Annotated in this window: 88 protein-coding genes; 35 read left to right on the top strand and 53 right to left on the bottom strand. The window is 60.2% G+C overall.

Annotation, left to right across the window (positions count from 1 at the left end; genetic code table 11):
- Together AC5E6N_RS01550 and speB are read right to left on the bottom strand one after the other, a co-directional pair.
- Positions 1 to 782 (bottom strand): phosphotransferase (locus tag AC5E6N_RS01550; RefSeq protein ID WP_491746145.1); only part of this gene is annotated, 782 nt, incomplete at its 3' end.
- The gene (gene speB, locus AC5E6N_RS01545; RefSeq protein WP_491746144.1) at positions 772 to 1,698 is read right to left on the bottom strand and encodes an agmatinase; all 927 of its coding nucleotides are present in this window, start codon (positions 1,696 to 1,698) and stop codon (positions 772 to 774) included. The genes speB and AC5E6N_RS01550, both read right to left, overlap by 11 nt.
- Before the next feature lie 136 nt (positions 1,699 to 1,834).
- Between speB and AC5E6N_RS01540 the strand changes: the two genes are divergently transcribed.
- On the top strand, positions 1,835 to 2,734 hold the full coding sequence (locus AC5E6N_RS01540) for a LysR family transcriptional regulator (protein ID WP_491746143.1): 900 nt from the start codon (positions 1,835 to 1,837) through the stop codon (positions 2,732 to 2,734).
- A gap of 449 nt (positions 2,735 to 3,183) precedes the next feature.
- On the top strand, positions 3,184 to 4,119 hold the full coding sequence (locus tag AC5E6N_RS01535) for a hypothetical protein (protein ID WP_491746142.1): 936 nt from the start codon (positions 3,184 to 3,186) through the stop codon (positions 4,117 to 4,119).
- 294 nt (positions 4,120 to 4,413) lie between these two features.
- On the opposite strand, the gene AC5E6N_RS01530 is transcribed toward AC5E6N_RS01535, so the two are convergent.
- The 6 genes from AC5E6N_RS01530 to AC5E6N_RS01505 all read right to left on the bottom strand — a co-directional run bounded on the left by AC5E6N_RS01530 (position 4,414) and on the right by AC5E6N_RS01505 (position 12,111).
- On the bottom strand, positions 4,414 to 6,162 hold the full coding sequence (locus AC5E6N_RS01530; protein WP_491746141.1) for an SMP-30/gluconolactonase/LRE family protein: 1,749 nt from the start codon (positions 6,160 to 6,162) through the stop codon (positions 4,414 to 4,416).
- A gap of 61 nt (positions 6,163 to 6,223) precedes the next feature.
- Positions 6,224 to 7,720 (bottom strand): aldehyde dehydrogenase family protein, encoded by a 1,497-nt coding sequence (locus AC5E6N_RS01525; RefSeq protein WP_491746140.1) that lies wholly within the window; start codon positions 7,718 to 7,720, stop codon positions 6,224 to 6,226.
- Between the two features lie 113 nt (positions 7,721 to 7,833).
- Positions 7,834 to 8,925 carry an ABC transporter ATP-binding protein gene (locus tag AC5E6N_RS01520; RefSeq protein ID WP_491746139.1) on the bottom strand — a complete coding sequence of 364 codons (1,092 nt, stop codon included), beginning with the start codon at positions 8,923 to 8,925 and terminating at the stop codon, positions 7,834 to 7,836.
- Between the two features lie 12 nt (positions 8,926 to 8,937).
- Positions 8,938 to 9,798, bottom strand: coding sequence for a carbohydrate ABC transporter permease (locus AC5E6N_RS01515; protein WP_491746138.1), 861 nt, complete (start codon positions 9,796 to 9,798; stop codon positions 8,938 to 8,940).
- A gap of 2 nt (positions 9,799 to 9,800) precedes the next feature.
- Positions 9,801 to 10,622, bottom strand: coding sequence for a carbohydrate ABC transporter permease (locus AC5E6N_RS01510; RefSeq protein ID WP_491746149.1), 822 nt, complete (start codon positions 10,620 to 10,622; stop codon positions 9,801 to 9,803).
- Between the two features lie 151 nt (positions 10,623 to 10,773).
- Positions 10,774 to 12,111: an ABC transporter substrate-binding protein gene (locus tag AC5E6N_RS01505; RefSeq protein WP_491746137.1), complete on the bottom strand. Its 1,338-nt coding sequence runs from the start codon at positions 12,109 to 12,111 to the stop codon at positions 10,774 to 10,776.
- Positions 12,112 to 12,235: 124 nt separating this feature from the next.
- Between AC5E6N_RS01505 and AC5E6N_RS01500 the strand changes: the two genes are divergently transcribed.
- Positions 12,236 to 13,402, top strand: a complete 1,167-nt coding sequence (locus AC5E6N_RS01500) for a M20 family metallopeptidase (RefSeq protein WP_491746136.1) — start codon at positions 12,236 to 12,238, stop codon at positions 13,400 to 13,402.
- A 63-nt stretch (positions 13,403 to 13,465) separates the two neighbouring features.
- Here AC5E6N_RS01500 and AC5E6N_RS01495 read toward each other — a convergent pair whose 3' ends face one another.
- The 3 genes from AC5E6N_RS01495 to AC5E6N_RS01485 all read right to left on the bottom strand — a co-directional run bounded on the left by AC5E6N_RS01495 (position 13,466) and on the right by AC5E6N_RS01485 (position 16,697).
- Positions 13,466 to 14,305 carry a carbohydrate ABC transporter permease gene (locus AC5E6N_RS01495; RefSeq protein ID WP_491691456.1) on the bottom strand — a complete coding sequence of 280 codons (840 nt, stop codon included), beginning with the start codon at positions 14,303 to 14,305 and terminating at the stop codon, positions 13,466 to 13,468.
- Between the two features lie 80 nt (positions 14,306 to 14,385).
- Entirely contained in the window at positions 14,386 to 15,267 is an 882-nt protein-coding gene (locus tag AC5E6N_RS01490; RefSeq protein WP_491746135.1) for a carbohydrate ABC transporter permease, read from the bottom strand.
- An 83-nt stretch (positions 15,268 to 15,350) separates the two neighbouring features.
- On the bottom strand, positions 15,351 to 16,697 hold the full coding sequence (locus AC5E6N_RS01485; RefSeq protein ID WP_491746134.1) for an ABC transporter substrate-binding protein: 1,347 nt from the start codon (positions 16,695 to 16,697) through the stop codon (positions 15,351 to 15,353).
- Between the two features lie 537 nt (positions 16,698 to 17,234).
- On the opposite strand from AC5E6N_RS01485, the gene AC5E6N_RS01480 reads away from it, so the two are divergent.
- From AC5E6N_RS01480 to AC5E6N_RS01460, 5 genes are all read left to right on the top strand, one after another.
- The gene (locus AC5E6N_RS01480; RefSeq protein ID WP_491688248.1) at positions 17,235 to 18,176 is read left to right on the top strand and encodes a MurR/RpiR family transcriptional regulator; all 942 of its coding nucleotides are present in this window, start codon (positions 17,235 to 17,237) and stop codon (positions 18,174 to 18,176) included.
- Positions 18,177 to 18,510: 334 nt separating this feature from the next.
- Complete coding sequence (locus AC5E6N_RS01475) at positions 18,511 to 19,959, top strand: aldehyde dehydrogenase family protein (RefSeq protein WP_491746148.1); 1,449 nt, start codon at positions 18,511 to 18,513, stop codon at positions 19,957 to 19,959.
- Between the two features lie 178 nt (positions 19,960 to 20,137).
- Positions 20,138 to 21,277, top strand: a complete 1,140-nt coding sequence (locus AC5E6N_RS01470) for an amidohydrolase/deacetylase family metallohydrolase (protein ID WP_491746133.1) — start codon at positions 20,138 to 20,140, stop codon at positions 21,275 to 21,277.
- Positions 21,278 to 21,320: 43 nt separating this feature from the next.
- Positions 21,321 to 22,481, top strand: coding sequence for a threonine synthase (thrC, locus tag AC5E6N_RS01465; protein ID WP_491746132.1), 1,161 nt, complete (start codon positions 21,321 to 21,323; stop codon positions 22,479 to 22,481).
- 119 nt (positions 22,482 to 22,600) lie between these two features.
- Positions 22,601 to 23,665, top strand: coding sequence for an ABC transporter ATP-binding protein (locus AC5E6N_RS01460; protein WP_491746131.1), 1,065 nt, complete (start codon positions 22,601 to 22,603; stop codon positions 23,663 to 23,665).
- Positions 23,666 to 23,879: 214 nt separating this feature from the next.
- On the opposite strand, the gene AC5E6N_RS01455 is transcribed toward AC5E6N_RS01460, so the two are convergent.
- From AC5E6N_RS01455 to AC5E6N_RS01435, 5 genes are all read right to left on the bottom strand, one after another.
- Positions 23,880 to 25,487 (bottom strand): GMC family oxidoreductase, encoded by a 1,608-nt coding sequence (locus AC5E6N_RS01455; RefSeq protein ID WP_491746130.1) that lies wholly within the window; start codon positions 25,485 to 25,487, stop codon positions 23,880 to 23,882.
- On the bottom strand, positions 25,484 to 26,035 hold the full coding sequence (locus tag AC5E6N_RS01450; protein WP_491746129.1) for a hypothetical protein: 552 nt from the start codon (positions 26,033 to 26,035) through the stop codon (positions 25,484 to 25,486). The genes AC5E6N_RS01455 and AC5E6N_RS01450 overlap by 4 nt, the downstream gene beginning before the upstream one ends.
- Positions 26,036 to 26,086: 51 nt before the next feature.
- Positions 26,087 to 27,124, bottom strand: a complete 1,038-nt coding sequence (locus AC5E6N_RS01445) for an ABC transporter ATP-binding protein (RefSeq protein ID WP_491746128.1) — start codon at positions 27,122 to 27,124, stop codon at positions 26,087 to 26,089.
- Between the two features lie 62 nt (positions 27,125 to 27,186).
- Positions 27,187 to 29,127 carry an ABC transporter permease gene (locus AC5E6N_RS01440; protein ID WP_491746127.1) on the bottom strand — a complete coding sequence of 647 codons (1,941 nt, stop codon included), beginning with the start codon at positions 29,125 to 29,127 and terminating at the stop codon, positions 27,187 to 27,189.
- A 37-nt stretch (positions 29,128 to 29,164) separates the two neighbouring features.
- The gene (locus AC5E6N_RS01435) at positions 29,165 to 30,466 is read right to left on the bottom strand and encodes an ABC transporter substrate-binding protein (RefSeq protein WP_491746126.1); all 1,302 of its coding nucleotides are present in this window, start codon (positions 30,464 to 30,466) and stop codon (positions 29,165 to 29,167) included.
- A gap of 410 nt (positions 30,467 to 30,876) precedes the next feature.
- Between AC5E6N_RS01435 and AC5E6N_RS01430 the strand changes: the two genes are divergently transcribed.
- Entirely contained in the window at positions 30,877 to 31,017 is a 141-nt protein-coding gene (locus tag AC5E6N_RS01430; protein WP_491746125.1) for a hypothetical protein, read from the top strand.
- Positions 31,018 to 31,080: 63 nt separating this feature from the next.
- Here AC5E6N_RS01430 and AC5E6N_RS01425 read toward each other — a convergent pair whose 3' ends face one another.
- The 7 genes from AC5E6N_RS01425 to AC5E6N_RS01395 all read right to left on the bottom strand — a co-directional run bounded on the left by AC5E6N_RS01425 (position 31,081) and on the right by AC5E6N_RS01395 (position 38,382).
- Positions 31,081 to 32,166: an ABC transporter ATP-binding protein gene (locus AC5E6N_RS01425; RefSeq protein ID WP_491746124.1), complete on the bottom strand. Its 1,086-nt coding sequence runs from the start codon at positions 32,164 to 32,166 to the stop codon at positions 31,081 to 31,083.
- 24 nt (positions 32,167 to 32,190) lie between these two features.
- Entirely contained in the window at positions 32,191 to 34,179 is a 1,989-nt protein-coding gene (locus AC5E6N_RS01420; protein ID WP_491746123.1) for an alpha-amylase family protein, read from the bottom strand.
- 80 nt (positions 34,180 to 34,259) lie between these two features.
- On the bottom strand, positions 34,260 to 35,114 hold the full coding sequence (locus tag AC5E6N_RS01415; RefSeq protein WP_491746122.1) for a carbohydrate ABC transporter permease: 855 nt from the start codon (positions 35,112 to 35,114) through the stop codon (positions 34,260 to 34,262).
- Entirely contained in the window at positions 35,104 to 36,042 is a 939-nt protein-coding gene (locus AC5E6N_RS01410; protein ID WP_491746121.1) for a carbohydrate ABC transporter permease, read from the bottom strand. The genes AC5E6N_RS01415 and AC5E6N_RS01410 overlap by 11 nt, the downstream gene beginning before the upstream one ends.
- Before the next feature lie 70 nt (positions 36,043 to 36,112).
- Positions 36,113 to 36,277 carry a hypothetical protein gene (locus AC5E6N_RS01405; RefSeq protein ID WP_491746120.1) on the bottom strand — a complete coding sequence of 55 codons (165 nt, stop codon included), beginning with the start codon at positions 36,275 to 36,277 and terminating at the stop codon, positions 36,113 to 36,115.
- Positions 36,264 to 37,343, bottom strand: coding sequence for an ABC transporter substrate-binding protein (locus AC5E6N_RS01400; protein WP_491746119.1), 1,080 nt, complete (start codon positions 37,341 to 37,343; stop codon positions 36,264 to 36,266). Before AC5E6N_RS01400 ends, AC5E6N_RS01405 begins: the two co-directional genes overlap by 14 nt.
- Positions 37,344 to 37,458: 115 nt before the next feature.
- A complete protein-coding gene (locus AC5E6N_RS01395) occupies positions 37,459 to 38,382 on the bottom strand; it encodes an alpha-L-fucosidase (RefSeq protein WP_491746118.1) in 924 nt (307 codons plus the stop codon).
- A 227-nt stretch (positions 38,383 to 38,609) separates the two neighbouring features.
- Between AC5E6N_RS01395 and AC5E6N_RS01390 the strand changes: the two genes are divergently transcribed.
- The gene (locus tag AC5E6N_RS01390) at positions 38,610 to 39,617 is read left to right on the top strand and encodes a LacI family DNA-binding transcriptional regulator (RefSeq protein WP_491746117.1); all 1,008 of its coding nucleotides are present in this window, start codon (positions 38,610 to 38,612) and stop codon (positions 39,615 to 39,617) included.
- A 100-nt stretch (positions 39,618 to 39,717) separates the two neighbouring features.
- On the opposite strand, the gene AC5E6N_RS01385 is transcribed toward AC5E6N_RS01390, so the two are convergent.
- A complete protein-coding gene (locus AC5E6N_RS01385) occupies positions 39,718 to 40,509 on the bottom strand; it encodes an IclR family transcriptional regulator (RefSeq protein ID WP_491746116.1) in 792 nt (263 codons plus the stop codon).
- 45 nt (positions 40,510 to 40,554) lie between these two features.
- Positions 40,555 to 40,944, bottom strand: a complete 390-nt coding sequence (locus tag AC5E6N_RS01380) for a RidA family protein (protein WP_491746115.1) — start codon at positions 40,942 to 40,944, stop codon at positions 40,555 to 40,557.
- A 305-nt stretch (positions 40,945 to 41,249) separates the two neighbouring features.
- Between AC5E6N_RS01380 and AC5E6N_RS01375 the strand changes: the two genes are divergently transcribed.
- A complete protein-coding gene (locus AC5E6N_RS01375; protein WP_491746147.1) occupies positions 41,250 to 42,149 on the top strand; it encodes a 2-dehydro-3-deoxygalactonokinase in 900 nt (299 codons plus the stop codon).
- Positions 42,150 to 42,191: 42 nt separating this feature from the next.
- Here AC5E6N_RS01375 and AC5E6N_RS01370 read toward each other — a convergent pair whose 3' ends face one another.
- From AC5E6N_RS01370 to AC5E6N_RS01355, 4 genes are read right to left on the bottom strand one after another with little or no spacing between them, the layout of a single operon-like run.
- Positions 42,192 to 43,295, bottom strand: coding sequence for an ABC transporter ATP-binding protein (locus AC5E6N_RS01370; RefSeq protein WP_491746114.1), 1,104 nt, complete (start codon positions 43,293 to 43,295; stop codon positions 42,192 to 42,194).
- 34 nt (positions 43,296 to 43,329) lie between these two features.
- Positions 43,330 to 43,692 (bottom strand): RidA family protein, encoded by a 363-nt coding sequence (locus AC5E6N_RS01365; protein ID WP_491746113.1) that lies wholly within the window; start codon positions 43,690 to 43,692, stop codon positions 43,330 to 43,332.
- Positions 43,693 to 43,700: 8 nt separating this feature from the next.
- Positions 43,701 to 44,420, bottom strand: a complete 720-nt coding sequence (locus AC5E6N_RS01360) for a creatininase family protein (RefSeq protein ID WP_491746112.1) — start codon at positions 44,418 to 44,420, stop codon at positions 43,701 to 43,703.
- Between the two features lie 53 nt (positions 44,421 to 44,473).
- Positions 44,474 to 45,487, bottom strand: a complete 1,014-nt coding sequence (locus AC5E6N_RS01355) for a sugar-binding transcriptional regulator (protein ID WP_491746111.1) — start codon at positions 45,485 to 45,487, stop codon at positions 44,474 to 44,476.
- Positions 45,488 to 45,620: 133 nt separating this feature from the next.
- Here AC5E6N_RS01355 and AC5E6N_RS01350 point away from each other — a divergent pair, with 133 nt between their 5' ends.
- The 6 genes from AC5E6N_RS01350 (at position 45,621) to xylB (ending at position 51,698) form a co-directional block, all read left to right on the top strand.
- A complete protein-coding gene (locus AC5E6N_RS01350; protein ID WP_491746110.1) occupies positions 45,621 to 46,991 on the top strand; it encodes an ABC transporter substrate-binding protein in 1,371 nt (456 codons plus the stop codon).
- Positions 46,992 to 47,055: 64 nt separating this feature from the next.
- Positions 47,056 to 47,919 carry a carbohydrate ABC transporter permease gene (locus tag AC5E6N_RS01345; RefSeq protein ID WP_491746109.1) on the top strand — a complete coding sequence of 288 codons (864 nt, stop codon included), beginning with the start codon at positions 47,056 to 47,058 and terminating at the stop codon, positions 47,917 to 47,919.
- Positions 47,916 to 48,746, top strand: coding sequence for a carbohydrate ABC transporter permease (locus tag AC5E6N_RS01340; protein ID WP_491746108.1), 831 nt, complete (start codon positions 47,916 to 47,918; stop codon positions 48,744 to 48,746). Before AC5E6N_RS01345 ends, AC5E6N_RS01340 begins: the two co-directional genes overlap by 4 nt.
- Complete coding sequence (locus AC5E6N_RS01335; RefSeq protein ID WP_491746107.1) at positions 48,743 to 49,480, top strand: SDR family oxidoreductase; 738 nt, start codon at positions 48,743 to 48,745, stop codon at positions 49,478 to 49,480. The genes AC5E6N_RS01340 and AC5E6N_RS01335 overlap by 4 nt, the downstream gene beginning before the upstream one ends.
- A complete protein-coding gene (locus AC5E6N_RS01330; protein ID WP_491746106.1) occupies positions 49,477 to 50,238 on the top strand; it encodes a creatininase family protein in 762 nt (253 codons plus the stop codon). The genes AC5E6N_RS01335 and AC5E6N_RS01330 overlap by 4 nt, the downstream gene beginning before the upstream one ends.
- Complete coding sequence (gene xylB, locus AC5E6N_RS01325) at positions 50,235 to 51,698, top strand: xylulokinase (protein WP_491746105.1); 1,464 nt, start codon at positions 50,235 to 50,237, stop codon at positions 51,696 to 51,698. Before AC5E6N_RS01330 ends, xylB begins: the two co-directional genes overlap by 4 nt.
- Before the next feature lie 125 nt (positions 51,699 to 51,823).
- On the opposite strand, the gene AC5E6N_RS01320 is transcribed toward xylB, so the two are convergent.
- Positions 51,824 to 52,009, bottom strand: coding sequence for a hypothetical protein (locus tag AC5E6N_RS01320; protein WP_491746104.1), 186 nt, complete (start codon positions 52,007 to 52,009; stop codon positions 51,824 to 51,826).
- Positions 52,010 to 52,207: 198 nt separating this feature from the next.
- Here AC5E6N_RS01320 and dctP point away from each other — a divergent pair, with 198 nt between their 5' ends.
- The 3 genes from dctP to AC5E6N_RS01305 are packed head-to-tail and all read left to right on the top strand — an operon-like array spanning position 52,208 to position 55,168.
- On the top strand, positions 52,208 to 53,266 hold the full coding sequence (dctP, locus tag AC5E6N_RS01315) for a TRAP transporter substrate-binding protein DctP (RefSeq protein WP_491746103.1): 1,059 nt from the start codon (positions 52,208 to 52,210) through the stop codon (positions 53,264 to 53,266).
- 57 nt (positions 53,267 to 53,323) lie between these two features.
- The gene (locus AC5E6N_RS01310; RefSeq protein ID WP_491746102.1) at positions 53,324 to 53,818 is read left to right on the top strand and encodes a TRAP transporter small permease; all 495 of its coding nucleotides are present in this window, start codon (positions 53,324 to 53,326) and stop codon (positions 53,816 to 53,818) included.
- Positions 53,819 to 53,830: 12 nt separating this feature from the next.
- Positions 53,831 to 55,168 (top strand): TRAP transporter large permease, encoded by a 1,338-nt coding sequence (locus tag AC5E6N_RS01305; protein ID WP_491746101.1) that lies wholly within the window; start codon positions 53,831 to 53,833, stop codon positions 55,166 to 55,168.
- Between the two features lie 7 nt (positions 55,169 to 55,175).
- Here the strand turns inward: AC5E6N_RS01305 and AC5E6N_RS01300 are convergent, their stop codons facing one another.
- The 4 genes from AC5E6N_RS01300 to AC5E6N_RS01285 are packed head-to-tail and all read right to left on the bottom strand — an operon-like array spanning position 55,176 to position 59,552.
- Positions 55,176 to 56,660 (bottom strand): aldehyde dehydrogenase family protein, encoded by a 1,485-nt coding sequence (locus AC5E6N_RS01300; protein ID WP_491746100.1) that lies wholly within the window; start codon positions 56,658 to 56,660, stop codon positions 55,176 to 55,178.
- Positions 56,657 to 57,721 (bottom strand): alcohol dehydrogenase, encoded by a 1,065-nt coding sequence (locus AC5E6N_RS01295; protein ID WP_491746099.1) that lies wholly within the window; start codon positions 57,719 to 57,721, stop codon positions 56,657 to 56,659. The genes AC5E6N_RS01300 and AC5E6N_RS01295 overlap by 4 nt, the downstream gene beginning before the upstream one ends.
- A gap of 23 nt (positions 57,722 to 57,744) precedes the next feature.
- On the bottom strand, positions 57,745 to 58,617 hold the full coding sequence (locus AC5E6N_RS01290) for a MaoC family dehydratase (RefSeq protein ID WP_491746098.1): 873 nt from the start codon (positions 58,615 to 58,617) through the stop codon (positions 57,745 to 57,747).
- On the bottom strand, positions 58,617 to 59,552 hold the full coding sequence (locus AC5E6N_RS01285) for an SDR family NAD(P)-dependent oxidoreductase (RefSeq protein ID WP_491746097.1): 936 nt from the start codon (positions 59,550 to 59,552) through the stop codon (positions 58,617 to 58,619). Before AC5E6N_RS01285 ends, AC5E6N_RS01290 begins: the two co-directional genes overlap by 1 nt.
- A gap of 247 nt (positions 59,553 to 59,799) precedes the next feature.
- On the opposite strand from AC5E6N_RS01285, the gene AC5E6N_RS01280 reads away from it, so the two are divergent.
- Positions 59,800 to 61,320, top strand: coding sequence for an AMP-binding protein (locus tag AC5E6N_RS01280; RefSeq protein ID WP_491746096.1), 1,521 nt, complete (start codon positions 59,800 to 59,802; stop codon positions 61,318 to 61,320).
- Here AC5E6N_RS01280 and AC5E6N_RS01275 read toward each other — a convergent pair.
- Positions 61,317 to 61,820: a MarR family winged helix-turn-helix transcriptional regulator gene (locus tag AC5E6N_RS01275; protein ID WP_491746095.1), complete on the bottom strand. Its 504-nt coding sequence runs from the start codon at positions 61,818 to 61,820 to the stop codon at positions 61,317 to 61,319. The genes AC5E6N_RS01280 and AC5E6N_RS01275 overlap by 4 nt on opposite strands.
- A gap of 302 nt (positions 61,821 to 62,122) precedes the next feature.
- On the opposite strand from AC5E6N_RS01275, the gene AC5E6N_RS01270 reads away from it, so the two are divergent.
- The 9 genes from AC5E6N_RS01270 (at position 62,123) to AC5E6N_RS01230 (ending at position 72,289) form a co-directional block, all read left to right on the top strand.
- Positions 62,123 to 62,926 carry an SDR family oxidoreductase gene (locus AC5E6N_RS01270; RefSeq protein WP_491746094.1) on the top strand — a complete coding sequence of 268 codons (804 nt, stop codon included), beginning with the start codon at positions 62,123 to 62,125 and terminating at the stop codon, positions 62,924 to 62,926.
- Between the two features lie 366 nt (positions 62,927 to 63,292).
- Positions 63,293 to 64,459 (top strand): ABC transporter substrate-binding protein, encoded by a 1,167-nt coding sequence (locus AC5E6N_RS01265; protein WP_491746093.1) that lies wholly within the window; start codon positions 63,293 to 63,295, stop codon positions 64,457 to 64,459.
- A 71-nt stretch (positions 64,460 to 64,530) separates the two neighbouring features.
- On the top strand, positions 64,531 to 66,078 hold the full coding sequence (locus AC5E6N_RS01260) for a sugar ABC transporter ATP-binding protein (protein WP_491746092.1): 1,548 nt from the start codon (positions 64,531 to 64,533) through the stop codon (positions 66,076 to 66,078).
- Entirely contained in the window at positions 66,078 to 67,040 is a 963-nt protein-coding gene (locus AC5E6N_RS01255; RefSeq protein ID WP_491746091.1) for an ABC transporter permease, read from the top strand. Before AC5E6N_RS01260 ends, AC5E6N_RS01255 begins: the two co-directional genes overlap by 1 nt.
- A gap of 43 nt (positions 67,041 to 67,083) precedes the next feature.
- On the top strand, positions 67,084 to 68,088 hold the full coding sequence (locus tag AC5E6N_RS01250; protein WP_491746090.1) for an ABC transporter permease: 1,005 nt from the start codon (positions 67,084 to 67,086) through the stop codon (positions 68,086 to 68,088).
- Positions 68,089 to 68,115: 27 nt separating this feature from the next.
- A complete protein-coding gene (locus AC5E6N_RS01245) occupies positions 68,116 to 69,573 on the top strand; it encodes an aldehyde dehydrogenase family protein (protein WP_491746089.1) in 1,458 nt (485 codons plus the stop codon).
- A gap of 68 nt (positions 69,574 to 69,641) precedes the next feature.
- Positions 69,642 to 69,812: a hypothetical protein gene (locus tag AC5E6N_RS01240; RefSeq protein WP_491746088.1), complete on the top strand. Its 171-nt coding sequence runs from the start codon at positions 69,642 to 69,644 to the stop codon at positions 69,810 to 69,812.
- Between the two features lie 216 nt (positions 69,813 to 70,028).
- Positions 70,029 to 71,456 (top strand): citrate lyase subunit alpha, encoded by a 1,428-nt coding sequence (locus AC5E6N_RS01235; RefSeq protein ID WP_491746087.1) that lies wholly within the window; start codon positions 70,029 to 70,031, stop codon positions 71,454 to 71,456.
- A gap of 5 nt (positions 71,457 to 71,461) precedes the next feature.
- Positions 71,462 to 72,289 carry an HpcH/HpaI aldolase/citrate lyase family protein gene (locus AC5E6N_RS01230; protein ID WP_491746086.1) on the top strand — a complete coding sequence of 276 codons (828 nt, stop codon included), beginning with the start codon at positions 71,462 to 71,464 and terminating at the stop codon, positions 72,287 to 72,289.
- An 85-nt stretch (positions 72,290 to 72,374) separates the two neighbouring features.
- Here AC5E6N_RS01230 and AC5E6N_RS01225 read toward each other — a convergent pair whose 3' ends face one another.
- The 4 genes from AC5E6N_RS01225 to AC5E6N_RS01210 form a co-directional block, all read right to left on the bottom strand.
- The gene (locus tag AC5E6N_RS01225) at positions 72,375 to 74,075 is read right to left on the bottom strand and encodes a GMC family oxidoreductase (RefSeq protein WP_491746085.1); all 1,701 of its coding nucleotides are present in this window, start codon (positions 74,073 to 74,075) and stop codon (positions 72,375 to 72,377) included.
- A 108-nt stretch (positions 74,076 to 74,183) separates the two neighbouring features.
- Positions 74,184 to 74,933 (bottom strand): SDR family oxidoreductase, encoded by a 750-nt coding sequence (locus tag AC5E6N_RS01220; RefSeq protein ID WP_491746084.1) that lies wholly within the window; start codon positions 74,931 to 74,933, stop codon positions 74,184 to 74,186.
- A gap of 2 nt (positions 74,934 to 74,935) precedes the next feature.
- Entirely contained in the window at positions 74,936 to 76,363 is a 1,428-nt protein-coding gene (locus AC5E6N_RS01215) for an aldehyde dehydrogenase family protein (RefSeq protein ID WP_491746146.1), read from the bottom strand.
- A 139-nt stretch (positions 76,364 to 76,502) separates the two neighbouring features.
- Positions 76,503 to 77,459 (bottom strand): LysR family transcriptional regulator, encoded by a 957-nt coding sequence (locus AC5E6N_RS01210; protein WP_491746083.1) that lies wholly within the window; start codon positions 77,457 to 77,459, stop codon positions 76,503 to 76,505.
- A gap of 134 nt (positions 77,460 to 77,593) precedes the next feature.
- On the opposite strand from AC5E6N_RS01210, the gene AC5E6N_RS01205 reads away from it, so the two are divergent.
- Positions 77,594 to 78,742 (top strand): CaiB/BaiF CoA transferase family protein, encoded by a 1,149-nt coding sequence (locus AC5E6N_RS01205; RefSeq protein ID WP_491746082.1) that lies wholly within the window; start codon positions 77,594 to 77,596, stop codon positions 78,740 to 78,742.
- Positions 78,743 to 78,814: 72 nt separating this feature from the next.
- Here the strand turns inward: AC5E6N_RS01205 and AC5E6N_RS01200 are convergent, their stop codons facing one another.
- The 8 genes from AC5E6N_RS01200 to cofG all read right to left on the bottom strand — a co-directional run bounded on the left by AC5E6N_RS01200 (position 78,815) and on the right by cofG (position 87,075).
- Positions 78,815 to 80,419: an ABC-F family ATP-binding cassette domain-containing protein gene (locus AC5E6N_RS01200; RefSeq protein WP_491746081.1), complete on the bottom strand. Its 1,605-nt coding sequence runs from the start codon at positions 80,417 to 80,419 to the stop codon at positions 78,815 to 78,817.
- Between the two features lie 217 nt (positions 80,420 to 80,636).
- Positions 80,637 to 81,632, bottom strand: coding sequence for a TIGR03842 family LLM class F420-dependent oxidoreductase (locus AC5E6N_RS01195; RefSeq protein WP_491746080.1), 996 nt, complete (start codon positions 81,630 to 81,632; stop codon positions 80,637 to 80,639).
- Positions 81,633 to 81,654: 22 nt separating this feature from the next.
- Entirely contained in the window at positions 81,655 to 82,323 is a 669-nt protein-coding gene (npdG, locus tag AC5E6N_RS01190; RefSeq protein WP_491688285.1) for an NADPH-dependent F420 reductase, read from the bottom strand.
- Positions 82,320 to 83,081 (bottom strand): coenzyme F420-0:L-glutamate ligase, encoded by a 762-nt coding sequence (gene cofE / locus AC5E6N_RS01185; RefSeq protein ID WP_491746079.1) that lies wholly within the window; start codon positions 83,079 to 83,081, stop codon positions 82,320 to 82,322. The genes npdG and cofE overlap by 4 nt, the downstream gene beginning before the upstream one ends.
- A 13-nt stretch (positions 83,082 to 83,094) precedes the next feature.
- Entirely contained in the window at positions 83,095 to 83,733 is a 639-nt protein-coding gene (cofC, locus tag AC5E6N_RS01180; RefSeq protein ID WP_491746078.1) for a 2-phospho-L-lactate guanylyltransferase, read from the bottom strand.
- A complete protein-coding gene (gene cofD, locus AC5E6N_RS01175; protein WP_491746077.1) occupies positions 83,730 to 84,689 on the bottom strand; it encodes a 2-phospho-L-lactate transferase in 960 nt (319 codons plus the stop codon). The genes cofC and cofD overlap by 4 nt, the downstream gene beginning before the upstream one ends.
- On the bottom strand, positions 84,686 to 85,942 hold the full coding sequence (cofH, locus tag AC5E6N_RS01170; protein WP_491746076.1) for a 5-amino-6-(D-ribitylamino)uracil--L-tyrosine 4-hydroxyphenyl transferase CofH: 1,257 nt from the start codon (positions 85,940 to 85,942) through the stop codon (positions 84,686 to 84,688). The genes cofD and cofH overlap by 4 nt, the downstream gene beginning before the upstream one ends.
- Complete coding sequence (gene cofG, locus AC5E6N_RS01165; RefSeq protein WP_491746075.1) at positions 85,942 to 87,075, bottom strand: 7,8-didemethyl-8-hydroxy-5-deazariboflavin synthase CofG; 1,134 nt, start codon at positions 87,073 to 87,075, stop codon at positions 85,942 to 85,944. Before cofG ends, cofH begins: the two co-directional genes overlap by 1 nt.
- 487 nt (positions 87,076 to 87,562) lie before the next feature.
- Between cofG and bfr the strand changes: the two genes are divergently transcribed.
- Positions 87,563 to 88,048, top strand: a complete 486-nt coding sequence (gene bfr / locus AC5E6N_RS01160; RefSeq protein WP_491746074.1) for a bacterioferritin — start codon at positions 87,563 to 87,565, stop codon at positions 88,046 to 88,048.
- 55 nt (positions 88,049 to 88,103) lie between these two features.
- Here the strand turns inward: bfr and AC5E6N_RS01155 are convergent, their stop codons facing one another.
- A complete protein-coding gene (locus AC5E6N_RS01155) occupies positions 88,104 to 88,622 on the bottom strand; it encodes a hypothetical protein (RefSeq protein WP_491746073.1) in 519 nt (172 codons plus the stop codon).
- Between the two features lie 232 nt (positions 88,623 to 88,854).
- Here AC5E6N_RS01155 and AC5E6N_RS01150 point away from each other — a divergent pair, with 232 nt between their 5' ends.
- On the top strand, positions 88,855 to 89,133 hold the full coding sequence (locus AC5E6N_RS01150; RefSeq protein ID WP_491746072.1) for a hypothetical protein: 279 nt from the start codon (positions 88,855 to 88,857) through the stop codon (positions 89,131 to 89,133).
- 36 nt (positions 89,134 to 89,169) lie between these two features.
- On the opposite strand, the gene AC5E6N_RS01145 is transcribed toward AC5E6N_RS01150, so the two are convergent.
- The 5 genes from AC5E6N_RS01145 to hemP are packed head-to-tail and all read right to left on the bottom strand — an operon-like array spanning position 89,170 to position 92,424.
- The gene (locus AC5E6N_RS01145) at positions 89,170 to 89,967 is read right to left on the bottom strand and encodes a heme ABC transporter ATP-binding protein (RefSeq protein WP_491746071.1); all 798 of its coding nucleotides are present in this window, start codon (positions 89,965 to 89,967) and stop codon (positions 89,170 to 89,172) included.
- A 6-nt stretch (positions 89,968 to 89,973) separates the two neighbouring features.
- Positions 89,974 to 91,080, bottom strand: coding sequence for a FecCD family ABC transporter permease (locus AC5E6N_RS01140; protein WP_491746070.1), 1,107 nt, complete (start codon positions 91,078 to 91,080; stop codon positions 89,974 to 89,976).
- A gap of 3 nt (positions 91,081 to 91,083) precedes the next feature.
- The gene (locus tag AC5E6N_RS01135; RefSeq protein WP_491746069.1) at positions 91,084 to 91,950 is read right to left on the bottom strand and encodes a heme/hemin ABC transporter substrate-binding protein; all 867 of its coding nucleotides are present in this window, start codon (positions 91,948 to 91,950) and stop codon (positions 91,084 to 91,086) included.
- The gene (locus tag AC5E6N_RS01130; RefSeq protein WP_491746068.1) at positions 91,947 to 92,207 is read right to left on the bottom strand and encodes a hypothetical protein; all 261 of its coding nucleotides are present in this window, start codon (positions 92,205 to 92,207) and stop codon (positions 91,947 to 91,949) included. The genes AC5E6N_RS01135 and AC5E6N_RS01130 overlap by 4 nt, the downstream gene beginning before the upstream one ends.
- A 31-nt stretch (positions 92,208 to 92,238) precedes the next feature.
- Positions 92,239 to 92,424 (bottom strand): hemin uptake protein HemP, encoded by a 186-nt coding sequence (hemP, locus tag AC5E6N_RS01125; protein ID WP_491746067.1) that lies wholly within the window; start codon positions 92,422 to 92,424, stop codon positions 92,239 to 92,241.
- 211 nt (positions 92,425 to 92,635) lie between these two features.
- On the opposite strand from hemP, the gene AC5E6N_RS01120 reads away from it, so the two are divergent.
- Positions 92,636 to 94,753: a TonB-dependent receptor domain-containing protein gene (locus AC5E6N_RS01120; RefSeq protein ID WP_491746066.1), complete on the top strand. Its 2,118-nt coding sequence runs from the start codon at positions 92,636 to 92,638 to the stop codon at positions 94,751 to 94,753.
- A 189-nt stretch (positions 94,754 to 94,942) separates the two neighbouring features.
- Positions 94,943 to 95,365, top strand: coding sequence for a hypothetical protein (locus tag AC5E6N_RS01115; RefSeq protein ID WP_491746065.1), 423 nt, complete (start codon positions 94,943 to 94,945; stop codon positions 95,363 to 95,365).
- Positions 95,366 to 95,449: the final 84 nt, after the last annotated feature.

Genomic DNA, 95,449 nt, shown 5'->3' with positions numbered 1-95,449 from the left:
GTTTCCGGCAATTGGTTGAGAAGAGCTGTTGCCACATCGATCGCAACGGCGGTCCTGACCGCATCGCCGAAATCGATGATCCCTTTCACAAAGTTCTGGTCGTCGTGATCGACGACGATATTTGATTTGCTGAAATCATTGTGCAGCACCTGTTGCCGGCAGGTGCGAAGAGATGGCTCGATTTCCCGGAAACGCTCCAGTCCACGTGCCAGGGCCGTGCGTTTGACAGGTTCTTTGACTTCATCAAGCAGCGGTGCCTGAAGGAGGAGATGCTGGACATCCCATGGATAGCATCTTGCTTCGCCCGGGTGGCTGAAATCCGCCATGGCGTGCCGCAACCGCGCCAGGATGCGGCCTATCTGAACACGTTCCCCGGGGCTCGATTGTGTCCGGTCAAGCGGCATGCCATCCAGATAGGTCAATAGACGGACATGGCGTGTCGAGCCGTCAATATCGGTGAATACAGCCGTATCGGCACCGTCTATGGTCTCCTTGAGACGGGGGACGGGCAGCAGCGGATCTCTTTCGGCAACGTGCTTCAGGATACCGTTCTGAAAGTCGATTTCCTCAGGCGTTTCATCCGGGTTGGCGACTTTCATAACGAAACGGCCCTGGCCGGCGTCGACACGGAACGTGTCGTCCTTTTCGGTGTCGAAACGGGTCAACCTGCCCGAGATGCCGTAGAACTCGCGAAGAATTTCAAGCGCCCGCTCGTTTGTCGTCCGCACATAGGCGCCGGACAACCCACCTCGTGTATCGGCTGTCTTGGCCTCAACGTCCATGACGTTTGGCCTTTGCTTCCGCGAGCACGCAAAGAATTTCGTACATGACGGTGGCACCGGCCAGAGCCGTCAATCCCCCGACATCGAAAGGGGGCGATACCTCGACCACATCCGCGCCGACATAGTTCAGATTACGAAAACCGCGAATGAGGGCCAGCGCTTCTGCCGTCGTCAGCCCGGCGATTTCAGGCGTACCGGTGCCGGGAGCGAATGCCGGGTCGATGCTGTCGATGTCGAAACTCATATAGACCGGGCTGTCGCCCACAATCGCACGCGCTTCTTCCACAATGGCGGCAATGCCGCAGGACTGGACCTCCTCGATAAACATGACCCGCATTCCGGATTGTTCGGAATAGGACCATCCGTCGGCGATGTTCTGCGCGCCGCGAATGCCGATCTGTACGGTCTTTTTCGCGTCGATCAATCCTTCTTCATGGGCTCTGCGGAAGGGAGCGCCATGGTTGAATTTCGACCCCTGGAAACTGTCCCAGGTATCGGTATGCGCATCGATATGAATGAGCGCGACCGGTTCGCCGGCGATTGCCCGAAGCACCGGAAGGGTAACCGAATGATCTCCGCCGCAGCTCAGGGGCATGATGCCTTCCCGCGCCAGCGTCGAGATGAACTGCGCGATATCGGCGTGCGACTTTTCAATATCGAATGCGGAGTGAAACGGAACGTCGCCGACATCGGCGATGCTGCACAGCGCATACGGGTTGATGCGCGTGGCATGATTGATCGAACGCATCAGGCTGGACTGGTTCCGGACTTCCCGTGGGCCGTGACGGGCACCCGGCCTGTTGGTAAGGGCTCCGTCATAGGGAATTCCCACCAGGCCAATATCGATATTGGACAAACTGTCTGCAATGGGGGCCCGCATGAATGTCGCCAGCCCCGTGTATCTGGGGGCGGTCATGCTGGGTTTGCCTGGACTGGAATAGGTCTGCACGTTTGATCGATCTCCCTTGTGATCCCCGGGAGCTTAACGCTGATTTACTTCTATAAAATTCTGAATAAACTATTTATACATTTATATCTATCAGAGTATTGCCATGCTCAGTGCGCTTTCGACCCCCGACCTGCATCTCCTGAAAGTCTTCGTCACGGTTGCCGAAGCGGGAGGGTTCTCGAGAGCCCAGATTGCGCTCAATGTCGGCCAGTCGACCATCAGCACTCAGATGATCGATCTTGAGAACCGGTTGGGGTTTCGTCTTTGCAGAAGAGGCCGGGCGGGGTTCGCGCTCACCGAAGAAGGTCATGAAATCTACCGCATGGCCAAGGATCTTCTGACCGATTGCAACAAGTTTGTCGGCCAGGTGAACAACATGCGTGGTGAAGTGACAGGCATCTTGCACATCGCCACCGCTGACGCCCTTCTCGGCAATCGGGATTTTCCGTTTGAGGAAATTCTGACGCGTTTGCGTGAGACGATGCCAACGGTAACGCTCCAACTCAGCGTCATGGATCCTCTTGAAATCGAACGGCGGGTTCTTGAACAGAAAATCAACATGGGGCTGCATACCTTCCCCAATCGCGCACCGGGTCTGCGGTACCTGCCGATGTTCCGGGAGGTGCAAACACTTTACTGCGGCAAGGGTCATCCCCTCTTTGAGCTCAAGGACGAGCCGGACATGGAGGCTATCGAAACCCATGATTACGTCTCGCGCTCGTACTATGGCGGGGCGCTCCGACCGGGAAACCTGAAGCCGAAACAGGTTCCGATCAGCAGCGGGAATATGGAGGGAATTGCTGCAGCGATCCTGTCCGGAAAATTTCTGGGACACCTGCCGGACCAGTGCGCGGAACCCTGGCTTGAAAAGGAGCTGATGAAGCCGATCCGGCCAAAAGACACCTCCTATGACGCCATATTCGAATGTGTTTTTTCAACCGGTATTCGGATGTCTCGCGCTCAAAAGTTGCTCGAAGGCATATTTCTGGAATACGCAATATAACCCGAAAGCTCGTTCCACCTGGTACAGCCACCGTCTTGACGACTCCGCTCGTCTTCGCGGGCATTGGCGGCATTGAAAGCCTTTGGTGCGCTGGACATGGTGCGGGAAAATCTTTCGAATTGCTGCTGTTTCCAAATGAGTGACTGTCCCTCAGTGCGTTCACCTTGCCGGAAACGGAACGCCAAAAATGACAGGAGTGATGGCTTCATGCATCAGAATCCAAAGCACTTTCTCGCGTCCAGCCGTCTCCTGTTCTGCCGGATTGGCGATGAAGTCGTTGATTCATACGATTTTGTTGATGGAGCCCCGGCAATTGGCGCGCATCTCGACCTGGTTACGGTGACGGATCGTGACACGGACTGTCTCATTTAATACATCTGTCGAGAATGTTCCTGGATAGAATTAACATTCAAAATATCACAGGCTTAAACAACAACGGGAATTATATCGTGCCAATTTCTCAGAGTCAGGCTCCAAGCGGGCTGCTGCAGTCTACAGACAGGTTGCGTAATAATGCTGAAACATTTGCAGAACAAGCACGTCAACTGAGCGCAAAGTATGCAGCTTCTGCTCCGAATTCTGAGCGCCGGGCAAGTATTGTTGACAACAAATCTGCCTTAAAAATTCCAGAGTTTTTCGAAGGGATTGCTGGCCGGTTCAAAGACTGGAAGGAAAGTCGTAATGAAGCGGCGCTTAAGAAAAAAGAAGCAGCGCTTGAGAAATCTCGCCACAGGGCCAACGATGATATTCTGAATGGTTTAAGGGATAACAATTTCAAGAAGGTCTACCAGGGCCTCAAGCGGTTGCACAACGCCGAGCAAAAGTTGTCCCAAATAGGTGGAAAGGTTGGGGAGTTAGACAAGGATACTTACATTTCGGAGAAGAGACTTGAGAGCGCTGTTTCAGGGTTTTTTCCTTATGAAAAAAATCCTGATGGTGCAAAGATAGGGAAAAATCTGGGTGCGTTCGCTGAAAACCACAATGACCTTGTCGATCGGCATTCTGATAGTAAGACCTTATTCCATCGAATGCTGACGAGTTTGAAAGGAGCCCGCCTGATATCCCACAGCGACTTTGACTTGAAAACACAGCGCATCAAGGCTCAAGACAACGGAATCAAAGAAACGTTGGAGTCAATGAACGCCTGTTTGTTGAAGCAAAAGGTGAAGCATGATAACGACATCGATGCAAGGTTCGAGTTGGGTAACTACTATCATAAGAAAGGGAACGAAGGCGAGGCAATGAAATTGTGGAGGGAAGCCGCGCTTGCTGGACACAAGCCCTCTGCGGAGGCGGTGAGCAACCACTATCACGAAGGGAGCGGTGTAAGGAACCAAATCCAACACATGGCTTGGGCGGCGGAAAAGAAAATCTACCGCGTGTGAAAAAATCAAATCAAAACAATAGGAATAGAAGAGGAGTAGGGTGAAGACGTAGAGGACTTCGTCGTTGAGCAACTGATCCCGGAATCTAGCATTGAAGTTTTCAGCTCAAACCATCGCCCGATGCCCTAGATACGACAGGCCTGCCGGCCAAGCTACCCCTGGCCATGTGAATCTGCTTGATCCTACTCCACCGTTACTGAAAGCAGCATGAATCCAGAGTTTTGAACGGCCTCGTGTAGACCCGATTAACAAATAGAACCACCTCCTTGGACAATCGGTGACAGGAGATCGGCATCACTCTGTATCAACATTGAAACGCTCCAATGGCTGGCCCGGGATATCGCATCGAATGGAAAGAACGCTGCCGGACAACGGTGCGCTCGCCAGTATCTCATTGGCGACGCGTATGCGCGACGTGGTGATATAGAGCGTTTTCATGTCTTTGCCGCCGAACACACAGGACGTCGGACGCGGAACGGGCAGCACGACGGCCTTGTCGAAAGTCCCGTCCGGAAGATAACGATGAAGAGCCCACGCGTCCCAAACCGCGCACCAGATCCCCCCCTCGGCGTCTACGGCAAGCCCGGCCGGCATGTCGGGCTTGTTGCTGGGATAGGTCGCAAACACCCGCTGTTTTGACAATGCGCCTGTACGCGTGTTGAAAGCGTAGGCGTAGATCGTCTGACGCATGGCATCGATCATGTACATGGTTTTGCCGTCCGGGCTCCAGCCGATGCCGTTGGGCTGAACGAAACCGGTGTCCATGCGCTCGATCCCGTGCCTTGCATCAACGCGATAGAGGGATCCGCGCACCTTGATACCATGCAAATTGGTCGTGCCGGTCCAGAACCGGCCCATGGGATCGCATCGCCCTCCGCTGAACCGGTTGGAAGGATATTCGGGTTCCGGATCGCCGATATGCTTGACGACGGCCCTTCGCGCGACGTCAAATCTCACCAGGCCGGAAGGCAGCCCCAACAGGACGTCCCCATCCCCCACCAGCCCGACCGTGCTGACAACCTCGTCCATTTCGATGACGGTGTCCTCGCCGGTTGCCGGAACTGAAACATGCAGGGCGGGCGCTGCCGGATCGGCCCAGTAAAGGCGTTCGCTCTCAGCGCACCAGTTCGGAAACTCGCCGATCAGCGCCTGTTCGCGAACCACGCATTCGACACCGGGCGCGACCGATACCGCCGGTTTCTGGACCGTGCTCACCCGTTTTATGCTGCCGCCGGCATTCATCGACACCCGCCAACTGGCCTCGATGATTGCCGGGCCGTGGTCATGCAGTCGCTCAGTGCTTAGGCGCGACGATGGCCCAATCATGCCGATGGCGCCGACCGGAAGCCCGCGGTGATCAAGAATGGCCGCCGCCACGCCGCTGATGCCGTCGACGTGTTCGTCCTGTTCCGTCGCATAACCGCGCGTGCCGATCAGATAGAGCTCCTTAAGCAGGGCGCTTCGATCGGCGATCGTGCTGCCGGTCAACGGCTCCAGCGCCAATTGATCCAGGATCCGTATCTGCTCGTTGAAATCAAGCACCGACAGGATCGCCTTGCCGACCGCGGTGCAATAGACCGGATCACGGCGGCCAAGGCGCATGCGCGGCCGGATAGGCTGCGAGCCGTTGACTTCGTCGATGTAGACGATGTCGGTACGATCCAGCATTGCGATGCCGATGGCCTCGTTGGTCTTGTCACGAAGTGCGATCAGCTCGGATGCGGCGGCGCCGCGGATATCGAAACTCTCCCAGACATGATGCGCCATTTCAAACAGCCGCATTCCCAGCCGGTACCGTTTGTCGTCCGTGTTGAAGCGGACGAGGCCTGCCTCAACCAATGTGTTGAGCAGTCGGTGCAGCACAGCCTTCGGCAGTTCCGACGCTCTTTGAATCTCAGCGAACCGGAGAGCCGTTCTGCTCCCGGAAAGGACCCCTAGAACGCCAATTGCCTTGGCAAGCGTTGCCGAGCCCTCCGGCTTGCGTTTTTCAGTGGCGGATGCCGCCGGATTGGTATCGCTCATCCACGTGGTTTCTTCGTTCACCGTGATTTTCTAGCCCGCTTCTCCGGTTCCCGACCGTTGGCCCTGGTTTTCCGCTACCATTTCAGGATGTCATGTCGATTGTAACCGTCTTGAGGTCCGACATTTCTACAATTGAATGCTTACCCCCCGTGCGTCCAATACCACTATTCGTCCCCGCTGCACCACCCGCAGGTATTGCCATTTCCCAGTAGCAGCTCATGTCGTTTACGTTGACGATGCCGTGCTTCAACCGATCGGTGATCCGAAACGCATCCTTGATGCCGCTGGTAAAGACCGCGGCGGACAGCCCGAATTTGCTGGCTTCGACGAGATCCCAGATGTCGTCGAAGCCCTTGAAAGTCAAAACCGGTGCAACAGGCCCAAACGTCTCGAGCCTGTTTATCTTCGTGTCAGGATCGATCCCCGTCAGGATCGTCGGTTCGAAATACAGCTCAGACGGCATATCGTCGCGCCTCGTGCCGCCGCAGATCACCTTCGCGCCTCTTTCAATGGCGTCATTGACGTGATCCTCGACTTTGTCGGCACAGGACCGATTGTTCAGCGGACCCATCGTCGTCGTCTCGTGCAACGGGTTGCCCAGGATCACTTTCCGCGTCTCTTTCAACAGGCAGTCGACAAACCGGTCTTCGATGTCCTTCTGCACGAGGATACGTTCCGTGGCCGTGCAAATCTGACCGGCATTGGTGTAGCACCCGGTGGCGATGCGGCCAGCCGCCATCTCGATGTCCGCGTCCGCCATGACAATCGTCGGCCCATTGCCGCCCAATTCCAGAAGCAATGGTTTGCCGGCGCCGCGTTCCGCGACGATGCGCCCCGTTTCCGCGCTGCCGGTAAAGGCGATGGCGTTTGACATCGGATGGGTCACGATCTCATCGCCAACGACGGGGCCCTCGCCGGTCACCAGGTTCACGACGCCGGCCGGAACATCCGCTTCTTCCAGACACTCCATCAGCTTGATCGCGCAAATCGACGTTGTCGGCGCCGGGACCCAGGCCAGCGCATTGCCGGATGCCAGGCCAGGCCCGAGATAATAGGTGGCCGGCAGGGCAAACGGAAAATTCCACGGTGTCACCAGGGCGAAGACGCCCTTGGGCTGGAGATAGTTGAAGACCCGTTTGCCGGGCGCCTCCACCGGAAAGCAATCCGTTTCAAGCCATTTGACCTGCTCGCCCGCGTCGCGAAAGGAGGCAATGGCGGCGGCCACTTCACCGCGGGCCTCGCTGGCCAGCGGTTTTCCCTGTTCAAGGGTGAGGATGCGTGCCAGGTCCTCCTGACGGGATTCCATGGCATCGGCGATCCGGCGACACATCCTGGCCCGGTCCCATATCGACATTTGCGCGATCTTCCCGGCGTTGAGATGCGCCGCCTCGACGGCTCGCGCCGCATCGGCGCGGGTCGCGAGCGGCACATAACCCAGACATTCCCCGGTTGCCGGACTTTTTACCGTCACAAACCGGTCGGCGGAACCGGTCGTCCACTCCCCCGCAATGCAGTATTTGTGGATCGGGTAATCCGAGCCGGGGGAATCAGTCACCTCAAGTCCGTGTATGTGAACCATCTTTTTCTCCTCGATTGCTCCTGCCTCGGCCGATCGGTCCGGGCGCTCTTTGAAACACAGCGGGCGTGCAGTTGCCGACCAACCGCCTCACAGGACGAAAGCCATCGAACTCTTCACGGCGCCGGTTCAAGGGTCTGTTCGCTGTGTGTGTCGAAGAGGGCGCATCTCTCCAAATCCGGCTGAAGCCATATCTGCTGACCGATCCGCACCGCGAGATCGCTGTCGACGACGGTTGTCAGCTTGTCCCCGCGACTGTCGAGCGCGATGAGGACCGATTCCCGGCCGAGCTGCTCAAGGGCGAAAACAGTGGCAGGAAAGGCGGCGGGCGCGTTCTCAAAAGATACCGTCAGATGTTCCGGACGAATCCCGTAGGTGACACCATCGGCGGCACCGGCATTCATGAAGCGCCCGGGAACGGGAATCCGAAGGGATTCGGCCTGGAAGTGGAGCGTTTCGCCTTCCGCCTGCAATGCGCCGGGTACAAGGTTCATCGGAGGCGAGCCGACAAAACCGGCGACAAACAGCGTTTTCGGGTTCCTGTAGACATCGTCGGGCGTGCCAAGCTGTTCGACATTGCCCTTTCTCATCACTGCAATCTTGTCGCCGATGGTCATGGCTTCGATTTGGTCGTGAGTCACCACGACCATGGTCGTCGCGAGTTGTCGCTGCAGGTTCACCAGCTCCGCGCGCAGGACCGATCGAAGCGCGGCATCGAGGGCGGCGAAAGGCTCGTCGAGCAGGAAAACAGCCGGTTGCCGTACGATGGCCTTTGCCATGGCAACGCGCTGGCGCTCGCCGCCGCTCAGATGTCCGGGCTGTTTGTCCAGCAGACTGTCGGCATTGACGATCCTGGAGGCCCAGCCGACCCTCGCGGCGATCTCTTCGCGGCCCAGACCGCTATGCCGCAGGCTCACCGAGATGTTCTGCCGAGCCGTCAGGTGCGGGTAGAGCATGGATGACTGGAACACCATGGCGACATTGCGCCGGTGCGGCGGTTGCGATGTTACGTCCTCGTCATCGAAGAGGATACGCCCCGACGTCGGCGTTTCGAGCCCGGCGATACAGTTCAAGGTGGTTGTCTTGCCGCAGCCCGAGGGGCCGAGCAGGACAATGAGTTCCTTGTCGGGCAACGCCAGGTCGAGATCTTTCACCGCCGTGTGCGCACCGTACGACTTGTGCAGTTTGTCAATATCGATCTTGGCCATGGTGTGGAGCTCTTATCTGACGGGGTCAACCAGGTTCATTTCGGCAACGTGCCGCTGCAGGAAGAAGGCGACCACGGCCGGCGGAACCAGCGTGACGAACAGTGCGGCGGCGAGGTGTTGCGGTTGCGGATGCTGAAACAGGAAACCCGATACCGCGGCCGGAAGCGTCGTTGCGCTGGTCCCGTTCACCAGTATCTGCGCGTAGACATACTCATTCCATGAGAACAGAAATGCGATGATCGCTCCAACCGCAATTCCGCCTTTCGACATGGGAATCACGATCAACAGAAAGGTGCTCAGACGGGAAAACCCGTCGATCCGGGCCAGGCGCTCGATCGGCGGAAGGTTGCGGAAATAGCCGATCAGCATCCAGGAGACAAAGGGAATTGTAATCGTCAGCGTGACCAGGATCAGCCCCGTGCGTGTTCCCGACAGGCCGAGGCGAACGAACATCGTGTAAAATGGTATGAGCGTGGAGACCGGAGGCAATGCGACGGACAGCAGGATGGCAAAGAGAAGCTTGTTCTTGTGAGGAAAATCCAGCCGCGCAAATGTATACGCCAATGGCGTCGCCAGGAGAATCGTCAGGATCATGACCACGACCGCTACGAACAGGCTGTTGAACAGACCGCGAATGATCTGGCCTGCCTGCCCGGACGCCGCGAGTTCCAATCCACCCAGCGTCGTGTAGTCGGCGCCGAAAATATTGAAGAAAGCGCCGATCTGCGGATCCAGCGGAAGAAGCGCCGGAGGAAAGGCCGCAATCTGGCCCGGAGTCATGAAGGCCTGCTTCAAGAACCAGTAGAGCGGCGCCAGCGTCCAGATCACGATGACGGCAATGGCGATGTTGGCGTAGATGGAACGTCGCTTCATTGTCACGCGACCTCCCGCCGGCCCCACAGGAAGTAGAGCAGGAACGTGCTCCCCAGGATGCCGGCCAAGAGATAGAAGGACATCGCGGCGCCGTAGCCGAGATCCAGGTTCTGGAAGCTTTCCTTGTAGATGAGGAATGTCAGTGTCGTCGAGGAGGTTCCAGGCCCGCCCCTGCTTAACACGAAGATCAGATCCAGCAGCTTCATGGACATGACTGTCGCTATGGTTGTGAAAACGAACAGGGTGAAGCGAATGGGCGGCAGTGTTACGTAAAGGAAACGCTCCAGCGCGCTGAGGCGATCAATCGACGCCAGATCATAAAGGCGGCTCGGAATGGTGGACATGTTTGCAATGAGGAACACGGCCACCAGCGGCGCCAGATTCCATGCATTGGCGACGGCCAGAACGTCGATGACCCACGCCTCGTTGATGAAGTTGACCGGCTGTTCGAACCCGAAGGCGTAGGACAGCGCGCTTGCGATGCCCGTCTGTCCCTGAGAAGCGTTGAGGAAGATGATCCCGGTGCCGTAGAGTGACACCGACCACGGAAGAATCACGATCGCCCGAACGACGTCGCGAAGCGGAAACGGGCGCGCAAGCGCCAAGGCAAGACCGAGGCCGATGGCCATTGTCAGAACGACGCTCTTGACGGTGAAGTGGACCGTGATCCACGTCGCCTCCCAGAACCGCGGCGAGCGCAACACGGCGATGAAGTTTTCCAGCCCGGTGAATGTCGCCTGGTAGCCGCCGAAGAACCTTATGTTGTGCAGGCTCATCCACACCGCGTAACCAAGCGGATAAGCAACGACCAGAACAAGAAACATCAATACCGGAATCGCCAACAGCAACGCAAACTGCAGGTTCGTCAATTCTGCCGACCACTTATTCACCGTGTCGCCTCGCACGCTCGCCATCTACAGGATTGGCCGGGGTGCCTGCACACAGCCGGGCAGGCACCCCGGCACGATGGATCAATCAGATCCCGTACTTGCGGTTCAGCGAAACAATCTTCTCGTTGATCTCCTCGATCGTGTCGGTAACGGGCCGATCCTTGAGCAGGAAATTCTGAAGATGATCGCGCAGCCATGAGTTGAACTCTTCCGACCATGCCACGTTCCATACGCCTTTCGGGTAGGGGGACGCCGCATAGACATCCAGAAGCTTCTGATGGTTGTCGGGATTCATCAATGCGCTTTTGATCTTTTCTTCCGCCTCCGGGCTGTTCATGACCGACTTGTAGGCCGAAAAGAGCATCGATTCTCGCAGCCAGCGGCTGCCGACCGCCACTTCGCCCTCATGATCCTCGTAGCCGTACCAGCTCAGCATGCGCTTGACATCTTCCGTCAGGCCGTCGCTGCGGTCACGCTTGGTCATGACATACATGGCCGAGTCGATCATGCCCCAGCTTTGTCCATCATAAGGCAGAAAACTCACTTTCCCCGCTATCTGTGAGTGCTCCGGGTCGTTGAAGGTTGCCAGGTCGTAGGCCTGCTGGGGGCTGAAAATATAACGGCCGGACGAGAAAGCCTTAAGGTAAGCGGATTCGTTCATGGTCAGGACTTCTTCAGGAACGATCTTCGCGTTCCAAAGCCGTTTCCAGTCGCTCAATGTCTCGAAACCGGGCCCTTCGGTCGCCGACAGGGCCGGCGCGTGCGTCTGCGGGTCTGCGACCTGTCCGCCGCGGTTCATCACCTCGAACTGAAAGCCCCAGCTTATGCCGTGGAACTCGTTGAACCAGTGCGGAAGAAACGGGGTTTCGACACCGGCTTCCGACAGCTCGAAGACCTGATCGATCAGTTCGTCCCAGTTCTTCGGATAATCGGCTTCTGACTTGCCGGCAGCGGCATATTTTTCCGTATTGACGTGGATGACCCCGCGCGTGGTGACGAAGTAGGAAAGCCCCAAAAGGTTGCCTTTGTGGGTCCAGGCTTCGCGGATGTTGGGAAACATGTCCGCCTCGATCTCGGCGGCATTGGAAAGTTCCGCCGCGGGCAGAAGCCAGCCGCCCTCGTAGTAGCGGACCGCCGATGAGGGATTGGCATAGATGATATCCAGGCTGTCACCCGCGATCAGCATTGTCTCCATCAACGTTGGATAGTCGCCGGTCACAGTTGCATAGTCGACATTGCCTTCCTGCGTTTCGTTGTAGCGCTGAATGTTCTCCTGAACGACATCGGTCCTGTACTGCCATCCGCGGAAATACACCGTCTCCGATGTGGTCGGTGACAGATCGTCGGCCAATGCGGTCGCACCCATGATGGACGGTGCCAGAAGCACACCTGCCAGGATGCTAACGATCGGTCTTTTGAACATCACGATTCCTCCCAATTCGTTAAAATGTTCCGATAATCGGACATTGATTTGATTATCGGAACAATGCATAATGCAGCCCACTCATATTGTCAAGAAACGAAGGGGATGTGGCGTGCACTCATCAATGACGGATACCGGCGAAATCGAAGGCGTGTACGCGCTGCTTGGCCGGCTCGTCGCGTTCAGGACGGAGAACCCGCCGGGCAGTGAGATGGATATTGCCCGTTTCCTTGCGGAGCTGATGACAAAGCGCGGTTTCTCAGCGGAACTGCAAGAGCTGGACGGCGAGGGGAGAGCCAATGTCATCGCCCGGCTGGATAACGGGCCGGGACCGGTTTTTGCCTTCTGTTCACACATGGATGTGGTGCCTGCGGGATCGGGATGGGACACCGACCCGTTTTGTCTGGTGGAGAAGAATGGGTGCCTTTTCGGCCGGGGCACGTGCGATGCGAAGGGATCCGTCGCGGCCATGATCGAAAGCATGACCCGGCTTGCCGCCCGCCGGGATGACTGGAGCGGTACCCTGCTTGGCGTTTTTGTTGCGGATGAAGAGGTTCTCGCGGCCGGCGCACGGCACTATGTCGCGGGCAAACCCAAGATCGACTATGTCGTGATCGGCGAGCCGACGGACAATCATGTCGCCTCCGCCCACAAGGGCTGCCTGCGGCCTCGAATCCGCATTCACGGAAAGGAGGCGCATACAGGTGAGCCGGAACGCGGTGCCAACGCAATTACACATTGCAGCCGTTTCCTGGTTCGTGTCGCGGATCTCGATGTGGCCTTGAGAAAGAAGAGCCACCCGCTGGTCGGCAGCGCGGCCTTGACGGTGACCCGCGTGAACGGCGGATTGGCAGACAACGTTGTGCCGCCATATTGCGAAATCGTTCTTGACCGCCGTGTCCTGCCGGACGAGGACATGGACGATGCCCGCCGCGAGATCGTGGCTCTTCTGGACAGGGCGAAAACCGAGATCGGCTTTGACGCGGACATCCTGGACTACCGCTCCGAGGCCGGTCCTTCGGAAACCGCCGAAAGCAGCCATCTCGTGCAAAGAGCCCTGGCGGTTTGCCGCTCCAACGATATTGCCGCCGACCGGCCCCGGGGGCTCACGGGCGGGTGTGACATGGTGCATTTTCGCGGGCTTGGAGCCGATGGCATCATTCTGGGCCCCGGCTCGCTGCAGGTTGCCCACAAACCCAACGAATTTGTTCCGATTTCCGAACTAAAGACCGCGTGCCGGATCTATCAGGACATCGCGCTCGCCATGTATCGCGGTCACAGTTCGTTCTAAAGCAAATCGCTTTCCAAACGGCGACGCGCTTGTGGTGGTGCGCCGGCAGTCCCGCAGGCCGTGTCATTTGCCGACTCCCGCCGTGAGCGCGTTGACGACATAGCGTTGAAAAATGAAAACCAGCACGATCGGCGGCAACATGGACATGACCGTTGCCGCAGCAAGCGTGTTCCAGTTGAACTGCTGGACGGACTGAAATCCGGCCAGCAGTGGAGGCACCGTCAATTGATTGGTGAGCACCAGCGCGTAGAAGAACTCGCCCCAGGCCTCCAGGAAGATTAACACGCCGGCGGCGACGAGGCCGGGCTTCGCTATGGGAACGACGATGATCCACAGCGTGAGCATGCGCGATGCGCCGTCGATTTTTGCAGCCTCCTCTATCTCTCGCGGAAGCTGGTCGAAATAGTTTTTCAAGACCAGTATCGCGATAGGAAGGGTGAATATGTTGTAGCTGACCAGCAGCGCCCATGATGTATCGAGCATATCGAAAATGCGGAAGGCGACGAAAAACGGGCCGATAATCGCGATTGCCGGAACAACGCGCGATGCAATGACCGACAACTCGAAAGCCTTCGCACCGGTGAACGGATAACGCGAAAGACCGTACGCCGCCCAGCCGGCGATCAGAAGATTAAGGCAGACAAGCATGGAACTTACGAGCAGGCTGTGTCCGATTGCCGGCACCAGTCTCGCTCCGACGTCGGTGCTGCCGAACGCCTCGGTTCCGGTTGAGCCCGTCAACACCGAATAGTAGTTCTCGAAGGTAATCCGATCGGGGATCAGCGAAAACGGTCTTTCGCTCAACTGATCCAGTGTGGTGAAGCTCGACAGGACCAGAAACCACACCGGAAGCAGGATCCAAAGTCCAAACAGCAATATCCCGAGATAGAACCCGATCGACATGAGGAGGGACCGGCGCGTCCGCTTCCTGTGGCGTGCGGGCGTCCTGGTTGACGTTCGTTGTTGTCGCAGGCCCGGCATGCCTATTCAGCCTCTCTTCTTTGTACCAGCTTGACGACGATCAGCCCACCGGCAAGGGCGACCAGGCTCAATATGACCGACAGGGCGGAGCCGATACCGATATTGGTGACGCCAAAGAGTTGCCGGTAGATCAGAATGCTCAGGACCTGCGTGGCATCGCCCGGACCGCCCTGCGTCATGGCGAAAATGACATCGAACTGCAGGAATGCATAGATGACGTTGAACACGATTACGGTGATCAGGGTCGACCGGAGCCAGGGCAACGTAATGTAACTGAACCGATGCCACGCGCCGGCGCCATCGATCGCCGCCGCTTCGCCAAGCTCTTTCGGAAGTGTCTGCAAACCCGACAGGATGAGAATGCCCGCGAAACTCGCCTGCCGCCAGACCGCGGCCATGATCGCCATAACCAGGGACCAACTGGGATCCGCCAGGAAATCGTGATAGTCGTCAATCAGATGCGCATGCATAAGAAGCGCGTTCAAGCCTCCGACACTGCCATCGACAAACCACCGCCATAGTATCCCGATCACCAGCCATGGTGTCGCCCACGGTATGATAAGAAGCGCCCTTGCCACACCCTGTCCCACGAAGCTCTCGTTGAGCAGCAACGCCATACCGAGGCCGAGGATGGTTGACAGAACGACAAAACCAGCTGCGAATATCAGCGTCACCCAAGCGGAGTGCCAAAATATCCCGCTTGACAGGATGATCGTGTAATTCTCGAAGCCAACGAATTCTCCGAGGCTGCGGACGCTGGCAGGCACGTCATGGAAACTGTAGACAATCGTCATGATCGTCGGAATGATCAACAGCGCAGCGAGAATGAATCCAGCCGGTGCCGCCAGTTGCAACCCAAACCAGCGGTCTGATTTTCGAGCCAAAGCAAGCTGCCTTTTGTGTACGAGCCATGCCCCCGCCGAATGCGGGGGCCGATTGCTGGTTTGCCAGATCCGGGTTAAGGCAACTAGAGCGTCTTTTTCTTACGCGCGGCCACGGCAGCATCCGCCATATCGCTTACGGCCTTTGCCGGTGTGGATTGTCCCAATAGCAGCCCGTGAACAAGGTCGCCCACCCTTAGCTGGAAAGTCGGATACCAGGGCAGCGTTCGCGCCGGGACGACCTTTGAGCCGCTTTCGAATGCCTTTGCGATCAGAGGCAGGTCGTAATAATCGGGAAACACGGCGATCACATCCGGGTCCGTGAAGAAATCTGGATAGGGGGCAGCAAGTCCGGCCGCCTTAGCCCACTGCGTGAATACCGCGAATTTGCGGTTCTCGTCCCTCCATCCGTAGTACTTCATAAGATCCCAGGCGGCGGCGCGGGTCTCGTCATTTCCAATGTCACCCATCTGCAAGACCTCGCCGATCTGCAGCGTGAAGTTTTCGCCACCAATCGGGGATTGCCGAATGTTCCCGGCTTCAGGGCCTACTGAATCGCGAACCTTGGTCAGGAAATAGTGATGAAAGACAAAGAGCGCGGCATCGCCCTGCGCCATTTCGCTCGACATTTTGCTCGGATCGTCGTTCAGCAGCGACTTGGGCGCTAGTTCCTCGCGGTACATCATTTGCCACCATTCAAAGACATCCTTGGTCTTCGGATCGTCCGCAAATACCGGCATGCCTTCTTCATCGAACGGCGTGATGCCTTCGTTGAGAAGGTAAGTGATCAGGTACTCTTCGCAGAACTCCTTGACCCAGTACGCACGGTAGGGCGCGTCGACTATACCGGCCGACCGCAAGGCTTTGCAGGCGTCGTAAATCTGCGAAAGCGTTTGGGGTGGACTCTCGACTCCCGCTTCATCCAGCATGCGCGCGTTGTACTGCAGCATGTAGACCGCGGAGAAATATGGAACACTGATAATATCGCCAGCTGCGTTTACATGCCGTTCGCGCGCGCTTTCATACATGTCACCCATCAGGGCATCTATGCCCGGGAGATCATTCAGTCTTGCAGCCCAGCCTTCCTTGAAGAACTTTTGCGAGTTATATCCGAAATTGTAGTATACATCGATCTCCGCGCCGCCCCGCAGCCGCGTTTGCAATGCTGCCGAATAGCCGAGATTTGGAATAATCGCCAGATCGACTTTTCCTTTCCCGGTTTCCGCCCATCCGGCGACGAGCTGATTGATCGTATTGGGCTGGAAATCCCAAGCCAACATCTTCACTGTCGTATTGGCGGCCTCATCGGCTTGGGCCGTATTGGCTGCCCCCAACGGGAGCGTACCCAACAGCGCCGAGGCGCCAGCGGCCTGCAAAAACTCCCTGCGGTTCGCAAATGCGTTTACTGCTTTTGACCGTTTCGTTTCGTTCATTACAAATTACCTCCCGTTTCTCTGAATCCGGCGGCGAGTGCAATCCGGTCTGCTCTTGTTTGTGTCATTGTCGCAGAGTTGCACATTTGGCCGCTCACGGCGTTTCTTCCGGTCGAAAACGGCTTTGCCGAGCCGTTTTACGGTGCGGAATATGCCTATCGTTCAATTGTAAGGCAAGCATATTTTTATTTTTTGTCTCATTTTTGAGAGCATAAGCGGAAAAATCGTGCATAATTCTGCTAATTGTGATATGAAAAAGAAACTTTTTGGAGAATGATGAATCTCTGTTCAATCCATGCGTCACTTTGGTGCTAAAGGGAATAAATGTTTGGATGATCTGGCCGATTTGATGTCATGTAGCCAAGCCCGAACGCACGTCATTCGTGTGAAAACGAACATATTGGGGAGCTTAAACCTTGTTGACGACCGGCAGCGCAGTTGCAATCGGATGGCTTGACGCATCGCTCAATCCGCTCCGCCGGACACGTTGATGCAAAGCGATCCATAACCATACAACATCGAAGCAACGGATCAGCCATGTCCAGAACCACGCCACCCCGAACGCCAAAAGACGACGCCACGGCTGTATCGGGTCTTCAATCAACCGGCTCGTCCCCGGACATAATCGCTCTCATTGTCGACCGGGAACCGACGTTATCCAAGTCCCGCCGAAAAATCGCCAACGCGATCCTCAGCGATCCGCGGACATTTGTGGAAAAGCCGGTTGAAGATCTCATAGGATGGCTCGGCGTATCGGCGCCGACAATCTCACGTTTTGCGAATTCGTTCGGGTGTGACGGGCTTCGCGACCTGAAGCTGAAGATTATGGGTTCGATGCGCATAGGCATACGTTATCTGGAGCCGCCAACGCCACCGGAGACGATCGACGAGGTTATGGAACGCGTTGTGAAACGCGCACAAAGTGCGATATCGGAAGCGCATCACAACCTGGATCTGCAATCCGCGAACAACATCGTCGAGAGAATCGTCAATTGCAGGACGCTTTTTGCCTTTGGTAGCGGTGGCGTCTCGTCCTGGCTGATTGAAGAGATCGAAAATCGCTTCTTCAGGCTTGGGCTGCGTGTGGTTCCATCGAGCGATCATCAAATGCAGGTCATGCTTGCCGCAACGATGGAGAGCGCAGATGTGGTGCTGTGCAGTTCATTGAGCGGCGCGAACCAGGAATTGTTGCGCTCCATATCCGTCGCGCGCGAATATGGCGCGACCACCATAGCCCTTGCGCCTTCTGGCTCTCCGGTCGCCGAAGCGGTCGATTTGCTCCTGGCCGTCGATGTCAGCGAAGACCGCGAGGTTTTGAATGCAACAAGCCTTCGCTTTGCTTTCCTGGTCGCTGTTGACCTCCTCGCTTTCGCGACGGCGATCCATCCGGAAAGTCCGGCGCGCGAAAAGCTTCGTCGCATCGTACGGCAAGTGTCCGCGTTGCGCGACACCGACGAGCCCAAGCCGCTCAGCGACTGATATAGCCAAATATTTTATTTTCACATCATAAAATCCTGATTCTTGTCATAAGTTTCGTGAAAATTCTAAAAAATGAAATAAAAATAAAAAATTTGTTGCATGGGGTGAACTGACAGTGCATAGTCAGCCCGAGAGGCTGGCTGCCCGGACAATGGCTGTATCGTGCGCCGGATGCGGGATGGAAATCCCGACCGCCCGCATTCATGGTGTTGACCCGTTGGTGCCCGGGTGGCGATGCGATGCTGGGGCTCTGAGGCCAGTTCAACAGGCCGCATAAGCAGTGTCAGCCGTTACGGGTCAGCAATAAGGGAGGCGCGCTTTGCACGACCGGACTGTGAAACGGGTGGGAAACTTCATAGACGGGGCCTGGGTCGAGGAACCTGACTTGATGCCGGCCGTAAACCCCGCAACCGGCGAGATCATCGGACAACTCCCAAGGTCCGGCCGTGAGGCGGTCGACCGGGCCTGCAACTGTGCCCGTTCGGCCGCTTCCGGCTGGGCAGCAAAGACGGCATTCGAGCGGGCCGCGATGTGCGTCGCCATTGCCGACAAGATCGATGCGTCGTGTGAAGACCTCGCGCGCTCGCTCTCCATGGAGCAGGGCAAGATACTGAGTGAGGCGGTGGGTGAAGTCTCGGCGGCCGCAAGCGGGTTCCGAATGGCCGCCGAACTCGTCAAGCACATGGGCGGCACGACATCGCCGGTCGAGGATCCGACGAAGATCATTATGACGGTGAGGCAGCCCAGGGGTGTTTACGGCATCATCACGCCCTGGAATTTCCCGGTCAATATTCCCGTTGAGTATCTTGCGCCGGCAATTGCCACCGGCAATACCGTGGTCTGGGTGCCCGCCCCGTCGACATCACTTGTCGCCGCCGAACTCATGGCGGTTATCGATTCAGCGGATCCGCCCAAGGGTGTCGTCAACCTCGTCATCGGCGAGGGGCCGACCGTCGGCGATGCACTGGTCACGCATCCCCTGATCTCCGGAATTGGTTTCACCGGCAGTACGGCGACGGGACAACGCATCGCCGAGCGCGGTGCCGGCAAGGCGATGCTTCTGGAACTTGGCGGCAATGGTCCCCTCGTGGTGTTCGAAGACGCCGACCTGGACAATGCGGCCGCGGCGGCGGCGGCAGGTGCTTTCTACAATGCTGGTCAGGTTTGTACCGCAACCGGTCGCGTCCTGGCTCAGGAAGCCATAGTGGAACCGCTGGCGGAGCGGATCGCGAACCATGCACGCAAGCAGGTTCTCGGAGACCCGTTTCATCAGGGTACGACCATGGGGCCGCTAAACAACCCAGGTGTGGCTGCGAAGGTGAAGAACCATGTGGAAGAGGCCCTCGCAAACGGAGCGAAGGCCCTTGTTGGCGGGAACGCGCGGCCTGACTTGGGGAGTGATCTGTTTTTTGAGCCGACGGTGCTTGCGGGCGTTACGCCGGACATGCGTGTCAATCGTGAAGAAACCTTCGGTCCCGTTGTTCCGATCATCAGCTTCAGCGACGAAGCCGACGCTATGCGGCTTGCCTGTCAGGACGACTACGGTCTGAGCGTTGGAATATTTACCTCGGACATTTCACGCGGGCTGTCTGTCGCTAGCTCGATACCGGCCGGCATCGCCAACATCAATGCGGCAAGCACCTACTGGGAGATACATCTGCCTTTCGGCGGGGCGCCCGGTTCGAAGAGCGGTCTTGGGCGTCTGGGCGGCATTCACACGCTTGAAGCGATGACCGAACTCAAGACGATTACCATCACGACAAAACAGGACGATGCAGGGTAGGGCATCGCTTCAGCAAATGCAGACCGGTGAATGGTTGGCGTAGTCGACAAGGCTGACTGAACAAAGCGTCCCGTTGGCGGTTCCGCAAATGCTGGAGCGCGCTCCCATCAGTCCACCAAAAGGGCCGGTTGTCTGGAGCCCTTGCTTTAGATGATCATTCGCAATTAGAGGATATCACTTGGAAAAATATGATCTTGTTCTTTCCGGCGGGCGGGTGATCGACCCGTCCCAGGCAATCGACACCGTGTGCGATGTCGCCTTTTCCTCGAGCCGCGTCGCGGCGGTCGGAGAGGGTCTTGCTGAAGCAGGGCGCGACGTGCGCGACGTATCGGGCAGGATCGTGACGCCCGGCCTGATCGACCTCCACACACATGTCTATTGGGGCGGCACGTCGCTAGGCATAGACGCGGAGGATTTTGCCAGAACGAGCGGCGTTACCACATGCGTGGATACCGGAAGCGCCGGACCGGGCAATTTCCGCGGCTTCAGGGAGCACGTGATCGAAAAGACGCAGACACGTATCCTGGCATTCCTGCATGTGTCTTATGCTGGCATATTTGGCTACGTTCCGCGTCTTATGGTCGGCGAAAGTCATGACTTTCGCATGATGGCGCCGCAGGAGGCAGCGGTAACCATTGAAGAGAACCGCGATGTAATCGTCGGCATCAAAGTCCGTATCGGCCGTCAGGCCAGCGGTCCACAGGGGATTGCCCCGCTCGATGTGGCCACTGCTCTTTCCGATGAAACCGGCCTGCCTGTGATGTGTCACATCGACGAGCCGCCCCCGTCCTACGAGGCGGTGGTGGCGAAACTGCGGGCAGGTGATGTGTTGACGCATTGCTACAGGCCGTTTCCGAATTCACCGGTGACGGGCGAGGGTTTGGTGAAGGCGGAAGTCCTGGCGGCGCGCGGCCGTGGCGTTTATTTCGACATTGGACACGGACTTGGTTCTTTTTCCTACAAGACAGCGCGCGCAATGCTGAAGCACGGATTTCCGCCCGACACCATTTCCTCCGACGTCCATGCGTTCTGTGCGGATGGTCCCGCTTACGATCAGGTCACGACCATGACCAAATTTCTGGCGCTCGGCATGCCGCTCAGCGAAGTCATTGCCCGGTCGACCGTCAATGCCGCCAACATCATCAATCGACCGGAACTGGGAACATTCCGCCCGGGAGCCGTTGGCGACGCCTCCGTTCTCTCATTGGCAGAAGGCCGGTTCGAGCTTGAAGACGTGGAAGGCGAGGTCGTTGAAACCGATCGCCGGCTGGTCGCAGAGGGTGTTGCCGTCGCCGGCAAATGGTGGCACCCAGTGTGACGAAACGCCGATCTGAATATCATTCGAAGTTGAGACGGGACTCATGAAAAAGGCCCTTGCCGATTTGGAGACATTGCGCTGCACGTCCTGCGGTTGGACGACACCGATTTCGACCATGCCGTCCACATGCGCGCGCTGCGACGGGATCCTCGATGTGATGTATCCGCAGGAAACATGTGGGGAATCCTGTAGCGCCGGCGATGCCGGCATATGGAAATGGGCCGAATATCTGCCGTTCTGCGCTCCGCACCATCGCATCTCGCTTGGAGAGGCGGACTCACCACTCTTGAAATGCGACAGGCTGGCTGAGCATCTCGGGTTGTCCAATTTCTGGATCAAGAATGACTCGATCATGCCGACCGGTTCATTCAAGGACCGGGCAATGGCACTGACGGTGTCGCTTGCATGTCAATACGAACAGGACGGTCTGGTCCTGTCCTCCAGCGGAAATGCCGGTGCCTCTGCAGCAGCCTATGCCGCCAGGGCCGGGCTGACCGTCAAGGTGCTCGTGCCGGCGCACACGCCGGACGCCAAGTTGCGTCAGATCGCCATATGCGGTGCCGAGTTGATCACCGTCGACGGAACGACGAGTGACACGTGCCAGATGGTTCAGCGATTGGCGCGCGAGAATAGGCTGACAAATGTGACGACGACGTTTCACAGTCCCTATGGTGTCGAAGGCTATGCGACCATTGCCTATGAAACGGCCGATATCAGCGCCGATGTCGTACTGCTTCCCATCGCAAGCGGCCCGCTTCTCGCCGGCATGATGAAGGGATACAGCCGGATGAAGGCGAAGGGTCTGATCGCCAAGGTGCCGCGCCCGATCGCTGTCCAGGCGCAAAACTGCGCCCCGATTGTCCGTGCCTTCAATGACAACACGGCGGTCGGTCCCTGGGCGCACCAGCCTTCGATAGCCTCGGCCCTGAACGACACGCTGGCGGGTTATGAGCGCGATGGCGATTACACGCTGGACTGGATCAGAAGGTTCGACGGACATGCGACCGCGGTCGATGAGGAAACGATCGCCGATGCCACCCGCGAACTGGCGACGACGGAAGGGCTTGTCGTCGAACCAAGCGCAGCGGTCACCATCGGCGCCATCAGAGACCTCCTGGCGGACGGCCGGATCGCACCGGATGAGAACGTTCTCGCGGTTGTGACCGGACACGGGCTGAAGGACCTGTCATGCGCGCATGTGTGATCCGGCCCGGAGACCGGGAATACCCCTTGCCGGTTGCGACAGGCGACGCACGGTAACGGTTTTGCATCGGTTGCGCGGTGTGCGACCAGAGATTTCATCTATCCGGAAGGAATGTTGTCATGGGATCTGTCGAGATAAACGGTATCGGCAAATCATATGGGAGCCTTGCCGTTCTGCAAGACATCTCGCTTACAGTGGAAGACGGCGAGTTCATCGTTCTGGTCGGGCCTTCCGGCTGCGGAAAATCCACGCTGCTTCGGATGATCGCGGGATTGGAGGACACGCTGGAAGGGGATATTCGCATTGGCGACCGGCTCGTCAATGAGCAGTCGCCCAAGGACCGCAATATCGCGATGGTTTTCCAGAACTACGCGCTCTATCCGCACATGACCGTGGCTGAGAACATGGGTTTTTCACTTCGCCTTTCGCGGGTGGACAAAAACGATATACGGCAGAAGCTGACCAATGCCGCGTCCATTCTCGGACTGGCCGATCTTCTGGCTCGCTATCCCCGGCAATTGTCAGGCGGGCAGCGTCAGCGGGTGGCCATGGGCCGCGCCATCGTGCGGGATCCCGAAGCGTTTTTGTTCGACGAGCCCCTGTCCAACCTCGACGCCAAACTTCGGGTCCAGATGCGCGCCGAGATAAAGGCGCTCCATCAGCGCATCTCGACAACGATGATCTATGTCACCCATGACCAGGTCGAGGCGATGACCATGGCCGACCGGATTGTGGTCATGCGCGACGGCCGTATCGAACAAATCGGCGCTCCCCTTGATGTGTACGACCGTCCGGCCAATATGTTCGTTGCCGGTTTCATCGGGTCGCCCTCGATGAACTTTCTGACGGGAAAGCTCGAAGGCCATGACAACACGATGGCGTTCACCTTGCCGGGCGGGACGCGGATCCTCATCGACAGGAACGATCTCCCCGCTGGTTCCGATGTGGTTATGGGCGTGCGACCGGAGCACTTTCTCATTGCCGGCAAGGGCGCGGCGGCTGATGTGACAGTCATCGAGCCCATGGGATCCGAAACCCAGATTCATGCCCGGATGGATGACCAGGAAATCGTCATCCTGTCCCATCAGCGGCAAAAGATTTCACCGGGCGAAACCGTGCATCTCGCTGTGGACGCAAACGCCGTGCACTTCTTCGACAGGCAGTCAGGGCAGCGCCTGATCTGACGCGAGCCCGGCATACCATCCGCAAGACCGGAATCGTTGTCCGGGAACTGTGTGTGCGTGCCGAGGCACCCGTGCTGCCATCAACCGAATGCGACACTTTTTCGGCGGTGACGACACGGCCTGCCTTCATTCGATGGCTTCGCCACCCGCTATCCTTCTGTCAACCACCACCACCATCGCGTCGGTCAAATGATCCAATTCAAATCAGACCTGCTCAAGCACCGTCGAGGTTTCTGAAATTATCGCGAATGTAAGCCGCCGTACGCAGCGCCAGCGCCGAGACTGTGGGCGTTGGGTTGACTACGCCACCGGTTGTCAAAATGCTTCCGTCGACAATGAACATATTGGGCACATCCCAGCATTGAGCCCATTTGTTAACCACCGATGTTTCCGGATCCGCACCCATGCGACATGTACCGATCATGTGCCAGGCCGGCGTGCAGTAGACACCGTCACTGTTTCGATAGTCCTGTAGTTGGTACTCAAAGGCGCCGGCCGCCTTCGCGATGTCCTCGATGCGATCAAGCATGTAGTTCATCATGCGCTTGTCATTCTCTCCGGGCACATAGCGTGTCACCGCCGCGGGTATCCCGTCAGAATCCGACTTCTCCGGGTCGAGCGTCACACGATTTTCTGGGTTCGGCAGATCGTCGCCTATGGCGAAAACGCCAAAGCCATGACCGAAATGACGTTCGAACCATTTGTGGTGATCGCGTCCCCATGGTGCGCGGTTGGCGCTGAACCAGCCGGCTGCCGTCTCTCCGGCCGAGGCCGCGCTGGTGATGCAGTTGAAATTGAAGCCGTTGACAAAGCCACGCGTAACATCTGTCTCCGCAAACTCGCGCGAGATTAACGATGCGAGGTAACCGGTGTGGCCGTCAACAGGCTCGTCCACCCAGATCTCGCCTGCAACGAGCGTGTGATGAAGAAGGTTGCGCCCGACCTGGTCGGATTGGTTGGCAAGGTTGTCGGATGTGAGAAGAAGCCGCGGCGTGCCGACACCATTGGCGGCAAGCACCACGATGCGCGCCTTCTGAAAATGTTGGTGCCCGGTATGGCGATCGACGTAAAGCGCACCTGTGGCGTTGTTGTCTCTGCCGCGTTCGATCTTCAGAACCCGCGCATTGATAATGAGTTCTGCGCCGTGCTTGATCGCCCGCGGCCAAACCACCGTCGAGTACATGCACATGGAGCCGCGTGGACAACCATTGCAGGCGCCGCAGCCGTTGCAGGCCGGTCGATTGTCATAGTTCTCACTGATGGCAGCTGCTTCAACCGGCCACCAATGCCACTCAAGTCGGTCAAAGGCATCGGCCAGCAGCTTCGAAACTTTTGACGGTGGCATCGGGCGCGTTGGACAGGGATCACGCGTCGGCATGGCCGGGTCGCCCGCAAGGCCACAGACTCCAACAAGGCGGTCAGCCTGTTCGTAAAAGGGCGCCAAGTCCTCGTAGGTTATTGGCCAGTCGGGCTGTAGTCCGTGCTCCGTGCCCTTGCGGAAATCCGAGGGACGATAGCGCGGCCATATACCACCATAAGCGTTGGTGGAGCCACCGACCCCGTTCCACATCAGGATTTGTGAAGAATCCGAGATCACTGGATAGTCGTCCGGGTGAACACGCTTGTTGACGTCCGGATTCCAGTTTGTACGCCGCTGCCAGGACCAGTCGGCGTGAAGATGCGCATAGTCCTCCGGCTTCACCCACGAGCCTTGCTCCAGGCAGACAACATCAAGGCCGGCTTCCGCCAGAACCAGAGCGGCCAGCGAACCTGATGCGCCAGCGCCGATGATCAGGACGTCGCAAATTCTGCCTGCCTTCACCGCTTGATCCCCCAACGCTTGGTGCGGTTTTCCTCAAGATGCAGTGTGGAGATGTCGACGGGCATAACCCGGTCGGTGGCCGTATACGCACCGCGTTTGTGCCGCGGTGCGTCTTTGTCGAAGTCGAACGACCGCATCGGATAACCAAGGAGATGCGGGCGAAGCGCATAGGGACGGCCCTGGCGCCTGATTGCCTCAACCACAAACGGGTTCTCATAGTATGCAAACGTGGTGGCGATGCGCACTTGTTCGAATAGTTCCGGCTCGGCCGCCTCAAAGTTCTTCACGATGACAACGCGCTCCCTCATTGAGCGGCCAGCAAGCGGCCCGCCGGCGGCGATCATGGCATCGACGATGCGGCCAAGCACCGCCTCACCCGCCTGCTCTGAGAGACGTATCGCGACAAGACTTTGAACTCCGACCGAGGAGGCGGAGGGCCAGCCATTGCCGCCTGGAATCAGCTCATCCATCAAGCCTGCAAAGAGCGCGGCGCCCTCCAGCGGCGGCAACTCATGCCGATCCTGGTATTCACCTGTGTTGAAACTCATCGTGTTGCCTCCCTTTATTGTGTCCGCCAGCATCTTCGCCCGCGACATGGCTTAGGGCCTGCTGAGGTTCGGGATTTGATCCTGAGATAGAGAAAGATCTGTGTTCGCTCCCGATTTCACCGCAGTGTTGGTGCGCACTCCGCTGGCGGCATCGAAGCGGTGGACAGTGTCCTCCGGTGCATAGAGGGTTATGCGACCGCCCAGCGGCAAACCGGTCGGATCGGTGCAAGTCGCCTTGATCAACTGATCGTCCACCATAACATCCAGGAAGTGAATCGGCCCGGCTGGCTCGACCAGGGAAAGCTCGCCGGTTAGCAACATGCCATCCTCACGCCCATCGGCCGGCTGCAGATCATGCGGGCGAATCCCGAGCATGACGTTGTCGTCTTCGGCTCGTGCGACCCGGCTGGCGGGCAGGAAGTTCATCTGCGGGCTGCCTATGAAACCTGCGACAAAGAGATTGGCCGGGTCCTTGTAAACGGTCATAGGCGGCGCGAACTGCTGCACCACTCCATCCTTCATTACGGCGATCCTGTCGGAGAGCACCATTGCCTCCTCCTGGTCGTGGGTCACGAAGATCACAGTGATCTTCAACTCGCGCTGCAAGCGGCGGATTTCGGTGCGCATCTTGACGCGCAGACCCGCGTCGAGATTGGAAAGCGGCTCGTCCATCAGCAAGACCGCAGGATTGCGTACGATTGCCCGGCCGACAGCGACACGCTGGCGCTGTCCGCCGGAGAGGTCGGAAGGCAGGCGGTCCAACAGACCCTCAAGACCGAGAACCTGCGCCGCCCAGTCGACCTGGCGTTGCACTGTCGCTTCGTTGACCCTTTGCTGGCGCAACGGGAACGCGATGTTGTCTCGAACATACATGTGGGGGTACAGCGCATAGTCCTGAAAAACGAGTGCGATGTTGCGCTCACGCGGCGAAAGGTCCGAAATCTCCTGATCGTCGAACCGGATCGAGCCATCGTTAATTTGCTCCAGACCGGCAATGCAGTAGAGCAGCGTCGACTTCCCGCACCCGGAGGGCCCGAGGAAGGAGATGAACTCGCCGTCGGCAATGGACAGGCCGAGATCCTTCAACACCTCCGTTTCCCGATAGTTCTTGCACAGGTTCGTAATAGAGATGGCAACCATGGACCAGGGCCTCAACCTTTAACTGCACCGGAGAGAGCGCCCTGCACCAGGTAGCGCTGAAAGAAGAATGCGATGGCCACTGGTGGCAGGATCGACAACACACTTGTCGCGAACAGCGGGCCATATTCGTAAAACTGCGCTTGGATGAGGAAACCGGACATGATCACGGGGATCGTCTGTGAGTTCGGCGTTGCTGTGAGTATCAGGGCAAACAAAAACTCATTCCACGATACGAGGAAACAGAAGATGAGCGCCGCGATGATACCGGGACGTACCACTGGTCGGAGAACCTTCCAAATCATTGCGGTACGTGTGCAGCCGTCGATCAGCGCAGCGCGATCGAGGCTTTCCGGCACGCCTTCGAACGTCGACTTCATCATCCAGGTGCAAAGCGGAAGCAGAATTGAAGAATAAGCGATGATCAGGGCCACTCGCGTATCGAGAAGACCGATGCTGCGGAAGATGATAAAAAACGGCAGCACCAAGGTGAGTGCCGGAATCATTCGAGTGAGCAGCAAGGCCCACAAGCTCACGTTAAAAAAGCGATAACGGTCATAACGGGCAAAGGCGTAGCCGGCGAGCGTGCCAAGCGCCACATTCATGATCGAAACAACGATGCCCACGACGAGACTATTGGTCAGGGCCAGTGGAACGCGCCGGGCATAGGCACTGCTGGTACCGCCTTCTGCTGTGAGCACCGAGGTGAAGTTGTCCAATGTAATAGCCGAAGGGAAAATGGTCGGCGGGGTGCGGATAAGATCAGCGGCCGGAGACAGGCTCATCAGGACGAGAGCCGCGACCGGAAGCGCCGACCACAGAAAGATCAATGCCGCGGTGGCCAATAGAATGATATTTGTGAGCCGGGCCGTCGTCGCAGCTTTGAATGCGCGGCGTGGCGTGAAGGGCGGCAGCGTCGCCATAGTGTAGCGCTTGGCGACCGACGCGGTCCATTCCGCCTCCATATCCCGCATGTACGAGGCAGCGTGCGGCCCGGCGGCAACCCGCCGCCGACTCCGCGTCGGTCCGAGAACGAAAAAGTAGAGAACGGCAAGCGCGAGGCTCGTAATCGTCAAAACATAGAGTGTCGCGGCGCCTTGGCCGAAGCGCAGGAACTGGAAGGACTCCAGATAACCCAGCCACGCGAGCAATGTGGTCGCGGTACCCGGTCCGCCGCGCGTCATGATCAGCAGAATGTCAAAGGCCATCAGCGCGTTGATCGTCGCGATGATCATGACGAACAGCAGTGTCGACTTTAGCCAAGGGAGCGTTACCGAAAAGAAGCGTCGGACCGGCCCTGCACCGTCGAGGATCGCCGCACGGTACAGGTTGCCGGGGATCGATTGCAATGCCGAAAGCAGCAGCAGTGCGGTAAGAGGCGCCTGGTTCCAGACATGGGTTAGCGCTACGAGGTTGAGCGCCCGAAAGCCATTGCCCAGCCAAGGTGTGGCTGAGGAGCCCATGCCCAGATCGTGCAAAAGTCCGTTCAGGAAACCGAAGTTTCCAGCATAAATGAAAGACCACAATACGCCGACGGCGACCGGCGCCATTGCCCAAGGAACCAAAACGACGCTGCGCAGGAGCCCGCGGCCGATAAATCGCTCGTTCAAGACGAGCGCGATGATCATGCCAAGGATCGTCGTTCCCACCACCGCAAACACGGCAAAATAAGCCGTGCGCGCAAAGGACACCCAAAACTGCGAGCCAGAGAGAAGAGAGGCATAATTGTCAGCGCCCACGAAAATCCAACGCTTGGTGATTGGATTGATGCTGTTGAACGAAAGGTAAAGACTATAAAGGAGCGGCAATCCAGCGATCGCAACGACGATCAATAAGGTCGGTGCAACTGCGGCATAACCAAATGCTGGTGGACCATCCGTCAGGTGGCGGGAGATGGAGGGGACGTTCGCAGGGGCCTTCAACGTTTTTGGCATGCCGGGCTTGACCTTGGACACATGCGCCTCCCACCGCTGTTTCCGGGGTTCAGCTACCTTACTGATATTGTGTCTTCAACTCGCTGGCTTTCTCCGCCAGCGCGGCCACGAGATTGTCTGTAGAACTGCCGGACCGAATGTACTCCTGTACTCTTTGCATCATGAAGAGGTCCCATTCAGAGAACCAAATCTCCTTGCCGACCTTACGTGCAGTGGCGATCTCCACTTGGGCGGCGGCGATCTCCAGGTCCTTCCACTTGGCGAACGCCTCAACAACGTCTGGATCACTCATGACTTCCTTGTATCCGGAGCCTAGTCCAAACTCGAGCGCCCAGCGCTTAATGACGTGGTATTCGCCGTCTTTGGACTTGCCACCGAAAAACTGCAACAAGTTCCATACGCGCTCGACGTCGACTGGCTGCGAGCCCATGAGGTAGCAGGCTGTCCAGGCCATCGTGGAGCGGGTTGCTCCCGGCATCATCGCATTTTTGATCCGACCGGCGACCTTGGAGACGGCAGGATCATTGACTACCTTCTGGTTATAGTCGTGCAGTACCATGAAGGTATGGCGCCCGGAGGCATAGCTTGGGACACCCTCGCCGGGCAGCGTCATGATATCTTCGGAGACAAGCCCTTCCTGGTACAGGCTTTGGTGCGTCTCCAGGACCCTGCGTAGCGCCGGCTCATCAACAAAGTCGTTGTTCTCATCGAAGACCTTGGCACCCTCCGAGTACCAGGCTGCGAAAATGCTCCACGAAAGTTCGGCCCACCTTTGGCCCCATGCGGATATGTAAGGCGCGTCGGAGATACCGTCCGCTTTTAGCTTGCGGCAAGCCTCCAACAGCGCATCCCAACTCTCCGGAACCTCAATGCCGACTTTGGTCAGGTGCTCCTCGTTGTAAACAAAGGCGTTGTAGCCCGCATAGTATGGCATTCCGGCGAAGCGTCCATCCGGCAGCGACAACGACTCGATACTGACCGGGAGGATGCCGGCCTTGATGTCATCGACACCAGGGAGGCTCTCCAGATCGCGAATCCAGCCGGCAGTGTGCCAGCGCGCGATCCGGTCTTCTTCAGAATAGAACATATCCATGTGCTGACCGCCGGTCAGTTTGGTTTCCACCACGGCGTGGTAGTCGCCTGTGGCAAGCTCGTAGTTGACGCTCTCATCATAGAGGTCCGAGAAAATACCAACATTCTCCTCTACGATCTGTGGCTGATACTGCCAGCCAACGAAGGTCAGCGGCGTCGATGGGGCACCTAATGCGGGCTGTCCGAACAGAGCTCCGGCAGACAGTGCCGCTCCGCCCTGGAGAACCCGGCGGCGGGACAGAAGGAATTTCTCCAAGGATTGTGTCATCTCAGTCTCTCCTCCCATATTGCTCCGACCCGAACACTGTGTGGCGAAGCTTCTTTATGTCAGCGCGCTTGATATGCGCTGTGTGCAAATGCGGTCAATCCATCTGCCATGCATTGGGCATTAAGTCGGATTGAGTATGCGGTCGAGATTTGCTTGCGGCAAGGCTTTTTTTAATTTTTCATCAATTTATGGATATTTTGTCTAAAATATCTCAATATTTTTTGATATATGATAAAAAAATAAAACTTTTGAGATTGAGGAGTAAAGCAGCGCAGCATGAAACGGCTCCGTTTGACGAGGTTATGGAGGCCCTCGAAACCGGATGACCGGATCGTTTTTGGTTGGATTCTTCTGCCTTCGGTTTCCGGGTCGGTACCGAGTGAAAGTCGACGAAGGCCTCGAGCCTTTCCGTGGGGGTCGATGAGGAAGCGATTGCCGGTGTTGCCCGCCAATTGGTGGCGAAGGAGGGGCTCGTCTTCGAACCGAGTGCGGCGGTCACGATCGGCGCCATCGGGGAACTCCTGGCGGACGGCCGAATCTCACTGTATTAGAATGTTCTTGTGGTTGTTACTGGGTATGGGCTACGGCTGCCACAACACCCGCGTGGAGGAGGTTCAGGGGCTCAAGTTCAGATTGGCCCCTGTCCTTTGGTCGAACAGGTGGGTTTCATTGGCCTGAAAGGTGACTTCGACCTTCTGCCCCTCGGCAAGTGGTGTCTTCTTGTCCATCTCGGCGATGACCATTTCGCCGGCGAAATCGAGCACCACAATCCGGTCGGGACCGGTCAGTTCGATCATGTTGATCGTCGCATTGTGCCGGTCCGGATCACCATCCACGCATATGTGGACATGCTCGGGCCGTGCCCCGAAGGTGACCTTTGCGCCGGGTCGCGCTTTTGCGGCCGCGGCGCAAGGCAGCCGGTTTGCCCTGTAGTTGACATAGACCGCGTCCGCCTCCACAGCGATGTCGCCTTCCAGAAGGTTCATCGAAGGTGAGCCTATGAAGCTGGCGACAAACAGGTTGGCCGGATGGTCGTAGAGTTCGGCCGGCGTGCCGACCTGTTCGATGACGCCGGTGTTCATGACCACGATCTTATCGGCCATGGTCATCGCCTCGATCTGGTCATGCGTGACGTAGATGGTCGTGCATCCCAGGCGCCGGTGCAGGGCGCGGATTTCCGTGCGCATCTGGACCCGCAGCTTGGCGTCGAGGTTGGACAGGGGTTCGTCGAACAGGAAGACCTTGGAATCGCGCACGATGGCGCGGCCCATGGCGACCCGCTGCCGCTGACCGCCTGAAAGCTGGCTTGGCTTGCGGTCAAGCAGCGGTTCAAGGCCGAGGATGGCCGCCGCCTCCTGTACCCGCCGGTGAATGATGTCGCGGCTTTGTTTCTTCAAGCGCAGGCTGAATGCCATGTTCTCGAAGACGCTCTTGTGCGGATAGAGGGCATAGTTCTGGAAAACCATCGCGATGTTGCGATCCTTGGCCGGGACCTCGTTGACAACTCTGCCGGTGATTTCGATGTCCCCTGACGATACGGTTTCAAGCCCTGCGATCATGCGCAAAAGGGTTGACTTGCCGCATCCCGACGGGCCGACCAGCACGACGAACTCCTGCGGGTCGATGCCGAGGTTGATGTTGCGGATCGCATGGTAGCTGCCGTAGTGCTTGTTGAGATTGTGGACCGCAACTGCCGTCATCTTCTCACCTCCTTCCCGCCGGTCTCAGCCATGCGCGATCTCGATCATCTGATGGCCATGCAGACGAGGCACCGTGAAGCGTGCCCGGTCGCCGTCATACGTGAAGTCGACGGGCGTGCCCTGCGGCACGAGCCGCACCGAGGACACCGTGCCGGCGGCCTCGACATCCACGGCAATGTCGGACAGCGTAACGATGTCCTGGATCGGCTGGACCGGACCGCCCGTCAGTTTCCCGCGCAATGTCGGATTGGCGTAGAGCAGATGCAGAACGTCGCGGCCGTCCTGGCGCCTGAGCGTCGCCCGTCCCGCGACCGGAAGGCCGGCATCGATCATTTTGGGTCGGCCAAGCGCGGCGGCGACCACCTTGTCGGCGATCTCCAGCGCCGCGACCGCACCGGCCTTGTGGTAGACCGAAAAAACCGGATGGGCGAGATAGGTCACGCTGCCCTTTTGCGTGCCCAATGCGAAACCGTTGGCATCGGGCCTTGCCGGCGTGTGCAGATGACCGCTGAACATGTCGCCGGCGCGGTCGAAATAGGGATCGAATATGTCGCCGAGGGTCTCGCCGTCGGTCACTGTCACCTGTTGCGACGGCGCATACATGAACAGCGGCGCATCGACGAAGGAGGCGCGCAGATCGCTCCTTGGCAGCGCATAGTCGCCACCCTTCATTTGCGATTGCCCGTGCCACTTTGCGCCCGCGTCGAACAGGAACGTGCCGTCGCGCAGACCGCTCGTACCGGTCATCAGCAAATGTCCGCCCTGGTCGAGATAGGCATCGAGCCTGGCTTTCAGTGCGTCATCGACGACGATCGCATCGGGCAGGATGATCAGACGGTAGGCGTTCAAATCGCTGCCGGGCGACAGGAGATCGAAAGTATATTTGCATTCGAGCAGTAGCCGGACCGCGCCGTCATCGACCGGGTTGTGCTGGCCCGGCAGATCGCTGAACAGCGGACGCCCGGCGGCCTCGATACTCATCAGACCGATTTCGGCACGGTTGGTGCTTCCCTCCAGCCAGGGCTCGCAGGCTTCCACATGGGCATAGGCTTTGCCGACCGCCGCATAGGTTGAATGGTCGACATCGCCCGCCGGGTTGAGATGATCGCCGATGCAACAGCGCGCGCCCTGTGCGATCATCGCGCCGCATTCGTAGACCAGAGCGTCGGGCTTCTTGTAGCCGCCCATCTCACCCCAGGCCTGGTGGAACTTGCCGGTCATGCCGAGATAGGTCATGCCGGTCGGCTCGAAATAGCGCGCCGACACCGGGAAATGTTCGTAACCCCACTTGGCGGTGGGCAGCGATTCGATTTCCAGATGGCTGAAATATCTGCGCAGCACGTCGTCGCGGCCGCGCCGGATATGGCCCAGATTGTAGAAGACCGGCAGATCGGCGCCCTTGGCGATACCGGTGATCCGCTCGAAGAGGCGCAGCGTCGTCTGTTCGGAGAACTGGTCGCGATGATCGGGATCGGTCCAGTCGAGGCCGTCCGCTTCCATGCCCTTTTTGGCGTATTCACTGATGGACGGCTTCTGGAAACAAATGTCCATCCACAGGCCGTGCGTGTTCGGGAAGAGCCGGACCACTTCCTCGACCTGGGCGGCCAGATAGTCGAGATAGGGTGACGAGAGATCGAGAAACTGCCAGCCGGTTTCCGCATTGTACCGCTTCAGGATCGGGTTGGAGCCATCAGGGTTGACGATGGGCCAATCGGGATGGTTGCGGGCGGCCAGTTCATCCCACACTACCGAAACGTAGATCGGCGTTTCGATGCCGCGTGCCTGCAGCGCGTCAACCTGCGCGCGCAAGAGATCGAATTCCAGATGCGGGTGCATCTCGCCGACCTCGGTGGGATGGTATGAGTAGCCGTGATGGCATTTGGCGAACACATTGATCGAATCGACGCCCGCCCTGGCGATCGTGTCGGCAAAATCTCCGGGATCGAACCGACTGCCGATACCGGGAATCTCGCCGGCGGTATGAAAGTCAAGGTGAATCTGACGATAACGCATGATATGTCCTCTCGCGAAAGTTGGATTGCAGAAACTCAAGGTGGCGCTCAACGCACCCGAGCGTATTCATGGGGCCGTGCTCATCGCCCGCCAAAGCCTGACGTGATGGCCATTCCCTTGAAGATGAAGCGTTGCAGCAGGATGGTCAGCACGAGGCCGGGAACCATGGATATGGCCGCGCCTGCCATCAGGTAATTCCACTCATCGCCCTGCTGTGCCTGGAAAAGAGTGAGCCCGAGCGGGATGGTGGCGAGGTTGGGATCGTTCACCGCTACCAGCGGCCACAGGAACGAATTCCATTGCGTGGTGAAAGTAAACAGAGCAAGCAGTCCGAGTGCCGGCAGCGACAGTGGCACAAAGATGCTGACCAGGATTCGCAGCCGCGACGCGCCGTCGATCACCGCCGCATCCTCCAGTTCCCTCGGTATGGTCAAGAAGAACTGGCGCATCATGAATGTCCCGAAGGACGAAAACGCCATCGGCAGGATCAGCCCCTGGAACGTGTCGATCCAGCCGAGCCAGGTCATCATCAGGAACAGCGGAATCACGACCACGGCCTGCGGCACCATCAAGGTGGCGAGATAGATCAGAAAAAGACCGCTGCTGCCGGGAAACCGCATCCGTGCAAACGCATATCCGGCAAGACTTGAAACAACGAGCGTGATGACGGTGATCGCCCCGGCGACAAATGCGCTGTTGAGGAAAAATCGCCCGAAAGGAAGATAGAGCCAGGCAGCGACGAAATTCTCCCATTGCGGTTCGCTGGGCAGCATCTGCGGCGGCACCGTGAAGATCTCGTTTGCCGGACGGATCGCGTTCGATACCATCCAGAAAAACGGAAACAGGAACAGCGCCGCGACAAACACCATGCCCGCATGGGACACAATGCCGGTGATGATGCCGAACGGCTTTCTGGCAGGCGCCTCACTGGTCATAGTGGACCCACCTGTGCTGGAGACGCAGTTGCACGGCCGTCAGCGCCATGATCATGGCGAACAGGATCCACGCCATCGAAGAGGCATATCCCATTCGATAGACACCGAAACCGGTGGTGTAGATATGGAAGCCCAGTGTCGCCGTGGCCGAGCCTGGCCCGCCATTGGTCAACGCGAATACCTGGTCGAACACCTGCAGGCTGGTGATCGCGGTCATCACGGTGCCGAAAAACAATGTCGGCGAGATCAGCGGCAGCTTGACTTTCCAGAAGCGCTGCCAGGCATTGGCGCCGTCGATTTCAGCGGCTTCCAGATAGTGTTTCGGAATTGATTCCAGCGCTGCGCCAAACAGCATGAGATTGTAGCCCACATGTCCCCAGATCGAGAGGATAATGATCGTCTGCATGGCATATTCGGGCTGTACGATCAGGTTGCCGATCGGCAAGCCGATTGCCCCGAACACCCAGTCCAGAACGCCGCCCGGCGTGAAGATCAGGAGCCACACGACCGAAGCGCCGATCAAAGGAGTGAAGGTGGGCAGAAAGAAGATCAGACGGAACAGGCCTTTGCCCCATCTCAGATTGCTGATCCAGACCGCCAGACCGAGCGCGATCACCAGGTTGAGGACGAGATATTCGACCGTGAAGAACACGGTATTCCACAGCACCGTCCAGAAGATCGGATCGATGGTGAACACGCGGACGAAATTGGACAAGCCGACGAACTTTGCTTCGCCGATCAGTGTCCAGTCGGTGAAAGACAGAGCCAGGGATGCAAAGAGCGGGAAAACAAGGAATATGAACAACCCGAGCGCGCTGGGCAGCAGGAACCAGAACGCGACGGAAAGATCACCGAAACGGTCCTTGCCGATGCGCGTGCGGCTCCGCTGAACCGGCGCGCCCACGTCGGTTTCGTCTTTTGCGGCCATGCCCTCTCTCTTTCAACAGGTGGAAAAGGATTGAAAAGCGGGGCCCGGTAAGAGCCCCGCCACGGTCACGTCATTGCGTTGCCAGCACCTGAATGGTTTCCAGCACCTCACCGGGTTCTTGCGAACCGGAGAAAGCCAATGGCGCATACTGTTCAAAAAGCCGCTGGACGGTGTTCCATTCCGGCGTTGTCACGAACGCCAGAGCCGTGTCCGAGGCCGCTTCAAGCGCAGCCACACCGCCTTCGACATCCTTGGCGGCGGCCTCCAGCCAATGCTTCTGCTGCGCGGTGCGGGCAGCCAGACCGCGGCCCGCATTGATATTCCTGGGCCTGCGGCCCGCTCAGAATCTGCACCGCCTTCCAGGCCGCTTCCTTGTTCTCGCTGGTGGCTGCGATGCCGAAGCCCGAACCGGTGCTGAGCGTGATGGAACCGGCACTGCGGACCGGCATTGGCGCCATGCCGACTTCGAAGCCGGCCTTAGCCCGCAGATTGAGCATCTCCCAAGGGCCGGTGACGAAGGTCGCGACCTCACCGGAAATGAACTTCTCGCGCGCTATGTTGTTGGTGGAGGTGCCGCTAGGCGCCGGCGGCAGGAGCGGCGCGACCTTGTGCTCCGTGACCAGCTTCACATAGTCGGCGAAGGCCGCCTTCAGATCGTCATTGGTCAGGTCCAGATTGCCGTCGGCATCGAGATAGGTGGCTCCCATGGAGGCGGCATGGGCCAGGAACTGGGAGATCACCGGCGTGCTTGCGCCGAATTTGCCGTCTCCGGTCAGCGCCTTGGCGGCGTCCAGGAATTCCGCCTCGGTCCAGCCAGGCTTTGGCAAAGGCAGGCCGGCCTCTTCGAACCGGTCCTTGTTGTAGTACATCACCCATGGACCGACATCGTAAGCCAGGGCCAGGACCTTGCCGTCCTTGCTGAGACCGTCAACCATAGAGGGAACGAAGGCGTCGATGTCGAAATTGTCCCGCGCGATCAGTTCGTCGAGCGGCATCATGAGGCCGGCAAAGCCGGGCGTACGCAGCGCCTGAAGGCTGACAATGTCCGGCAGATTGCCGGATGCCGCCAACGCCGGCAGCTTTGTCCAGTAGTTCGGCCAGGAAGCCGTCTGAAACTCGATCGTGATGTCGGGATGCTTTTCAGTGACCATGCCGGCGACATGCTTCCACGCCTCCGCCTCTTCGTCGGTACTCGTCCACATGAACCAGGTCAGATTGACCGGCTCGGCCCGTGCCGGCTGCATGGCCAAGGCGGCTGCGGCCAGTACCGCCGAGGCGGCAAGCGTTGCGAATTTTCTCATAGCGTTTCCTCCCTGTTTGCTCTGTTCGCCGCGGCGCGCGTGACCCGCCGCGTAGGCTGTCTCCTTAGGTCCAAGCACGCCGAGCCGGCACTGTAGTCCGGCTCAATGCAGCCGCTTATTCCTTCAGGAAAATCTCAATCACCGGCACGGTGACCGGCGGCCGCCGCACGGGCAGCATGAACGTCAGCATGTCGTCGCTGACGGCAAGGCGGGTGTTGGAGTGCGGCGCACCCGGGCCGGGCTTGAGCCAGCTCACTTCGCTTCCGTCATGCAGGAACTGCGCATAGTCGACCTTGCCGGCGATCGCGTCGAAATGCAGATGCCGGAACGGCCAGTTGAAAATGTGCAGATAAAGACGGTTGCCGTTCTGCGTCAGGCGACAATCGGGCGGCGCGGTGTATTGCGACTGCGTGCAGCCATGGATACTGCGCGCATGCACCGCCATCCAGTCCGCATAGCTGAAGTCGAACCACATAATGTCGATCTTGCCGAACCAGGTGAGCAACTCGCGCACCTGCTCGCGCATATATTCGGCATAGCGGCGCCCGTCGCGGGCCTGGTTCAGGGCCGCCGCGTCCGGATGGTTGCGCTGGGGATGGCGCGGATCGACCGTGAAATCGGGATGATGCCAGTCGAGCAGCGAATAATAGAAGCCGACACGCAGACCCTCGGCCCGGAACGCCTCGACGAAGGGTCCTAGCAGATCATTGCCATAGGGCGTGTTGGTGACCTTGTAGTCGGTTGCCTTTGTATCCCAAAGGCAGAACCCTTCATGGTGCTTGGTGGTCAGAACCACATATTTCATGCCCGCCGCGCGAGCACACTTCGCCCATGCGACAGGATCGTAGAGATCGGGATCGAAATTATCGAAATAGGGCTGATAGTCGTCGTCGGTCAGTTCTTCGAAGTTTTTGATCCACTCGTGACGCGCCGGAAGGGCGTAGAGGCCAAAATGAATGAACAGGCCAAAGCGATCATTGACGAACCACGCTTTCCTGCTCTCCGGCAGCGCCAACGATTGCAAATCAGATGCGTCCATTCACTCCTCCAACCTCCAGATCGACACGCCCAAAATCGCCGCATGGGGCACCAGGCAAGCGGTTTCGTAAAAATCGAAACGTTTTGATAATATGGAGATTTAATCAGCTTGTAAACGCTAAAGTGACCAAGGTTTCGGTGGAAATGTCTTAAAATCATCGAATTTTGTGGCGATTTTGCTAAAAATACCTATAATGTTGTTATCTAAAACGTTTTGAAGAAGCTGCCTTGACCACCATAAAAGACGTTGCCCGGGTCGCAAACGTGTCGATCGCGACCGTTTCGGCGACATTCAACAACAGCGCCGTGGTCCGCGAAGAGACGCGGCAACGCGTACACGCCGCCGCGGTGCAAGTCGGCTATACGCCCAATTCGATCGCGCGCAGTCTTCGCCTTGCCCGCACAAACCTGATCGGCGTGGTGGTGCAAAGCATCTCCAACCCCTATTGCGCCGCCGTGGTCCGCAGGATCGAAAAGGCGGCGGCAAATGCGGGCTATTCAATCATCATCTGCAATGCGGAGGACGAAGCCCGCAGCATGGAGGTGCTGGCCCAATTGCGAAGGCAACGTGTGGACGGCATCATCATGATGCCGGGCAGCAGTTCTGCTCGCTTTGTTGATCTGCTCGGCAAGCCGGACCTGCCGCCACTGGTTACCGTCGATCAGAAACTGCCGGGCCTTGAACGTGACTTTATCGGCATCGACAACCGCGCCGCCGCGCGTATGCTGGCCGACTATCTGCTCAGACTTGGCCATCGGCGCATTGCCTTTATCACTGGCGAGGCAGGGCTATGGACGGCGGAGGAGCGCCTGGCCGGCGCCAAGCAGGCCATCGAAGATGCCGGCCTGGAGGTCGATCCGTCCTTGTTTGTCCGGACGGTCTTTCATTTGCATGCGGGCAATGCGGTCGCCGCGGATTTGCTGAACCGTATCGATCGTCCAACGGCGATCATCGCCGGCAACAACGTCCTGGCCCTTGGAACGCTCAGAGCCGCTATCGACCTCGGATTTCGTTGTCCGGAGGACATATCGATAGCGGGAATAGACGACGTGCCCTGGGGGGATCTGGTCAAGCCGCGTATCACCACGGTCGTCCAACCTATCAAGGAAATTGGAAATCTGGCCATTGAGTGGCTGCTCGAGCGCCTCTCCGATGGAGGTGCTGAAACACAGCCGCGCGAGCAGATTTTCATGCCCAATTTTGTCGCCGGCGAATCCTGCGCCGACATCCGCTAAACCGCATGGGACGGGCGATGATGTTATTTTCGGGGTGCCCGTGTCGAAACGGCTCTTCAAACGACAAAACATCCGGGAGTGGATTCCGGCATTTCCGGTTCTATTCGGCGGCTATATCGGTCCGCATTTCCGGTGCAGTTGCCAGTTCTTCCGACAATAGTCTGCCTGCCTCCACGAGGACCGATCTGTATTCGTCATGGTGCCGGGAGGCGTCTGCCCTTGGCGCGATTATACAGAGCGTGCATTCACACACGTCCCCCTGCCCATAAACCGGCGCCGCAAAACAATGGGTGAAGTTGTCGGCGACGCTGTGGAGGTCAAAGAACCCGGCTTCCCGTGCCTCGTGTACACTGTTCAAGAAATATCTTCTGCGGATTTTCGAGCCATCGGGCAGTGCAAAATCGGGAGCGGGGATGAAATCCAGTATCTCCCGATCACTCAAATGCGCCAGCAGCAAACGACCCGAAGCCGTCCACGGGATCGGCGTTCGCTCGCCGATATCGGCGCTGATGCGAAATGGCCTGGTTCCCTCATTCATCATCGCGACATAGAACTTGTTGCCATCAAGCCTGCATAGCTGAGACGTTTCGTGCGTCTTGTCCGTAATCCACTTCAGTATAGGCCGCGCAAGGCTATCGAGGTTTTTCCTCTTGTTGTAATTGATGCTCCAGTAATTGATTTTGGAGCCGAAAAACAACCTGCCTTCGACGTCGACCCTTTCCAGGACATTCGCGGAAACCAGCACGCCGACGAGTTCGTAGATGGAGGACTTCGGCGCCTGCATTCCCTCGCATATCTCAATCGGCCTTTGCGGCTTGCCGGCCTCGCACAGGTAGTCAAGGATAGCGAAAGCCCGCTCGAGTCCCCGGGCCTTGGTTTTCGGCTTCGCCATTTCTGCTTGCCAACTCCGAAGCAGTTCTTTGTATCGCTTGCGGCGTCAACTTACCTTGCGATATGCGACGCAGTCCACCTCAACCTTGCAATCAACCACCAGCGCCGACTGTACGCAGGCCCGGGCAGGCGGGTTATCTCCGAAATATTCCGAGAATACTTTGTTGAAGCTCCAGAAATCCCGGGGGTCATCCAGCCAGACCCCGATCCGCATGATGTCGGCGGTGGTGTAGCCTGCCTCTTCGACAATCGCGATCATATTGCGAATCGCCTGATGTGCCTGGGGCACGATGCCGCCGTCGATGATCTCGCCATCCACCATCGGTGTCTGGCCCGAGACGTATAGCCATCCGTCCGCTTCCGTCGCCTTGGCGAATGGCAGAGCTTGTTGTCCTGATCCTTTGGAATCATTGATCCCGTGCCTTTTGATAGTCATGTGCGTTCACCTCGATCAGAATTCCAATATACTGGAATAAATACCAGTATTGCGGAATATGAACTGACACTGTATGTCTGTGATGTCAACACGAATATGCGGCGGCGCGATGGACCGTCGGTGGAGTTGAAGCGAGCAGGCGGAGAGGGGATGAGACCCGGGTCAACAAAAGTAGATACCCCGCATGTTCCTGCAGACATGGTTGACGATGTCGCTGCAGACATGGTTGACGATGTCGCTGTGATGCGCGGCCGGCGGATCGTCTGTGCGCAGCTGGCAAAGGCACGGGGGAAAGCGCGTTGAACGTGTTGGGCGTCGGTATTGATTGGGGCACATCCAATGTGCGTGCATGGGCGCTTGGCGATGCCGGCGCGACCCTTGGCGAGACGCGCCGAGCGGCATCTCTTTCGCGTCTGAAAACCGGTGACTTCGAGCCCATCATCGCTGAGCTGATCGAGGAACTCGGCCAGCCCGGCGATGTACCCGTGGTCGCCTGCGGAATGATCGGGGCAAAAGGTGGCTGGATCGAAGCTCCCTACCTGCACACGCCCATTTTGCCGGAGGAATTCTTTCATTCGCTCGTTCCTGCTCCCCGCAGCAGAACTTGGCTTGTTCCGGGGCTGACGTCGTCCGACGGGCGCCCGGAAGTTATGCGTGGCGAGGAAACACAGCTATTGGGCGCACTCGCTGCGGATCGCCGGGATTATTCGGGAGCCATATGCCTGCCCGGAACGCATTCCAAATGGGTCATGGCAGTTGGTGGCAAGATTCTGAAATTTCGAACATTCGTAACCGGCGAGCTGTTTGAACTGGCGGCCGGAAAGAGTGTATTTGGCGCGTTCGCACAAAAGCAGCCGTTTGACGAAGCCGCATTTCAACTCGGATTGCGCGATTCGAAAGAGAGGGAAATTTCCAGCTATCTTTTCCAGGCCAGAACAAAGGTTCTTGCAGATAAGATGACCAGCGGCGAAGCCTATTGGTATCTTTCGGGATTGATTTTGGGTGAAGAACTGCATTGCACCACGGAAAGTCAGGCTGAACCTCTTCTGATCGCCGACAGCGAACTCAAGCGACTTTATCATGCCGGCATGAAGACGATTGGAGCCGAGCCAACCATTCTTTCCTCCGTTGAAGCAACCAAGCGCGGACTGTTTGGTATGTTACAAATAGTGTCCGTTTCTGCTATGGGGCCTATTTCCAGATAGGTCAGATTGAGCCCAGGTTTCCGCAGCTTCCTCCTTCCGGGGCTAGCCGGCCATCCTTTCCACACGCTCACCGCGATCGTCAAACAGGTGGCAGGCCGGTGCCCTCACGGTCAACTTGACCGTGTCGCCGGTGGTGAGCGGTGTCGTGCCCTCGGCCTTGAAGCGCAGAGCCTCGGGAAGGCCGTCGACCTTGGCATAGATCAGCGCTTCGGCACCCAGATGTTCAACGACATCAACGGTCGCATCGATCGCGTCGGCATGATGATCGTCTCCGGCGTCGTGCAGATCGACGTCTTCGGGGCGCACGCCGAGGGTGACCGAAGCGCCGGATTTGACCGCGTGTGCGGGCAATTCGATGGTCTTGCTTTCGCCAAGCGCGATGCGCGTCACGCTTTCGTTGCCGGCGATCACCTGCGCATTCATCAGGTTGATGCGCGGCGCGCCGATGAACTCGGCCACGAACCGGGAGGCCGGACGTGTATAAAGTTCCATCGGCGCGCCGACCTGCATGATGCGCCCTTCATGCAGAACAACGATCTGGTCGGCCATGGTCATCGCCTCCATCTGGTCGTGGGTGACATAGATCATCGTGTTGCCGATCGACTGGTGCAGACGCGTGAGTTCGACGCGCATTTCGCCGCGCAGCGCAGCGTCGAGATTGGACAGTGGTTCATCGAACAGGAACACGTCCGGTTTGCGCAAGAGTGCCCGGCCGATGGCAACGCGCTGGCGCTGACCGCCGGAAAGCTGACCCGGGCGGCGGTCGAGCAGTTCATCGAGCTGCAGCAGCCTGGCGACGTCCGCGGCACGCCGTCGCCGCTCCGCCTTTGACACACCCTTCAGCCGAAGACTGAAGGATATGTTCTCCCAGACGGTCATATGCGGATAGAGAGCATAGGACTGAAACACCATCGCCGCGGCCCGATCGGGTGCGGGCACATCGTTCATGCGCCGGCCGCCGAAACGGATGTCGCCGCCATTGACCGATTCCAGTCCCGCAATGACGCGCAGAAGGGTCGACTTGCCGCAGCCGGACGGGCCGACCAGCGCGACAAAGGCGCGATCGGCCACCTCAAGCGAGATATCCTTCAGCACCTTATGCGTGCCGAAGCTCTTGTCGATGTGTTCGAGCGTCACGTTCACCATGGTGATATCGTTGTTCCCTGATTTCCGCGCGAGCTCACTTCACGGCCACGATCTGGATTTCCACCAGATCGGATGCTTCGGCAAGACGGGCTTCCACGCAGGCCCGGGCGGGCGCGGCCCCCTCCGGCACCCAGGCGTCCCAGATGGGATTGAAGACATGGCGGTTGCGGATGTCCGACAGCCAGATCATGGCCGAGACGATCCTGGTGCGATCCGACCCGGCCTCGGCCAGCATGGCGTCGAGCTTCTCGAGGATGTCGCGGGTCTGGCCTTCCAGATCGAGGGTGCGGTCGGAGGCAATCTGGCCGGCGAAATGCAGCATGGTCGCGCCGGCCGGCACTTCGACGATCTGGCTCATGCGCTTGGCTGTCCGGTAGCGCTTCAACGTTTCGGGCATGGTTCTGGTCACTCCGCTTGTTGTGCCGTTGGCTGGAGGCCGTCGGCCTGCATGATCTGCCTGACCTTGGCCGACAGGACCTCGACCACCTTGTCGCGATTGGCGCGACCGAGATCGAGGTCCGCCTTGGTCGGCTCGCCGTTGATGCCGCCGGATTCGGGGTGGATCGCGAACCGCGAGCGCAGCTTGTACCAGGGCTTGTCGATCCTGAAGTCGGCGGCACGCTCGGGATGGTAGACCGCACCGGTGACGGCGGCGACCTCGGTCTCGCCCTTGTCGGCATGATGGATGCCGGCGATGCCGGCCTCGGTCCACCAGTTCCAGCAGGCAAGCCGTGCGTCCGGATATGTCTCCCAGATCGTCCAGAATGCAGCTTCGCAGGGCGCTTTGTTGGCGCCGTGGCCGCTGACGAAGATCAGGCGCTCGAACCCGTGGCGGCAGAACATCTGGCCGAGTTCCGTGATGACGGCGGTGAAGGTCGCGATCGTCAGGCCGATCGTTCCGGGATATTCGCGCATTTCATCGGCAAAGCCGTAGGGCAGGCCGGGTGCCAGGACCGCCCCGGTCCGCTCGGCGATGGCCCGGGAAAAAAACTCGGCCGTGTCGATGTCGACGCTCAGGGAAAGATGCGGCCCGTGTGCCTCGATCAGGCCAATCGGGATCAATACCGGCAGCCGGCGATCCAGCGCGTCCACCTCGTGGTTGGTCAATCGCTTCCATTCGATCATTGTTTTCAATCTCCGCCTGCACTTTTGTGCGCTCTTTGCATCATTTGTTTGATTTAGGCGGCGCCCGCCGCCGTATCGCCCGATCGTGTGAGCACAGCGCTCATCGTTGCTTCGTCGGTCACCAACACATGAACCAGGCCGGTGCGCAGGGCGCCAGTGACCACGTCCACCTTGCCGGGCCCGCCCGAAGCCATCACCAGCGTTTTCATGGCAGCAAGATCCGCGAGTCCGGGGCCGACCAACTGCCGGTTGACCGGGTGATCGACCGCGACGCCGTCAATGTCGATGAAGGTGCCGAGGAAATCGCCGACGGCGCCGGCGGCGACCAGGTCGTCGGCGGTCACGCCCTTGGGCAGGGCATGCCGGATCAGCAGCGACGCATCGCTCATGTCGCCGGCGGCAAAGCAGGCGACATCGGTCCGAAGGATCAGGTCGAGCACCGATGCATAGAATTGCTGGCCGGTAAGCACATAGCGCGCCTCTGGCGTGTCCGTGTAGATCGGCGCGGTCATGTAATAGCGTTCGGCGCTCAGCAATCGCCCGATTTTTCCAATGATATCAATGGCATTTTCTTCCGAAGACCGTGGCAGCGCACCCAGGAGCGTGACGATGCTGCACTCGGGCCGGGGCACGGGTCGCATGTAGCGCAGCATCTCCCGCATGGTCTGTCCCCAACCGAAACCGAAGATGTTCAGCTCCGGATCGGCGATTTGCGCGGACATGTAACGGGCCAGTCCGGCGCCGATCATGACATGGGTGCCGTCCGGCATCAGCGGACTCGGCACGACAACCGCATCGCGCACACCGAAGGTCTCCATCGCGCGGCGTTCCAATTCGACGCACGAAGCCATCGGCGTTGTCACCTCGACCCGCACCAGGCCGCTCGCGCGTGCCTCGGCCAGCATCCGGTTGACCCGGAAACGCGACAACCCCAGCGCATCGGCGATCGTCGCCTGGGTCTGCTCCTCGATAAAGTAGAGCCACGCGGCGCGCAGCAGCAGCGCCTGCTCCCGATCCGCGATTCCCGTGTGGGTCAGCGTATCAGCGGTGGCGGAAACGGGTGGCATGTTTAACCTCATGGCGGCGATTTGCAAATTTTGTTGATAGAGAATTACAAATGTGCTAGTCGAAAGTCAATCGCATTTGACCGGTGCGTTGGCGCGCATCGAAAAATTGCAAAAACAACTCATGGAACGGGAGGTGATTTTGAAAAAAACAGCCAGACTTTTGACCGCCGCGGCCGTCGCGTTGACGCTGCCTGTCGCCGCGCAGGCCGAGACCGAAATCAACATCGTGGCATTCGCGCCGGGGTTTGCCTGGGCCGACATGTTCGGGCCGTCGGGCACCGACAAGACCGACAAGCTGCGCGCGTTCGAGGAAGCCAACGACATCACCATCAACATCGAGTTCGCCGATGAGGAAACCGCCCGGCAGAAAGTGCTGCTCGATCTGGTCAACGAGACCGGCAACTACGATCTGGTGATGCTGGGCTCGGACGGAGCCGTGCAGACCTTTTCCTATGCCGGCTATCTGGAGCCGCTGGACGATCTTCTTTCCACGGCGACCGAGTATTTCGATCCGGGAGCGGTTTATCCGCAGTTTTTGGACGCCAACCGCGTTGACGGCAAGCTCTGGGCGCTGCCCTATTATTCGTTCGGTGCGGGCGTGATCTACCGCAAGGATATTTTCGAGCGTTACGGTATCGATACGTTTCCGGCTACGACCGCGGAGCTTGAGCAGGCGCTTGAAACCATCAAGGTGGGCCTCGAGGCCGACGGCATTACCGACGTCTACCCGCTGACCATGCGCGGCGCACCGGGCGAGGAGCCCAGTCTTGATCTCAACGGTTTTGTCTATGCCTATGCGGGTTATCCAGCCTGGTTCGAAGGCGGTGCGACCACGCCCGAGCAAATCCGCGAGGCCAAGGCGCGGCCGATTTTCACCGGTGACTTCCGCGACGGGTTCGAGACCTTCGTGAACTGGTCGCGTGACTTCGGTCCCGATGGCATCGCCACCCATACATGGGTTGACATGATGAACCTTTACGGTGCCGGTCAGGCGGTCGTTCTGATGCCGTCGGCGATTAACGGGTTTGCGGCGCTTGGCGGTACCGAGAACGAGGATGTCTCCAAGCATACCGCGTTTGCGCCGTCCCCCATCGGCCCCTCCGGCAAGCCGGTGCAGAGCTTCTGGACGTTTTCGGTCGGCGTCAGCGCCTTCTCTGACAACAAGGAAGAGGCTTTCAAGACGCTTGCGTTCCTGACCGGGGAACAGGCCATGCAGGGCTTTGCGGAATCGATCGGCTGGCCCTATTCGACATTTCCTTCGATTACCCGCGGCGAGGTTCTGACATCGAAATGGCCGAAAGAGATGCTCGACCAGATCGAAGCCAGCTACGAACAGGCCAATCCGCAGTATTTTCCGTACATTCCGGAACTGAATGCCTTCATGGAGCGTATCGGCACGGCCGCGTCGGAAGCAATCTCCGGCACCAAGACGACCGACGAGGCGCTCGCCGAACTTCAGACCTGGGCCGAGGGCCGCCTGGAACAGGGCGGATATTACAAGTAACATCGAAAAACACCGGCGCCGGCGACAATAGCCGGCGCCCACCTGCTGACCATACGAGTGTCACATGACGATCGACTGGCGTTTCTGGTTTGTTGTGCCGATGGTTGTGGCACTCGCGACAGTTGTCCTTTTCCCCACCGTCTATCTGTTCTGGATGAGCACCCAGCATTGGCTGGTGACCGATCCGGATCGCTACTTTACCGGTGTGGGCAATTTTGCCCGGCTGTTCGAGGGCGCCGATTTCTGGCAGGCGCTGCGGGTCACCGGGGCCTATCTGGCGCTCTCGACCGTGCTGATGCTGGGGCTTGGCATGGGGCTGGCGCTGACCTTCGCCCGCGCCGGCCGCGGCTGGATGCGGGCAATCGTGGTCATGCCGTTTGTGATCCCGCCGGTGGTGGCCGGCTTTACGTGGCGGTTCCTTCTCAATGGCGAAATCGGCTTCCTGGGCGCCTATCTACTGCCCATGGCGGGCCTTGACCTCAATCCGCTGGCCGAACCGCGCGTGGCGCTCTTTTCGGTCGTCATTGCCGATGTGTGGAGTCGCACGCCCTTTATGTTTTTGATCTTTCTGGCGGCTCTGCAATCGATTCCGCGCGACTATTACGAGGCGGCGCGCATGGACGGCGCCAATCCGTTTCACGAGTTCTTTTTCATCACATTGCCGCTGATGAAAGGTGCGCTGTTCGTGGCGATCCTGTTTCGTCTGGTGGATGCGATCAATACATTCGAGCTCATCTATGTCATGACCCGCGGCGGGCCGGGCAGGGCGACCCAGATCCTGTCGATCTTCGGCTGGCGCACGGCGTTTCAGGAACTTGACTTCGGCCGTGCCGCAGCGCTTGGCGTGGTCATGCTCGTCATTTGCCTGATCGGCGCGCTGCTCATGTTCAGGCGTTTCGTCAAAGGCGATGCGGAGGCGCGAACATGAGTGCACCGCGCCGCCATGAGAGGCTTTTGACGGTCATACGCTGGACGTTTCTGACGGCATCGATCGTCTTTGTGGTCTTTCCGCTCATATGGCTTGCCCTGGCCTCGTTGAAGACGCGTGCGGCCGCGCTTGAGGTGCCGCCCGCCTTCATCTTCACACCCAATTTCGCAGCCTACGAAAAGATCGTGGCCAGCGGGCTGGTGGACGCTTTCTTCAACTCCTTCTCGATCGCGCTGACGAATGTGATCCTGTCGCTGGCGATCGGTGTTCCGGCCGCCTACGCGCTGGCGCGGATGCGCGGTCCGATTCAGGAGAATTTGAGCTTCTGGGTGCTCTCGATCCGGCTGGCGCCGCTGTTTGCGGTCATTCTGCCGCTCTACGTCCTGTTCCAGAAAATCGGCCTGCTCGATACGCGTCTTGCCGTTGCGCTGGCCCATCTGACGCTCACATTGCCGCTTTCGGTCTGGCTGCTGATGACTTATTTTCGCGCCATGCCGGTGGATCTCGACGAAGCGGCCATGCTCGATGGCGCAAAACCGTGGCAGACGCTCTATATGGTGGTCGTTCCAATCGCCCGGCCGATGATCGCCTCGGTCGCGGTCATTGTTTTCATTTTTTCATGGAACGAGTTTCTGCTGGCTTTCTTCCTGACATCACGCGATGCACAGACCGTGCCGGTGGTCGTGGCCGGTCTGGCCGGCACGATGACCTTTGACTGGCCCCTGATTGCGGCCATCTCGCTTTGCTCGATGGTGCCCGCCCTGATCTTTATCGGTTTCGCCCAGCGCCATATTGTAGAAGGCCTTGCAAGCGGGGCGGTCAAATGACGTTGGATCACGGACATGCCGTTATCACCGGAACGGCCGGCGGCATCGGCGCGGCGCTGGCCTCCGATCTTGTCGATCTTGGATGGCAGGTTACGGGTATCGACCGCACACCCGCGCCGGCCGCGCTGGTGCAGATGGCCAATTACACGGCCGTCGAAGCGGACATTACCGACGAAGCGGCGATGGAGGCCGCATTCGCGGCCGCTGCCGACCGCGAGCCGATCCGCGCGGTCATCGCCAACGCCGCGGTGACCGATCGCGATCATCATCACGTTGTCGACATGCCCTGCGACGTCTGGCGCAACGTGCTGCGGGTCAATGTCGACGGTGCGTTCCTGACAGCGCGATGCGCCGCGCGCCGCATGCGCGAGGGCGGCGGCAATATCATATTCGTCACATCCTCGCTCGCCCGGCTTGCCGACGCCCGGGCGGGCGATGCGCCCTATTGCACGTCCAAAGCCGCCGTCGAGATGCTGACGCGTGTCCTGGCGATCGAACTGGCGCCCGGCGGCATCAACGTCAACACGCTTTTCCCGTCGGTGATGATCGATACCGGTTTCTTCGCGCACTGGCCTGAAACCGAGCGCGCCGGACTGGCGCCGGCAACGCTGCTCAACGGGACGGCGCGGTTTCTCGCAACGCTGCCGGCCGGGGCGGCAACGGGCCGGTCGCTCGATCAACAGCGCTGGGACGAGGATGCGGCCTACCGGGCGCGTTGGGAGGATCTGGCATGAGCCACTGGATCGATGCACGGCGCGCGACCGTCGATGAGATCGCGGCCTATGCCGGCGACCACCCCCTGGCGATCCTGCCGGTGGGCTCCTTCGAGCAGCACGGACCGCATCTGCCGCTCGACACCGACAACCTGATCGCGGAGGCCATGGCGATCGAGACCGCCAAGCGCAGCGTCGGCATGGTGCTTCCCGTTCTCAATGTCGGCTATGCCTGGGTGTGGCGTGACAAACCCGGAACGCTCACCTTCCGCTTCGATACCTATATGGCGATGATCCGCGATATTGCCGAGAGCCTTGCAGGCTGGAACGTCAAGGCGCTGTTCGTGCTGTCCGCGCATGGCTCCAATCCGCAGCCGGTCAAACACGCCATTCGTGAACTGATCCATGAAAAGTACGATATCGCGGTTCTGAACAGTCTTTATGCCGGTTTGGGCGACATGCTTGCGCAATGCGATTCCGAACCGTGGCACAATGATATTCACGCCGAAGAAATCGAGACGGCCCTGATGCTGGCGATCGCGCCGGAGCTGGTGCGAATGGACCGTGCGGCTGCCGATTATCCTGCGGTGCCGGACGATTACGGGAAATCGGAGGCTTCGATGGGCCACCTGATGCGCTCGGGCGTGTTCGGCGATCCGACGCCGGCGACGGCCGAGAAGGGGCGGCGCTGGCTTGAAATCGGTGGCCGCAAGTCGGCTGAGCTGTGGCTCGGCTATCTTGCACGCAAGGGTCTTTACAGTTCCAAGGACCGTCCGTGACCGTGCTGGCGCATCTGGGCATCGACCTTGGCACATCGGCGGTCAAGGTTGTCATCCTGGGCGATGACGGCCTGGCCGCTGGCCGCGCCAGCCGGCCTTATCCGACCCATGCACCCCGCCCGGGATGGGCGGAGCAGACACCGGCGGACTGGTGGCAGGCGGTTTGCGCGGCAACGCGTGAGGCCATCGCCCGCGCCGGCGCCGAGATCGCATCGGTCGGACTGTCCGGCCAGCTCAACGGCTTTGTCCTGCTTGACGAGCAGATGCGGCCGCTTGCCGATGCCATCATATGGCTCGATGTCCGCGCCGGGGCGGAAGCGTCACAACTGGCGCAGAAGGCGGACTTCCCGGTGCTGACCGGCAATGCGCTGAGCGCCATCTGCGTGTTGCCGAAGCTTGCCTGGCTGCGCGCCAATCGCCCTGAACTGCTGCAGCGGACGGCCCGGATCGCCCTTGTCAAGGACTATATCCTCCTGCGGTTGACCGGTTCACTGGCGACCGACCCGTCCGATGCCCAGTCGACGGCGATGACCGGGAGCGGAGGGACAGGCTGGTCGGCGCAGCTTGTCGGTCTGGCAGGTGTCGATCCGGCGCTTTTGCCCCCGATCAGGCCTTCGGCCGCCGTGGCTGGAACGGTGACGGCGCAAGCGGCAGCGCAAACCGGTATAGCAGCGGGCATACCCGTTGCCACGGGGGCGGGCGATGTCGCTGCGCTCGCGGTCGGCTGCGGCGTTGTCACCGGCGCGCGCACGGCAATCACGCTGGGGACGGCAGGCCATGTTGTCGCCGAGGCGGCATCGGTGCGGCCCGGATCGGACGGCGGGCTTTGGCATATCCCGCACGCGATCGCCGATCGGCATTTGTTGCTGGGTCTGATCATGAGCGGCGGGCTCAGCCTTTCCTGGTTCCGGTCGATCCTTGGCCACGATGCGCCGCCGGACTTTGCCAGGCTCGAAGAGCTCGCGGCCGCAATTGCCTGCGGCGCCGAGGGCGTGACTTTCCTTCCGTTTCTCGAGGGGGCGGCGACGCCCTATAACCGTCCCGATGCCCGTGGCGCGTTTCTTGGCCTGTCGTCGGCACACGGCACGGGCCATCTGGTGCGGGCGATCATGGAAGGCGTTGCCTTCAATGCGCGCCAATGCATCGAGGCGTTGCGGACGGTCGGGGCCGTCAGCGACGACATACATATCGCAGAGGGCGGAGCGCAATCGCCGCTCTGGTGTCAGATCATCGCCGATGTCCTTGACCGCCCGGTCCACCTGATCGCCGAGCGTGACACATCGGCGGCCGGTGCTGCAATGCTCGGCCAGGCGAGCGCTTCCGGTCAACCCGTCGAGGCGATCGCGCGAAAGGCCGTGACAATCGAGCGCGTTTTCGTGCCCGATCCGTCAGCGGTGGACGTGTTGGGTGAGGCGTACGAGCGCTATTGCGACGCCTGCGTCCATATAATTGCCCGCTGAAACGGACTTGCTCCTGCGGTGTTCTCACATTCGCGCCAGGACAGCGCCTCCTACATGGAGAACACCGTAACGGCGTTTTTTGCCTCAAACCCTGTTCGAGAAGCCGTGACAGATCGACCGAACGATCAGGGATCGGGTCTGCGCGTGCCCTCGCGCATCACATCTCCAAACCTGCTGAGCGACATGAACAGATTGTTGCGCATCAAAAGGCCGAGCCCCATCGGATCATCGTTTCCGATCACCCGAATAAGGTCGTCAATATCGACGGAAACCGCCTCGATGATCGGCTCCCACTCCATTTCCGGCAGCATGATCAGCCACTTTGGCAGGTCGGCGCCGACAACACTGTCGCGGCCGAGATGAAAAACGCCTGCTCGATCACAAGCATGAACCGGAAGCCGGCGGTCGCAGCGCAGTTATGAAGCTAGATTGCTAGCGATTAATTCGTATGATATCTATAACTATACGAAGCATTCACTTTTTTCAGTGAGCCACTCTGGGAGGAAAAATTGAAACGCATTCTCATAACGGCGGCCATCGCCGCGACCGTCTCGGCACTGGCGCTTGGCGCACAAGCCCAGACCCTGCTTATCTCAAACGATCCGGGTCCGAACCGGGGCGTTCGCGCAGAGGCCGTGAACCATCTGAGCACGCTCATCGCGGAGCAGTCCGGCGGATCGCTCGGCGTCGAAAACAACTGGGGCGGTGCGCTGTTCAGCACGACGGCAGCGCTCGATTCCTTAAGCAACGGCGTCGCTGATATGGGCCTCATCGTCGGACCATACGTACAGTCGGAGATGCCCGAACTGGCACTCGGCGGCGTGCCCATGATCAAAGCCAGCCCCTGGGTGATGATGAGTGCGATGCACGAGCTCTTCACCACAAACGAGACGATCATGGCGCGCCTCGAAGAGCGCAATCTCGTCTACATCAACTTCTATGCCCTGCCGACCGCACTTCTGGGCTGCAATGCCGGTCAGGTCTCCTCGGTCGGGGACGTGGACGGCGTCAAGATCAGCCGCACGAACTCGATGAGCGACCTCTTCGAGCCGCTCGGTGGCAACATGGTGAATATGCCGATCTATGAAGTCTATCAGAGCATGCAGACCGGTCTGATCGATTGCACGGTGACCTACGGCTATTTTGCATCTGCAACAAAGCTCGATGAACTGCTCGACTCGATCATGCCGATTGAGCTCTCTTCGAGCGTCGTGCTCGCCACGGTCATGAACAAGGACATCTTTGAGAGCCTTTCAGACGAGGATCAGGCGGCTGTCCTGGCTGCGGGTGCAGCGATGCCGGACTATTACGGCGAGCATCTGGGCAACGCGGAAGCGGTCGCGATCAAAGCGATGACGACAGGCGACGGCGCCTTGTCGATCAAGTCCTTCAGCGAGGCCGATTACGTTGCCCTCAGGGATTCTGCGAAACCGATTGTCGAAGAATGGCTTGCCGACGCCGAAGCGACGGGCCTCGATGGCGATGCGATCATGGCGGAGATGATTTCGCTGATCGAGCGCTGGAACGAGATCGAAGCCACGCAAGGCCTGCCCTGGGAGCGCAACTAAACGCGACGCTTCCGCGGCGCTCATCGGGCGCCGCGGGGCTCGACAAGGGGTCACGGGATGTTCAGACGCATTGAGTTTGTCCTTGAGACTTTGGGCGCGTTGGCCATCATCATGCTCTGCCTGCTCATCGTCGCCAATGTCGTGTTCCGTGAGGCCTTCGGCTTCGGGGCGCCCGACGGCATAATCCTGGTGCGGGAGTTGATGGTGTTCGCGATCCTCTTCCCCCTGTCGGCGGTCACCTCGCAACGCGCCCATGTCGCGATCGAGGTCATCGCGAAATTCTTTCCGTCCGCGCTCAACCGCTGGATCAGTGTCTTTGCAGCCCTGGTCGCGCTCATTATCGTGTCGGCCCTGCTTTTGGGCGGCTGGCTGCAATTTGCCAAGGCTTTCGTGAGCGGTTCGCACCATGGCGGCGACCTTTTCATCCCGAAATGGATCAGCCGGGGCGCCTACACGCTGGCCTTCGTCTTCGTCTTCCTGCGTCTGCTCCAGATCCTCTGGGTAGACCTTCGGGCCGCGTTGACGGGACGGCCCGCACCCCAGACCTTGTAGCGCAGGCAACGGATGGACATCTCTTTCATCGGCTACATCGCCTGCGTAACCGTCATCCTGCTTCTGGCGATCCGTGTGCCCATTGCCTGGGCCATCGGCGGGGTGGCGGTCGTAGCGCTGTTTTTCGTCTTCGCCTTGCGGTCAGGCACCTTTATGCCGGATCGGGCCTTGACTCAGACCGTATCGGTCGCCTTTTCCAGCAGTTTCGGCCTGATCCATTCGTACAATCTGTCGATGATCCCGCTGTTCATCGCGCTGGGGCATGTGGCCTACAAGGCCGATATCACCACCGATATCTATGATGCCGCGCGGATCTGGCTGGCGCGGATGCCCGGTGGGCTGGCGATCGCCTCCGTCGCGGGCTGTGGCGGTTTTTCGGCCATCTCGGGCTCGTCGATCGCCTGTGCCTCCACCATGGGCAAAATCTGCACGCCCGAGATGCTGCGCCTGAAATACGACCCGAGACTGGCGACCGCGAGCGTTGCCGCCGGCGGCACACTGGGCGCACTGATCCCGCCATCGATCCTGTTCATCGTCTACGCGATCTTCACCGAAAGCTCGATCGGACAGCTGTTTCTGGCAGGCGTCCTGCCGGGGCTCCTTTCGCTCCTGGGTTATGCGCTGGTCGTCTACATATGGGTCCGGCGCTCGCCCGACGTCGCGCCTCTGACCGACGAGACGTATTCGCGCCGGGAGAGATACCGCGCGCTCTTGCGGTCCTGGCCCGCCACCCTCCTTTTCCTGATCGTCATCGGCGGGATCTACGGCGGCATTTTCACGGCGACCGAAGCGGCGGCCCTGGCGCTCATGTGCGCAGTCATCCTCGGGATCGCCCGCGGCAAACTCAAACTGCGTGACATCGTCCCTTTGACGCGCGAGGTCACGGTCACCACGACAGCCATCTTCATCATTGCCGCCTGCGCCAAGATCTTCGTCGCGCTGATCGCGCTGACGGGGATCTCCAACGATCTGGTCACGGCCCTCGGCGAGAGCAACATCGGCCCCTGGGGCTTCATCGCGATGATCTGCCTGCTCTATATCGTCCTCGGCATGTTCCTCGATCCGATCGGGATCATGGTGCTCACGCTGCCCCTGATCATTCCGATGGTCGACAGCTTCGGTTTCAACCTGATCTGGTTCGGCGTGATCGTCGTGAAGCTTCTGGAGATCGGTCTGATCACACCGCCGGTGGGACTGAATGTGTTCGTGCTGGCCGCCGCTATCGACGGGAAGGTGCAGATCGGACAAATCTTCGCGGGGCTCTGGCGGTTTCTGATCAGCGATATCTTCGTCCTGACGCTTCTGATCTTCGTGCCGGCCATCTCGCTGATCCTGCCGATGTCGATGTGAGTGGAATTCAGCCCGCTGCGCCGATCTGTACCCAGACCGATTTCGACTTCAGGTACTTCTCATAGCCGGCGCGGCCCAGATCCTTGCCAAGGCCCGATTTCTTGAAACCGCCGAAGGGGCTCGACATGTCGGCCCCGCGACCCCAGTGATTGATCCAGACCGTGCCCGCGTCGATCTTCCGGGCGGCGACCAGCGCGCGGTCGAGCGATGATGTATGGACCGAGGCCGCGAGCCCATAGTCCGGGTGGTCGGCCTTGGCGATACCCTCCTCGAAATCGTCGAACGTATCGACGGCCAGGACAGGGCCGAAGATCTCTTGCCGGAAGGCCGTATTGGCGGCGTCGACCCGGTCGAGAATCGTGGGTGCGTAGGCATGCAGTTTGTGGTCCATGTCCATGGCCGTGCCGCCCAGCAGGCAGTCCGCGCCATCCGTTTGCGCGGCATCCACGATCCCTGCGATCCGCTCCATCTGCGCCCCGTTTATGATGGGCGGAAGTGTGACACCATCGCTCCAGGTCGGCCCCGGCGTGAGCGCCTGCATCCGCGTCATGACCTTTTCCAGGAGTGCGTCCTTGATGCCCGACTGCACAACCAGCCGCGCGCCCGCGAAGCAGACCTGTCCGCTGTTATAGGCCACGCCTCGGGTAATCAGTTCCGCGACCTTGTCGACATCCGGGGCATCGGCAAAGACAAGTTGCGCGCCCTTGCCGCCAAGCTCCAGGCTCACCGGTTTCAGACCGTTGGCGGCCGCATCGGCCATGATCGCTGCGCCGGTCGCACTGGAGCCGGTGAACGTGACATAGCCCACATCAGCATTCGCGACGAGCGCGCGACCCACCTGTGCGCCTCCGGGCAGAATGTTGAAGACCCCGGCCGGCAGGCCCGCGCGCATCCCCAGTTCCGCCAGTTTCAAAGCCGAAAAGGGCGTGAGTTCGGACGGCTTCAGAATCACAGTATTGCCCGCCGCCAGGGCCGGCGCGAACTTCCAGGATGCAAGGATCATCGGGAAATTCCAGGGCGCAATGGCCGCGACAACGCCATAGGGCTCGGTCGTCACGAGCGAGAGTTCGTCCGCGTCCGTCGCCGTCACGGCGCTTTCATGGGTCACCGCATAGCTTGCGAATGTGCGCAAGGCCGATGCGACCACACGCACGTCACGGGCCAGTGCATCGCTGTAGGGGCGCGATGAGGCGATCGCCTCCAGCGCGGCGAGGTGCTCCACCTCCGCCTCGATCAGTTCGGCCCAGGCGGTCAGGACCTGGGCTCGGGCGGCTGCGCCACGGTCCGCCCAGCCGGAGGTGCGCACCGCGTCGGCCGCGTGGCGGGCAACCTGGTCCACATCCTCCGCGGTGGCCGTCGGATATGCCAGGCTCAAAGTGTGATCCGACGGGCAGATAAGTTCAAAAGCCGGACCGGATGCCGGCTGCAACCGCCCTTCGGCAAAGAGCCCTTTGGGCAGTTCCATCGCGTCGGGATCGAATGTGAACGTCATGTTCCGCGTTCCTCATTGACCAGAACCGTGCGCCCGGCGATCGCGCCCCGCGACAGGGCATCCAGTACATCTCCCGCTTCAGACATCGCACGGGTTTCCACCGGTATCCGCGGCGCGCCGTGGCGGCGCACATGATCCACGTACTCTTCCATTTCCCGCAGACCGCCGACATAGGACCCCATGACCGTGAGGGCGCGCACCGGCAGGAGCGGCAAGGGATAATGGAACTCTCCGCCAAAGAGCCCGATGACAACCAGCGTGCCGCCCTTGTCCAGGGCGTTGACCGCAAGCGAGGCGGTCTCTTCCGACCCGACAAAATCCAGCGCGGCCAGGATCGGGCGGTCGCCCGCAAGCGCCCTTACGTCGGCTGTGGCCGGGTCGGCGGCATCGCTGGCCCCCAGGCGCAAAGCCAGCGCTCGTTTCTCGGCGCTGGTGTCAAGCACGATCTGCCGGCTCCACCCCATCGATCGCGCGAGCCCGATGGCCGTCTGCCCGAGCCCGCCCGCGCCGATGATCAGGAGCGCGCTGTCCCTCGAGGTCGCGTCGATCTTCTTGAGAGCCCCGAAGCAAGTCAGGCCCGAACACCCGAAGAGCGCGGCCGTCGCCGCATCGATATCCCCGATCTCAAAGAGGTATTTGGGATGCGGTACGGTGACATGGCTCGCATATCCCCCGGGCGCGAAGATCCCGAGGAAGCGGCCCGCGGCACACAAATGATCCTGTTGCGCCGCACAGCGAAAGCACTCCCCGCAACCGACCCAGGGGTATACCGCAACCGGACCGTCGGGGCAGGTATCGACCTCGGGCCCGCGCGCCAGGACGCGTCCAACGATTTCGTGCCCGAGGACCAGCGGCGGTTTCACACCACGATCCTCAAAGCGAAGTTCCTGCCCCCCGCCGATGTCGTAGCCGCCGTGATGGACATGCAGGTCGGTGTGGCAGACCCCGCAATGGGAGACCTCGACGACCACCTCGGTGCCCACCGGATCAGGCAAATGCCGCGCGGTGGCCCTGATCGCACCGCCGAACGTGGCGGCTTCGTATCGTGTTGTCTCTATCAACGGCTGCTCCCTGACTTCATGATTCAGCCGATCTCTGCCCGGCCATTGTCGAAGGCAACCACATCGCGGTCGGCGACCGTGGCGCGGAACGAGACGACATCACCGTCCCGCCACAGCTCCAGCCGAAGCGTTTCACCCGGATAGACCGGTTTCGAAAACCGCAGCTTGAGGGCTCGAAGCCGATCGGGTGCATAGTCACAGAAGCCGGCCAGAATTTCGCGCGCGGCGACCCCGAAAGAACAAAGCCCATGCAGGATCGGTCGCTCGAAGCTCGCCATCCGGGCAAGGTCCGGGTCGACATGCAGCGGATTGGGATCGCCGGACAGCCGGTAGATCAGCGCCGAGCGCGGATCCGTCCGGGTCTCGATCGTCGCATCCGCGGCGCGCGCGGGCAGGGGATGCGGCCTGGGTTGGGGTCCCGCGTCACCGCCGCAGCCGCCGTTTCCGCGCGCCAGGTTTACCACGCGCACCGTGGCCAGCGGGCCGGCGTCGTCGCGCACCACCCGCTCAAGATAGATCAGCGCGCCCCTGTCTGCGCCCTTGTCGATGATCCGCGTGACTTGCGTGGTCGCCGAGACCGTTGCCGCGGTCGGAAGAGGGCGGTGAAGGATCACCTCCTGTTCGGCGTGAAGAAAACGCCGCCAATCGACGCCCGATAGCGGATCCCGGGCCCAAAACCCCGGGCTTGCCAGCACCGCCGCCATGGACGGCGCCACCTTGAGCGCCGGCTCTTCAAAGACAAACGGCAACTCGGCCTTGTCCAGAGGGTTCTCGCCGAATCCCACACCCAAGGCGTACAGAACGCAGTCCTTCTCCGTGTAACTCTGGGTGACCTGCGGAAAAGGATAGTTTTCCAGCGTCTTGCGAAACCCCACCGACCGGTCCTGCACATTCATCAGACCGGCTCCCACCCGAAGACATCGTTTGAGCACTCAAGCGGGGTCAGCGCGCCTTCCATCGCCGGAAAGGCAGTCTCGAGGATCGTCTCCGGCGACCAGCCTTCCGGATTGGCAAGGGAGCGTACCGGCCGCGGCTGGCTCATCAGGTGGATCTCGTTGCTGCGGCAGACGAAGATCTGGCCCGTGATATGCTGTGCATCCTCGGCGGCCAGCGCCACGACCAGGTTGGCGATCTTCGACGGCGCCATGCGCTTGAAGCGCTCGACACGTGCTTTTTCCTCCTCGGTGTCGGTCGGGATCACGCCGATCAACCGGCTCCAGGCCTGCGGGCCTATCACGTTGGAGGTCACGTTGAACCGGGCCATATCCAGCGCAATCGCCCGCGACAGCCCGACGATGCCAAGCTTGGCGGCGATGTAATTGGCCTGACCGAAATTGCCGATCAGTCCGGAATTCGAGGTCATATGAATCATGCGCCCCGATTTCTGCTTGCGAAAGACCGGCGCCGCCGCGCGGGCGAGATTGAAAGAGCCTTTGAGGTGCACGGCCGTGACCGCATCCCAATCCTCCTCCGTCATCTTGTGGAAGATGACATCGCGCAGGATTCCGGCATTGTTGACGACGATGTCGAGGCGCCCGAAGCGTTCAATCGCCTGCGTGACCATGGCTTCGGCATTGGCGAACTCGGTGATGCTGGTTGTGTTCGACATCGCTGCGCCGCCCGCCGCCTCGATCTCGTCCACAACGCCCGAAGCCGGGCCCGTATCGTTGCCGCCCCCGGCAGCGCCTCCGCCCAGATCGTTGACCATCACGCAGGCGCCGTGCCGCGCCAGCAACAAAGCGATGTCACGCCCGATTCCACGCCCGGCCCCGGTCACGATGGCGACCTTGCCGTCCAGGAGCTTATGATTTGGTGGTGTGGAACCGTCCATATCTGGACCTCTAAACTGGTGGCTCGGGTGGCTTCGGAATGCGGGGCAAAAAATAATACACTTGCAAATAAATAGCAAGCGAATTAAATGCCTTGAAAGCAAGCCGAAATGGCGCCAATGGCGGGCCTTTCGGCGCTGTTGGAGCGCGAGGCATCGGCGCTTTCTTGCCTTGCCATACTGCTGTGCGGCGCGAAGAGGGCGCTCTGAAGCGAGCGCAGCGATTCCAGGGCAGAGAGCGGGGCAGATCATGGCAGGACATGTGTATTTCGCCGGGACGCGTTTCGAAGCCGCATGCATCGCGGATGACGCGGCGCGCGCAGCCTCGGGCCTTGCCGCCCATGGCGCGACCGGTGCGCGCGTTGCCCTTTTGATGCGCAATGACGTCGCCATGCTGGTCGCCAGCGAAGCCGTCCGGCTGGCCGGAGCGGTGACTTTACCCATCAATTGGCATCTCAAGGCCGATGACGTTGCCTACATTCTGACCGATAGCGATACCCGCATCCTCGTCGCGCATGCCGATCTTTGGCACGGGGTTGCGGATCAGATGAGCGCGGAGTTGCAGGCAGGTCTGACGGTGATCCTTGTGAAGACACCTGAGCCTGTCCGTGCCGCGTTCAAGATCGACCCCGCCGTCGCCGTCGTGCCGGCGCAGGCTTTGGAATGGACGACCCTGATCGCGCAAAACCCGCCAATCACAGGACCGACGCAGGTCGAAACCTATCCTCTGATCTACACGTCCGGGACGACAGGGCGCCCGAAAGGCGTCCAACGTCTTGCCGCAACGCGTCCCGCACCGATTGCCTATGATGCATTCTTCGCGCCGGGCATGCGCACCCATCTCGTCGCGCCGCTCTACCACTCCGCCCCAAACCGGTTTTTGCAGGGCACGTTTCAAGCCGGCGGCGCGCTTGTCCTGCCCGCCCGGTTCGACGCGGAGGCGATGCTGGCCGAGATTGCCGAACATCGGATCACAACGACCTTCCTTGTCCCTGCGATGCTGCAACGCCTCCTGTGTCTGCCCGACGAAACCCGCCGGAGATATGACCTGTCGAGCCTGCGCCACGTGGTCATTGCCGGCGCGCCCTGTCCGGCGGAGATCAAGCGCGCTATGATCGGCTGGTGGGGGCCGGTGATCTACGAGTATTACGGATCGACCGAGACCAGCGCGCTGACATTCGCGACCAGCGAAGACGCCCTTGAACGGCCTGGCACGGTCGGCAAAGCCGTGCCGACGGCCCGGGTCGCGGTTCTGGACGAGGACGGCCATCCCTGCCCGCCAGGCGTCAGCGGTGAGATTTACGGGAAACGCGACGATATCCCGGACTTCACCTATCTCAATGCGCCCGAGGCGCGTGCGCAAGCCGGGTCGGGCGATTTGGTCAGCGTCGGCGATATCGGCTATCTCGACGCGGACGGGTACCTCTTCATCAGCGATCGAAAGACCGACATGATCATCGCGAACGGCGTCAATATCTATCCCGCTCAGGTCGAGGCCGCGATCCTTGCCCACGCCGGGGTCACCGACTGTGCCGTGTTCGGTATCCCCGACGCGGCTGGCGGCGAGGCTGTTGCGGCCGTCTTCCAGGCGGCGGACGGGACAGACCTGGACCCGGATGCACTGCTTGCCTTCCTCAAGCCAAGGATTGCAACCTACATGCTGCCAAAGCTGATCCGGAAATGTCGGAATTTCCCGCGCGACGAAGCGGGCAAGATCAAAAAGCGCGCGCTTCGGGCGGCCTTCTGGCAAGGCGAAGCACGGAAGATCTAACCGGGGGCGTTCGAGACCAAATCGGGCGCGTCGCCGTCAAGAGCGGTTTTCAGGTTTCCGCGGACCCGTCGCATCAGGTTCAGGAGCTGGTCGACCTCTGCCTCGGACAATCCCTCGAAAGAGGCTTCATTCACCCGCGCCGCGGCTTCGCTCAGCACCTGTTCCTTGGCCGTGGCGGATTGCTTGAGAAAAACCCGTTTGGTCCGCCGGTCCGACGGGTGTGCCCGCCGCTCAACCCAATCGGCGGCTTCCAGACGGTCCACCATCCCGCTGACCGCAACCGTACCGATGTTCAGGAGCCGCGCCAGTTCGATCTGAGTGAGGCCGTCGCGCTTCAGGAGCCAGTTGATCAGATACACCTGCGCGGACGTCAGGCCATGCGGCGACAGGAGCGAATCAAGGAGTTTGATCCGCTGCCGGGCGACGTGCTGGAAGATGAGACCGGCCTCGTTTTCGATCCGGCGGTCCTCGGTCAGGGACAGGGCCGATTGGTGCGACATTTTTTGGTCCTTCGGTGGGGTCAGACGGGGATATGCGGGACGATAATCAGTTGCATGCGTATTATACACATGCTAATCTATTATCGTAACATATGCTAACTTAATATCGATAACCATCGCAAGCAATTCCGTGCGAGCATCCCGAAGCGTGACTGAAATTCAAGGCCCTCCACCGCTGATCATCCCCGAGGCTGCGGAATCCCCGCGCGGGACCTCGCCTGCGCAGATCAAAGGCACCGAGATTTCCGCCGTGCATGGCGTCGGCGGAATGTTCTCGGCCGCAGCGACGGTGGTCTTGTCCAATGTCAGATGAGGCACTGCTCTTCGAAGGGACCGGAAAGACCGTGCTGGTCTCCGGCGGCACCAGCGGGATCAACCGCGGCATCGCGTGCGGCTTCTCGCAATCGGGCGCTTGCGTCTTTGTCATGTCCCGCTCCGCCGGCAAAGTCGCGGACACCGTGGCCGAGCTCTCCGCTCTGGGCCTGGACGCGGCAGGCAGGACGGCGGACGTGCGCGATGCCGATCAGGTTGAGGCCGCCTTCGCCGAGTGCGTCGACCGGTTTGGACCGATTGACGTCGTTGTCTCGGGCGCGGCGGGCAATTTTCCGGCGAGAGCGCAGGACATAAGTTCCAACGGTTTTCGCGCCGTCCTCGAAATCGACGTGCTCGGCACCCACCACGTCATGCTCGCGAGCCACCGTTACCTCACACGGCCCGGTGTGATCCTGAACATCAGCGCCGCCGCCGCCTCCCGTCCCATGATTGGCCAGGCCCATGTCTGTGCCGCGAAGGCAGGCGTCGATCAGATCACCCGCACGCTTGCGCTGGAATGGGGGCCGCAAGGGATCCGGGTCAACTCGGTTGTCCCGGGCCCGGTCGAGGACACCGAAGGGTTCCGCCGTCTCGCGCCCACGCCTGAGATCAAGGCGCAGCGGCTGGCCAGTGTCCCGCTCCGCCGGGCGGCCACCAGCAAGGAAGTGGCCGATCTTTGTCTGTTCCTGGCGTCCGACCGCGCCAGCTACATCACGGGCGCCGTGATCCCGGTCGATGGCGGTGCGACGTTGTCGGTTCCCGCAGAGCTGCTGGTCCCTGCATTGCCGCAATGATTGGGATTGCGGACGAACCCGACGCGCTGTGTTCCTTCAAGGATATTGAAGACAGCATACCAATCCCGTTTTTCACCCTGATTGTCGCGGTGCGGCGGCCGGGTGTGAAACCGCTATAGGCAAAGGCTCTGGCCCGATGCCTCTATGGGCTGGCCGCTGGGCGAGAAAAGGCCGGAAACGGCGCTGTTTGTGAGGTCTGATCGCAGGCTGCTTCGAGCCGACCATCCGCTGCAGCCTTACCTATAGTTATTATCTATAGCTCCGATTGCCATCGGGGCTATTCCTTCCTGCGTGGCGAAAAAGGCAAAATCGCCGGCATAGAAAGGCAGGCATTCAAGCGTGCCTAACTTCTAGAGGGAGGATACCATGCGGAGAGGTTTTTCAGCTTCATTGGCCCTGGTGTCGGCACTGACATTGAGCACTGCCGCGATTGCGGAAGGTCTCGATGAACTGCCTGCTGATCTGGCCGCGGCCTATGAGGGCGTGGATGAGGGACAGCCCATCGAAGCGTCCGCCTATCGTGACTGGACGCCAAGGTCCGAAGCACCGTGGAAAATCGGATATGCAAGCTCCTATGCAGGCAATACCTGGCGTGCGGAAGGCCTGAAACGCCTGACCGAAGAGCTGCTTCCGGTCTACAAGGAAGCGGGGCTCGTCGAGGATATTATCGTCACCCAGTCGGACCTTAACGATGCGCGTCAGATCCAGCAGATGCGCCAGCTGGTCGATCAGGGCGTCGATGCCATTATCGTGTGCTGCTCCAATCCGGTGGCGTTGAACAAGGCCGTCGAATACGCCTATTCGAAGGGCGTCGTGGTCTTTTCCTATTCCGGTTATCTGACCTCGGACAAGGCGCTGAACGCATCCTCGAACTATACGCTCGGCGGTTATGAGATCGCCAAGGCGATGATCGAGGAAGTCGGCGGCAAGGGCAATTTCCTGCTTGTCTCCGGTATCGCGGGTGCGGCGTCGTCCGAGAGCTTCGACACCGGCGCCAAGAGGGCTCTGGAAGAGTTCCCGGACGCCAAGCTCGTCGGTCAGGTCTGGGGCAACTGGACCGACCAGGTCGCACAGACGGAAGTGCAGAAATTCCTGGCGACCAATCCGACGAAGATCGACGGCATTATCGCCCAGGGATCGCAGGAGACCGGTGTGCTGAAGGCCGTTCTGCAGTCGGGCCGCGATGTGATGCCGATCTCGCTTGCCGGTTCAGCCGGAGCGGCCTGCTACCTGAAGAACAATCCCGGCTGGATCAGCCATGCGTTTCAGATCTGGCCTCCCGGCGATGAGATGGAGCTCGGTTTCAACTCCGTGATCCGCACCCTGCAGAACCAGGGTCCCAAGGTTCAGTCCATCCTTCGCGGCGTCTACCGGGTGGAAGCGGACGACTACACGGCGGCGCTGGCCGATGATTGCTCGGTCGACTCGACCGACTACATCCAGCCGGGGATCGACATCTGGTTCCCCAATGACAAGGCTGCCGGATACTTCCTGCGTCCAAGCGATCCGCTCGCGTGGAAAGCGTCCAACTGAAGGTTGACCGGAACCGGCTCCCGCCTCGCGGCGGGGGCCTTTTCGCCGACCGCAGCCCGCCGGGGGCATCGATGAACGCGATCTCCATACGGAATGTCGAAAAATCCTTCGGCGAAACACGCGCGCTTGTCGGCGCGTCCATCCATGCCGGCCTCGGCGAGGTTCATGCGATCGTCGGCGAGAACGGCAGCGGCAAGAGCACATTGGCCAAGGTCATATCGGGCGTCGTCCTGCCCGATGCCGGACGCGTGGATGTGCTCGGCACGCATCCCACTTCGCCGTCCGAGGCGATCGCGGCGGGCATTGCGACCATATATCAGGAGATCATGGTCGCCGAGGACCTGACGGTCTGGGAGAACATATTTGCCGGCACCGACGGCACATGGCGGCGTACAAAACCGGTTTCGGAAAAAAAGCGCCTGGCGCGGGAGATCCTCAAGCGGCTGGCGGAGGCCGATATCGATCCCGACACGCCGGTGTCGGCCCTGTCGCTGGCGGTCAAGCAGTGGATCGTGATCGCGCGCGCCATCCTGCGCAAACCGAAACTGCTGATTTTTGACGAAAGCTCGGCCGCTCTCGATCTCGAAGCCACCAACCGCCTGCACAAGGAGATCGTGGCGCTGAAACAGGCCGGCTCCTGCGTCGTGCTCGTCACCCACCGCATCGCGGAGCTTGTGAAGATCGCCGACAACGCCACCATCCTGCGCGACGGTCAGACGGTCGGCCGGCTGGAAAAGGCCGAAATCACCGAAGACAATCTGCTTCGCCTGATGTCCGCCGACACGCGGCAGATGGCGGCCGGCGCCCGTGAAAAGAAAGTCGTCTCCACGGCCCAGAAACCGGCGCTGGAAGCATGCCAGGTCCGCGTGCGGGCCGACGCCGCGCCCATCGATTTTGCCGTCTATCCGGGGGAGATTGTCGGCATCGCCGGTCTGGACGGCGCCGGGCAGGCGGAGTTCGTCAGCATATTGGCGGGCATCCGGCAGGCGGCCGAGGGGGATGTTCGTGTCTGGGACGCATCCACCGCGAGCCACACGATCGGCGACCTTGCGGCAGCGACGGAGTCCGGCATTACCTATGTGTCGGGCGACCGGAAACTGGAGGGCACCTTTCAGAACCTGTCGATCCTGGAAAATTTCGGCATGGCCCTTTACCGCAATGTCAGCGATAGATTCGGTCTTATCGACCGGGGCGGCCTGAACGACATTTTCTCGGTCGAGGAAGAGCGCCTCTCGATCAAATACGGCAGGCGATCCGACAAGATCACGACGCTGTCGGGCGGCAACCAGCAAAAGATCCTCATCGCGCGCGCCTTCGCCTCCGCGCCCAAGGTCATCATCTTGAACGATCCGGCGCGCGGCGTCGATATCGGCACGAAACAGGACATCTACAAACATCTCAGGGACTTCGCCTCCAACGGCGGAGCGGTCGTCTATCTGTCGACCGAGATCGAGGAGTTCTTCAACTTTGCCGACCGGGCGGATGTGTTCTTTGAGGGCGGTCTTTTCGCCAGCCTGGACCGGTCCCGAATGACCGAGGACAACCTGCTGGCGGCCATGTTCGGCAAATCGCAGGCGGTCGTCTTCGATGAGGAACCGGAAGAGGAGGGGGTCGCGTGATGGATAAACTTGCAGCGCGCATGGGCCATCTCCTCGTCCCGTTCGGTCTTGTTGTCGTTCTGGGACTGATCGCCGCGATCCGGGCGCCGCAGACCTTTACCTATGTCGGTCTTGCGGGCGCGGTCCTTGTCGCCGCCCCGCTGATCCTCGCCGCGGTGGCGATCACGCCGGTGGCGATTGCAGGGCGCGGCGGTGTCGACCTTTCCATCGGACCGTTGATCGGCTTCGTCAATGTCACGATCATCGTGTGGCTGGCGGATAACGGGATCGTCCATCCGGTGCTGGTCTTCGGCTATGCCATTCTTGCCGCGTGCGCGTGGCAGGCGCTGCTGGCGATCCTGATCATTTATGTCCGTATCTCGCCGATCATCGCCTCGCTCGCAGGCTTCATGATCCTTTCCGGCGTCAATCTGGTGATCCTTGCAAGACCCGGCGGATTTGCTCCGGAATGGCTCGGCAACTGGGGTTGGGGCACGGAGCTGCTCAGCCCCGTCCTCTATATTCTGCTGGCCGCGTTCGTGATCTGGTATCTGTTCCAGCGCACCGCGATCTTCCAGCACATCCGCCTGATGGGGGCCGATGAGCGGACCGCCTATACCAGCGGCGTCGACATCGTGAAGGCGCGTTTCGCGGCCCACCTGATCGCCGGCGTTTTTGCCGGGCTGGCGGCGCTTTGCCTGACGGGTCTTATCGGATCGGGCGATCCGACACAGGGAAACACGCTGACACTGCAGGCCATTACGGCGCTCGTTCTCGGCGGCACATCGCTTGCCGGCGGCAAGGGCGGCATCACCGGATCGGTTCTCGGCGCGATCGCCATGTATCTGGTGTTCGTGGTTCTGTCGTCGTTCAATTTCGGTGCGATTTCCGGCTTCATGACCCAGCTCTTCTACGGGTTGATGCTCGTGGTTTCGCTGATGCTTGCGCTGGCAACGAGGGTGCCGGGCCTGCGCGCGGCGTGAACCGGTATAGCGGCCGCGACAGATTAAGTTCGAGGAAGGCGAAATGACGGTAAACCGAGACGGACTTGTCAACATCCTTCAATCCCCGGAGGCGAGGGCTCTCACCCTCGGCGCGGGGCTGCTGATCACCCTGTTCGCGGTTGCATCGGTTCTTGTCGACGGCTTTGCCTCCGCCAACAATATTCGCTCGATCCTGCTTCTTGCGGCATTTCTGGGGCTTGCGTCCCTCGGCCAGACCATGGTGGCGACGGTCGGCGGGCTCGATCTGTCGATTCCCTTTGTCATCGGCGCGTCCAATATCCTGCTCGCATATCTCTTCGGCACGGCCATCCCGGCGCCGATCGCGATCCTGATCATCCTGGCAATGGGGACGCTGATCGGTCTTCTCAACGGGATATTGAGCTACCGCATCCAGGGGCAGGCGCTGATCCTGACGCTTGGAACCGGCTTTGCCGTTGTCGGCGGCGCGCAGATCTTCACCACGCTCGGCTCGCAATATTCCGGCACGGTGTTCAGCCAGGTTCCGGCCTGGTTCTCCAACATCGCCTCGATCAGCGGCAAGACCTTCGGGCTCAGCATCCCGCCGGTCATCCTGATCTGGGCGGCCATCGCGTTCTTTCTGATCTTCTGGATCAACAGGACGAGATCCGGGCGCGCCATCTATGCGGTGGGCGGCAACAGGACCGCGGCGGCGCGGCTGCAGATATCGGAGTTCCGGGTCTGGGTTTCGACCTATGCGATTTCCGGGCTCACCGCCGCCATCACCGGATGCCTGCTGCTCGGCTTCTCCGGCGGCGGCTTCGTCGGTGTGGGCGATCCCTATCTTTTCACAACCGTTGCAGCGGTCGTCGTCGGCGGCACGTCGCTGCTCGGAGGTTCGGGCGGATACGGCGCGACGATCATCGGCGTCCTGGTGCTTCAGGTGCTGACGTCTTTCCTTGTCGGCATGGGCCTGAACTACGCCGCCCAGCAGACGGTGTTCGGGCTGCTGATCCTTCCCATGGTCGCGCTCTACGCCCGCTCACCGCACATTCGACACCAGATCTGAACCGGAATATCAACAGGAGGAAATGCAATGAACGTTCGATCGCAAATCACCCCCAGTGTCCAGGTCGATTTCTCCGGCCAGTACCGGCATCTGATCGGCGGCGAGATGGTCGCCAGCGAGGAGACATTCGATGTCTACAACCCGGCGACGGATGCGGTCGTGGCCAAGGCGCCGAACGCGTCCCGCGATCAGGTCGAGGCGGCCATCGCCGCTGCAAAGGCCGCTCAGCCGGGTTGGGCGGCGCTAAGCTGGGACGAGCGCGGCGCCTATATCGCCGCCTATGCCGATGCGCTCGATGCCCACAAGGAAGAGCTCATCACCTTGCTGACCACCGAGCAGGGCAAGCCGCGCCACTCCATGGCGACGACGGAAGTCGAATATGCGATTTTCTGGGTCCGGGAAGTGGCGAAACGCCGGCTTGAAGACGAGGTCATCGAGGATACGGCCGATCATGTCGTCAAGGTGGCGCATACGCCGCTGGGCGTGGTGGGCGCGATCACGCCGTGGAATTTCCCGATCCTTCTGGGTCTCTGGAAAATCGCCCCGTGCCTGATCACCGGCAACACCATGGTGATGAAACCATCGCCCTACACGCCGCTTTCGACGCTGCGGTTCGGCGAGATCGCGCAGCAGATCTTCCCCAAGGGCGTGCTCAATATCGTCTCGGGCGGCAATGAGCAGGGCCAATGGCTGACCGAGCATCCGGACGTGTCCAAGATATCCTTCACCGGATCGACCGCGACCGGCAAGAAAGTGATGTCTTCCTCGTCCAGCAACCTGAAGCGCATCACGCTTGAACTCGGCGGCAACGATCCGGCGATCGTGTTGCCCGGAACGGATTTCGATCCGCTCATTCCGACGCTGTTCGATGCCGCCTACGGTAATTCGGGACAATGGTGCATCGCCATCAAGCGCCTTTATGTCCATGAGAGCCTCTACGACAAATTTCTGAATGCGTTCGTGAACTATGCGTCCGAAAAGACCGTCGGCAACGGGATGGACCCCAACACCGATCTCGGCCCGATCCAGAACAAGATGCAGTATGACAAGCTGAAGGGCCTGTTTGCCGATGTGAAGGAACAGGGGCATTCCGTTCCGCTCGGAGGCGAGATCGACGAGAGCCTGCCCGGCAATTTCGTGCCGGTGACGGTGGTGGACAATCCGCCCAAGGACAGCCGGGTGGTGCGCGAGGAGCCGTTTGGCCCGATCCTGCCGATCATCAAATGGTCTGAGGTCGACGAGGTCGTGGACGATGCCAACGATACGGATTTCGGGCTGGCGGCGTCCGTCTGGGGTCCGAACCGCGAAGAGGCGATCGCGGTCGCCAATCGTCTCGATGCCGGCACGGTCTGGGTCAACGAGATTCATATCCACGGCATAGACATCCCGTTCGGCGGGCACAAGCAATCGGGCATGGGTGTTGAAAACGGCCGCGAGGGCCTGGAAGAATTCACCAACACCAAGACATATATGTTCAAGAAGTGACTGCTTGCCGATGTTGCACGGATGGCCGGTGCCGAAGCCGGCCATCCGCATTTTGACGGCGGCCCGCGATGGGTGACATCACACGGCTGGCGCCGGACGACATTATCGAAACCGTGCGGGCGGCGCTGCAGTACATCGCCGTTGGCCCGGCAGGGCCGACGACCGTGAGCACGGACGGCACCTCAATCCACAGGCTTGGACCCTCGTTTTGGCGCGGGGGCGGCGCATTGCCGCATTAACCGTTTTCGTATCTTGCCCGGATGGTGTTGTACAACTTTAGCGATGATCTCATTTGCAGACTATGAACACGGTCGAGGATCGCGTTGCGGCGGCCGGCGGGGAGAGCAATGATGAGGCAAGGTAGCCAAACGAACCACTCTGCGGTGAACGGTCCGGGATTCCCGGTCACGACACCGCTCGGCTCACAAGACCGGCATGGTCAGCCGGCGCCTGATTTGAGCGTCAAACCGGAACGGCAAGCCTCACATGAGCATGACAAACGGATCCGTTCACTGGGCGAGGCTTTCGATCGGTTTGAGATCGGCGATGGCCATGTCCTGTCGTTTCATCACCACTACCGCGACGGCGACCGGCTGCTCAATCATGTCGTTGCGACGGCGAGGGAACGCGGTATCAAGGGCCTCGTCATTTGTGCGTCGTCCATCTTCCCGGTTCACGCGCCGCTGGCCGATGCGATAGAGGACGGGACGATCGGTGCAATCGTGACGGATTATATGCGCGGGCCGGTCGCCGACGCCGTCGCGGCGGGGCATCTGGACCGCATTGCCCTGATGCAAAGTCACGGCGGACGCGCGCGTGCATTGGCGTCCGGGCAGTTGACGATCGACGTTGCCTTCGTTGCCGCGCCGATGGCGAATGTCGAGGGCGCGGCGACGGGTCGCGGCGGAGTGCTTGCCTGCGGGCCCCTCGGCTATCCGGCCGTCGATGTGCGATATGCGCGGCGCACACTGGTTGCCGCCGGAGAGATCGTCTCGGGCCCGTTGCCCTTTGTCGACATTCCCGATCAGTTCGTGGATGCGGTTCTTCAGTTCAGGCATATCGGAGATCTGGACGGCATAAGCTCCGGATCGACCGTGCCGCTGGCGAGCCCGCAGGCCGCCGGGATCGGCGACAATGTCACCCGGGCGATTGAAGCGACCGGACTGTTAAAGGACGGGCTGTCCCTGCAAAGCGGCGCCGGCGGCTATTCCCTCGGCGCGGTGCCGGTGATCGGCAAAAGGATGGCGGAACTCTCGGTGCGCGGCTCGTTCCTGTCCGGCGGCTTGACCGGCGCCCACGCCAAGATGCTTGCCGACGGCCTTTTTTCCCGCATCTACGACGTCCAGTGCTTTGACCTGGAGGCCGTGCGCTCCTCGATACAGAACCCCGACCACACGATGATGTCCGCCATTGAATATGCGAGCCCGCTCTATCCCGAGGCGCGGGTCAATTTCCTGGACGTGATGCTGCTGGGCGCTGTTGAGGTGGATCTGGATTTCAATGTGAATGTCTCCACCGGCGCCGACGGCCGGATCCTTGGCGGTCCCGGGGGGCATCCGGATGCGGCGCAGGGGGCAAAGCTTGCCATCGTCACGACAACGCTGACCGGCGGCGGTTTCGCCAAGATGGTTCCGAAGGTGCGCACGGTTTCGACGCCCGGACAGGATGTCGATCTGGTTGTCACCGATCACGGCATCGCGGTAAATGAACGGCGGCAGGACTTGCGCGGGCTCCTGATCGGCACGGGCCTTCCGGTCGTGAGCATTGAGGCCCTTATTGCAAAGTCCGCCGAACTGGCGGAGCGCAAACCCGATGTTGACAAGGCTCACGGTCCCCGCATTTTCATCGAGCACCGCGAAGGGACCATACTGGACTGGATTTGATCGTCATGAAGAGCATATTGTTCGTTCCGGCAACGCGGCCCGACCTGTTCGGGAAAGCGGCGAGCGGCCCGGCGGCGGCTGTCTGCATCGATATCGAGGACGGTGTCGCGCCCGACCGGAAGCAGGCCGGCCGCAAGCAGCTGTCCGGCGCCGTCAGTGTGATGGCGAAGGCCGGAAAGCATGTGGCGGTGCGCATCAATGCCGATATCGGCGAAATCAGCCATGACCTCGATGCGCTGCCGGACGGGATCGATTACATCGTCCTGCCGATGGCGGGAAGCCGCCATCAGCTGCGGCAATTGTCCGACTGGGCCGATCTCAGATATGGCGATAAAGGGCCGAAGCTCATCGCCATGGTGGAAGAGCCCGGCGGTCTCAACGCGGTTGTAAACGGACCCGGTCCCATTGCGAGGCGGCTGACCCACGTGGCGCTTGGAACCGAAGACTATGCGGCCGGTATCGGATGCCCTGCCGGCGCCGACGCGGTCATATCCGCGTTCCATGTGCTGGGCCGCTTCGCCGCCGAATGGGGCCTCGGCCTGTTGGGTTATCCTGGCTCAATCGCCGAATTCAAAGACCTCGACCGGTTCCGCAGCCATGCGGAGATGGGCAGGGACGGCGGCGCCGTTGGCGGTTTTGCCATCCATCCGAAACAGGTCGAGGTCCTCAACGCGGTTTTTGGTGTTGATCGAGCCGCGCTTGACGAGGCGCAGGCCGTCGTCGACGCTTTCGAGAAGGCGCTCACCGAAGGCAGGGGCGCGATCCAGCTTGATGGAAAAATGATCGATCGCCCTGTCTATCAGGCGGCGTTGCGGCGGCTTGGGCGGCGTTAAGCCTACTTTTGGATATGATAAGAAAGACCCCGCCTCCAGCGTGCAGGCGGGGTGCTTGCGGGTACGGGAGTGGTGGAGAACCCGCCTAGGCGCCCGCGATCATTGAACCGGCCTTCCAGCCGATCATCATCGACGGTGCGTTGGTGTTGGAGGTGGTGATGTGCGGCATGACCGATGCATCGGCCACGCGCAGCCCCTCGATGCCCTTCACCTTCAGGTCCGGATCGACAACCTTGCCGATCTGGCATGTCGAGGTCGGATGGAAATAGGTGTTGACCGACGCGGCGAGGAATTCGCGCCATTCGGCATCGGTCAGATCACCGTCCTTCTGCGGAAGGGCTTCACGCTTGCGGAAGTCCTTATAGGCATCGTGCGCGCCTAATTCGCGGCACAGCTCGGTCGCCGCCCGGTAGGATTTCCAGTCCTGTTCGGTCGAAAGATAGTTGGTTTCGACGATCGGGGCATCGGCGATGTTGTTCGACGCCAGCTTCACATAGCCGCGCGACGATGGCGTGGAGAGGCCGGACAGAATGCAATAGCCGTGTTCGTAGTCCAGCTTGTGGCCCGTTGAAGCAAACGGAACGGACACGTAGAGCGCGATCATATCAGGCGAGCGCAGTCTGCTGTCCGAACGCTCCCACATATAGACCTCCGAATGGTTGTAGTGGGAAACGGGGACCGGGCCGCTGGCCTCGTAATTGACGCCGGCGCCCAGTACATGGTCCTGAAGGCCGACACCGACCGGAAGATCGACAACCGCGTCGATCCCGACATCCTTGAGATCGGATGCGACACCGATGCCGGAAATCATGAGAAGGCGCGGACTGTCGATGGTGCCCGCCGACAGAATGACCTCCGATCCCGCCTGGACCGATACCGGCTCGCCATTGTGAAGATATGTCACGCCGGTGCATTTGGTTCCGTCCAGATCGAGTTTCTGGACCGGGGCATCGGTCAGAACGGTCACATTGCCCCTGTCCATGACAGGACGCAGGAATGCGGTGGCCGAAGACTGGCGGCGCTGATCCTTGATGTTGAAATCAACCCAGGCCTGACCCGACATGCGGTCGGAGTTGAACGACGGGTTCTCCTTGTAGCCGAGGGCGGCGGATGCATCCATGAACGCCTGTGCGCCTTCGTGCTTGTGCTCGTCGGCGGGCTGGCTGATGAACAGCGGACCGCCCGAGCCGCGGTTCCTGCCGCCCGGTTCGAAGGTTTCCATGGCGATGAAATGCGGCAGCACGTCTTCGAACGACCAGCCGGTCGCGCCCATCGACGCCCAGTTGTTGTAGTCCGACTTGTGCCCCCTGGCGAAGATCATCGCGTTCAGCGCCGATGTTCCGCCGAGCACGTTGCCGCGCGGCCACATATGCGGACGGCCGTCGGCATGGGTCGCCGGCAGGGTTTCAAACCATTTGGTCGCGTCCGTTCCGAGCGATGCTGCCCAAAGACGCGAATCGTGCACTTCCTCCAGATCGTCATTGCGGCCGGCCTCAAGAACAAGGATCCGCGCTCCGCTCCCGGCGAGCTGGTGGACACAGGCCGGTCCTGCCGAGCCGGTGCCGATAACGATGAAATCATATTCGCCTTCGGGTTTCGACGATGTCTTTGTCGACTGGGCAAGCGCCTTGCCCGACCACGCGGTCGCCAGCGCGCCGGCCATACCGGCAGTCACGCCGAGCGCCATCGCCCGCTTGATAAATCCGCGGCGACTGACGCGGCCGGCATTGTATTCAACGACGGCCTGCTCGAGCGCGCCGTCCCGTTTTGTACGAAAATAACCCATTGGTTCCTCCTTTTTGTTCCCGGTCCCCGTGGGCTGACCGGGCCTTTTCGAACTGAGGGTCTCGGAGCAGCGGTTGCGCATGCCCGGCGACCCGGTTGCACAGGGCGTCTAGATGGTTCGTCCTCCGTCGACCTCGAGGATCGCACCTGTGATGAACTGAGCCTCGTCCGAGGCGAGATAGAGCGCGGCACTGGCCATATCCTCAGGCTCGCACAATCGGCCCAGCGGAATTGTCGAAACGAATTTGGCGCGGTTTTCCGGCGTATCCGGCATGCCCATGAAGGTTTCGAGCAGCGCGGTGGCGCCCATGACGGGCGCCAGGCCGCAGACCCTGACCCTGTCGGGCGCAAGCTCCACCGCCAGTGTCTTCGTCATCATGTTCACCGCGCCCTTGGAACTGTTGTACCAGCTCAATCCGGGGCGCGGACGGATGCCTGCCGTGGAGCCGACATTGATCATCACCCCGCCGCCGATCGCGCGCCAGTGGGGGACCATGTTTTGCGTGACGTGGAAGATCGAATCCACATTGATCGCATAGACGCGCCGGAAGGTGTCGTAGTCGACCTCCGTCAGCGGCTGATTCCTGTGGCTCCAGCCGGCATTGTTGACGACGATGTCGAGCCTGCCGAACGCCTCGATGGCCGTGGCGCAGGCCGCTTCGACCATCGCTGCATCGGATACGTCGCAGGTGATCGGGATCGCCGCGTCTCCGATCTCATCCGCTACGGTTTTTGCGCCTTCGCCATTCAGATCAACGATGGCGACCCGAGCGCCCTCGCGGGCAAAGCGGCGGGCGATTTCCCGGCCGAACCCGGAGGCGGCGCCGGTCACAAAGGCGGTTTTTTCCGACAGGCGCATCGTCATTGTCCGTGGTTCTGAACGATGGTTTTTATCTGGCTGAACTCGTGCAGCGCGGCGAACCCCTTTTCGCGTCCGTGGCCGGATTTGCGCATGCCGCCGAAAGGCAGCTCGATGCCGCCGCCGGCGCCGTAGCAATTCAGGAACACCTGTCCGGCTTTCAGACGCTTGGCGAGACGCATCTGCCGCGCGCCATCGCGGCTCCAGACGCTTGCGACGAGGCCGTAATCGGTGTCATTGGCGATGCGGACCGCGTCGTCCTCATCCTCGAACGGAATACAGGCGAGCACGGGCCCGAAGACTTCCTCTTTCGCCAGGACATGATCCTCCGCGACCGGGCCGAACAGGGCCGGCGCAACGAAGCTGCCGTCCGGGTTTGCCCGCTCCGAGACCGCTCCTCTGGCCATCAGCGGCGCCGATGATCCGCCGCCCTGATCGATGAAGGACTGGACCCGTTCCTTTTGCCTGTGGGATATCAACGGCCCGAGATTGCGGTCTTCCTGCCAGGGAGCGGCGGTCAGTGCGGTAAAGCCCTCTTTCAGTCTTGCCGTGACCGCATCGAAGATGTCGGCCTGTATGAGCGCCCGCGAACCGGCCGAACAGGTCTGGCCGCCATTTTGGACGATGGCGTTGAGCAGGACCGGGATCGCCGCATCAAGATCGGCGTCCGCAAATACGATCTGCGGCGATTTTCCGCCGAGTTCCAGCGTGCAGCCGATGTGGTTTTTGGCCGCCGCCGTCTGAATCAGCACGCCGACGTCCGGCGAGCCCGTGAAGGAGAGAAAATCCACGCCGGCATGGGCCGTGAGGGCCGCGCCGGCCTCATGGCCAAGCCCGGTCACGACATTGATCGCACCGGCCGGGAAGCCGGCTTCCGTCGCCAGCTCCGCGATCATGACCGGTGTGATGCAGGCTTCCTCGGCCGGCTTCAGCACCACCGCATTTCCCATTGCCAGCGCCGGTGCGCAGGACCTTCCGATCATCTGGGCAGGGTAATTCCAGGGTATGATGTGGCCGGTGACGCCATATGGTTCGTAGATTGTCTGGACCTGATGACCGGCAAGAAACGGAATGGATTCGCCATGAACCTTATCGGCCGCGGCGCCGTAATATTCGAAGTAACGGTGGGCCGCGATCATATCGGCCTTGGCCTGCGTCAGCGGTTTGCCGGTGTCTTTCGCTTCCCATTCGGCAAGGCTGCCGGCATTGTCCGCGATGGCTTCGGCGAGCTTGTGCAGCAGCCTGCCGCGCTCGGTTGCCGTCAGCTTCGACCAGGCACCCCCATCTATCGCCGCGCGCGCAGCCGAGACGGCCTGGTCGATCTGGATGTCTCCGCAGGCAGCTATCCGGGCGATCACCGAGCCGGTCGACGGATCGGTCACATCGAGGCGGTCACAGTCCTGAAACGCGATCTTTTCGCCGCCGATCACGCAGGGGAAGAACGGCACTGCGGATGAATGCTGGTTCACGTGCACTGGCCTCCACCTGGCTGATTAGAATAGAGGCGAGCTTAGAAATGCGGGGAGGTCTGAACAATTCAAGGGGTCGGATGCCCCATATAGATATTAGCTATATCGAAATTTTTTCTTTCGAATTCAGCAATTTACCTGGCCAGTGCCCACGGTTTACCAGGTCGGTCACCACCTCAATCGTGCTCTTTTCCACTTCAAACGAGGCTTTTGTCTTCGGCTTTTCGGGATTGCGGACGAGATAGACCGGACGGCTGATGACAGGATCGGTGATCTTGGAACTGACGAGTTCGCCGCGCTCCTCGAAATCTTCCGCCGCCGCGGGCGCCAATATCGTAAACGCGCTGCCGCGGGAGACGAGCGACTTGATTTGCGTCAGCGAGTCCATCTCCACCACAATGTTGAGCTCCACGAATTTGCTTTTGGTGGCGCGGTCGATCAGCATTCGCAATCCGTGCGATTTGGACGGAAGCACCAGTTCGGTATCCTTCAGATCCGCAAGCCGGACCGGTTCGCCGGGCGGCGTGTCCAGCGACCACAGATCGGGCGGTGCATAAAAGTGCATCTCTTCTTCCAGCAGTCTTGTCACTTCCGCGTTCTTCAGGCCGCTTGTCTCATAAAGTATAGCCAGGTCAATGGTTTGCTCCTCAAGCCATTCCTTGATGAAACCGCTCATGGCATCGACGGCGCGCAGGCGTATCTCCGGAAATTCGAGGCGTATTGTCTCGGCAAGCGGAACGGACAGCACCATGGAAACGGAGGACGGAAATCCGAAAACCACCTTTCCCGACGGTGTCGCGCCGGCCTGCCGGACCTCGTGTTTCGTCCGTTCGACCAGGGCCAGGATCTCGTTTGCCCGCTCCAGCAGAACCGCTCCGGCGTCGGTCAGCGTGACGCCCCGGGGCGAGCGCACAAAGAGCTGGGTGCCGATCCGGCCTTCCAGATTTTTCAGTTGTATCGACAGGGAAGGCTGGGCAATTCCGATAACTTCGGCCGCCGACGCCAGAGAGCCGTTTTCGGCGATGGTGCGAAAATACTCAAGCTGCCTGATCTCCATGATCCGAACTCCACACGCCCCCAATCGAGCGGACCATAATAGGTATAACCTATAGCTCTTCAAGTCACCCCGTTGTTGCGGGTTCAACGTATGGACGCGAGACTAGGGCAAAGCGATTTGGAGCTGTAATTGCAATGGGCGATCTCGAAGGCATCCTGGTTGTATCGGTGGAACATGCGGTGGCCGCGCCTTACGCATCCTGCAAGCTTGCGGATGCCGGTGCGCGCGTCATCAAGGTCGAACGGCCGGAGGGCGACTTTGCCCGCAACTACGATCATCTCGTCAACGGCGCCAGCGCATATTTTGTCTGGATCAACCGCGGCAAGGAATCCATCTGCCTCGACCTGACCGACGAGGAGGATCGCGGCGTTCTTCTCAATATGCTCGAGGAAGCCGACGTCTTTATCCAGAATCTCGCGCCCGGGGCCCTCGAACGCCTGGGACTGCCGGTCGACGATCTAAGGGCGATGAATCCGGGGCTGATCATCTGCTCGATTTCCGGCTACGGCACTGAGGGTCCGCTGAGAGACCAGAAAGCCTATGATCTGCTGATCCAGGCCGAGACCGGCCTTTCGGCCATCAACGGGACCGAACACGGGCCCGCGCGCGTCGGTGTCTCGGTCTGCGATATCGCCGCCGGCATGACGGCGTTCCAGGCCATATTGCAAGCGCTTATCGGCCTCACGAAAACCGGGGCAGGGCGCGTTATCGAGGTTTCCCTGTTTCATGCGATGGCCGACTGGATGAACGTTCCCTATCTGCAGTACCGGTACGGCCGCAAGGCGCCCGAGCGCATGGGGCTGAGGCACCCGACGATTGCGCCCTATGGGGTTTTCGGTTGTGCGGACGGCAAGGAAATCCTGATCTCGATCCAGAACGACCGGGAGTGGAGGGCGCTGTGCAGGGAGGTGCTGGGGCAGCCCGAACTTGCCGAACGGGACGGCTGGAAGACCAACAGCGAGCGGGTGACCAACCGCAAGGAGGTCGACGGCCGCGTCGGCGCGTTTTTTGCAACGGTCAGCCGCGACGAGGCATTTGCCCTCCTGAAGCGAACCGGGATCGCCCATGCGCGCCTCAGCGATCTCGATGATCTTCTGTCTCACCCGCAGCATCGGCTGATTTCCGTTCAGGTCAACGGCAGCGAGGTCGAGTTGCTGTCGCCCGGCTCGATTGTCCGGGGCGGAATGCAGCAATTCGGCGCGGTGCCCGGCAAGGGAGAACACAGCGAGCGCCTGCGGGAAGAATTCGCGCTGCTGCGAAACGTTACGCTTGCGGGGGAATAGGCCGCAGCCGTCGCGCTGTCTTAAAACCGGTGCGTCGGTTGAGAACGCCATGCCGCTCAAACAGCCAGTGCTTCAGACCGCACCAGCGTCCGGCGGATCAAGTTCGATGGTCCGCTCAATGCCGATATTCTCCAGAAAAACCGGGTCGTGGCTGACGACCAGAAGTGCGCCGTCATAGGTCTGAAGGGCAGCTTCCAAGGCCTGGACCGCGTGCAGGTCGAGGTGGTTGGTCGGCTCATCCAGCATCAGAAGGTCCGGCGGTCCGGGTCCGCCGAGAACCGCCGCCAGACCGGCCCGCAGCATTTCGCCGCCGCTCAGCGTGCCGACCTTCTGCATTGCGGCATCGGCGCGGAACAGGAACCGCGCAAGCGCCGCCCGGCAGCTGTTCTCGTCGGCGTCCGGGTTGAGGTTGCGGAAATTGTCGCGGATCGTCAGCGCCGGATCGAGCAGGCGCATATGCTGGTCCAGAACCGCGAAACGGCCGTTCATGCGCACTATGCCGGACTGCGGGCGCATGTCTCCGGCCAGCAGCTTGAGGAGTGTCGTCTTTCCCGATCCGTTGGGACCGGTCACCGCCACCCGTTCCGGGCCAACCAGCCGCAGCGACAGGTCGCGGATAAGCGGGGCCTGCGGGTCGTGGCCTCCCGTCAGACCGGTGACCTCCACAACGGTCCTGCCGTCCGGCAGGCCGGTGGCGCCGAGGGCCATTGAAAGGGGCTGCAGGATTTCGATTTCGGCACGGGCTTCGGCGGCCTGCCGTGCGGCGGCATCACGCTGCCGGCCGGCGAGGCGGGCGCTGGCTCCGCCGGTTTTCTGCGCGCGCTGTTTCATGCTGTCGAGAAGCAGTTTGGGCTGATCGCCGCGGGCCCGTTTTCGCCGCCCGATACTGTCTCTTTTCTGCTGCCGTTCGAGGCGGAGCCGCGCCTGCGCGTCGATGTCGCGGACCTTTCTTTCCGCCACATCGCTTCGGTGTTCGGCCGCCTGCAGTTCGACAGCCTTTCGGGCGCGATAGGCGCTCCAGTTGCCGCCATAGGTCCTCGCGCCGATACCGGTGAGTTCGACAATCATGTCCATGCCGTCGAGCAGAGCGCGGTCGTGGCTCGCAATAACAGCCGTGCCGCCCCAGCGGCTCAGCAGTTGCGCAACCGCGGCGCGGCCCTCGGCATCAAGGTCGTTTGTCGGCTCGTCCAGCAAAATGATGTCCGTGCCGCGAAACAGCAAAGCGGCAAGCAGAGCTCGCGTCTTTTCACCACCGCTCAAATTCGCAAGCGGTTCATCCGGGCCAATGCCGGTCAATCCGGCCTCCGCAAAAGCCGCGTCAAGTCGCGTCTCCAGCGTCCAGTCAGCGCGGGCGAGATCATCCGCCGCCGGATGCCCGGACTCAATGCGGCGAAGACATGCAAGCGCGTCTGTCACGTCGAAGACATCGGCCAGCGTCCGGCCGGCGGGGATTTGTGCCAGTTGCCGCATCATGGCGACGCGGCCGTCGCAGCGAACTGTGCCGCCGGATGGTTTCAGCCGTCCCGCGATGATGTTCAGCAGCGTCGACTTGCCGGCCCCGTTGCGGCCGATCAGGCCGGTCTTTCCGGGTCCGAATGACAGATTGAGATCGGAAAAAAGGCGGTGCCCGTCAGGTGTCGACCAGGACAGGTTCTTGACAGTGATTGAATACGGCATGCGGACGCGGTTTCCTGTTGAAGGCTCTTTTGTTCGAAGCTTTCAACGGGAAAATCATGATGCGCTGCCTTGTCGGTGTTGCGGATGTGTCTTGGATTTAGGCCAATCCGGCGGCCCGTTCAAGGCCGGAGCAAGTCAGTTGCGGGGACGCTGCGGTGCTTTCGCCGTTGCCGGGCACCGCAGCGTCTCCATTTTGATCACGATCGCCGTTCGGGCATCAGGACCAGTGCGGGATGATCTTCTCGCCATAACGCGCGATGATTTCTTCTTCCCGGCCATTGTCGAGATAGATGTTGAACTGCGTGATCCCGGCCTTCTCCAGTTCCTTCAGCTTGGCGATATGCGCGTCTTCGTCGCCGAGCACGCTGAAGCTTTCGATGATCTCGTCGGAAATGAAATCGAGATTGTTGCTCTGGCCGTGTTTGGAATAGTCGTATCCCTTGCGGTCCTTGATATAGGCGGTCAGTGAGGGCGGAATGTCCTCGCGGTCGGTTCCGTATTTCTCGACGATATCGGCGACATGGTTGCCCACCATTGCGGGGAACCAGCGGGTTGCCTCCAGGCATTCCTCCTTTGTGCCGAAAAAGGCCGGCGCGGCGGCCATGATCCGGTAGCCCGACATGTCGCGGCCTTCTTCCTTGCCGGCGGCGATCGCCTGATCGGCCAGCCATTTGCAGATCGTCGGCTCGGCGATCTGCAGGATAAGGCCGTCGCCGACCCGGCCGGCGGAACTCAGTGCCTTGGGCCCGTATGCGGCGACCCAGACCGGCAGTTCATAGCCTTCCGCCCACGGAAACTGGACCGGCGCCGGGCACTCGCCATATTGCACCTCATCGCCGCGCACCATGCCCTTGACGGCGTGCGTGAACTCTTCCAGCTTTGCCAGAGTGGCCGGCTTCTTGCCCATCACGCGCACGGCGCTGTCACCGCGGCCCAGGCCGATATCGAACCGGCCCTCGGACTGTTTGGCAAGCGAGCCGAACATCGACGCGGCGACCGACCAGTCGCGGGTGCTCGGGTTCGTCACGCAGGGGCCGAAACGCATCTTGGTCGTGTGTTCCATCAGCATGGCCATGGCCATGAAGCTCTCCCGCCACAGAATATGGCTGTCATACATCCAGCAATAGCTGAAGCCGGCGTTCTCGGCCTGGCGGACCAGCGCGCGGGCGCGCTTCGGATCCATGAAGCCCTTGAAACAGATTGCGAATTCCATGTCAGTATCCTCCAGATTGGGATCAGTGGTCAGGTGCCCAGATGCGAATCCCGGCATGCGAGAACGGCACCTGTTTGGATATGTTGATGCGGATCAGGATCGGAGTGATCGCTTCGATGCAGCGCGCCGACTGTGCGTCTCCGGCGTTGTATGCCGTTACATCGAGCTTCTCGATCAGCGCCATGACCTTTTGCCGTGGCTCGAGCCCGTTGCCGCACACAAGCACGTCGCAATTGATGTCCCATTCGAGATTGTTGAGCGTGACGGCCGAGACGTTGTGAAATGCACCGATCACCGGAATCTCGGGGCCGAGTATCGCCTGTGCCGCCTCGGTGGCCGATCCCTCCGGCGGCATGTTGACCTTCTTCGGGTCGCCCTCGGCCAGCGGCACCACGATATCGATCAGGATCTTGCCGCCAAGCAACGGCTTTATCGCGTTGAGCGTTGCGTCGTGTCCGGAATAGGGAACCGAGAGAATGACGAATTCATCGGCTTTGCTGACGGCCTCATCGTTGGTCATGCCTGAGATTTCAGCGGCGCCGTCGGGCAGGCGTGCCTGCAATTCCACTGCGGCCGCCGCGGCCCGCTCGCCGTCGCGGGAGCCGATTGCCACCGGAATGCCCGCCCGGGCGTATCGCAAAGCCAATCCACCGCCCTGCGGCCCTGTGCCGCCAAGTATCGCTATCGTCACCGGAACATGTCCTCCTTTTTATCTCTTATCAGATCCCGTCCGCCGGCGCTGGTGTCGGTGGACCAATCAAGTCCCCGAAACAGGACGGCAGGGGTTTTCGCCGCCTTTCGCACCACCAGTCCGGAAGCGGCGGCTATTTCATCGGCGAAGGCCGGTTCGGTCACCAGAAGGGGCCGACCCCAGGCGTCATCCTTGCCCAGCTCTCTTCGCGTTGCCGGCACATTGAACAGGCCGATCGCGACGTTCACCTGGCCGAGCCGCCAGGGCCGCCCGAACGTGTCGGTCATGACCGCTCCGATCCGTGCGCCGAACCGGCTTGCCAGATCGGTGCAGAACCGGCGCAGGCTGGCGTCGGGATCATCCGGCAGCTTGATCACCGTGCCTGCATCCGTATTCGATGCGTCGACACCGGCATTTGCGGCGATATAACCGCGCCTGTGCTCGCAGATCATCGTTCCTTCTTCCTGCGTCTCGTGGCGGAATACGCGCAGAACCGAACGGCTTTCCCGCAGGACAACCTCGACCTTCGCCGGATCCCGGTTGAGTTGGGCGGCCAGGTCGCGGGCGCGGTCGGAGGGCGTGACGCTCGAAAGATCGACGGTCTGACCCTCGGCCTTGGAGAATATCTTGTGAGCCAGGCACAGCACGTCACCGTTGCGCGGCGACAGGTCCATCGCCTCGAGGCGGTCGCCGATGATGGCGGCGAGATCATCGCCGGGCCGGATGTCCGGAATGCCTTCAACGGGCGTCAGTGTCACCGGCCTTTGCACGTTACCTGTCCGTCCTGAGAAGTTCCGGCGCGACGTTTGCGAGTTCGGCAAGATCGCCGGAGCTGTCGATGTCCCATCTCAGGCTCTCCAACGGCAGGACAACAGGCTTGATGCCGGCCGATTCCGCATTCCTGCAATGGGCGTGGAAGGAGTGTTCGCCATAGGCAAAGCCGATGGCATCGGGCGGGGCCGCAAGCAGGGCGTTGGTTCCGAAATCACGGGACGGGCAGAGCGCAACACCGCTTTCACCGAGGTCCTGCGAAAGCAAAATCCGGATATCCTGCGGGTCGGGCACGGCGAGATCGGCGGGAAGGACGCACATGCGCCTGTAGCCGGCCGCCTTTGCCGTGCGGGCCGCTTGCGCTATCGCCTCGTTGAGGCCGGCGCCCTTGTTCTCCTCGATGACGCGAACACCGAGCGATCCGGCGCGGGCCCGAATGGCCGGATCTCTGGTCACGATCGCGATGTCGCAGGTCGGCGGGTCCTCGCTGCCGCGCATCATGATGATGAGCCGCAATGTACGTTCGAACAATTGCCGCGCCAGACGCCTCCTTTCCGCCCCGTCAAGCGCGCCTTCAAGCCGCGTCTTGGCCAGATGGAGTTCCTTCATCGGAACCACGATGAGGGTCTCGGCGGTCATGCCGCGTCTCCGGTTCGCGCGATGCTGTGCATCATCTCGATCACCGCGTTTGCGAGGCGCGTCTTATCGTGCAGATCCTTCATCAGAATGTCGGCGGTCGCGGCGGCCAGACCAAGCTGCTCAATCTCGTTACCGAGCGCCGCGTCCCGCCGGTCGATGACAAAAAGGTCGACAATATCGCTGTAGAGCGCAGCGACACCGCAGGCGTCCTGGCGATGACCGAGACCGGCCAGCATCCGGTCCGCCGGCCCCTTGACGACCCTGCCGGCGATCAGCGGACTGACGGCGATGCGGGGCGCCGGTGCGGCGGCAACCGCTTCGCGCAGGCCGGGTATGCCGAGGATCGGCGCGATGCTGACGAGGGGGTTCGACGGCGCAACCACCAAAAGATCGGCGCTGGAAATCGCATGCAGCGCCTCCGGTGTCGGCCGCGCCGTTTCAATCCCCTCAAAGACGATCTCGCTTATCTCCGGCGCGCATTTCTCGCGGACGAAATATTCCTGAAATCCGAGCCAGCCGGCATCGGTGCGCACTTTTGTCTGGACCACATCGTCCGTGGGCAGAACGATATCGGCATCGACGCCGAACGAGCGGGCGATATCGGCCGCGATCACCGATCGCCGCTCGCCTTTTTGAATGCGTGCGGTGCGGTGGATATGGAGACCGAAATCGCGGTCCCCGAGAAACATCCACGTGTCTTCGCCGAGCTTGCCAAGCGTGTCGAGTGCGCGCCGTCCCTCGTCGGCGACGCCCCAGCCCTGTCTGCGGTCGATCACCCCGGCGAGCGTGTAGATCATGGTGTCTATGTCGGGGGAGACCCAAAGCCCGTGGAACTCGGCATCGTCGGCGATATTGCCGATCACGGTGAGATCGATGTCGCCGAGCGCTGCAAAGCCTTCCGCCATTTTCGCGCCGCCGACACCGCCGGCAAGCAACGTCACCTTCGTGCCGGTCATTTCGCAACCTGCCTTTCGGGGAAGATGTCAAGGAACGAAAGCGGGTCCTGATCGTGGCGCGCGACCAGCGGCTCCAGGTCGACCGGATCGTGGTCGTCGAACACCTCGCGGACCTCGTAAAGCGTGTTGCGCCGCACCGGAACGCGGCCGGCGGAGCGGATGATCCTGCACAATTCCCCGGCGGTGATTTCCTGCCCGTGTTTCGATCCGGCCGACCGGCTGATGCTCTCGTTCATCAGCGTGCCGCCAAGGTCGTTGACCCCTGCCGACAGCAGATCGCGGGCTCTTTCAGGACCGAGTTTCGTCCAGGAGACCTGAATATTGTCGATCCAGCCGCGCAGCATGATGCGCGAGACCGCGTGCATCTTGTCGACCTCGCCCGGTGTGGGGCCGGCGCGCACCGTATCGGGATTCTGGCGATAGAGCGGCGAATCGGTGTGAACGAAGGACAGGGGAACCAGTTCAGTGAAGCCGCCGGTGTCCTTCTGGATGGACCGCAGAAGATCGATATGGGCCGCCCAGTGGCGCGGCCCGTCCACATGTCCGTACATGATGGTCGCCGATGTGCGGATGCCGACCTCGTGCGCCGTGCGGACGATCTCGACCCAGGCCTCGGTGGACAGTTTGTCTTTGGTCAGCTGGCGGCGCACCTCGACATCAAGGATTTCCGCCGCCGTGCCGGGCATGGATCCGAGGCCGGCCGACTTCAATTCGGTCAGGAAGCTTCGGTAATCCTTCTTCGTCTTCGCCGCGCCGTACCAGATCTCAAACGGGGAAAAGGCATGGATGTGCATCTGCGGCAGTTCGGATTTGATGCCCTCGATGATCTCGCGGTAATAGGTGCCGTCCATCTTGGGGTGCAGGCCGCCCTGGATGCAGACCTCCGATCCGCCCCGGTCCCAGGCCTCGCGGGCGCGTCCGACGATCTGCGGGACGGAGAGCCATTCGGCGTCCGGCGCGTCGGCCCGTTTGGCAAAACCGCAAAACCGGCAGCCCATATAGCAGATATTGGTGAAGTTGATGTTGCGGTTGACGACGAAACTGACACGGTCCCCGTTGACCTGCGAGCGCATATGATCGGCGACCGCGCGGATTGCCGCGATGTCTGTGCCCGTTGCGGCAAACAGCGTTTCGCCATCCTCGCGCGAGACCTCGCTTCCGGCAAGGGCGTTTTCGAGGATCGTGCGCACGGTGAGCGATGCACGGGTGAGCTTTCTCGTAAGGTCCGGTGCGGAAAACAAGGGACGGTCCATCAGGCACTGACCTCGATTGTCTGGCTTCCGGCAAGTCCGTCCTCGCACGCAAGGCCGGCTATGCGCGTGCGCAGTCCGTCGTCGATGTAATCATCGTCCTGCCGGATATATCTCGGATAAACGGTCAGCCGCTCTTTAAGCACATAGCCCGCGTCGGCGCAGTTCTTCGACAGTTTTTCAATCTCGGGCCAGGCGTGCTGCGGGTTGATGAAGTCGATCGTGACAGGGGAGATGCCGCCCCAGTCGTTGATGCCGGCGCCGAGATAATCAATGTGCCGCTCGCTCAGGTTAGGCGGCGCCTGAAGGCTGATATCGGGCGACAGGATGATACGGGCGGCGGCGATGGTGCGAAGCATGTCTTCGAGCGGAGGCTCGGGATGCCGCGCCATTTTTATATCAGGCTTGCGCTGGAAATTCTGGATGATGACTTCCTGTATGTGGCCGTATTTTCGATGCACCGCGTCAATCGCCGTGAGCGCTTCGATCCGTTCCTGCCATGTCTCGCCAATACCGATCAGCAGGCCCGTGGTGAAAGGCACCTTTTGCCTGCCGGTGCGCTCCAGCGTGCGCAGGCGCTGGAGCGGAACCTTGTCGGGGCAGGCATGGTGGGGCATTCCGGGCCGGGTCAGCCGCCGGCTTATGGTTTCCAGCATCATGCCCATCGAGGCGGACACCGGCCGCAGCATGGCGATCTCCTCGCTGCTGAGCGTTCCGGCGTTCACATGCGGCAGCAGAGTTGTCTCACGCAAAACCAGCGCACACATGGCCGCCAGGTAGTCCGACATGCGCGTATAGCCAAGCGCCGCCAGCGCCGAGCGGGCCTTTTCATACCGAAGCTCGGGCTTTTCCCCCAGGCTGAACAGCAATTCCTTGCAGCCGCGCGCCTCACCCTTCCTTGCCACTCTCAGGACGGCATCGGGGTCCATGATCGACGCATCCGGATGGTCGGGGTGTTTGACGAAGGTGCAATAGGTGCAGGTGTCCCGGCACATATTCGTCAGCGGAACGAAGACTTTTCTCGAATAGGTGACCGTGCGCCGCCATCGCGCGTGGCGAATGTCCGCCGCCTGTTGCATCGCCTCTGCAAGCGGCATTCTTGACAATTCACGGCCTATGTTCGCAACATCACTCACGGCTGAAATCCCAATGCCCGAACAACTTCTCAAAATTTTATCATTTAGTCAAATTTATTCATAAACGGTGGCGGCGCTTGTCGCGGAAGCCTTTATCGGGCGTGAAGCGTTGCGTGCCGAGATCATGATGCTTTCGGGAGCATCGGCTCTGGCGGGGCTGGGTCTGATCCTGGCCGGAGCCGCCAGGCTGGGCGCGCCCTGGACCGCTTTACGGACTTGCCGTGATTGCCTGGTCCGCCGCGTTCCTTCTCTGGCTCACGGCTTGCTGGCCAATCGTCACCCGTATGTGAGTCAAAACGCTAGACTTTAGAATTATTATAAAGTAGAAAGCCATCAGTATTCCCCGCAAAGCGTGGCTGCCGCTGCTGTCGGGTGAGAGCCGGAACCGCTCCCACCGAAAGCTGCGCCCCTCACAAAGGACGGGAATCACCAAAAGTGCAAAACCACGGTGCGATCGATCGTACGACGACCTAAAAGGAAGACCGAGATGAAGGGCAGCAAAAAGGTTATCAAATATCTCAACGATGCGCTCAAGCACGAACTGACGGCGTCAAGCCAGTTCTGGCTGCATTACCGTCTGATGGACGACTGGGGCCTCGGCAAGCTCGCGGCCAAATGGCGTGAGGAATCGATCGAGGAGATGCAGCATGCGGACGATCTGATCGTGCGCATCATATTCCTCGAAGGACATCCGAATCTGCAGACCCTCAATCCGCTGAGGATCGGCGAGAATGTGAAGGATATCCTGGATGCCGATCTGAAGGCGGAATATGAAGCGCGGGCGCTGTACAAGGAAGCCCGCGATGTCTGCCGCGAGGAGGGCGACTATGTTTCAATGGCGCTCTTTGAAAAACTGATGTCCGACGAGGAAGGGCATATCGATTTCCTTGAAACGCAGATTGATCTCTACACATCGCTCGGCCAACAGCAGTACGGCCTGCTGAATGCGGCTTCAGCCGATTCGGACGAGTAACGGGTCACCGACCCGAACGGCCGGCGTGCTGCGCCGGCCGTTTCGCGCCGCATCGTCAATGCAAAGTCGGCTGGCCTCCATCGCCGCGTGCCGGGGAGGGCGGCCCGTCGACGATCTCGATGATGCTCTCGACGGACACCGGTAACAGCGTCTGCTTCATCGCCCTCAGATTCAGCGTGAAAAGACCGGCGGAAAGGGCGACCTCGTCACAGACATCCCGGCAGCACAATTTGCCGAGGCAATAGTCGACAGCCATCTTGTCGGCGTTCTGGATGCCGGCGATCGTGCCCATCACCAGGGTTTCATCGCGCGAGATCATCCGGCTGCCGGGCTGGCACATCCGCAGCGGGCATGTTGCGCATATGCCGAGTGTCTTGACGAATCCCGCCAGCGAAATGATTGCCTGTTCCGCCTGGTCGTCGCCCAGGACGCCGCGGTAGAGAATCTGCGCGTCGGTCCAGGGTTCCGTCGAGCGCATCGCAAGGCCGAGGGTCCAGCAACGGTAGCCCTCAAGAACCAGAATTTCGGGCAGGCGCTCCGGGTAGCCGACCGCATTTTCTTTCGTCCGCAACATTCGTTTCTCCAGGTGCGTCAATCTGTCGAGGGGATGCGTCTCCATCATCTGTATTTAAACTTGACTATAATACTCAAATATTGTCCTTGGAGAAGGCGCGGCGTCAAGCGCGACCTGCATATTATGCGGAACCCGTTGCCTGACCGCGCACCGCTCAAATCCCTCTCGGGTGAGGTTTGTCGCGGTCTTCGCCGATACCCGAACTCGCGCATTACGGAATTGGATCCGCTTGATGAACAAAACAACGAAAGGCAAGGCGCAATCCGATGTGTGCGCCACGGACTGGCTTGGCTTCTACAGGGTCGCCGTTGAGAACGGAGACGGGTTCGTGCCCGGGTTTCTCGAGCTTCTCATGAAGGCCGAACAGAGCGAGGCGCCGCCGAGGCTGGTCGTCTCAAACGACAAACCAGCCGATCCGGATCGCGTGTCGGCTGAACGGCACCGCGCCCGTGCGTCGCTGACCGTCGTCCAGCAGGATCTGAAGCGGGTCGGATCGGGCGAAGCCGGATAGTCTTTGCCCGCTTTTTCGCGGTTTGCCTGTGCTGTCTTATGGCCGGGGTGACGCCGCCGATTGCGGCAGGACGAACGCGGCCGTCCGGGGTGCTTCGCCGACGCGCAGATTGCAGTCGAAAACCGACTGCAGAAGCGCGGTCTCGATCACATCCTGGGGCGCGCCGAACCTGACGCAGCGCCCCTGTTTCATGGCCAGCACCTTATCGGAGTACATCGACGTCAGATTGAGGTCGTGCAGCACGGCGAGCACACCGCCGCCGGCCTCGGCGTAATCGCGGGCGATATCCATGATCAGAAGCTGATGGCGTATGTCGAGACTGGAAATCGGCTCGTCCAGAAACAGGAAACGCGCGCCCGCGTCGACAACCGGCGCCCAGACCTGGCAGAGGACGCGCGACAACTGGACGCGCTGTTGTTCGCCGCCGGAGAGTTCCTGGAAAAACCGGCCTGCGAAGCCGCTGAGGTCGACGCGCTCCAGCGCCTCCTCGACCAGATCGTCTGAAAAGCCGTCGCCAATGCCCGACCGGCCCGCGGTGAGGCCGAACCGGACGACCTCGCGGACTGTGAACGGAAAGGCGAGATTGGAACTCTGGGGCAGAACAGCCCGCATCATCGCCATTTCCCACGGCTGCAGATCGGCGATCTCCAGCCCGTGCATGCGGATCGATCCGGAATAGGAAAGGTCTCCGGATATCGCTTTCAGCAACGTTGTCTTGCCGCTTCCGTTCGGTCCGACGATTGTCGTGACTTCGCCGGCAGCCGCGTGGAATTGCGCGCCCTTGACGATTTCCTTTTGTCCGATCCGGACCGTGGCGTCGTTGACCTCTATCATCTCGCTCTAAAGCATGTCGAGCACGCCCCGGCGGCTCAGCAAAATCCACAGGAAAAACGGCGCGCCGACGACGGCGGTGATGATTCCGATCGGGAGTTCGGCAGGCGCGACGATGGTCCGGGCAACGGCATCGGCCAGGAGCAGAAGACATGCGCCGAGCAAAGCCGAGGCGGGCAGAAGGTAGCGGTGATCGGGGCCGATGAGGAGGCGCAGCAGATGCGGAACGACGATGCCGACAAATCCGATCCCGCCGCTGACCGCCACCGCCGCCCCGGTTGCCGCCGCGACGACGACGATGGCGGTTGTCTTGAAGCGCTGGACCGCGATGCCCATGTGCCGGGCCGTGGCTTCGCCCAGTGTCATTGCATTGAGCCCGCCGGCCAGGACTGGACTGATCACGATCACCAGCAGAATGATCGGTGCGGCGGCGAGGACCTTTGTCCAGGTCGCGCCCGCGACCGAACCCATGCCCCAGAAGGTCAGGTCGCGCAGTTGCTGGTCGTCGGCGATGTAGATGAGAATACCCGTGGCCGCACCCGCCAGAGCGGCCAGTGCAATGCCCGCCAGCAGCATCGTTGCAACCGATGTGCGGCCATGGCGTGTCGATATGCGGTAGAGCATCAAGGTTGTAACCAGGCCGCCAAGGAAGGCGGCGAAGGGCAGTGCGTAGATGCCGAACAGGCCGATCACCGGTGCCAGAATGCCCGAACCAAGTACGATCATGGACACCGCGCCAAGTCCGGCACCGGCGGAAACGCCGACAATACCGGGATCGGCCAGCGGATTGCGAAACAGGCCCTGCATCACCGCGCCGCAGACCGCGAGGCTCGCGCCGACGAGGGCGCCAAGCACCATCCTGGGAAACCGGATATCGTAAATGATGATGCGGTCGCGTGCGGACAGTTCCGCCTCGCCTCCCATGGCGGTCGTCAGCCAGGCTCGGATGACGGATGTCACAGAAGCATCCGACGCGCCGGTCGCCAGGCTGAACACCGCGACGGCGCACAGGACAAAAACCAAAACGACAATGGTGAACCGCGCACGTCTGCCGCGATCGCCGTCCTTTCGATCATGCGCTGCAGATCTTTTTGCATCCGCCGTCCGTTGCAGCATTATTCAGTTGCCGTCTTTGTTCAGTGAACGGGACAGGTCGCGTATGGCCTGTGCCGTCCGCGGGCCGAAGCCGAGCAGGTATTGGCCGCTCATCTGTATCACGTCCTCATTTTTTGCCGCCGGCGTGACGGAAAGGGCCGGATGCGCGCGAATCCTGTCTATGTCGACGGCGTGATTTCCCGTGCGCGACATCATCAATATTACATCCGGTGCCGCCGAGATGACCGCTTCATCGGTGACCTGCTTATATCCGTTGAAATCGGAAATGGCATTTTCGCCGCCTGCCATCTCGATGATGGCCGCCGCGCTCGTCCCGTTGCCGGCCGCCATGACTCGTCCGTCCTGCATGCTCAAAACGAACAAGACCCGCTTGCGCCCGGAAGTGTTGTTGGCCTGCTCCTCGGCCGCGCGGACATCCCGCTCGGTCTTTTCGGCGAGGGCAGAGGCTTTTTCCGATACGCCGAGCGCCTCGCCGACAGCCTTGATCTTCGCCACGATACCTTCGCGGTCGTAGCGCTCGGGAATCGTGACCACCGGGACACTGGCCTTCTTCAGAACGTCAAGCGCCTGCGGCGGTCCGGAGCCTTCAAGTGCGATAATCAAATCCGGATTGATCGACAGGACACCCTCCGGAGAGAGCGCGCGTATGTAGCCGACATCGGGCAGTTTCGTCGCCTCCTCGGGAAAGACGCTCGTCGTGTCGCGGGCGACCAGCCGGTCCTGCTCGCCGAGCGCGAAGACGATTTCGGTTATCGAGCCGCCGACCGCGACGATGTTTTCCGCATTCTTGTTCGCATGGGCGGCAGAGACCGCCAGCAACAGGAACAGGATTGCGACATCGCTGAGGGACTTTATCTTCTGCAAAATCATGACCGCTTTCCGGAAAATCTTGGTTGGTCGTTCAGGCAACCGCGTCGGATATATTGGACGGGCTGACCTGGCGTTTGGGCAGGTTCTCCGACACGGACATCGAGACGCGCGGCGTGCTGTCCGCACCAGGCGGCCGCAATCTCGGCTTCGGATATGCCGAGCTTCATCGCCAGGTCCCGTTCACGTGTTGTGGGATCGTCGATACAGGCCTGCCTGATGCCTTGCGGGTCGAGGTCCGCCGCTTTGTCTGCCGTCATTGCCATTGTCCAGCTTTCGGTGTGGCGCACGCTATTTGTTGAGGATGAGCTTTCCCTGACGCGTGATCTTCAAGCGGTAGAGCGCGCCGTGGTGATCGATGGTGAGTTCGCGGGCGCCGTGGAAAAGATCCTGGCTCCTGAGTGTTCTGACGTCCGGCTGGGTTTTCTCGGCCTCACCCTGACGAGCTGTTTTCGGTTCCCAACTTTGCTGCTGCATTGCTACTCTCCGTTCCAGCCTGTCGTTTCGATGTGAATACAGGCTTTTACGATGCCAGTATGAAACTTGACAACAAAAATCATATTATTTAGGCAGTGCAATACCGGAGAAAAATTGTCAAGTTTTGGCAGGACAATTCCGGTTCACATTCAAACAATCAGCCAGCAAACCATGTGGTCAGCGAGCTCATAACAGATTGAGAGGGCTCGAAATGGGAATTGTGGGGCGCAGGGCTGCGGTTCTGCTTGGCGGTGTTGCATTTGTTTTGTCGACCGGCGGTTATTCCGCATGGGCACAGGATGCCGACGGGCAGCAGGTCGAAGGAACAACGGTCAATGAGGAAGAAAAGAGGGGTCGCGTCACGCGCCTTGATCGCCTCGTTGTCGGTGCTGGCGTTGAGAAGGTGGCGATCGATACGCCTCAGGCCGTGACGGTGGTCAATCAGGCCGATATCGATAATCTCCAGGCGACCGTGATTACCGATGTTATTAAAAACGTCCCCGGTGCGAATGCGACCGGCGGAACCAGTCCCTTGGGTCAGAATTTCAATATCCGTGGTGTCGGTGCATCTGAGACCGGCGGTGAAGAGGGCCGGGTCATCATAAATATCGACGGCGTCAACAAGTTCTTCGAGCAGTACCGTATGGGCGGCTTCTTCTCTGACCCGGAACTCTACAAGCAGGTTGAGGTTCTGCGTGGACCGGCGTCTTCGACCCTTTACGGGTCCGGCGCCTTGGGTGGCGTGATCAATTTCACGACGAAAGATGCGTCCGACTTCCTCGGCGATCAATTCAACACCGTTGTCAGGTTTAAGGGCGGATACGAAACCAATTCGGAATCCTATTTGGGGTCCGCTGTGCTCGCGCACCGCTTCAACGATTACGCGGAAGTGCTTCTGGTCGGCGACTACAGAAGAAACGGTGACTATACGACTGGTGACGGTTCGCTGGTCAGCGGGTTGGACACCGATCAGCCGAACGGCCTGATAAAGGGAACTTTCTCCTTCGGTGAGAACATGGAGCAGGAACTTCGCGTCTCGTATCAGCAATATGTCGCGGAGTTGACGGATCAGTCTTATAGTCAGATCGATCCCGACTTCGGATCCAGCATCGACAAGCGTACAGTTACCGATAAAACGGCGATTCTGGCATATAGTAATGAAGCGTCAGACAATCCCTGGCTCGACCTGAATGTTCAGGTCTCCTATTCGGACACTTTAAACGAGCAATCAACGGTCGGAGGGGGTTTCCTCAACAGGCTGTTTAATTCTGATTTTGGCTATGAGACTTATCAGTTCAACATAGACAATACGATTGAACATATGGGTGAGAACTATGAGAACTATCTGACAATCGGCAATCAGACCTCGTACATGGAAAGAACACGAGAAGGTTCCGATGCGCGAACCCATGCCGAGGGTACGGATTTTTTGACGGGTTTCTTTATTCAGAATGAAACCATCTGGAATGAAAATCTGACCATTATCGCTGGCGCACGCGTCGACTATCAGAATCTCTCACCAGCTGAAAACACTGAAATACCGGCGGTAACTTCGGGTCAATCCCACGTTGGCTTTTCTCCGAAGATCGCCGCTCTGTACAAAGTCAACGATAGTTTCTCTATTTTCGGTTCCGTAGCGCACACGGAGAGGCTGCCTACGCTCGACGAGGTTTATGACGGTTCGAATTCGTCACGAGGTTTGCCCAACTGGCCGGTTCCAGTTGACCTCAACCCTGAGAAATCAAATAACTTCGAGGCAGGTTTTGCAGTTTCAGCATTTGATTTGCTTAGCGAAGGCGATTCTCTTCAACTGAAAACAACCGGCTTCTACAACGACATCCGAGATTACATAGAGGATGGTGGCCAGTTCCCGGTAAATCCGCCGCGTTTTCAAAACGTTGGCCATGTTGAAATCTACGGCGCCGAGGTTGAGGTTGCCTACGTGTCGGACTATTTCTACTCGAATGCCGGCTATTCCTATGTACGAGGATTCGATAAGACGAACGGTGGATACCTCAACACCATTGCGCCGCATGAGTTCTTTATCACCGTCGGTAAGACCATGCCGGACTACGGGCTGGATTTCGGCTGGACAAGCCGCTTCGTCGCTGCCCAGAACGAGACGGTAAGCCGTTCGACGAGGCCGGCCTTCAACGTCCATGACCTCTACGTCAACTGGATTCCGGAAGATGGCCCGCTTGTCGGCTGGGAGGGCCGGTTCCGCGTCGATAACATCTTCGATGAACAATACCAGGAGTACCTCCTCGGCTTTCCATCCGAAGGCCGCACTTTCAAGTTCACGCTGGTCAAGCAATTCGGCTGGTCGTGATCGGCACACCTTCAGCATGCCAGGCAAAAGCGGCGGGCTTCGGTCCGCCGTTTTTCTGCTGCGACCATACGCTGCGGGGGCCTTATCGCTCTTGACCGCGCCCCGCATTTGTGATGATAAATTGAGAGCCAAATTCAACTTTAAAATCAATCTAATGTAGTGCCCGGCAGGGTGGATGGACGAACAGCCATGAAGAGACTTATTGCCTGTGCGATTGCGGCCTTTTCCATGCTGGCTCACGCGGCTTCCGCCGAAGACGGTGCGCCGGGCCTTTCGCTGGAACTGAACAATCTCGTCAAAAGCGAGAGCGGCTGTCTGGCGACTTTCATGGTCAAGAACAGCTTCGAGACGCGGCTTGAGAAGGTGGCTTTCGAGATCGTCCTGTTTGACGCCGACGGGCTGGTCGACCGCATGATGGTGCTGGATTTCAGCCCGCTTCCGAAGGGCAAGACACGGGTGCGGCAATTCGATCTTGCCGGTGCCGACTGCAACGGCATTTCCCGCGTTCTGATCAATGATGCGGCGGCCTGTGAGGGCGCGGATGTGACCGCCACGGCCTGTCTGGAACGCCTTGAGACGAAGGCACGGCCCAAAGTCGAATTCGGCCGCTAGAGCGAGTTGTGATTGGATTGATGCATTTTATGGCGGAAAATCGGTTCATTCGGCAAGGCGCGTCGCGCAGCGCGATGTGGTGCA

This window comes from Hoeflea sp. (assembly GCF_984452065.1).
Note: the sequence above shows the minus strand (reverse complement) of the source record. Positions and strands in the feature narration are given on the sequence as shown.

Bases quoted from the DNA above. Each gene is read 5' to 3' on its own strand.
- speB (WP_491746144.1), bottom strand. From the start codon at position 1,698: ATGACCGCCCCCAGATACACGGGGCTGGCGACATTCATGCGGGCCCCC.
- AC5E6N_RS01540 (WP_491746143.1), top strand. From the start codon at position 1,835: ATGCTCAGTGCGCTTTCGACCCCCGACCTGCATCTCCTGAAAGTCTTC.
- AC5E6N_RS01525 (WP_491746140.1), bottom strand. From the start codon at position 7,720: ATGGTTCACATACACGGACTTGAGGTGACTGATTCCCCCGGCTCGGAT.
- AC5E6N_RS01520 (WP_491746139.1), bottom strand. From the start codon at position 8,925: ATGGCCAAGATCGATATTGACAAACTGCACAAGTCGTACGGTGCGCAC.
- AC5E6N_RS01515 (WP_491746138.1), bottom strand. From the start codon at position 9,798: ATGAAGCGACGTTCCATCTACGCCAACATCGCCATTGCCGTCATCGTG.
- AC5E6N_RS01510 (WP_491746149.1), bottom strand. From the start codon at position 10,622: ATGTTTCTTGTTCTGGTCGTTGCTTATCCGCTTGGTTACGCGGTGTGG.
- AC5E6N_RS01505 (WP_491746137.1), bottom strand. From the start codon at position 12,111: ATGTTCAAAAGACCGATCGTTAGCATCCTGGCAGGTGTGCTTCTGGCA.
- AC5E6N_RS01500 (WP_491746136.1), top strand. From the start codon at position 12,236: ATGACGGATACCGGCGAAATCGAAGGCGTGTACGCGCTGCTTGGCCGG.
- AC5E6N_RS01495 (WP_491691456.1), bottom strand. From the start codon at position 14,305: ATGTCGATCGGGTTCTATCTCGGGATATTGCTGTTTGGACTTTGGATC.
- AC5E6N_RS01485 (WP_491746134.1), bottom strand. From the start codon at position 16,697: ATGAACGAAACGAAACGGTCAAAAGCAGTAAACGCATTTGCGAACCGC.
- AC5E6N_RS01480 (WP_491688248.1), top strand. From the start codon at position 17,235: ATGTCCAGAACCACGCCACCCCGAACGCCAAAAGACGACGCCACGGCT.
- thrC (WP_491746132.1), top strand. From the start codon at position 21,321: ATGAAAAAGGCCCTTGCCGATTTGGAGACATTGCGCTGCACGTCCTGC.
- AC5E6N_RS01460 (WP_491746131.1), top strand. From the start codon at position 22,601: ATGGGATCTGTCGAGATAAACGGTATCGGCAAATCATATGGGAGCCTT.
- AC5E6N_RS01450 (WP_491746129.1), bottom strand. From the start codon at position 26,035: ATGAGTTTCAACACAGGTGAATACCAGGATCGGCATGAGTTGCCGCCG.
- AC5E6N_RS01435 (WP_491746126.1), bottom strand. From the start codon at position 30,466: ATGACACAATCCTTGGAGAAATTCCTTCTGTCCCGCCGCCGGGTTCTC.
- AC5E6N_RS01425 (WP_491746124.1), bottom strand. From the start codon at position 32,166: ATGACGGCAGTTGCGGTCCACAATCTCAACAAGCACTACGGCAGCTAC.
- AC5E6N_RS01420 (WP_491746123.1), bottom strand. From the start codon at position 34,179: ATGCGTTATCGTCAGATTCACCTTGACTTTCATACCGCCGGCGAGATT.
- AC5E6N_RS01415 (WP_491746122.1), bottom strand. From the start codon at position 35,114: ATGACCAGTGAGGCGCCTGCCAGAAAGCCGTTCGGCATCATCACCGGC.
- AC5E6N_RS01410 (WP_491746121.1), bottom strand. From the start codon at position 36,042: ATGGCCGCAAAAGACGAAACCGACGTGGGCGCGCCGGTTCAGCGGAGC.
- AC5E6N_RS01400 (WP_491746119.1), bottom strand. From the start codon at position 37,343: ATGAGAAAATTCGCAACGCTTGCCGCCTCGGCGGTACTGGCCGCAGCC.
- AC5E6N_RS01395 (WP_491746118.1), bottom strand. From the start codon at position 38,382: ATGGACGCATCTGATTTGCAATCGTTGGCGCTGCCGGAGAGCAGGAAA.
- AC5E6N_RS01385 (WP_491746116.1), bottom strand. From the start codon at position 40,509: ATGGCGAAGCCGAAAACCAAGGCCCGGGGACTCGAGCGGGCTTTCGCT.
- AC5E6N_RS01380 (WP_491746115.1), bottom strand. From the start codon at position 40,944: ATGACTATCAAAAGGCACGGGATCAATGATTCCAAAGGATCAGGACAA.
- AC5E6N_RS01370 (WP_491746114.1), bottom strand. From the start codon at position 43,295: ATGGTGAACGTGACGCTCGAACACATCGACAAGAGCTTCGGCACGCAT.
- AC5E6N_RS01365 (WP_491746113.1), bottom strand. From the start codon at position 43,692: ATGCCCGAAACGTTGAAGCGCTACCGGACAGCCAAGCGCATGAGCCAG.
- AC5E6N_RS01360 (WP_491746112.1), bottom strand. From the start codon at position 44,420: ATGATCGAATGGAAGCGATTGACCAACCACGAGGTGGACGCGCTGGAT.
- AC5E6N_RS01355 (WP_491746111.1), bottom strand. From the start codon at position 45,487: ATGCCACCCGTTTCCGCCACCGCTGATACGCTGACCCACACGGGAATC.
- AC5E6N_RS01345 (WP_491746109.1), top strand. From the start codon at position 47,056: ATGACGATCGACTGGCGTTTCTGGTTTGTTGTGCCGATGGTTGTGGCA.
- AC5E6N_RS01340 (WP_491746108.1), top strand. From the start codon at position 47,916: ATGAGTGCACCGCGCCGCCATGAGAGGCTTTTGACGGTCATACGCTGG.
- AC5E6N_RS01335 (WP_491746107.1), top strand. From the start codon at position 48,743: ATGACGTTGGATCACGGACATGCCGTTATCACCGGAACGGCCGGCGGC.
- AC5E6N_RS01330 (WP_491746106.1), top strand. From the start codon at position 49,477: ATGAGCCACTGGATCGATGCACGGCGCGCGACCGTCGATGAGATCGCG.
- AC5E6N_RS01320 (WP_491746104.1), bottom strand. From the start codon at position 52,009: ATGCTGCCGGAAATGGAGTGGGAGCCGATCATCGAGGCGGTTTCCGTC.
- AC5E6N_RS01310 (WP_491746102.1), top strand. From the start codon at position 53,324: ATGTTCAGACGCATTGAGTTTGTCCTTGAGACTTTGGGCGCGTTGGCC.
- AC5E6N_RS01305 (WP_491746101.1), top strand. From the start codon at position 53,831: ATGGACATCTCTTTCATCGGCTACATCGCCTGCGTAACCGTCATCCTG.
- AC5E6N_RS01300 (WP_491746100.1), bottom strand. From the start codon at position 56,660: ATGACGTTCACATTCGATCCCGACGCGATGGAACTGCCCAAAGGGCTC.
- AC5E6N_RS01290 (WP_491746098.1), bottom strand. From the start codon at position 58,617: ATGAATGTGCAGGACCGGTCGGTGGGGTTTCGCAAGACGCTGGAAAAC.
- AC5E6N_RS01285 (WP_491746097.1), bottom strand. From the start codon at position 59,552: ATGGACGGTTCCACACCACCAAATCATAAGCTCCTGGACGGCAAGGTC.
- AC5E6N_RS01280 (WP_491746096.1), top strand. From the start codon at position 59,800: ATGGCAGGACATGTGTATTTCGCCGGGACGCGTTTCGAAGCCGCATGC.
- AC5E6N_RS01275 (WP_491746095.1), bottom strand. From the start codon at position 61,820: ATGTCGCACCAATCGGCCCTGTCCCTGACCGAGGACCGCCGGATCGAA.
- AC5E6N_RS01270 (WP_491746094.1), top strand. From the start codon at position 62,123: ATGTCAGATGAGGCACTGCTCTTCGAAGGGACCGGAAAGACCGTGCTG.
- AC5E6N_RS01265 (WP_491746093.1), top strand. From the start codon at position 63,293: ATGCGGAGAGGTTTTTCAGCTTCATTGGCCCTGGTGTCGGCACTGACA.
- AC5E6N_RS01260 (WP_491746092.1), top strand. From the start codon at position 64,531: ATGAACGCGATCTCCATACGGAATGTCGAAAAATCCTTCGGCGAAACA.
- AC5E6N_RS01255 (WP_491746091.1), top strand. From the start codon at position 66,078: ATGGATAAACTTGCAGCGCGCATGGGCCATCTCCTCGTCCCGTTCGGT.
- AC5E6N_RS01250 (WP_491746090.1), top strand. From the start codon at position 67,084: ATGACGGTAAACCGAGACGGACTTGTCAACATCCTTCAATCCCCGGAG.
- AC5E6N_RS01245 (WP_491746089.1), top strand. From the start codon at position 68,116: ATGAACGTTCGATCGCAAATCACCCCCAGTGTCCAGGTCGATTTCTCC.
- AC5E6N_RS01240 (WP_491746088.1), top strand. From the start codon at position 69,642: ATGGGTGACATCACACGGCTGGCGCCGGACGACATTATCGAAACCGTG.
- AC5E6N_RS01230 (WP_491746086.1), top strand. From the start codon at position 71,462: ATGAAGAGCATATTGTTCGTTCCGGCAACGCGGCCCGACCTGTTCGGG.
- AC5E6N_RS01225 (WP_491746085.1), bottom strand. From the start codon at position 74,075: ATGGGTTATTTTCGTACAAAACGGGACGGCGCGCTCGAGCAGGCCGTC.
- AC5E6N_RS01220 (WP_491746084.1), bottom strand. From the start codon at position 74,933: ATGCGCCTGTCGGAAAAAACCGCCTTTGTGACCGGCGCCGCCTCCGGG.
- AC5E6N_RS01210 (WP_491746083.1), bottom strand. From the start codon at position 77,459: ATGGAGATCAGGCAGCTTGAGTATTTTCGCACCATCGCCGAAAACGGC.
- AC5E6N_RS01205 (WP_491746082.1), top strand. From the start codon at position 77,594: ATGGGCGATCTCGAAGGCATCCTGGTTGTATCGGTGGAACATGCGGTG.
- AC5E6N_RS01200 (WP_491746081.1), bottom strand. From the start codon at position 80,419: ATGCCGTATTCAATCACTGTCAAGAACCTGTCCTGGTCGACACCTGAC.
- AC5E6N_RS01195 (WP_491746080.1), bottom strand. From the start codon at position 81,632: ATGGAATTCGCAATCTGTTTCAAGGGCTTCATGGATCCGAAGCGCGCC.
- cofC (WP_491746078.1), bottom strand. From the start codon at position 83,733: ATGACCGCCGAGACCCTCATCGTGGTTCCGATGAAGGAACTCCATCTG.
- cofD (WP_491746077.1), bottom strand. From the start codon at position 84,689: ATGACCGGCACGAAGGTGACGTTGCTTGCCGGCGGTGTCGGCGGCGCG.
- cofH (WP_491746076.1), bottom strand. From the start codon at position 85,942: ATGGACCGTCCCTTGTTTTCCGCACCGGACCTTACGAGAAAGCTCACC.
- bfr (WP_491746074.1), top strand. From the start codon at position 87,563: ATGAAGGGCAGCAAAAAGGTTATCAAATATCTCAACGATGCGCTCAAG.
- AC5E6N_RS01155 (WP_491746073.1), bottom strand. From the start codon at position 88,622: ATGTTGCGGACGAAAGAAAATGCGGTCGGCTACCCGGAGCGCCTGCCC.
- AC5E6N_RS01150 (WP_491746072.1), top strand. From the start codon at position 88,855: ATGAACAAAACAACGAAAGGCAAGGCGCAATCCGATGTGTGCGCCACG.
- AC5E6N_RS01145 (WP_491746071.1), bottom strand. From the start codon at position 89,967: ATGATAGAGGTCAACGACGCCACGGTCCGGATCGGACAAAAGGAAATC.
- AC5E6N_RS01140 (WP_491746070.1), bottom strand. From the start codon at position 91,080: ATGCTGCAACGGACGGCGGATGCAAAAAGATCTGCAGCGCATGATCGA.
- AC5E6N_RS01135 (WP_491746069.1), bottom strand. From the start codon at position 91,950: ATGATTTTGCAGAAGATAAAGTCCCTCAGCGATGTCGCAATCCTGTTC.
- AC5E6N_RS01130 (WP_491746068.1), bottom strand. From the start codon at position 92,207: ATGACGGCAGACAAAGCGGCGGACCTCGACCCGCAAGGCATCAGGCAG.
- hemP (WP_491746067.1), bottom strand. From the start codon at position 92,424: ATGCAGCAGCAAAGTTGGGAACCGAAAACAGCTCGTCAGGGTGAGGCC.
- AC5E6N_RS01120 (WP_491746066.1), top strand. From the start codon at position 92,636: ATGGGAATTGTGGGGCGCAGGGCTGCGGTTCTGCTTGGCGGTGTTGCA.
- AC5E6N_RS01115 (WP_491746065.1), top strand. From the start codon at position 94,943: ATGAAGAGACTTATTGCCTGTGCGATTGCGGCCTTTTCCATGCTGGCT.